The sequence below is a fragment of the Haloferax elongans ATCC BAA-1513 genome, assembly GCF_000336755.1.
Lineage (GTDB): Archaea > Halobacteriota > Halobacteria > Halobacteriales > Haloferacaceae > Haloferax > Haloferax elongans.
This window is the reverse complement of sequence record NZ_AOLK01000011.1, coordinates 279,067-387,468: the sequence shown is the minus strand read 5'-3', so window position 1 is coordinate 387,468 and position 108,402 is coordinate 279,067. Positions and strand designations below refer to the sequence as shown.

Genomic DNA, 108,402 nt, shown 5'->3' with positions numbered 1-108,402 from the left:
GAACCGAGAGTGCGTCGAGCGTCGCCTGTTCGAGCAGCACGGGTTCGTCGTGGATATAGCCGGACGCCTCGAACGGCGGGTCGCCACCTTCGAGGTCACGGTAGAGGTCGGAGCCGAGGTAGAGTGCCTGAAACGTCTCTCGGAGGGCGGTCGGGTCCCACTCGTCGAAGACGGGTTGGGGGTCGTCGAGCACGTCCTCGGCCACCGCTTCGGCGGCGTCGAGACCGCCGCCGCGTTCGGCAATCTGGGCGGTGAACTCCGAGAGGGGAAGGTCGACTTCGCGGGCGGCGAGAACGTAGAGCGCCGCAGCGTAGGTCAGTTCCCAGTCGTTGTTGAACCCGCCTGCGTCCTTGAACAACTGGACCTCTTCTCGCGAGATGGTGTCTCCGTACAATCGGTCGACCGCCTCGACGATGGCGCGTCGGTACGAATCGGCAACGTCGACGAGCACTCCGTCGATGTCGAGAACGACAGCGTCCGCGTTCATACTGGAACGGTGAGACGAGAGAGCAAGTGCCTTACCCTTGGTGACGGCGAAGACAGCAGTCACCCACGGCGAGAACCGGGTTCGTCGGTCGCGACGAAGAGCGTGTCTTCTGCGAGCGACTCCCGGCGAACCGGAATCGAAGGTTCGTCGTAGCCGAGCGTCGTAAAGAGGAAGTCGGCCCCGGCACGGCGGGCGACTCGGGCCGTCGGGCGGTGGAGTTCGACTGGAAGATTCAACGCGTAGACGGCCTCGACACCGTTGTAGGGGCCGAGGGAAGCGTCGTCGCCGCGGGCGGTAGCGTCGGCGCGGGCGACCACGTCGTCGCGAACGAACACGACACCCTCGGGAACGGGCACGTCGTAGACGTCGACAGCGACGACATCGACCCCGTTGTCGGCGAGGCCGGACGCGACGGCAGACTGTCGTCCGATGCCGACCTCGACGACGCGCTCGTACTCCGACAATCGGGTGACAATCGTGTCACGCAGTGAATCTCTCACGTCGGGATATTTATGGCGCGCCACCGCTTAATCCCTCGCATGCTTGTCGATATCGTGCCCATCGGAGACGTCTCTGCCGGGGTCAAAAGAGAGGCGTCCGCTGGGCTTCGGTCCGTCTACGACTGTGACGTGACCGTCAATTCGAATCAACCCATCCCCGAGGGCGCGTTCGATAGGAGTCGAAATCAATACCGGGCCGAGCAGTTCATCGAACTCGCGAGTCGCGTCGGGCGCGGCGAAAAGAACATCGGCATCACGGCGAAGGACCTCTACTACCGCCGCCGAAACTACGTCTTCGGCCTCGCGTATCTCAACGGCAACGGCTCTGTTATCTCGACGTACCGGCTTCAGACCTCCTCCGACGGCGGTATCACCTCCAAACCCGCCGACGAAGTGTTCTCCGACCGCGTCCGCAAGGAAGTCGTCCACGAGATTGGCCACACCCTGGGCCTCGAACACTGCGACAACAACAAGTGCGTGATGTCGTTCTCGCCGACGGTCCGCGAAGTCGACGTGAAAGAAGAGAATCTCTGCGGCTCGTGTAGCAGACTCGTTCACTAATTCCTTCGCCTCCCCTTTTTTCTCGTCTCGGCACCTGTATTCAGGTATGAACTTCATCGTCGCAGTAGATGGGTCAGAGCCTTCCGAGCGCGCGCTCGACCACGCCCTCACGATAGCCGAGCCGTTAGGCGCTCGCGTCACGGTCGTTCACTCGGTGGAACCTCACGTCCTCGTCGAAGGCGGCGAGGAACCGGTCTCGGGAGCACCCGGGGCGGGCGACCGAATCTTCGCTGAGAGCCTCGAAGACGCCGAAATCCGAGCCGAAGAAGTGCTCGAAGCGGCGGCCGAGCGCGCCAGAGACGCCGGTGTGGAAGCGACGACCGAACTCCTCTACGGCGACCCCGTCGAGTCGATTCCAGAGTACGCGAAAGACGCGACTGCGGACGGCATCTTCGTGGGCCACCGCGGTCTCGACGAGCGATACGAGGGCCTCGTCGGCAGCGTCGCCAAGGAGTTAGTCGAACGGGCGACCTGCCCGGTCACGGTCGTCCGCTGAATGTATCGACTCGATGGCGCTGCGGGCGGTGGACAGCTCCTCCGAACCGCACTCTCGCTGTCGCTCGTGACTGGCGAGGCGTTCGAGATGGAACGCATCCGGGGCAACCGCCCGAATCCGGGGCTCCGCCCGCAGCACGTCGCGTGCGTCGAAGCCGCAGGCTCAGTCGCGAACGCCGAGGTTTCGGGCCACGACGAAGGTTCGTCCACACTCCGGTTCACGCCACAGACGGTCCGCAGCGAGCCTGTCGGTGTCGCGGTCGGAACCGCCGGGAGTACCACGCTCGTCTGTGAGACTCTCCTTCCGGTCGCAGTCGCATTGGACGACCCACTTCGGCTCACCGTGACTGGCGGAACCGACGTGCGGTGGTCGCCACCGGCGGAGTACCTTCGCCACGTGAAGCGGCCGCTCTGTGCGACGTTCGGAGTCGACTTCGAGGCCGACGTGCACCGACGCGGGTTCTACCCGGCCGGTGGTGGCCGACTCTCGGTGCGAATTCGTCCCTCGAATCCAGCCCCGCTGTCGTTGGAGGCGCGACCGCCGCTGGCGGAACTCCACGTCTACTCCGTCGCCAGCGACGACCTCGCCGACGCCGCAGTGGCGGAGCGGCAGGTCGAAGGCGTCCGAACTGCGCTCGCTGATGCCGGAATCGACCTGTCACCGCAGTCGTCCGCATCGTACGTCGAAAGCGACTCACCCGGCACAGCCGTGGTTCTCGCGGCTCGGTGTGGAGATATCGTCGCTGGCTTCGACGCCTACGGCGAGCGAGGCGTCCCGGCCGAGTCGGTCGGCGCGCAGGCGACCGAGGCGTTTCTCGACTGGTACCGCGGCGACGCACCCGTGGACCGGCACATGGCCGACCAACTGCTCGTCTGGGTCGCGCTGGCGGGCGGGACAGTCCGAATCCCCGCCGTCACAGAGCACGTGCGGACGAACCTCGACGTGATTCGAGCCTTCGGCTACGACGTGGACGTCCGAGAGACGGAGACGGGCGCGGTTATCGAAGGGTAAACGGCCGCGAGCAGGAGGCTCGCGCGTCGGCATCGACGCGCCGTCGTGTCAGGGCGCGTACGTCCCGGTCAGCCGCGCCTCGTCGAGGACGTGAGCCTCGATAGCCGATTCGAGGTCGGCTTTCGTCGCCCCCGGTTCGAGGTCGAGTTCGGTGTCGAGAGCGTACAAGACGAATCGATAGGTGTGCTCTCGGTCCGGCGGATTGGGGCCGCCGTAGCCCCGCTCGCCGTAGCTGTTCTGCCCTTCGGCCGCACCGGAAATCGGGTCGCCTTCGTCGATTCGGGTGGTCGCCGGGTCGACGTTCCAGACCACCCAGTGGTCCCACACCTTCCCCGCCGGTTTCACCGCGTCGGGGTCGTCCATCACGAGCGCCAGCGACTCGGCCTCGCCGGGAACACCCGAAATCCGCAACGGCGGACTCGCGTTGTCGTTCGTATAGCCGTATCGTCTCGGAATCTCGCTTCCGTCGTCGAACGCGGGACTCGAAAGTGCGAGTCCCCCGGACGCACCGCTCTCGTCTGGTGGTGCCATACGACACACTTGGCGGGCGAGTGACAAAATGGTTCGTTCGCCGATTTCGACGTGTCTATCGACCCGTTCGCAACCGGACGCCAATACCGTCGGGGTCGGCCACCGTCAGGCCCTCCTCGGTCTCTTCGACCGAGTGCCCGCGTCGCTGAAGCGACTCGCGGACGGCGGTTAGCGTCTCTTCGTCGGGGACGACGACTTCGAACCACTCGATACCGCGAGCGTTTGCGGCGGGGGAACTCCGACCGTTCCAGCGATTCAGTCCGACGTGGTGGTGGTACTCACCAGCTGCGACGAAGGCAGCGCCGGGGTAGCCGTCGTCGCGGAGGGTCATCCCGAGCGCGTCGGTGTAGAACTCGACGGCGCGGTCCACGTCTGTCACTTCGAGATGGACGTGTCCGAGGTCGGTTCCGCCGGGGGCGGCGTCGTCGCCGCGGGCATCTGCGAGGACTGCTTCGAGGTCCAGCGGGAGCGTATCCATCGCGACGCGCCCGTCGTCTTTCAGCGGCCACTCCTCGCGGGGGCGGTCGCGGTATATCTCGACGCCGTTCCCCTCGGGGTCGCGGAGGTACAGCGCTTCGCTGACGAGGTGGTCCGACGCGCCCGTCAGCGTGGCTCCGTCGCGGATTCGGGCGAGGGCGTCGCCGAGTGCAGGGCGGTCGGGCACGCGAATCGCGAGGTGGAACAACCCCGCCTGGTCTCCAGCGCGGGGCGGTGCGTCCGGGTCTTCGTCGAGGACGACGAGAGCTGTACCTCCTGCCGAGAGGACGGCACGGGACCCATAGCGTTCGACCGAGAGGCCGACCACGTCGCGATAGAACGGGACGACTCGGTCGAGCGAGCCAACACGGAGCGCGACGCGGCCGAGGCGGGTTGCATCAGTGAGCGGTAGTGTCTCGGGAGTGGTGTCAGTCATGCCCGAAACTTGGAGCGTGCGCGTCAAAGCCATGCCAGTGACACGGGTGTAACTGACGAAGCGGCGTAGTTTGCAGAAACGGAAACGCTGGGTCGTCCGTGACGCGGACGACGACTCGGACTACTCGGCGTAGTAGTACTCGCCGGCGCGCTTCTGCTCGCGGTCGAGTTGCGAGTCGGGTTTGTTGATACGCGGCCGGGAGGTGCGCTCGTCGCGGCGGAACGTGATGTCGAGGTCCGACAGGAAGTCGTTCATGCCGTCGCGCATCTCCTGCGGCTTGGAGGCGTGCCCCTCGACAGACGGCTCGCCGTCGAAGACCATCAGGCGGTCGGCGAGCAGGTCCATCATGTAGATGTCGTGGTCGATGACCATGACCGTCGCGTCGTGGTTCTCGGCGTAGCGGCGGATGGCCGAGGTGGCCTGCACGCGCTGTTCCACGTCGAGGTGGGCAGAGGGCTCGTCCAGGAGATAGAGGTCGGCGTCCTGCGAGATACACGCCGCGATAGCGACACGCTGGCGCTCACCGCCGGAGAGGTCGGTGAGGTTTCGCTCCATGATGCGGTTGAGTTGCAGCGGGTTCGCCACCTCGGTGTTCCAGTACGACGAGCCGAACTGGTCCGTGATAGACGAGAGGAACGCGTCGACCCGCATGTGCTGGTCGATTTCGATGTACTGCGGCTTGTACGAGATGTCGAGTTCGAAGTCGAGTTCGCCCACGTCGGGCGTCAGGTCGCCCGTAAACAGCTTCGCGAGCGTGGACTTCCCGATACCGTTCGGACCGACGATGCCGAGCACTTCGCCGTTGTAGATGGTGCCGGCGTCGACGTCGAGCGAGAACTCTCCCTCGCCGTAGGACTTCCGAATCTCAGGGTACTCGATGAGGGGCGCGGCCTTCGAGGTCTCGCGCGGCGCGTGTTCCTCGAAGGTGATGGCATCCGGACGGATGCGCATGTTCTCGTTGGAGAGGTAGCCCTTGAGGTACTCGTTGATGCCGTTTCGGACCGATTTGGGGTCGGTGACGACACCGTACGCACCGGGTTCACCGTACGCGACGTGGAGCGTGTCGGCGAGCAGGTCCAAGATTGCGAGGTCGTGTTCGACCACGAGGACCGCCCGGTCTTCCTCTTCGGCGAGTTCGCGGATGAGACGCGCCGCGGTGACACGCTGGCCGATGTCGAGGTACGGCGTAATCTCGTCGAGGAAGTAGAAGTCGCGGTCACGGGCGAGCGTCGCCGCGAGGGCGACTCGCTGGAGTTCCCCGCCGGAGAGCGTGTCGATGTGGTTGTCGACGACCGGACCGATGTCGAGGCGCTCGATGTACGAGTCGAGCGCGCCGCGTTCGTCGGTCGCATCGAGGAGGTCGATTGCCTTCCCGTCGAACTGCTTGGGAATCTGGTCGACGTACTGGGGCTTCCGCGCGATGGAGACGTCACCGTCGCGGACGCTCTCGATGTAATTCTGGAGTTCGGTGCCGCGATAGCGGTCCAGAACCGACTCCCACGTGGGTTCGTCGTCGTAGTTTCCAAGGTTCGGGACCATCTCGCCCGCGAGAGCGCGAACGGCGGTGGTCTTACCGATACCGTTTGGTCCGAGAATCCCCGTCACGGCACCCGATTCGGGCACCGGGAGACCGTACAGCGAGAAGGCGTTCTCGCCGTAGCGGTGGGTCGGGTCTTCGTCGAGTTCCGACGGGAGATTGATAATCTCGATGGCGTCGAACGGACACTTCTCGACGCAGATACCACAGGTCTCACCGAGACAGATTTCCTCGGAGATGCGGACCTGGTCGGGACCGCCCTGTTCGGCGTCCTCGCCGCGAAGCGTGATACACTCCTTGCCCGTCCGGTTAGGCGGACAGAAGTTCGAACACTCGTAGCTACAGCGGTCGGGAGAACACCGGTCTAAGTCGACGACGGCGATACTATCGTCTGCCATGATTACAGCTGAACACCCGACGTCAGCAGGATGGCGAACGAGATGAACCAGAGCGCGAACGTCATGAAGACGACGTAGAGGTAGTCTTTCACGCCGAAGTCGCTCACGTCGACACCGATGACGCGGAGCACCGGGAACTGTGCGAGAACGAACGCTCCGAGGATACCCACGGCCAACTGATTGGTCGCGGCCTCGACGCTCGTCCCCACCAGAACCCCGGAGAGCACCGCAGCAGCGATGCCAGCGAGGCAGGCGAAGGTCGTGACCGTCACTCCGCGAAGATGACTCGGGAGTCCGGTCTGCGTTTCCGTGGCCATGTGTTCCCGTGCGATACCCGGCGTCAAAAGGCGTTCGTTCCTCCCCTCGGGCCAGTCGATAAAGCGTTGTCGGGTACTCTCAGCCAAGAAGATTTATGCTGGTCGCGCGTTTCGATTCGTAACGATGGATGGAACAGAAGAGGAGAGTCTCGACGACCTCCCACCGAGTGCGAAGTTGGTTTTCAAAGTGCTCGAATACAACGGTCCGCTGACGCAGAAGGGTATCGTCGAAGAGTCGATGCTCTCGGCTCGGACTGTTCGCTACGCACTCGAACGGCTGGAGGGAATCGGCATCGTCGACGAAGACGTCTACTTCGCCGATGCTCGCCAGAACCTCTACCAGTTGACCGATATCGCTCCGGAGAAAGCACAGGCCAAAGCCGACGGCGGCAAAGAGAAAGCCTGCTGCGCCGAATAGCGGCGTCTTACTCTCGCGTCACTGCGGACCGGACCGACGTGTCGCGGCGCTTCGGACGAACCACTTCGACTCGACCGACTGCAGGGTCGAAGCCGGAATCACCGGTTGCGGACGTGTTCAGGCCGGAACGACCGTAATCTGCATCTTTCTGTCGATTGCGTTCTCCAACTCCTCAGCGATAGCGCTACCGCGAGAGACCTGAATGTCGCCGCCACGACCGACTGTCGCGGTGAAGAGGTACTGGTCGTCGGCGCGGACTTCGACTGTCTCGCCGACGTGGCCGTCCATGTTGACGATGACGTGTCGCGAGGTCACTTCCGGCGTGACCACGATGCCCTCGCTGGACTGACTGCCACCGGACGAGCCAGCTGCTCCGCCGCTGTTTCCGGCACCCGCTCCGCCGCCGCGACTCGGGTTCTCGCTGTGGGTTCGGACGTCGATATCGATGCCGAGTCTGTCTTCTACGTCGGAGATGCGGCCGCCGCCCTTGCCGATGACGTACGAGATGTCGTCTTCTTCGACGTAGACGACCGCACGGTTCTGGCCCTTGAGTTCCACGTCGACGTGGCCGCGGGCGATAGACCGAATTTCGCGTTCGACCTCCTGCCGGGCGAGACGCGAGACACCGCTTTCCTTCTTCGTGCCACCTTCGCCGTCGAGCGGGACGGTGACGACCTGGCGGTTGAACGTGTAAATTTCGTACTTCGGCGTGCCGGTCTCGAAGTCGCGGACCTGAATGACCGGGCGCGCGAGGTCCTCGGCGGTGAGGCCTTCGGGGACCTTCACTTCAGTCGTCACGTCGTAGACCGTGTGGACTTCGCCGTCTTCGATGTAGACGACGGTGTCGACGACCTGCGGAATCATCCCGAGTTCGACGCGGCCGACGAGACGCTGGAGGGCGTCGATAGCGCGGGTCGCGTGGACGACGCCGACCATCCCGACACCGGCGAGGCGCATGTCGGCGAACACCGAGAAGTCCTCGGTCTTTCTGACCTCGTCGTAGATTGTGTAGTCGGGGCGCACGAGGAGCAGCGAGTCGGCCGTCTTGGCCATGTCGCCGCTGAGGGCGGTGTACTGCGTGATGTGCGGGCCGACCTGCAGGTCACGCGGTTTCTCCATCGTCTTGACCGCGTAGTCGCTGTCGTTGAGGAACTCGGCGACCGCCTGTGCGAACGTGGACTTCCCGGCACCGGGCGACCCGGCGATGAGGACGCCGCGTTGGCGCTCTGCGAGTCGGTCGCGGAGTTCGTCGGCGAACTCGTAGTCTTCGAGTTCGGTCTTGACGATTGGCCGAACGGCCGTGATTTCGATGCCGTCGGCGAAGGGCGGCCGAGCGACGGCGATACGGTAGTCGCGGAACTGGACGATGTGCATCCCCTCTTCGGAGAGTTCGATGAAGCCCTCCGGGGAGGCGCGGGCGGAGTTGACGATGTCGTCGGCCCACTCTTTCATCGTCGCCTCGTCTGTCACTTCCTCGTCGATGGTCTGGTAGTGCATGTGACCGACGTCGCCGCGTTTCGCTTTCGGCTTCGTGTCGGTCTTGAGGTGGACAGACATCGTCTGGTCGTCGAAGAATCGCTCGATGATGAGGCCGCCAGAGCCGCGAACCTCGGCTTCGACGAACTCGACGCGCAGGCCCTTCGCCTTCGCAACTTCGGCCTGTACCACGTCGCTCGTGAGGAGGGTCGCCGAGCGCTCGGCGGCGATGTCGCGGATGAGCGCGTCGATGTCGCCTTCGTGAGCGCCTTTCGTCTCACCGGCACTCGGGCGGCGACCGACGTACTTGAGTTCGATGACATCGTCGTCCGCAAACTCGGCGAGGCGCTGGAGTTCGGAGAGCCCTTCCCAACCCGTATCGCGGCCGTCGTTGGCCTGCGATTCGAGTTCGCTGACGACTGCTTCGGGGACGAGCACGTCGGCACCATCGTAGGTCCCGTCGTCGACTCGCTCGGACACGCGACCGTCGATGACCGCGCTCGTGTCCGGCACTATCTTCATGCGCGGGGATTTGAGCGGCGAACGGATAAGGTTGTAGATAAAGCGGGTGACAATCGACGGACGAAGCGTGTGCTACGGGAACGAGTGCCCTACTCAGTCGTCGGCCGGGGCACTGACAGCGCGCTGTTCGTCGAGCACCTCGAACGACCCGACGAGCCCTTCGAGATTCGCCGCTCGCGACGACAAGAGTGCAGCCTGGTCGGCGAGGTCGTCGATAGAGTCCGACTGCCGGTCGGCCGTCTCGACGACTGTCTGGGACTGCCCGGCCGTCTCCTCGGAGATGTTCGCCACGTCGTCGACGCGGATGGCGATATCCTGTGCGGACTGGGCCTGTTGGTCGGTCGCGTCGCTCACTTCGGCCACGCTGGCGTCGATGTCGGCGACCATGTCGACGATGGTCTCGAACTCCTCGATTGCCTCGCTGACCGTTTCCAGACTGTCGGACACTTGTTGGTTCATCTCCCGCACGTCCGCGAGCGTCTCCTCGGAGTGTTCGGTGATGGTCTCGATGAGTGACGAGACTTCGTCTGCGGAGTCGCGCGTCTCCTCGGCGAGCGACTTGACCTCCTGTGCGACGACGCCGAACCCGTCGCCTGCTTCCCCGGCGTGGGCCGCTTCGATGGCGGCGTTGATGGCGAGCAGGTCGGTCTGTGACCCGACGTGGTCGATGAACGCGGCGATTTCGTCGATTTTCTCGATACCGTCGGCGAGTTCGGCGACCGCTTCGGCCGTGTGGTCGATTCGTTCTTCGACCGCGTCTAACTCCTGCATCGCCTCGGTCGCAGCGTCGCGTCCGGCCGCACCGCGTTCGGACGCCGTCTCCGCCGTGTTGGCGACTTCGTCAGCTGACGCGGCAATCTCTTCGACCGTCGCCGACAGCGTGTTGAGTTCGTCGGCGACCGTCTGGAGGTGTTCGGTCTGGGTAGTCGCGCCGTCCGAAATCTCGGTGACAGAGGCGGCGACCTCCTGACTGGCCTCGTTCGCCCGCTCGACGTGTTCCTTGGCGGAAGCGCTCATCTCGGACACTTCCTCGGCGAACGACTGGACTTCGCCAATCGTCCGCGAGAGCGTGCGAACGAGTTCGTTGTACGTCTCTGCGACTTCTTCGTAGCGCTCGTCGTCGACACCCCAGTCGTTGGTGTCGATAGTCGCCGTGAGGTCGCCAGCCTGCGCCCGCGAGGTCGCTTCAGCAAAGGCCTCGACGAGATGCTGGAGGTTCCGCGTGTAGTCGGCTAAATCGCGTTGCATGCGGTCGAGTGCGTCTCCGAACTCGCCCGGCATCTCCTCGTCGAGCGAGGGGTGGTTGAAGTCCTGGTCGGCCAGCGCCGTCGCCTGCGAGGCGACCGTACAGAGGTGCTGGTGCATCGAACCGAAGTCGGATGCGAGCGTCGCAACCTCGTCGTTTCCAGCGACCTCCGGCGGCGTCGCCGACAAGTCACCGTTTGCGACGCCTTCGGCCGACTCCGAGATGGCTTCGATTGGGTTCACGATGTCTTTGCGGGCGATGAGGATGGTGTTGACGAACGCGAGAGCAGCCCCCGCGAACAAGAGCGCAGAGAGCGCGAGTCGAGTATCGCCGGTCGCAACCCACGGCAGTACTACCTGTGCAATCGACACAGCGAATTGGATGCCGACGGCCGCGACGATTTTCCGTTCGACTGAGTCAGAGACCCTGAGAGCGTCCATGGTCCCCCACAGCAGTCGTTCGTACGTCGAGAGGACACTCATATCTCGACGTGTTCTGTGATAGCTATAATCCATCCTCCCGATTCTCGATGCGTGGGAACAGCGGACCCCGTCCCCGGTGTTGTGGTTCTTCACATTGAGAATGATGGTTCTTCGAACTGAAACTTCGAGCCCCGTGACGGCAGGCACGTTTTTTCGGGCTGCTTCACGTCGTATCGATATGGACGAACTCGAAACGCTCACGGCCGACCTCGTCTCGATTCCGAGCCACGAAGACGAGACCGAGGCTGGGGACTTCATCGAGTCGTGGCTCCGCGCCGAGACGGACGCGACGGTGACCCGCGACGACGCCGGGAACGTCATCGCCCGCGTCAACCCCGGCGTCGGTGACTCGCTCGCACTCGTTGGCCATCACGACGTAGTCCCGCCAGCGGCCAGACAGATAACCGACGACGGCGAGTACGTCGTCGAGGCCGACGACGACCGACTCTACGGCAGGGGAAGCGCCGACATGAAAGGTGCCGTGGTCGCGTCGATGCTCGCCTTCCGCGACGCCGCCCAGTCGGCGACCAACGAAGTCGTCTTCGCCTCGTTCGTCGGCGAGGAACTCGGCGGTATTGGCGTTCGTGACGCCCTCGATGCCGGACTCGAACTCGACTACGCAGTCGTCGCCGAAGGCTCGACTAACTACTCGGGACCGGACCGCACCGACGTGGTCGTCGCCCATCGCGGCCGCCGGGCAAGTACGCTCCACGTCCACGGAACCGCCTGCCACGCGAGCATGCCGGAAGAAGGCGAGAACGCGGTCTACCGCGCCTGCGACGCGGTCGATATCGCCCGCGACATGCAGTTCCCCGAAACAGAGGTTCTCGGCCACACCGTCTCGGGAAGCATCGCCGTCACGGAAATCGACGGCGGGAGCGCGTGGAACGTCATCCCCGACCGCTGTGAAGTGACCATCGACGAGCGAACCGTCCCCGGCGGGTATGCCGACCTCTCGCAGACCGAATCAATCGACGGCGTCGAGTGGGTCGTCGAACAGGACCTTCCTCCGATGGCCTGCGACGACGCCGACTTCGCCGACCACGTCCTCGACGTTGCTCGCGCGGTCCACGAGTCTCGCGGCGACGCGGACCCACAGCAGGTGACGAAGCCCCACGCCACCGATGCCGGATGGTTGGTACAGGAAGGAACGACGTGTGTCGTCTACGGTCCCTCGGAACCCGGCGAGGCGCACACGAAAGCCGAGAGCGTGTCGCTCGACGTATTGGAGCGGTGTTACGAGACGTACCGGGGACTCGTTGAGGGGTGGTGAAGTCGTCTGGAACAGCCAGAACACTGTGCCCCGGTTGACAACAGGGAGTAAAGAACTTATCAGCGAGTGATCGACAACACAGACTGAGACCAGTTATAAAACACCCCATACGAAAGAAGCGCTATGCTGCTACTCTTCTCGATGGGGTGTCTTGTCCTAGGTATCGTATGCATCATTACTGGGGGCAGAGTCTGTCTATCGCCCAAAGCAAGACCTCGACAAGTCGTTCGACCACTGGTCATCGTATAAAGAACCTGGGCCCATCACGTTACGAGTAGTACAGGTTCTTGGTGTATCACTCATTCTCGGTGGTCTAATGATGTTCTTGATTGTGGTTTTTCTGTTAGCATAGCCAGTCAGAAAGCCACCCGAAATCGCCGTCACCTGCGATTTAATACACTCCCGAGACCATCGTCATCGATATGGCACAATCCTCCACCGAAGCGGAATCGGCGTACGACCAACTGCTCTCGAAGTACAAGCGAATTGCCAACGTGGAGAACGCTGGCGGCATTCTCTCGTGGGACCAGCAGGTCATGATGCCCGACGAGGGGACGCCCGCGCGCTCCCAACAGATGTCGGCGCTCTCGGCGCTCAGACACGAACTCCTGACCGACGACGAGTTCGGTGAGCTGCTGGAAGCCGCCGAGGAGGACGACCCGACAGAAGAGCAGGCCGCCGTGCTCCGTGAACTCCGCCGCGACTACGAACGCGCCGCGCGCGTGCCGAACGACCTCGTCGAGAAGATTTCGGCGGCGTCCTCCGAGGCGATTCCGGCGTGGAAGCAGGCGAAAGCCGAAGACGACTTCGAGAAGTTCGCGCCCCATCTGGAGAAGCACGTCGAACTGAAGCGGAAGTACGCCGAGCACATCGACCCCGACCGCGACGCCTACGAAGTGCTCTTCGAGGACTACGAACCGTGCCTGCCGCTCGACCAGGCTGAGGATATCCTCGCCGACGTGCGCGAGGTGTTGGTCTCGATGATAGAGGATATCCGCGAGTCCGACACGGAACTCGCCGTCGATTCCTTCGAGGGCGAATTCGACGAGAGCGAACAGGAGGAACTCGTCCGCGACGCGCTCTCGACGCTCGGGTATCCGTGGGACCGCGGCCGTCTCGACACCGCACCGCACCCGTTCTCGTCGGGCACGCAGTTCGACGCCCGCGTGACGACCCGCTACGACGAGTCGGACCCCCTCGGGTCGCTGTTTTCGACCATCCACGAGTTCGGCCACGCGCTCTACACGCTCGGCCTGCCGGACGAGCACTACGCGACCCCGCTCGGTGAGGACCGCAACCTCTCGGTCCACGAGTCGCAGTCGCGTCTCTGGGAGAACCACGTCGGTCGGTCCCGCGCCTTCTGGCAGCACTTCCTGCCGACGTTCACCGAACACTTCCCCGAAGTGGACGCGTCGGTCGAAGAAGCCTACGAGGCAGCCAATCAGGTCTACGACGACAATCTCATCCGCGTCGAGGCGGACGAGCTGACCTACCACCTCCACATCGTCATTCGGTTCGAACTCGAACGCGAACTCGTCTCGGGCGACCTCGAAGTCGAAGACGTACCGGAAGCGTGGAACGACAAGTACGAAGAGTACCTCGGCATCCGCCCGGAGACCGACTCCGAGGGCTGTCTGCAGGACATCCACTGGGCCTACGGGAACTTCGGCTACTTCCCGACGTACTCGCTCGGCTCCATCATGGCGGCCCAGTTGTTCGCCGCCGCCGAGGAAGATATCGACGGCCTCGACGAGAAAATCGCAAGCGGCGAGTTCGGTGACCTCCGCGAATGGCTCCGTGAGAACGTCCACCAGCACGGCCGTCAGTACGAGACGAACGACCTCGTAAAGCGTGCGACGGGCGAGGACTTCGCGGCCGACGACTTCCTCGACTACGTCGAATCGAAGTATAGCGAGATATACGACCTGTAGGGCCTCGAGACTGTCTGTACTCCCGATTTTCCGGGAGTTGTAACCGCCGCAGGAACTAAATAGTGCTGTGGCATACCATGCCATGTATGGCCTCAGCACCCAGTGACGATTTGTTCGACCAGTTCTTGGCCGACCGCGGTCACGAGACGGAACCGGTACGCTGGGATCGATCGTATAACAAACTGCAGTGTCCCGACTGTGGGGCACTACACGACGAAGGGGCGGCGACCTGCTCCGTCTGCGGGTGGGTGCCGGAGGCCTGACGCGTCCGGACTGACCAAGCCAGAGCACCGTTTTTTTCCGGGATAGCAGGTGACTGCTGCTGTTCCGTTGCAAGCGCCCGGCATACCGAGACTCCGGCCGCGTTTTTCCCTCGTCGGAAGCACGTTGTTTATCACCGATAAGGCCGTGAACGTGGACAATGAGCGAATCCGACGTGACGGTCACTCGCCTGTTCGGGGGACCGGGTAGCGGGAAGACCACGGCCTTGCTCGACAAGGTCGAGGCGATTCTCGAGCAAGACGACGTCACCATCCGCGACATTCTCGTCGTCTCGTACACCCGGGCTGCCGCAGCCGAGGTCCGTGAGCGTCTCGCCGAACGACTCGACATCAACCCGCGGTCGCTGAAGGGGAACGTGTCGACGATGCACGCGAAGGCGTACGAACTCCTCGGGCTCTCGCGTAACGACGTTGTTGGCGAGAAAGACAAACAGGAGTTCTGTGAGGAGTACGGCATCGAGTACGAAGACGAGTACGGCGGCGCAGGTCGCCGAACCGCCCGGTCGACGACTATCGGGAACAAGGTCATCGCGACGAGCCAGTGGCTCCAGCGGACCCGCCGCGACGTCGCCGACTGGTACGACGTCCCCTTCCAGTGGAACGTCGAAGAAGTTCGTCTCCCGCCGGAAGTCGACCCCAACGCACAGGAGGGCAACAAGTACACGCCGACGTGGCCGTCCGACGACGACCGCGTCGATATCCCCGAGGCAATCCGCGCGTGGCGCGCCTACAAGGGAGAAAACGGTCTCGTCGGCTTCGCCGACATGCTCGAACGGGTCAAGCAACGCGCGCTCGTCCCGAACGTCGACTACCTCGTCATCGACGAATTCCAGGACATCACGACGCTCCAGTACGACGCGTACCTGGAGTGGAAGCCCCACATGAAGGGCGTCCTCATCGCCGGCGACGACGACCAGGTCGTCTACGCCTGGCAGGGTGCGGACCCGAACCTGCTTCTCGACGCCGAGCGCGACAACGACGAAGTGCTGCCGAACTCCTATCGGCTTCCGTCGAACGTTCTCAACGTCGTCAACAGAGAGATTCGACACATCGACAAGCGACAGGAGAAAGACCTCAAGCCGCGCAAGGAAGGCGGTTCGGTCGAGGCAGTCCAGAACCCGTCGATGCTCGAACTCGCACGGAACATCCGATACACGGTCGAGCAACGGGATGGCACGATAATGCTGCTGTTCCGTGCTCGGTATCAGATGTTCCAGTTCATCGACGAATTCCTCCCGTCTGGAATCCCCTTCTCGACGCTCACCGACCAGCGGATGTGGACCGACCGGCTCACGCAGTACGTCCGCGCCGTCGAGGCGATGGCCGACGACGAGCCTGTCGATGGACTACAGGCTCGCCGACTCGCCGACATGCTTCAGGACTCCGCGTTCGGGACGAACGACCGCGACGACCTATTCGACCTCATCGACGAGCGCCAAGAAGAGGAAGGCGTCGAGGACATCACCGAACTCGAATTCACGCCGAAGGAAATCAAGAACTTCGCGCCGTTTGCGCCCGACACCTCTGCGGCCTCCGATATGGTCCGCAAGGTCACGAGCTTCCAGCGCAAATCCATCGACGCCTACTTCGCCGGAGAGTATCAGGGCATGGACCCCAGCCGCGTTCGCGTCGGGACCATCCACTCCGCGAAGGGTCGTGAGGCCGACCACGTGTTCATGGCGACCGACCTGACCGAAAAGGTCGTCGAGCAGATGGCCGCCTCCGTGTCCGACGAGGAACTCGAAGCCCGCGGAATCGACGAGTTTACGTCGTCGACGAGTCCCGTTCCCCTCATCACCGACAACGAGCGACGTGTCTTCTACGTCGGCATGTCGCGCGCTCGCGAGCACCTCGTCCTCCTCGAAAATCTCGTCAGCGGTGCTCCGACGCTCCCGATTAGCGTCCTGCTCCACAACGAGATTCGCGACGAAGAGGCCCAGGAACTGGTCGACGCGGCGCAGGAACCGCCTGCACCCGAACCCGAGGCGTAAGTCGCCGTGCCGTCCGGTCCCCGCGGCGGTGACGCGCTCGACGCCGCACTCGACGACCGAGACGCGCTCGGATACGTCTTCATCGGCCGCGGCCCAGACCCGACCCTTCGGTACCTCACGGGTCGCGGGTTCGACACCACCGTCGTGTACGTTCGCGTCGCTGGCGAGAGCCATCTTCGGGTTCCATCGACGATAGAGACACCCGAGGTTCCGGGTGTCGCGGTCCGAATCGACGACAAACCCGCGGGGAAGGCCGCAGCGGCAGTCCTCGGTTCGGAGGCGACCAGCGGAACGGTACTCGTGCCGCAAACGATTCCGCACGACGCCGCACTACACCTCGAATCGGCCGGGTACGACCTCGCTTCGACTCCCGTGCTCGACAATGCGTGCGCGGTCAAAGATGACGACGAGCGCGCCGCTATCGAGACGGTTCAGCGGGCCGCCCGACGCGGAATCGCTCGTGCGGCCGAGATACTTGCCGATGCGACCGTTGACAACGCTACAACCACTGACGACGACGCCGACGCGACCGACGACGACACCGCCCACACGGCCGACGACGACGGCACGCTCGTCTGGGACGGCGCACCACTCTCGACAGAACGCATCCGTCGACAGGTGAACGTCGCGCTCGCAATCGAGGGCGTCGATGCCGCCGGTGCGACGACCGTGGACGTTGGCGGACGCGAACGGAGTGGAGAGACAACACCTGAAGACGACGCCAGTGCGGTCGTCCTCCGGGCCGACGACCCGGTCGTCGTCTCGGTCGCTCCCCGCGGCCGCGACGGCTACCGCGGCGCGCTCGCTCGAACGTTCGTCGTCGATGCCGACGGCGGATGGGAGCGCCGCGCGCACGTCGCCTGCGACGCCGCCCGAGACGTTGCACTCGTCGAAGCAGGCCCGGGAGCAGACGCCGCGTTCGTCGGCAGCGAAATCCGTGCCGAGACCGCCGCGTTCGGGTTTTCACCGAGCGAAGAAGTGGCGCGAGACGTCGGCGGCGGCATCGGACTCTCGCTGTGTGAATCCCCGCCGCTCGACGGCGACACAGAGCTGTCGGCCGGGAACGTTATTCGAGTTCGGACAGCCGTCAGCGACCCAGAAAACGGGCGTATCGAACTGGTCGACGTGATGGCAATCGACGACGACGGGCCGGTGTTTCTCGGCGACCCGCCGACGAGTCTCGACCCGGCGGCGTGGTCACAGTAGCGACCGCAACTCGGGAGAAAAAGCGGTTATTCGTCTTCGTCCGGGTCTTTTGCGACCCCGCCGATGACTTTTTCTGCGGCAATCATCGGGATGTCCTGCGGCGTCGTCAAGTACTTCGGGAGAGCGACCATCAGGACCGCGAGGAGGAGCATTCCGCCGCCGAAGACGGTCTGGCCGTCGGTGAGGAGTTGCACCCCGAAGATTCCGACGGGGATGGCGAAGATGAGCGTCGCCCCCAGCCCGAGCATCTCCAAGATTCCAAGTCGCATCGAGCGCCGGTAGTCCGCGGGCAGAGAAAAGTGTCGCGACAGCCGGGTGTACCTATCAGCCGTGCGAACTCCTCACCCGAGCAACCATTAAGCCGTCTCCGAGTCCACACACGGCATGGTCGCGGTCACATCCGGAATGCTCGTCGTCTTCGCACTCGTGGTCGTCACGATGGTGCTGTTCGTGACGGAGGCGACTCCGCCAGACGTGACCGCCATCGGCGTCATCGTCGCGCTCGTCGTGCTCGAACCGTGGACACAGGTCGATTTACAGACCGGTCTCTCAGGGTTTTCGAGCACCGCGACGATTACCATTCTCGCGATGTACGCCCTCAGCAAGGGTATCCAGAACACCGGTGCGATTCGACTCCTCGGCGACGCCGTCTCGAAGTTCACCCACGGAAGCGAGCGCCGACTGCTCGGGGCCGTCGTCGGTCTGACCGGCCCTATCGCGGGTGTCATCAACAACACGCCGGTCGTCGCCGTATTCATCCCGATGGTCGCCGACCTCGCCGACGAAGCGGCCGTCTCGCCGTCGAAACTACTCATTCCGCTTTCGTACGCGTCCATGCTCGGCGGGACGCTCACACTCATCGGAACCGCGACGAACCTCGTTGCGAGCGAGGCGTACGCGACTGCGACGGGCGAGCCACCCTTCTCGATGTTCGTGTTTACCCCGCTCGGGATAATCGTCCTCCTCGTCGGCGGGGTCTACCTCATGACCGTCGCGCCGCGTCTCATCCCCGAACGAATCCCACCGGGGAACCGGACAGCGAGTTACGGCGTCGAACCGTTCCTCGCCCGGGTGTTGGTTCCATCTCGGTCGCCGCTCGTCGGGTCGCCCGCGAAGGAAGTCGCCGACGACGCCCACCGTGACCTCAACGTGGACATTCTGGACGTGTTGCGGGGGCAAACGCACTTCATCGCCACCGATTCCGACCGCGACGTAGAGGCACGGGACATCCTCACGATTCGCGGCGACCCCGCGACGATACGGGAGTTCTGCCGACTCGCAGAACTGCGGTTTCTCCCGCGGGCGAGCGTCACGGACGAAGAACTCGACCGCCCGGAACAAGTCGCGCTCGTCGAACTCGTCGTCCCTCGCGAATCGGGACTCGTCGGCGAGACAATCGGTGGGGCACGCCTCCGCGAGCGGTACGATGCCACGGTCCTCGCGGTTCGTCGACGCGGCGGCGAACTCATTCGCGAGCACTTCCGCGACGTAGAGCTGCAGGTCGGTGACTCGTTGCTCCTCCAGACGACCGACGAGACGGCCCGGTATCTGAAGGACACCGACGACTTCGTCGTCACGAGCGAAGTCGTTGAGAGCCTCATCGAGGACGGTGAACTCTCTCCATCGGCGCTTCGGGCGTTCGCCATCGTCGCGGCCGTCATCGGCTTGGCAGCCGTCGGAGCAGTGCCAATCGCCATCGCCGCACTCGGTGGGGTCGTCGCGATGGTCGTCACGGACGTCCTCTCGGCGAGCGAAGCCTACGACGCCGTGAGTTGGAACGTCATCTTCCTCCTCGCGGGCGTCATCCCACTTGGGCGGGCGCTCCAACTAACTGGTGGGGTGGCCCTCATCGGCGAACTGGTAGGGCAGACGGCGATGGTCCTCCCGATTCTCGGCGTCCTCGCGTTGTTCTACGTCCTGACTGGCCTGCTGGCGAACGTGATTACGCCTGTGGCCAGTGTCGTCCTCATCTTACCCATCGCCATCGATACGGCACTGCGACTGGGGGCGGACCCGTTCGGGTTCGCTATCGCCGTCACGTTCGCCGGAAGTACCGCGTTCATGACGCCAATCGGGTACCAGACGAATCTCATGGTGTACGGACCGGGCGGCTACCGCTTTACCGACTACCTTCGGGTCGGTGCACCACTCCAACTGCTGCTCGCGGGGGTTACGACGGTCGGTATCGCGTTCCTGTGGGGCGTGTGAGTCGAGAGGTTGGGGGTAGGAGATTGGAGGTTGGAGGTGGGAGGTTGGAGGTGGGAGGTTGGAGGTTGGAGGTGGGAGGTTGGAGGTGGGAGGTTGGAGGTTGGGGGTGGGAGGTTGGAGGTGGGAGGTTGGAGGTGGGAGGTTGGAGGTTGGGGGTGGGAGGTTGGAGGTGGGAGGTGAGAGGTAGGAGGTAGGAAGGTCGTCACTCCGTCGGGTCGGCCTGAGAGCCTTCCGACTGTCCACGTCCTGACTTCGACTGCTCTGCGTGCTCACCTTTCGAATTCTCGGGCGAATACGCCGCTGGCCCGGAGGGGAGCGTCTCGGGGTCGTCCACGCTCAGCCCGGTCGTGACGAGCAATCGGAGTCCGCGGCGGACGGGCATGTCGAGTTCCCGAACCTCGTCGGGCGAGACGACGATGAGTGCCCCTGCAGTCGGGTTCGGGCTGTGCGGCACGAACACGGTGAGGAGTTCTTCGCCCACTTCGTTCGTCATCGCAGATGGCGCGTCGTTGGTGACGAACCCGAGCGAGTAGAGTCCTTCACGCGGGTACTCGACGAGGACGACGCGGTCGTATCCGGCGGTCGGTTCGGTGAGCGACTCGGAGACCTGCCGGACCCCGAAGTAAATGGTGCGGACGAACGGAAGCAGTCGAACCCCGCGTTCGAAACTCCCGAAGAGTTGCTGGCCGAGGCTCATCGACGCGAGATAGCCGACGAACGTGATGGTGGCCGCGATGACGAGCGCCGAGAGGACCTGCGAGATGAGAACGATATCACCGGAGTACGACAGGACCTCGGCGAGAACGGGATTGACCTGTCGAACGAGCGGGCGAATCGTCGCCGCAATTCGGTTGAATGCAAATTGCAGGACGAACACCGTCACTGCCAGCGGCGTGACGAGCACGAGACCCGTGACGAAACTACTCTGAAGTCGAGACCAGACGCCCATACCGCCTGTGGGTGCGACGACGACAAAATGGTATGGGAGCACCTGACTCATCACGAAACTGTGATAGTGAACAGAAACGATGGGCATTAAATGCCACCACCCGAAGCCGAGTGTATGTTCACCGGCATCGTGGAAGGGGCGGGCGAAATCGTCGGCGTGACGGACGCCGAGGGTGGCCGACGCCTCCGCATCCGCACCGACGTCGCGTTCGACGACCTCCACCACGGCCAGTCTATCGCCGTCTCGGGCGTCTGTCTGACCGTCGAGGAGTTCGGCGACGACTGGTTCGACGTGTTCCTCGCCGCAGAGACCGTCGAGAAGACCTATCTCGGAACCGTCGAGGAAGGCGACCGCGTCAATCTCGAACGCGCGCTCGCGGCCGACGCCCGGTTCGACGGCCACCTCGTCCAAGGCCACGTCGATGGTACGACCACGGTAACGGCCATCGAGCAGGTCGGCGACGACTGGTACTTCGAATTCGACCTGCCCGAATCGCTCTCGCAGTACGTCGTGCAGAAGGGCTCTGTCTGTCTCGACGGAATCAGCCTCACCGTGGCCGACCGCCGCGAGGACTCCTTTGCGGTCGCTATCATCCCAACGACGTACGACCTGACGACGCTCTCGAACAAAGAGGTCGGCGACCCGGTCCACGTCGAGGTCGACGTCGTGGCTAAGTACGTCGAGTCGATGCTGGACGGGTACGCAGAACAGTTGCTCGCCGAATAGCGCTGCGTCCGAGTGAACTACCCCACCCTACTCGCTCACCGCTGACGCGGTTCGCTCCTTGAGGGTGGGGCTTCCTGTTTCCACGACGCGCTTTGCAGATACAGGCGTATCCACAGGGAGCGCAGTCTCCACAGGCGTTGATTCGGAGTATCCCACACCTACATCTTCGAGACCGCGAGAAAGAATGTTCCACGCCGCATTCGCGTCCCTATCCGCCTCGAACCCACACGAAGGACACGAGTGTTCACGAACCCACAGCGGTTTGTCTGTCTTGACACCGCAGGACGCACACTCTTTCGTCGTATCTTTCGGGTCAACTGCGACGAAGTGCGTTCCTTCGCGCTCGCACTTGTATTTGAGCATCCGCAGAAACGTCCCCCACGCCGCTCCTGCCCGGTTGCGCGAGTTGCCCGGCAGTTCGACCAGTCCCTTCGCGTCCAAATCCTCAACGGCCACCAAGTCGTACTCAGTGGCGTAGTAGTTCGAAAGTTTGTGCAAGAAGTCTCGCCGTTTCCGCTTCAGGTCGGCGTGGCATTCGGCAACAACCCGACGTTGTTTTTTCCAATTCGCAGAGCCGCGTTCCTTCCGCGAGAGGTCGCGTTGTACGCGTTCGAGTCGCTCACGTTCCTCGCTGAAGTCGGGACCCTCGATAGCGTACCCATCGGTGTCGTGGGCGTACTTGAGAATCCCCACGTCGATACCCACAACTTGCTCTGGTTTCTCAGGTTTCTCCGTCGTGGCTTCGTCCACGTCGATGCCGAACGTGGCGTACCACCCACCCGTTGGTTCCTGCTTGACCGTGACCTGTTTGATGGTCGCGTTCTCGGGGATGTCTCGGTGGAATTGAATCGGTATTTCTCCGATTTTGCTCAACCACAACGTAGGCCGACCACTCGTATTCTTGAGTTTGAAGCCGGTCTGGTTGTAGGTGAGCGACCGATACTCCCGAGGCGGTTTCCACTTGAGCATCCCCACGGTACGTCCGTTCTCCTTCTGCGCTTTGAGCGTGGAGAGGTTGTCATAGACGCGCTTGACGACCATCTGGAGAACTTTCGAGTGAACGCCTCCGAGATCAGTCCACCATGATTTGAGGTCGGGAAGTCGCCCCTGCACTTCGTAGCGGGCGGGGATGGTGTCTGCCTCGTTGAGTAGGTGGAGGACGTGGTTGTACAGTTGCCTACAAGTATCGACGTGGTGTAGAAGCGTCTCAGCGACGTCTTCTGTCGGATTGAGTCGATACTTGTAGTTGTACTGCATGTCTTACTCGTCTGAATCGGGTTCGGAGACGCGGACGACTTTCACGTCGGCTCCGCGCCAGCGTTTGGGAACGATGACGTGGGCGCTATTCCCCGACGGTTTTGCGGTTCCGTCGAGGACTTCTTCGCCTTCGATTTCAAATCGATCCATAAGCGATGTATAGACTTCGGATAGACATAAAGGTGGGGGTGGCCTGTGGGCCGGGCGGTGAACGTGTTTGAGAACCGTGCGGCGCTGTATCCCCTCCCTACTGCGCTACTCGGTCGCTTCGCTCCCTACGTTTCTCCTTGAGGAAGGGGACTTAGCGCCTAATTACAGTTAATCTTCGAATTCAGTCGTCTCGGAGCCGAGCGACGCGGCACTCGGGCCGGTCGCGTTGGCAGTGTGGTACGCCCGGGCGTATCGGCGAATCTTCCCGACCAAGTAGAGACCGAAGATGCCGTCGTAGATGATGACGTAGACGAGGAACGACGCGAGGACGCCGAGACCCGTAAACGACGAGATAAGGGAGGCACCGATACCGACCGTCGAGTTGTACGTCGCGTGGACGAGTGACGCGAGGATGAGTCCCTTGATGACGATTGGGCCTGCGTGCTGTTTGTTGAATTTGGCGAGTCCGAGGTAGTAGCCCGCGATAGCCGAATAGATGACGTGTCCCGGCCCGGCGAGGGCGCGGACGGCCGTGATAGTGCCGCCAGCACCGATGATTCCGACACCACCTGCTGCGCCGAGGTCGAGGCCGGATTCGGAGATGTTCCGAGTGATGTACAGGGCGTTTTCGATGGTCGCGAATCCGAGGCCCGCCATCGCGCCGTAGACTGCCCCGTCGACGACGGCCGAGAAACTGTCGTGGGTGTAAGCGTAGAGCCTGACCGCGAGCAGCTTCACCGTCTCTTCGACCGGTCCGACGACGAGATAAAAGAAGATGAGAGAGCCGAAGAAGCCGACCGAGAGCTGGAAATCGCGGGCGATAGTCTGGCCGACCTGGCTCAGCAGTGAGTTGGCGACGGCCGCGAAAGTCGCGGTGAGCACGCCGAGAAGGAACGTCACAACCAGCATCGAGATGGGTTCGCTTCTGGTGACGTCGCTGTAGTAGACGTACGCGGCCAGTCCGAGCGCGGGGAGCGCAGAGAGGAGTGTAAGCGCCCCTATCTGCGGGTCGGTGATGGCAGAGAGGCCACCGATACCGACGAGAATGAGAAAGGCGGCGAGAATGACCGTCGCGCGGGTCGAAGCGACCAAGAGGCGGTAGAGCGCGACCGCCAGCCCGTCGACCGACGTTCGCTCTTCCCACGTGGCGATGTCGTAGAGGTCAGTCGAGTCGCCCGTCGCGCGCTCGACCGGGTCTTGGCTGCGGTCCATTGTCACCCAGAACGGTCTCCCGTCGGGTAATAGCTTCGCCCTGCGGAGGCGTCACGCCAGACCGAGAGAGGTTAAAAACCCGCAGGACGAACGGCCGAACATGCACTTCGACCCCCGCGAACAGGCGGCGCTCCGCGAGGTCGGCCTCGACACTGACGACCTCCGAACGGCTTCGGACCTCGTGAGCGACGCCGTCGACTCGGACGCCGAGCAACTCGACCAGTTCTTCGGCGATGGTGGAACGTTCTACTCGAACATGGAGATGGCCCACAGCGCCAGCGACGTACAGGAACACACCGTCGACCACGTCGACCTCTACACCCACGGCGCGGAACTCCGCGGCTACCTCAGGTTCGACTCCTGGGGCGTCCCCATCGAGGGTGGACGCATCCTCTCTGAGGACGTGGTCGAACTCACCCTCGGACCGACCGTGGACGGGCGCGTGAAGTTCGCCCGCGACGCCGACGACCTATGAAGGTCCGCGTCCGCGGCATCTACACCACCGCGTTGACGCGGTTGTTCCTCGAAACCGGCCACGACGTGGTACAGGCGTCCGACCCGATTCGAGAGCGATTCGACGCCGAGTTCGACGCCGCAGACCACGACGTCGCGGTCGAGACGACCACCGACCGACAGGGCGTCGGCGTGAGCGGAACGACCGACGCTGTCGCCGAGGCGACCGACCTCCTCTCGGACCTCGGTATCGACACCTTCGCGTGGGACGACCCCGCGCCGACTGGCGCAGTGTTCGACGCTCGCGTGACCGAAACCCTCGGTGGCGGCGCTATCTGCGACCTCGGCGAGACGGAGGGATACCTCTCGTACGGTGACATCGACGGTCGCGTCGAAGTCGGCGACGAAGTCCGGGTTCAGGTCTCAGAAGCGGCCGCCCCGTGGCGCGACCGCAGACACGACCTGACGGGCGAAATCCGCGCTATCGCGGGACTCGCAACCCTCGACCCCGACTCCGAGGGCGTCCGCGTCGATACCCGCGACGAGGCGGCCGCCCGCGAACTCGCCGGAATGACCGACCTTCTCGGCGGCGACCCACCCGAAGGCTGGGGAATTCGCTGGCACCGCGACGCCGTCGACGCCGACATGGGTGCGCTGGACGACGCGCTCGACCGAGCGGCCGACATCGCTACCGAACTCGACGCCGTCCTCGACGAGCCTATCGACGCCCCTCGCGTTGTCGCCGCCCCCTCGGCGACCACGTGGGTCTGGTTCGGCCGCGAGACGCGCTTCGAACTCGACGAGCATCGCCGCGCAGTCGAGACGACGATGGCGGGCCACCACCGAACCAAGGCCGCGTCATCGTCGGCCTCGGCTGGCGTCGACCTCGCAGAAGCCCTCTGCGACGGTGTCGAGAACGGCGAGTTCCCGTTCGACGTGGTGACGGCGCAGTTCGGCCCCCTCGAAGGCGACGAGGTCGAAATCGGCCACGGAAAGCCGGACGGCCGACTCATCACGCTCGGAGCGGGCGAAGTCGTGGAACGCGACCCCGAGGGAACCATCGAGATTCGACGCCAGATGTCCGGTGTCGGGACGTACGACGCCCTCGGCATCGACCAGGAGACGGGCGACGTGGCCGTGACGAAATTCCGCGAAGGGCGTTGGTGGTATCCGACGACCTACCGCGATTCGGAAGGGAGCGTGAAGGGCACCTACGTCAACATCTGTACGCCCGTCGAGTGCTTCCCCGACCAGATTCGCTACGTCGACCTCCACGTCGACGTGGTGAAACACGCCGACGGGACGGTCGAACGCGTCGACGACGACGAACTCGACGAGGCGGTCGAAGCAGGGAACATCTCGGAAGAACTGGCCGAGAAAGCTCGGTCGGTAGCGTCGAGTCTGGAGTCCGCGCTGTCAGAGTGAATCAGGAGTCGGCGCTGTCAGAGTGAATCTGGAGTCGCCGTTGTCGGGATGAAAGGCAGACAGCACACTCACCGCGACTCGCGCACGAACTGCAGAACCTCGTCGGCGAACAGGTCCGGCGCGTCGTAGTACGCGAGATGTGTTTGCCCCTCCAAGACGGCGATTCGACTGTTTGGGAGGGTTTCGTCGAGGTGGGCGGCAGTCTCTTTGTCGGCTGTCGGACTCTCACCACCAACGAGCAGTAGGGTTGGAACGGTCACGCCGCGACGCTGTGCTGTGTCGAATTCGTAGTCGGCGAGCGTTCGATACTCCCGGAGTACCGTCTGGGCAGCTTCGACGCGCTCTGGCCAGACGTCGGACGATTGGAGCGACGTAATCCCGTCTTCCGACAGCCCGTCAACGACCTCGCGGAGGAACACCAACAGCGCCTCCTCGTTTCGGTCGTCCGCGAGGAGCGCCTCAATATCGTCGGCGACGGCCGCCGAGTACAGCCCGTCGGCCGAACGCAGAACTGTGGGTTCGTACAGTACGAGCGACTGGAGATTGTCCGTGCGGAGCGCCGCTTCGAGCGCGCAGAGTGCGCCGAACGAGTGCCCGAGGAGCGTCACCGGCTCGTCGAGCGAATCGACGACTGCGGCCACGTCCTCGGCTTCGCGTTCGAGACTGTACTCGTCCGCGTCACCGCTTTCGCCCCGGCCGCGACGGTCGAGCGTGTAGACCGTGGCGTGTGCTTCGAGCGTCGGGCGAATCGCGTCCCAACTCGTGTGGTCGCCGGCGGTTCCGTGGACGAGGACGAGCGGCGGTCCATTTCCTCCCCGCTCGTACGCGATGGCGGTCCCATCTGCTGACGTTATTGTGTGCATCGTGTCACCAATGTGAATACCACGCTGGTGAGCTACAATATCCTTCTGCAGAGTGGGTTCAGGGTTCGAACGGAGAACTCCGAGAGCTTAGAAGTGACCGGGGTCTTCGGTCCCGTACTGCACCTCGCCGCCGCGGCCGCCTTCGACGGTGCTGCTACCGTGGTCGCCCGAACTGGGGACTTTGACCTGTACGTCCTGAATCTCGTCGAACGTCATGATGAGGTCGGACTGGATGTTCTGTGCGGTGATGTTGGAGATGCCGCAGCCGGCGCAGGCCCCACCCAGTTCGACGACGACCTCGCCTGTCTCTGGGTCGGCCTTTCGCACGACGCTGTTGCCGCCGTGCATCTGGATGATGGGCATCTGACCCACCATCCACGTCTCGACGCGCTCTTTGAGAGTCTCCGACTCGTCGCTCATGTCTCGAAGCTTCGAATCCCACGGATTAGAATGGAACGGTTCTCCCACCGCGCGGCCGGGTGAGAGAAAGGCTGTCGCGGTCGTTCGTGATAGATTCGGTCTTGCGGGTCGAGTCAGTCCTCGCGGCGGGCGCGGTGTCGATACCACAGGCCTGCGGCCCCGAGTGCCGCAGCGCCGACGCCAACCCCGAATCCGGGTGCGTTCGTGGCCGATGTCGCCGTCTCGGGCGCACTCCCGTTGCTCGACTGGGACGTCTCCGTCGGCGTGTTGACGAGCGAGTCGGTCTTCGTCTCGGGGGCGAGCGCCGGTGGGTTGAGTTGTTCGCCAGCGTGGTCGGGGAAAGTATAGAGCGCGCCCGGCACGTCGTCGAAGCCCCAGCTGGATGCGACGAAGACGCCCTCGTCGGCGAAGGGATAGGCGTACTGCGCGGTCCAGAAGTTCGTCTGGTCCGGGTCGCGCCACCACGCGAGTTCGACCGGGTCGCTCGGGTCCGACACGTCGTGGCGCTTCACGCCGCCGCGATACCACGACGTATAGAGGCGGCTGTCGTGGAAATCGAAGTTGTGCGCGGTGGTCCAAACGCCACCCAGCGTCGGGTCTGGACTCGCCGGTGGGTCGATAGTCGAACGCTGTACCGGAGCTGTCGGGTCCGACACGTCCCACAGTTCGACACCACCTGGTCCACCGACGAGTTCGGTCGATGGCGTGGTCGTCTCGTCGCTCGTCTCCCCGTCGTCACGTTCGACTTCGAGTGCCCACGACTCGATGCCGATGCCGAGCAGGTCGCCCGAGTCGTCGGTGGCGACGTAGTGATGATTCCCCGGAGGAGTTCGCCCGACGCGGCGACGCTCTCGCCCCGAAAGACCGGCGAGTTCCGCGGGGTCACCGGGAGAGATGGACCCGAGCGTCGTCGGGTTCGTTGGGTCGGATACGTCGACCATCCACGTACCGGCGTCCCAGTGCGCGATGAACACCACGTCGTCGTGCACCCACACGTCGTGGATTGCCCGCACCGACGACCCAACTTCGGCCCACTGGCTGTCTTCCGAGACGAGTGACCAGCGGCCGAGTTCGGCTCCGGTTTCGACGTCGAGGACGACAAGAGGGTTCCTGTCGCCGTCGTTGGCCGTGAGGTACGCCCGCCCGTCGGCGGCGAAGCAGTTGTGAATCGGAAAGTCAGTCTCGTAGAAGGCCTGTTCGGTCGGGTCGCTCGGGTCCGACACGTCCACGACGAGGACGCCGGACACAGCGCCCGGAATCGGGTTCGCCGGGCCGACAACGAGCAACGTGTCGCCGTCGAGTTTGACGTCGAAGATACCTCGAAGCGGGCCGTCATCGTGGTCGGAAAGACGGTTTCGTCGCTCGGCGAGGACAGTCGGCCTGTCGGGTGTCGAGATATCGACCGTCACGTAGCCCGTCGTCGCGGCGACGAACGCGGTCTGGCCGTCGGCCGAGCAAACGGCTTCTTTCGCACCCTCGATATCGACGCGGCCGAGCGGTTCGAAGGGGCCGGGGTGGGCGGCAGCACGGTGGGACGCACCGACGGAGCCTGCAAAGAGGGCACCGCCGGTTACGCGGAGGAACTGGCGACGGTCCACACACGTCCTCGGTGCGGAGAGGAGAAAAGTCGGACGGACGCCACGCTCGGGAGGCGAAAGGGGTGAGAATGGTACGACACCGACCGGCGGTGGGTGGGTGGGTGGTGGGAAACCGCCGACGGTGTCGAACGGTCGGCAGTGGTGGTGGGGGGAGGTGCCGACCGAATCCCGTCCTAGCTTCCGGTGGAACGCCCGTGCACCGTCGTCGGCGATGGGAACGGGACCATCGACGACCGCACCGCGTCTCTCGGCGGCGACGGGTGCACACCTCGAGTATCCCACACGGGGATTATAAGCCTGTACCATCGAATATCAATCGAGATAATACTATTCGGGGTGCTCGGTTCGGCTCGTCGCAACACAGCGGCGGGGGAGAGGTGTCGAATTATCGTTCGACCTCAGCTCGTTCTCGAAGTTGTGTCTGCCAGACGTATCGTTTTACAGCCGCGAGCGGTCACCAGTGCCACCAGCGCTCCCACTGGTGAATATCTGCGGCCTTACAGCCGCGAGCGGTCACCAGTGCCAGCGGTCATCGCACTCGCGAGCGCCCCCTCGACCACGACTTCGTCGCCCAGCGTCGTCAGCTGAATCTCGGGAATGTTCGACATGACCATCTCGCTCATCTGCTCTCGTATCGGGTTCAACACGAGTTCCGGGTTGTTGAGTGCGACTGCGCCACCCACGTAGATGATAAGCGGCGCGTACGAGTGGACGATGTTCGCCACGCCCATCGCGTTCCAGTGAGCGACTTGCTTGACGACGTGGTCGGCGAAGTCGTCGTCACCAGCGTGTTCGAACACATCGACCGCAGAAAAGTCGGGGTCGTCTATCGGCAGCGAGGTTTCGACCGGGTCTTCTTCGTGAAGTTCGCGCGCGTATTTCGGGATGTTGTTCCCGGAACAGTATCCTTCCCAGTGGCCATCGTGACCACAGCCACACGTCATGAATCCGTGGGGGTCGAGCGTCATGTGACCGACTTCGCCAGCGTTGCCGTCCCACCCGGCGAGGACGTGGCCGTCCACACAGACACCAGCGCCGATACCCGAGGAGATGGTGAGATACACCATATCGTCGGGGTTGCGGTCGGAGTGGAAGCGCTCGCCGATGACACCGGCGTTCGTGTCGTTGTGGAGATACACCTCGTCGGTGTCGAGAAGGACCGACAGCGGGCCGGTCAACGGAATCCGGTCGATAGTGTCGGGAAGGTTCGCCGGGTTCTCCACTGCACCTTCGGCCAAGTCGAGCGGGCCAATCGCGCCGATACCGGCCGCGACCGCGTCGCTCGGGTCGATACCTGCTTCACCACACGCCTCACGGACGACGCCGAGGACTGCCTCGGTGACTGCGATACCGGTCGGCCCTCGCGGCGTCCGGTCGCGCGCCTGTCCGAGGAGTGTTCCCTCGCCGTCGGCGACGACCGCACGGACGTTCGTCGCTCCCAGGTCGACGCCCACGTAGTACGCCATTGACTGCATAGGGATTCGCGCGGCACTTAACTAAGCGGGATTTACTGCAGATTTACTCGGTGTCCGATAGCGATTCACAAAATGTGCTGCGGCGAAGTATTCGGGGTCTACCGCGCCGAGCGACGTGGTAGCCTCCTGCGAGAGGTTGTTCGTGTCTACTGCGAGGAGTTGCCCGTCGGCAGTTGCGGGATGAGCCACGAGAGGAACGCGTCCATGCTCCGCGATTGCAACCAGACCGACCCCGGGCCGGTGAACGTACAGACCAGTCCCTCACCGCTGAACAAGGTGGATTTCAGCCCCCCGACGCGCTCGACGTCAAAGTTCGTCGTGCCGTCGAAGGCGACGATGTGGCCGGTATCGACCGTGTACTTCTGCCCTTCGTCGAGTTCGACTTCGTGAATCGCGCCGTAACTCGACAGGAACGCGTCGCCGGTGCCCTCCAGTTTCAGGAGAAACAGCCCTTCACTCCCGAAGAAGGTGCGCGCACCGCCGAAAGAGGTGTCGAGGTCGAGGGCCGTATCGGAGGCAAGATACGACCCAGACTGGACATACAACACCTCGTCCGAGAGGTGGCTCTCGACGACGTCACCGGGAAGCGGCGGGGCGAACGAGACTTCTCCGGGTGTCGTCGCGGTGAACGTGTTCTGGAAGAACGATTCGCCGCCGAGGACGCTGCGCTTGAGCGACCCGAGTAGGCCGCCCTGCGCACTCGTCTCGATGTCGATTCCCTCGTCGTAACTCACCATCGCACCCGCTTCGGCGCGTATCGACTCCCCCTCACCGAGGGAGACAGTTAGGAGGGCGAACGATGGCCGGTACTCGATAGAGTAGTCCATACAGACGTGACGACGCGCCGAACCATGTGCGTATCGCAGAAATGACAGAAACGACGAATACCAGTGGAACTTACTTGGTATCTGCGCGGACGAACGTCACTGGGCACGGAGATTCGAGCATGACTTCCTGTGCGAGGCTTCCGAAGACGGCCTTTCCAGCGGGAGAGCGCTTCCGACCACCGACGAGAAGGCGGTCGGCGTCGATGTCCTTTGCGAGGGCGACGAGTTCGTCGGCGTAGTCGCCGACAGCCCCTCGGACGATATAGTCGACGTCCGCCTCTTCGAGTTTCTTAACGATGTCTCGGACGGTCGCGTGTCGGCGGGCGACGTCGTCGCCGGATACCTCTTCGGCCGTTACGTCGAAGTCGAGGTTGTCCAGTGCGTCGTTGTACTCGCTTTTCGTGAAGACGTGGCCGATGACCACGGTCGCGCCGGTCGGACCGGCGACGTCGATTGTCTCCTCTGCGAGTCGGTCGAGTCGGTCGGTGTCTCCGGCACCGACGGCGAGTAAGATAGTTTCGATAGCCATACCAGTCGGTTCGCTCTCGGCCTACTTAACCGTGGCGGAGAATTTACTCAGTTCCGAAGTAAGAATTTTGCGACTGTCGGTGTCGCAGTCGCTCGTCGCTAGTATGACGTTTGTTAGCACTATGTATCTTACTTCGGTCCAGATATTTGTCGGTTCGGTCGGTGTGTCTTTGGTTCCCGACACCGACATCGACGTATGCTCTCGGTCGACCTCTCGGACCACGTGGTGTTGGTGACAGGCAGTGCGAAGGGTGTCGGTCGCGACCTCCTCCTCGCGACCGCCGACGCGGGCGCGTCGGTGGCAGTGCATTACAACACGAGCGAGGCGGAGGCGACGGCGACGATGGAAGAGGCGCTCGAACGCGGTGCATCCGACGCGACGACCGTCTCCGGCGACGTGACCGACCCCGATGACGTGGACGCGCTCTTCGACGCGGTCGAGGCCGACCTTGGTCCGGTTACTGCGCTCGTCAACAACGTCGGCGCGTTCGCACCGCAACACTGGGAAGACATCGACTTCGAGACGTGGCAGACGGTCGTCGAGACGAACTTCTACGGGACGTATCTCTGTTCGAAGCGCGCGCTCGGCCCCATGCGCGACGCCGGGTTCGGCCGCATCGTCAACGTCGGCTACGCCGGCAGCGAGAAAGCGCTCGTCTACCCCGTCAACTTCCCGTACTTCGTCGCCAAGACGGGCGTTCTGATGTTCACGCGAATGCTCGCTGCCGACACCACGGACGACGGCATCACCGTGAACGCCGTCTCGCCGTACGTCGTCGAGAACTCGGACAAATTCCCGGACGAGGCCCCCCGCGGTCGGTGGGCGTCGACCGACGATATCGCACAGGCAATGCTGTTCTTCCTGCATCCCGCGTCGGACTACGTGAGCGGCGAGAACATCGAAGTCGACGGCGGGTGGTTACCCGAACGACTCTGACGTGGGTCGGCGCGCGCACATCGCGGGCGCTGTCGCTCTGGACGTGATTGGTGAGAGAAATCGAGTCGCAGCCGACGTATCAGTAGTCCGGCGCGTCGTCTTCGACGGCGCGCTTCATGGAGTCGCGGCGCGATTTGGCGTCGCGGCCCGTCGCTTCGAGAAGGAAGTCGTTCTTTGCGCTGACGGCCTCACCGGCGGCTTCGAGGTCGTCCGGGCCGAGTTCGGTCGGGTCGGCCTCTTCGAAGTTGACCGCGAGGCGGTCTTTCTTCCCGCTGTACTTCACCGCGCCGACGACGACGCGCTGGAAGACGGGATTCTTCGGTTCGCCGACGACGTAGAGGTCGCTTCCTTTGTACTCCTCGGTCTCGGTGATGGGGCCGAAGTAGTCCTCGACAGTCGCTTCCATGTCCGGGACCCGCTCTTCGAGCGTCTCCCCACGACGCATCTTGTATTCCTTCATGGGCGCTCTTTCGATAGCCGGTGGTTTACCTGTTTCGTGACTCTACGAAGCCTGCGACGGCGTGACGGGGGTCAGGCCTGTCGCTCGGCGATATATCCTTTTCGGCACTCGGGGCAGATGTCGCCCGCGCGCATCGACGACGCGGAGGCACCGCGGGAGTGGCCGCAGTTCGGACAGTAGTACTCGACTGCCTCGTCGGGCGTCTCGGTGCCGAGGTTCGGGTCGTCGGCGCGCACGAACTCGTCGTCCGCAGCCTCGATGTACTCGTCGTTCGAGTCGGAGTCGACAGCCCCGTTTGCCTCGGGGCGCAGGCCGCCGCCGAAGGAGACCGACATTGGCTCGCCGTCGTCGGGCTGTGCGTCCCAACCGGTGTCTTCGCCCTGCTGTTCGGGCCACGCACCGTGTTCGCGAGTCTGCGTCTGGCCGGTCGCATCGGCGTCACGTCGGCCCGTGTCGGATGCAGGGTCGGAAGATGCCTCGGCGGCCGCGTCGGCGTCGATGAACTCCGCGTCGTCGTCGTCGGGCGGCGTCTCCGGGACGGGGTCTTCGGTGTCCATCTCGTCCACCTCGTCGGGCCACTGCGTCCGGTCGCGTCCCGACTCGTCGTCATCGTCGTCGAGGATGATTGCGTCGTCAGTGACCGGCGGTTCGTCCAATTGCTCGGCGCTCTCGTCGCCCGTCTGGTCCGGGGCCTGAGTCTGCTCCGGTGCCGACGCCGCAGCCTCGTCCGGCGTCGACGCGGGCGTCTGTGCTGGCTCGGAGGGCGTTTCAGCGCTCACATCGGCCTGCGCCTCCGTCTCCGGGTCGGGCGCAGTCTCGATTGGCGACTCGTCGGGGGCAGGACTCGGTTCGGGGTCGGCCGGTTCGAACCCTGCCGCGGCCGTCTCGACCTCGGCTTCCGTCATTCCCACCTCCTCGGGCGTCCGAATCGCGGTTACTTCCTTGTTCTCACTGATGACCTGTTCGTGACCGCAGCGCGAGCACACCTGTACCTCCCGAATCGAGACGACCACCTCGTCGCCTCGTTCCTCGCGCTCCCGTTCCGTCTCGGGTTCCCCGTAGGAATGCCCGAGAAGACGGCAAGTAAGTCCCATTACGCGAGCATTCGGGGGTTCTGGAACAAAAAGGTACCTCCTGTTCGTCGGACGCCCGTCAGACGGGCGGTACAAGTAAACCTCATGCGGGCGATGTACCGACTATGAGAGCGAGGCGGGAGTTTCGGAACCGCCGCGACATCGAAGTCGCGGTGCTCGACGCGCTCGTCGACCGCCACGAAGATGGGATGACGGTGTTCGAACTCCGTGCCGCCGTCGACTCCGACATCGACACCATCGAAGACGCGCTGTCTTCGCTGAAGTCGGAGAGCCTCATCGTGGTGGAAGAAGACCACCAGGGTGTACGCATCTACCCTGACGACCGCGTTGTCCCCGACCCCGGAGAGAGCGTCGAAGCCGATGCATCGTTGTTCGACCGCGTGCGCGACCGATTGGGTCTCTGATTGTCTCGGGCGCGTCGCCTCACGCGGCCGTCTGGGTGACCACTATCCGACTGGGACTACCCTATCACCCGACCGCGACCAGCCTATCACTCGGCCGCGACTACCCTGCCGCAGAGTGGGACTGTTTTACCCGCTGACGCCAAACGGGGAGTAATGACACTCGTCGCTTCGATTCACGAGTCCCACGGTGCGACGTTCGAAACACGCGGTGGTGTCGACGTGGTCAGCCACTACGGCCGCCCCGAACGGACGCACCGCGCAGTCCGAAACGGCGTCGGCGTCATCGAACACGGCTACGGCGTCGTCGTCGTCGAAGGTGAGGACCGAATCGAGTACGTCGACAACGCCGTCACGAACGCCGTCCCGACCGAAGACGGCGAGGGTGCCTACGCGCTGCTCTTGGACCCCGACGGCCGCATCGAGACGGACATGTACATCTACAACGCCGGCGAGCGCCTGCTTCTGTTTACTCCGCCGGACCGCGCCGAACCCCTCGTCGAGGAATGGCGCTCGAAGACCTTCCTCCAGCGCGTCCGCATCCGCGACGCTTCCGACGAGTTCGGCATCTTCGGCGTCCACGGCGCGATGGCGACAGAGAAGGTCGCAAGCGTCCTCGCAAACGCGGGCGCGCCCGAACCCGAACTCACGTTCGTTCGCGGGTCTATCGGCGGTGAGTTGGGTGTGACTGTCGTCGCCGCCGACAACCCGACCGGCGAAGAGGGCTACAGCATCATCTGCCGCGCGAAGGACGCAGAAGACGTGTTCGAGGCGCTCCTGCACTACGGCAACCCGGCAGTTCCCCTCGGCTACCAGACGTGGGACACGCTCACCGCCGAGGCCGGAACGCCGCGCTTTGAGACGGAACTGCGCGGGCGCGTCCCGAACGTCGTCGGCGTCCGCAACGCCATCGACTTCGACAAGGGCTGTTTCGTCGGCCAAGAAGTCGTCTCGAAAGTCGAAAACCGCGGTCGGCCGTCGCGCCGTCTCGTCGGCTTCAGCGCCGACGACCTTCCGGAGTCCGGTGCCGAGGTGTTCGCCGGAGACGACAGCGTCGGCGAAGTGACTCGCGCCGTCGAGAGCCCGATGCGTGAGGAGCCAATCGGCTTCGCACTCGTCGAGTACGACCTCGACACCGACGAGTTGGCGGTGGAGGTCGATGGCGAGCGCGTGGCGGCGACCCGCGAGACACTCCCGTTCGTCGAAGGCGGCGCTCGGTCGCTTCGGATTCCGACGTATTCGGAGTAGTCACCAGTAGTCTCCGCCGCGGCATCCCTCAGTTACCGCACAGAGACACCGAGTTCGGATTGTAAGCGTACCACAGTCTCCTGTTTCCCTATCTGCTCGTAGACTGTGACGAGGTGTTCGAGTGGAAGAAGCGGAACCCCTGAGTTCTCGGTCTGCACAACTTCGATGCGTTCGAGGTCGATGAGGGGAGTCTGGTGGCTCTTCTCTCGGTGACAGAATATCACTTCGACCTCCTCACCGTGGACCACATACGTGTCGATTTGGGATTGGCCGACTTCACGAGTGTCGGTGAATCCGTCCGAGAACCAGTCTCGGAACTCCTTCGCTGCCGCTTCCGTGGCGAGGATATCGATATCGGATGGGTCATCGTCGAGGCCCCTCAGCACGGAGTCGGTACTTCCGATGACGCACCACGTTGCACTGTCGGACAGCGTCTCTACGAGTTCCTCAAGAACGGTCTCTTGAGACGCAGACAAGGGCATGTTCGTGTCTCGACACGCAAGAACAAGGTTCTGCTGGAGCGCAGAGCCCCGTCTCAGAACAACTTCTTCAGGTGCTCTCTGGAGAAAAAGGAACTCGGCTTGTCCATGTGGACGCCGATTTCGCCCGAGAGCGTGCGCAAGCCGACGTGCTGGAGCCACTCGGGGAACGAGTAGCACTTTCGAACGAGGTGGCCGAGGCGGATTTCGGTCGAAAGCGTCTCGCGCCACGCTTCCTCGTAGTCGGCGAGTGTAGCCGGGTCGTCAGGGTCGATGGCGTCGGCGGCGTGGTCCGCCGACGTCATCCCATAGAGGATGCCGCCGCCGGTGAAGGGCTTCGTTTGGGCGGCCGCGTCACCGATGAGGAATGCGCGGTCAGTCGTCGTCTGCTCCGGCGGCCCGATGGGAATCGCACCCGAGCAGAAGTGCTCGGTCTCCACGTCGTAGGTGTTCGTGAGCGCGTCGAACATCTCGGTGACTTCCGCGCCCGGCGGGGCCGCCAGTCCGTACTCGACGCCTGCGTCACCGCGCGGGATGCGCCACGCGAAGAATCGCGGGACAGTGAGGTGAACGTCCACGAAGTCCCCGTCGTCTGGGTCTGGGTCGAACGCGAGGACGCCGTGGAGCGTCTCGGTCGGTTCGGGCAGGTCGAGCGAGCGACGGACGCGCGAGGTCGGACCGTCGCATCCGGCGACCATCTTCGCTTCGAACTGGACGGTCCCAGCCTCGCCCGCGACGCTCGCAGTGAGTCGAACCCGGTCGTCGAGTTCCTCGATGCCGGTGACGGTGTGACCCTCGCGAACGTCCGCACCGGCCTCGCGGGCGCACTCTGCGAGCGTCCGGTCGAGTTCGACGCGGTCGATGACGTTCGAGACCTCACTCTGCTTGTAGAACGGGTAGGCCTTCGAGTTCGGGCCGCCGACGTGGAAGTCAGCGCCGTAGATACGGTTCTGGAAGAGATGGTCGCGTGCATCGTCGGGCACGTAGTCCCAGATGTCGGTGCTGACGTGGCCCGAGCACGCGAGGGGCGTCCCTACTTCGCCTTTCTCCAGCGCGAGCACGTCGTACCCCGACTCGGTGGCACGGCGGGCGAACCGCGCGCCGGCGGGACCAACGCCGACGACGGCGAAATCGTACATAGTCGGTCGTCGAACCGACGCGGCAAGAAACTTCTCGGTTCGGTCGCGGGGTTGGAGTGCGGTGTCAGACGGTGCCAGCGGCCTTCAGAACGCGCCGGGAGCTTCAGTCGGCGACTGCGAGCCCCGATGCGGTCTGTCTCGACTCGCGCCACGGAACGTCGAGCTGCGTCCACGAGTCTCCGAAATCGGTCGTTCGGAAGATGCCGTGGTCGTTTGCGGCGTAGCACTCGCCGCCCGCGGCCCCCGTCGCCAAGACTGCTCGCGTCGCCCCCTCGCCCGTCGGCAGCCCGGTGTCGTCGAGTCGGGTCCACGGCTCCGACCCACGCCGTCGGTACAGGTACGCCTCGGCCGAACTCGTCGAGTGCGCTTGCCGAGGGCCGCGGGCGGACGTGACAAGCACAGACTCGGGGGCAGACGGATCGACGGCGACATTCCAGCAGTAGTTGTGCCGAAGCCCATCTGTGGGCGTCTCCCACGTCTCGCCGCCGTCGTCGCTCTCGGCGTAGCCGTCGCCCGCAGCGGCCCAGATGCGACCCGGTCTGTCCCGGTGTGTCGCCATCGAGTGCACGTCGCGTTTGGACGACGGGACGCGGTCGACCCACGACTCACCGCCATCTGGCGAGGTGACGAGTGCGCCAGCTTCGACAGCGACGAAAAGACGCTGTGGGTCACAGGGGTCGATTTCTATCCACCGGGCGTGGTGCGTGTGCGGCCGTGGGGGAAACGCCCATGTGGAAGTCGAGGGGAGACCGGTAAGCGGCGGCAACTCGGACCACGTCTCACCGCCATCTCTCGACCGAAACACTGCCGACGGCTCGGTCCCGGCGTAGACGACGCCGGGGTCGTCAGGCGAAATGGCGAGGCTCGTCACCGACTCGGCAACGGTGTCTCTGCCGACTGGGTGCCACGTCTCACCGCCGTCGGTCGTCCGAAAGAGTCCGCGGTCGAACGTCCCGCAGAAGGCTCGGTCTGGCGCGCGGGAGTCGGCGGCGACACATTCGAGCGTGCGGTCTTCGAGTCGGCGACGCACCGTGGGCGAACCCGGTGGGCCTGAGACCGACAGGACCGAACCGTCTGCTGCCGCGTAAAGTCGCATACATGGGCTACGAGTCGAATCGGCAAAAGTCCGGGCCGAAAAGAAAGGGACGTTCGAGGGTCCCGTTCAGGAGAGGTCGCGGCGCTCGAACACCTCGGCCGCGAGGACGACAACGGCGCACGCGACAGCCACGAGGACAGCGACACCGCCCCAGTCGACGTTGCCGAGGACGAGGAGTTCGCCGGGGTCGATGTACCGAGTCAGCGAGAGATTTCCGAGAAACTCGTAGTCGGTGTCGGTTGTCAGCGAGTCGAGGAGGAAGGTCCCGAAGACGACGCCGATAGCCGCGCCCTGCGCTCGGCGGACGCGTTTGAAAACCGTCGAGGCAAGGAGACCGATGGCAACGCAGTCGATGAGGTAGAGCCCGCCGACGGCGTGGACCAAGAGGAGTCGCGAGAGGCGAAGCTCTTCGTCGATGAGTCCGGCACCGACGACGACCGCAGCGAGGACGAGAAGGTCGACGATGATGACCGCGGGGAGCATCGCGAGGAACTTTCCGAGGACGAATCGCGTCCGGGAGATGGGTCGCACGAGGACGAGTTCGGCGGAGTTGCGGTCGACCTCGCCGGCGACGAGCGAGCCCGCGGCGTAGGCGAAGTAACTCCCGACGATGAGCAGCCAGACGAGTTGGTACAGTTCGACGACGAGGTAGCCATCCAGTGACGAGAGGTCCGAGACGCTGCCGACGAACGCCGTCTGGAACTCCTCGGGGTACGACTCCAACAGTTCGGCGAAGTCGACGTCTGCCTCGCCGAAGGAAGGAAACACGGCGATGGTGAGACCTACTGTGGCGACGAGAAGGACACTGACAATGAGGATGCCGCGCCGTCGCTGATTGAACTCGAACAGCGCGATGTCGAGTTCGTCTATCATTTCCGCCCACCTGCTTTGTCGTCGGTCGGGTCCCTCACCTCACCGTTCGTTGGTCCGGCGTCGGGGCTGACTCCTGTATCGGTGGCTGGTTCCCCGTCCGTCACTGTCTCTTGTTGTGTCTCCGTCTCCCCCTCGTTGTCCTGTCGCGCCTCCCCTTCGGGACCCGCGTCGTAGAAGTGCATGAACACGTCTTCGATGGCCGTCTCGCGGACTTCGAGGTCTTCGACGCGGTAGTTTTCGAGGGCGTCCACGAGCGCGTCGTAGTTCCCCGAGATGACGAGTCGAAGCGACCCATCGGGCTCGATGCGGGCGTCGATAGTCTCGTCGAACGCGAAGTCCGCGAGCGAGATTTCGTCGGGAGAGCTGAACGTGACGACTTTCCCGCTTCGGTCCAGCAGGTCGTCGATGTCCTCGACCGCGACGAGACGACCCTCGCGGATGATGGCGACGCGGTCACAGACTTGCCGGACCTCGCTGAGGATGTGCGTCGAGAAGAAGACCGAGACCCCCCGGTCGCGCTCTTGGCTGAGGAACTCGTAGAACTCCTGTTGAACGAGCGGGTCGAGTCCCGAGGTCGGTTCGTCCATCACGACCAACTTGGGGTCGTGCATAAACGCCTGTACGATGGCGAGTTTCTGCCGGTTCCCACGCGAGTAGGCACGAACCGGCCTGTCGAGCGGCACCGAGAAGCGTTCGAGCAGTTCCTCGCGGCGTTCGTCACCCGAGAGGCTCGCGAAGTAATCGAGCGTCTTCCGCCCAGTGACCTCGTCGTAAAACTGCGGGTCGCTGGGAATGTGGCCGACGTGCTGGCGAACGTCGAGGAAGGCCGCCTTGTCGTCGATGGGAGCACCGAGTACGCGGGCCGTTCCTGCGGACGGATTGAGAAAGCCGAGAATGAGACGAATCGCCGTCGACTTGCCGGCCCCGTTGGGTCCGAGAAAACCGAACAGCTTCCCCCGCGGAACCGTCAAATCGAGGTCCTCGACGCCGCGAACGTCCCCGTAGAACTTGGTCAACCCCTCGATTTCGATTGCGGGGGACGGCATGGTACGAGGTAGGGCCTCTTCGAACCTATCTCTTGCGCGACGTTTCCGCCTCGTGAGACTTGGAGGTCGAATTAATATTATCCGGGTCGTAATTGAATCGACCGAGTGAGGATGCTGCCCCGCCGGTCGGTGCCCACAATGCTTCGACACCCTCGCCATCTGAGCGCCGCACTCTTCGCGGTGCTTCTCGTCACGTCCGTCCTCGCGGGAGCGACTGGGAGCGCCGCCGCGGCGACACGCGTCGCTGGCAGTCCCGACCTCTCTATCGTCGCCCCCGAGAACCGACTGGTCGCCGGGAGTGAGACCGTCGTCGAGGTGTTCGTCGTCAACTCGGGTACCGTCACCGACGACGGCCCGGAAGAGTACGAAGCCCTCGTCCAGACAGCACGTGCGTTGACGCTCGAAGCCGAGTCCAAGGGGCCGATAACGGTCGCCAGCGGTGAGGTTCCGGTCGGAACCGTGCCCGAAGGCGTCTCAGAACCCGTCTCGCTCCGACTCCGCGTCTCTGAGAACGCCGACCCCGGAAGATACGAGGTCCCCGTCGAGTTCAGCTACGACTACACGTCGACGGTCAGAATCGACGGCGAGTCAGTTCGCACGACTCACCGACGCCGAACGATTACGCGGACGCTCGAAGTCGTCGTGGAGCGTCGCCCCGCCTTCAACGTGGAGAACGTCACGACCGCGGTCTCCGTCGGCGACACCGGGACCGTCGCGTTCGACCTCACGAACGTCGGGCCGGTCGATGCCGACGACGCGACGGTGACTGTCACGTCGTCCGATACCGAAGTCACGTTCGGCGACGGGGCGACCAGTGCCGAGAACTTCGTCGGCGACTGGGAGTCAGGGGAGACGCGACGCGTCGAGTTCAGAACCCGCGTCAGCGACGACGCCCTCGTGCGCAACTACTCGGTCGGCTTGACGGTCTCCTATCGCGACGAAGACGGACAGGAACGAACCTCGCGCCGACTTGTCGCTGGCGTCCGACCGACACGTGGTGCCACATTCGAAGTCGTCGACGTCGATGCCGCGGTCGCTGTCGGTGACACCGGAACGGTCACGCTCGAACTCGAAAACGTGGGTGATGCGACCGCGTCCGGGACGACAGTCGGCGTCGAATCGCCCGATTCGGAGATAACGTTCGGCGCGGGCGCGCCCCGGGCAGAGGCGTACGTCGGCGGGTGGGAACCCGGCGAGACGCGCGCAGTCCAGTTCCGAACGCGAGTTGCGGACGACGCGCTCGACAGACCTTACTCACTGGACGTGGCGCTCTCGTTCCGCAACCCGACCGGTGAACGCAAGACTGAGACGCTCGTCGCCGGGTTCGACCCCGGAGAAGGGCCAGCGTTCCGGGTCACCGTGACCGACAGTACACTGCGCGCTGGCGGTGTCGGGCGCGTCACCGGAACTATCGAAAACGTCGGTGGAACCGACGCACAGGACGTGGTCCTTCGACTTGCTTCGGACGACCCGTCGATAACGCCGACAGACGTCGAAGTCGCCATCGGAACGCTCGGACCCGGCGAGTCGACTGAGTTCGAATATGCCATCGGGTTGGCGGCGGGAACTGCCCCCGGCTCTCGACGGCTTCCTCTCACCATCGGATACCGACCACCGGGTGACGAGATGCGCGCGACCGACCAGACTGACGTGCTCGCGCCTGTAACCGTACAGAACCCCGCTGTCACCGTCGAACCGCGAAACGCGACGTTCGAAGTCGATTCGACTGGGCGACTCGTTCTCGAAGTGACGAACACCGAGGACACGCCGCAGACCGACGTGACAGTCCGACTCGTCACCGAGGCTCCGCTATCGAGCGAAGACGCCGTGTCGTTCATTCCCCGACTGGACCCGGGTGAGACGACGCTCGTCGTCTTCGACCTCGAAGTTGACGGCGAGGCGGTCGCCAAGACGCAAGTCGTCGGCGTCGACGTGAGCTACGAAGACGACGCCGGTCGGCAACTCGCGACAGGGACGCAGCAAGTGCCAGTCGAGGTTGTCGAGTCCGAGACGACGTTCCCCATTCTCCCCGCCGTAGTCGTCGTGTTGGCATTGGGTGGGGCGGGCTACTGGTGGTATCGGCGGCGGTAGGTGGTAATCAGACGCAGGTCGGCGAGGGTAAAACGAAATCGGACGCAGGTCGGCAGCGGTCTCAGTCGTCGTTCGGAACTTTCGCCGGTTTGCGGCGGTCCGAACGCGGTCCCTCTTCGTCCACGTCCGGGAGGTAGTCGCGGAGGTACCGACCCGTATGAGAGTCGGCGTTCTCGGCGACTTCCTCGGGCGTCCCGCTGGTGACGATGGTGCCACCGTGTTCACCGCCCTCGGGACCGAGGTCGATGATGTGGTCGGCGTTCTTCACGAGGTCGAGTTCGTGTTCGACCACGAGGACGGTGTTGCCGTTGTCCACGAGGCGCTGGAGCACGTCGATAAGTTTGCGCTCGTCTTCCTTGTGGAGTCCCGTCGTCGGTTCGTCCAGCAGGTAGAGCGTGTCGCCGGTCTGTTTCTTGCCGAGTTCTTCGGCGAGTTTGACGCGCTGGGCCTCGCCGCCGGAGAGCGTCGTCGAGGGCTGGCCGAGTTGCATGTAGCCGAGACCGACGTCGTGGAGCAGTTGGAGTCGGCGGCGAATCTGCGAGTTCGCCTCGAAGAACTCCAGGGCTTCGTCGACTTCCATCTGGAGGACTTCGGCGATGGTCTTGTCCTTGTACGTCACGTCGAGCGTCTCGGCGTTGTAGCGCTTGCCGTGACACTCCTCGCAGGGCACGTACACGTCCGAGAGGAAGTTCATCTCGATTTTGACGTTGCCCTGTCCCTTACAGGCCTCACAGCGCCCGCCTTTGACGTTGAAGGAGAACCGACCCTTCTCGTAGCCGCGCTGTTTGGACAGTTTCGTCTCGGCGAAGAGTTCGCGCACGTAGTCGAAGACGCCGGTGTAGGTGGCGGGGTTCGACCGCGGCGTGCGACCGATGGGCGACTGGTCGATGAGACGGACCGTCTCGATTTCGTCGTAGCCCTCGATGGCGTCGTGTTCCCCGGGGTCGACAGAGGTGTTGTCGTTCATCGTCCGCGCGAGTCCCTTGTAGAGAATCTCGTGCATCACGGTGGACTTGCCGGACCCGGAGACGCCGGTGATGGCCGTAAACGTGCCGAGTGGGATGGGCACGTCGAGGTCCTTCAGGTTGTGCTGGCGCGCGCCGCGAATCACGAGTTCGCCGTCGCCCTCGCGGCGGGTGTCGGGCACGTCAATGTCCTTGCGCCCGGCGAGGTAGTCTGCGGTGATGGAGTTGTCGGCCGCGACGATATCGTCGAAGTCGCCTTGGGCGACGATTTGGCCGCCGCGCTTGCCCGGGCCGGGGCCCATGTCGATAATCTCGTCGGCCCGGCGCATCGTCTCCTCGTCGTGTTCGACGACGATGAGCGTGTTTCCGAGGTCGCGGAGGCCTTCGAGCGTGTTCAGCAGTTTGTCGTTGTCGCGCTGGTGCAGACCAATCGAGGGCTCGTCAAGGACGTAGAGGACGCCCACGAGACCGGACCCGACCTGTGTGGCGAGACGAATGCGCTGGGACTCACCACCGGAGAGGGTCGCAGCCTCGCGGTCCAGCGTGAGGTAGTCGAGTCCGACTTCCGTCATGAAGCCGAGGCGGGCGCGAATTTCCTTGAGAATCTCCTGTGCAATGGTGCGCTCGCGCTCGGAGAGGTCGGTTTCGAGGCCTTCGAAGTGCTCCAGCGCGTCGGCGATGCTCAGGCGGTTGACCTCGGGGAGCGTCGTGCCGCCGACGCGGACGTGCCGCGACTGCTCTTTGAGGCGCGACCCGTTGCAGTCGGGGCAGGTCGTGACGGCCATGTACTCCTCGATGTGGTCGCGCGTGCGGTCGGAATCGGTCTCGACGTGTCGCCGTTCGAGGTTGCCGACGACGCCCTCGAAGGGGTGTTCCTTGTGACGGGTGCCGTTTTTCGTCGTCCACTCGAACACCACGTCTTCGGTGGTTCCGAAGAGGAACGCGTCCTGAATCTCGTCGTCTAACTCTTCGAACGGCGTGTCAACGCTGACGCCGAAGTGGTCGGCGACGTTGTCGAGTTGGCGCTGGTAGTACGTCCGATTGTAGCTCCACGGCTCGAAGACGTGCTTGAGGGGCTTCGACGGGTCGGTGACGACGAGGTCTGGGTCGACCTCTTTGGCCTCGCCGAGGCCCTCACACTCGGGACACGCGCCGTGTGGACTGTTGAACGAGAACGACCGCGTCTCGATTTCCGAGAAGCGGAACGACGAGTTCGGGTTGCCGAGTTCTTCGGAGAACTCCACGACGAGTCGGTCGTCGCCGTCGCCCGCGAGCGACCCGGTCGAACGCGTGTTCGACGCGAATGGCGGGTCTTCCGGCGGGTCGGGAACGATGAGTTTCAGGACGCCGTCGGCCTCGTCGAGCGCCGTCTCGACGGAGTCGGCGATGCGCGACCGCGACTCGGGGGCGACCTTCACGCGGTCGACGATAACGTCGATGGTGTGGTCGTAGTTCTTGTCGAGTTCGGGCGTCTCGAACGAGAGGTCGAACTCCTCGCCGTCGACTTCGACGCGAGCGTAGCCCTCGCTGACGAGGTCCGAAAAGAGGTCCTTGAACTCGCCTTTCTGGTCGCGGACGACCGGCGCGGCGACCTTCGCGCGCGTCCCCTCGGGGAGTTCGAGAATCTGTTCGACCATGTCCTGTGCGGACTGTTCGCCGACTTCCTCGCCCGTGATGGGGTCGTACTGCGTGCCGACCCGGGCGTAGAGGAGACGAAGGTAGTCGTGCAGTTCGGTGACGGTCCCGACGGTCGAGCGGGGGTTGTTTGCCCCGTTCTTCTGGTCGATAGAGATAGCAGGCGACAGTCCCTCGACGGCCTCGACTTTCGGCTTGTCCATCTGGCCGAGGAAGTTGCGGGCGTACGCCGACAGCGACTCGATGTAGCGGCGTTGTCCCTCGGCGTAGACAGTGTCGAACGCGAGGGAGGATTTCCCCGACCCCGACAGGCCGGTGACGACGGTGAACGTCTCGCGGGGGATGCGGACGTCGAGGTCCTTGAGGTTGTGCTCTTCGGCACCACGAACCTCGATGTAGTCCTTGCTCATTCGAAGATTCCTACGGACGTGGGGACCGAATAGGCATCGGTTCGAGTCATCTGAGCCGCAACTTTCGGAGTCATTGCGACCCGGATTACGCGACCCTGCTGTTCGGGTCGACCCGGATTCCGGGACGCGAAAACCTGCTGTTCGGGGACAGTAACCACGGTGTCGAGGCTGACGGCTCGACGAACAGTGGACGCGAGTGGAGACGAGAGTGCGGGAGTCTCCCGCAGAAAAACCGCGTGTTACGGACTGTTGAGTTTGCTTCGCGCAATCTTCACGCCGGTCGGCGTGATGATGAGTTGGTCGTCGCCCTTCTGGACGATGTCACCGTCGACTTCGTCGGCAACCTGTCGGAGGTCGTCGATGATGTGTTCCATCGTGTTGTCCGAGGTCGTGTGCCGGGTGATGTCGGCGATGACGAGGTCACCGTCGTAGACGGCGTCTTTGATGGCGATGACGTCCTGCTGGCTACCGATTTCCGCGATGTGGACCGAAATGTCGGCCTCGCCGCGGGCGGTATCGAAATCGTCGAGGTCGAGTTCGACGTAGTCCTCGGTCGAACGGGAGTCCCCGCCACCGAGAATTTTGCTCATGATGCCCATAGGATGTACACCGGGACGACGAGGTTAGTTCTTACGTCAGACGTATGTCCATATTCCGAGAGTTCATCCCTCGAAAACTGTCCGGATAATCCCACTATCCAGTGGCGTCGGCTGGTTTTGACGACTGCTGGGAAGGGACCGAGCCGTGAGGACGGCCTCAGACGCTGAATTCGAACAGGTCGTCGCCGACGTGGTGGATGGACTCGACGACCTTCCCGGAGTCGCCGACGAGGTCGTCCCCGTCTTCGAGCGCGCGACCAATAGCGAGGACCTTCCCGTGGGTCTCTTCGGCGATGGCGACGAGGTCGCCCGCGGAGATGGATTCGTCGGCTTCAGTGATACCGGGGCGCATCACGTCTGCGCCGCTGGAGACGAACGAGACGGCACCGGCGTCGACGGTGACGACGTGCTTCGTCGGCTGGAACTCGTTTGCGCCCGTGACGGTCAAGAACGGCTCGTCGTCGATGTAGACGACCATCGGTTCGCCGTCGACGAGGACGATGTCGTACTCGGAGTCGGCCAGTTCGACACCCTCGAATGCGTCGCCGTCGACGTCGACGCCGAGGTTGGTTTCGATAGACTCCCGCAGTTCCGAGATTTCGTCGCTCCGGAGGTGGTGGCGAGACTTGACTTTCATATCCGGTGGTGGACGCTGGGTGCCGATAAATCGACCGCTCCGCGTTCAGCACAGCAGACGGTCCGAACACCGACAGCAGATGGTCCGGCCGTCGATAGCACGCGCTTCGTCACACGCTCGTCAGACGGGCGGAACAACTGATAAGTAGCGGTGTCTCCACCAAATGAGTATGTGGCGCTCCCGGAGCAGCCGGGACCGGAAGACTGTCGTATGCATTGCGTGCGGCGATTCGGTCCTTCGGTCGGCGGCGCGCGAGTACGACAAAGAGGGGAACCGTTGGGAACGACACGGAAAACGGTTCGAGCACCTCTGTAAATCCTGTTACCGGAACCTCTGTCACCAGCCACGCGCTGGTCTCGAAGCACTGCTCGTCGATATCGAAGAACACGGTGTCTCCAACGAGGAGTTCCTGTATCGGTACTACGACGCCGTCAAAGCCCAGTACGAATCCGCCGAAGAGCGCGAACGGTAGTCGGTCGCGACGCCGAACCCACCGGTGGTGTCGAGACGTTGCTGTCCCACCGCGCCCGACACGCATTTCTCCCTGCCCCGTTTAGACGGTGCCATGTCAGACGACTCGCAGGCGTACGCCGGTACCGCCGAAGGGCAAGGACCGGTCGAAATCGACGCCGAACTCGCGCGACACCTCCAGAACAAGCGCGAGGAGTTGTTCGAGGAGTTCGAGATTCGAGATGCGTTCCCCCCTGAAGTTCTCTCCGAGGCGCGCGCGCGGACTGAAGGCGTCGACGAAGAGATAGAAGAGGAACTAGAACACCGGCAGGACCTTCGGGACCTGACGACGTGGACGACAGACCCAATCGACGCCCAGGACTTCGACGACGCCCTGAGCATCCGCGAGAACGAGGAGACGTACACGCTGTGGGTCCACATCGCCGACGTGACCCACTACGTCCACCCCGAATCGGAGATGTGGGCCGAGGCCGTCAAGCGCGGCAACACCGTCTACATGCCCGCCTACACCATCCACATGCTCCCGCCGGTCCTCGCCGAGACCGTGTGTTCGCTCGTCCCCAACGAGGACCGACTGGCGCACACCGTCGAGATGGAAGTCAAGAAGGACACCCTCTCGTTCGAATCTATCGACATCTACAAGTCCGTCATTCACTCCGACGAACGACTCACTTACACGCAGTGTGAGAACCGCCTCGACGACCCAGAACTCCCGCTTCACGAGGAGAACTCGCTGGTGTTCGACCTTGCGGACCAACTCCACGAACAGCGGAAAGAAGACGGGTCGCTCGTCCTCAACCCGAGTCGCGACCGCGCGCACACCATCATCGAAGAGTGCATGCTGAAGGCCAACAAGGCCGTCACGCACGAACTGATGTGGAACCGCGGCGTCGAGGCGATGTACCGAGTCCACCCGCAGCCGACCCCCGACCAGTGGGACAAGGCGCTCCGCGAGATTACCGAACTCAACGGCGTGAGTATCCAGTCCACCTCGTGGGACGAACCCCGGAAGGCCGTCAACGACGCCCTCGAAAGCGCGAACTCCCGCACGCTCAACAAGATTCAGCGTGCCGTCCTGAAGGTCATGCCCCGCGCGAAGTACATGAACGACCCCTTCGGTGGCCACTACGCGCTCAACTTCGACATCTACGGGCACTTCACCTCGCCTATCCGCCGGCTGTCGGACCTCATCAACCACTGGATTGTCCACGAAAACGACGTTCCCGAAGACCTCGTGGAACTCTGTGACCGCGCCTCGGACCGCCAGAAGGACGCCGAGACCGCAGAGCGTCTCTACAAGCAGTTCCTCGAAGAAGTCGGTCTCGACCCCTACGCCGTCAACAACCGCGGTATCGTCACCGTCGACGACGATGGCGACGTTATCGACGAAAACGGCCTGCCGCCGAAGGAGTAAGCACCGACCGACGCACGCCGAGCGCGACACCGCGCTGGCGTACTGTTTGTGAATGGATACGTACTATTCTGCGTGAGAACTCACTGTTTGTGCGTGAAAAGCAGCACGTCGCCGTCGTGCTGGGTTACACAGAGGTCGAGCATCATACTCAGTTCGAGACTGTTGTAGTCGTCTTCACAGACGACGAGGTCGTCGAACGGTTTCTCACAGGCCGGGCACGCGATAGCGACGGTGTTCCGGTAGGTAGTGACGCCGCCGCTCGATTCGTGCGGCGTGAGTGACGACCGAAGTTCGTCGAGTTCTTCGTCGTTCATTGGTCTGGTGGTGTGTGCGGTGTGGGACCGTATAATTCTTCACGGTCGAACACCCCCGTGATACACGATAGATGCGTGATACCATTCGGCGAGTCGCACTCGGGCTCTACGTCTGCTGGCTCGTCGCCGTCGTGCTCCTCGTTGCGGGACGACACACCCCGCTGCCATCGCTTCCAGGCGTCCACGAGAGCGTAGTGCTCGGGGCAGGAGTCCTGACGCTCGTCGGCGCTGTCTCGCTTCTCCGGGACGGGTACCGCTGGCTCGCGGGGTAAGCAGTCGCTAGGCTACTCTGCTCTTTTCTTCCCTACTCTTCTCTGCGCTTCCCTACGCTACTCTGCTCTACTCTCTGCGCTCCCTATTCTCTCCCATCGAATCCACACGCCCACCGAAAGTGCGGGTGAATCCATTCGAGTCTCGCCGCGTGTGTCTCTACCCACGCGGCAGGGTCGCCCAACGAACGCGAAAGTACCTCGGCGTCGTCTTCGTGTGTTCCCTCTCGGTCGAACGGGACCGATTCGAGCGTCCGCGACGCGGGGTTGAAAAACACCGCTCGCTCAGTGTCGTCAACGAGGGCGACCAACCGGGACCCAGAGGCGTCTTTCGTGAGGAGCGCCTGTGCCATGCGGTGCTGGTGGACACCGCAGCGTGTCTCCCGGAGGGTCGAGACCACGTCTCGGAAGACCTCGGTAGGGTCCGACGATGGAGTGCCGTGACCTGTTTCCATACCACCCCGGTTGCGCGGCGGGCTAAAGAGGGTCCGCCAAGGGTGGAGTGAAAGTGAAGGATTCGGTGGAAGTAAAACAGATGACGCGCTCCTGTGAGGGTGCTCTGACAGTCGACCACGGTACCCGGACACCGCACTCACGCACGGCAGTCCGACGCCATCGCCAACTGGTCGAGTTTCACCCGCGCGTGTTCGACCAGCAGTTCGGCGAACTCCCGGTCGTATTCGTCGAACGCACCGACCTCACTGGAGGCAGCCTGAAGCGTTCCGAACCTTCCGATTGGGACGGTCAGCGCCGACCGGTAGTCGTCGTCCGCGGTCTTGGTGTCCGCCTCCCGAAGGTCGTCGACGGTAATCGTCTCCTGTCGGTTGTACGCTCGCGCGGCGAACGTGTCGTCCGAATCGAGCGACGTTTTCTCCAAGCAGCCTGCGCCCTCGGTGTTGAACCGCCAGACCTCCTGTACGAGGTAGCCGTCTCGTTCGACGTCGACCGCGACGAGGTCGAACTGTAGGACGTTCTCGGCAGTCTCGACGAGCGTCTTGTAGACGGTCTGTTCGTCTTCAGACTTCTCAATCTTCTGTGCCGCAGTGTGCAGCGCCGTCAACGTCCGTTCGCGTTCTTTTCGTTCGGTGATGTCGACCGCGGCACCGGCCGTCGCAAACACCTCCCCGTCGTCGTCGAAGAGTGGCGTGATTCTCGCGAGGTAGACGCGTGTTCCGTACGCCGTTTCGATTTCCTCTTCGACTTTGATTGGCTCACCGTGAGACAGCACACGTTGGTCAGTCTCTCTGAGTCGGTCGACAATCTCCTGGTCGAACAACTCCGCGACGTCGACGCCGGCGAGGTCGATGTCGCTGTCGATATCGAACAAGTCTCGGTAGTTCTGGTTCGCGAGGATGAATCGACTCTCGGTGTCTCGCATCCAGAGCGCCGCCTGTACACTGTCGAGAATGCCCTGTAGCTTCCTCGTTTGCGTCTGAAGTTTCCGTTCGCGCTCCTTGCGCTCGGTGATGTCCTGAAAGTAGACGTAGACACCATCTCGGTCCCCGGAGGGGAAGATGCGCTCTTCGATCCACCGTCCCTCGTTGATATCCGAGAGCGCTTCGACCGTCTGCGGTTCGCCAGACTCGATGACCTGCTCGTATCCCTCGATAGACGGGTTGTCGTCATCTGCAGCGATATCCGCTCGGTAGTTAATTCCGAGGAGTTGCTCGCGAGAGAGACCCGTCAGTTCCACCGTCTGTTCGTTGACGTCTGTCACCGTGAGGTCGGCGTCCATCTCCACGAACCCGTCTGTGATTCGAGTGAGTGTCTGGCGACGACGGCGGTTGGCGCGCTCGGAGTGGCGGCGCGCTCGATGCTGTTCGACGCTGTTCGTGATTCGGTTGGCGAGTACGGTGTACTGTCCGGTCCCGACCTCCTTTTGGATGTAGTCGGTCGCACCAGCCGAAATCGCATCGGCAGCGACTTCTTCGGACCCCTTCCCGGTGAACAGGATAAACGGCAGTTCTGTGTACTCCTCGCGAACTGAGTCAAGGAAATCGATGCCGGTCTGGCCGGGCATGTCGTAGTCACTGACGATACAGTCGACGTGATACTCGTCGAGTCGGCGCATCCCCTCGCGCGTATCGGTGGCCGATGTCACGCTCAGTCTGTCGTTCTCGCGTTCGAGAAACGTCGCAGTGAGTTCCGTGAAGTCAGGGTCGTCGTCGACGTGTAAGACCCGAATCGTGCCGGCCATACTACCTGCTGTACTGAGTTGGCCCCTATAGTGGTTCCCCTCTAACTCCGGTTCATTTAGAACAATTGTGACTATCTAGTGTCGAATATGAATCAAATGCGTAGTTTCATCGGATTTTGTGTGTCTGTTGTCTATTGGAATGATAGCCGTTCTGCACCATAGGATTCGATTTCCGAACGACTGTGCAACAAGCAACTCGTCAAGTAACTAGGATTTTTATCCGGTGGTCGGTTCTCAGAAGATATGCGCAGGGCCCTCCGTTACGCGATTGCACTCCCCGTCGCGTTCAGTATCGCGCTGGCGACGTACCACTATTTCAGCGACGCGTACTTCATGGTCTACCCGGCCATCTTCCTTGTCTACGTATTCACTATCGGTGTCGGGTTGGCCGAACCGAAATTGATGGTTTCGGGCACTGGGTCGAAGAACCGACTGTTGGGAGCAATCATCGGCGGTGTGTCGGCATTCACCTTCTCGTCGCTGATTCAGTTTTCAATTCCCATCGCCGTGTTGGCGTGGGGAATGCTGCTGTTCGGAATGGTGACCGGGATGATGAGCATCCATACGGGGTGAGACGTGGCCGGCGATTCGGCCGCGAGAGAACGATTACGCAGTGGAGAACGGACTCCGTGCGGAGTTACGACTCAACGTGTTAGGTCACAGAACCACTGCTGGACTCGCGGGGTCCCCGCGAGCAGCGCGAGCGGGGGCAAGCGAGTCCATTGACTGTAGTGAACGTAGTGAACGAAAGGAAATGGACTCGCGGGGTTCTAGCGATAGTGGTCATGATGGCAGGTGTTGCTTTCTAACTTCCATCTTTTCGCGGGCGGTGCGTGCGTCGTAGTGTTGGTACAGGATTTCCAGCGACACGTCCGAACGCTCGGAAATAATCTCCGGCTGGACATCCTGTGAGAGGTAGTGCGTGATGTGTCCGCGACGAATCGCGTGCGGCGACTTCGAGGACGGGCACTTGCTCGCGTACTGGCGTTTCTCTCGGGCTTCGCAGTCCGACGGGTCACGGTCGTGTGGGCACGGCAGTCCGTACTCGCACGGCTGCGTGGCCTCGTTGACAATCTGGTAGATGGTGTCGCCAGTGGCGCGACCCCAACTGGTCGTGATGAGGGGATGACGACCGTAATCGTCGGTGGCCGGGGTGCGGTTCTCCCGAACGTACTCCTGAAGAACACGCATCCAATCGGGGCCGATGTACACCCATCGTTCACCCTTCTCGCCGTTCTTCAACGGCGTCTCGGACTCGGGGCGGTGGACGACCTGAATCGCGTGTTCGTCTTCGTGGAGGTCGCCGACATCGAGCGCCCGAACAGTGCTGCGGCGCATCCCAGTACGCCAGATGAGCGCCATGACGGCGTGCTTCCGGCTGGCGTAGTGGTAGCGGTCCAAGTATTCCAGAATCGCCTCGGCAGCGTCCGCTTCGAGGTGAATGTCTCGCGCCTCGGACCCGTCGGGGAGTTCGGGCGCGTGAATCTTCTCACGCAGGCCGGGTTCGACGGCGTCGATATCGGCCCAGAAATCGAGGGCCATCCGAACACTGCTAATCTGTTTCTGGAGGGTGATGGGTGCGATATCGCCCTGCCGCCACCGGACGAAGTCGTTGAGCTTCCGTCCGGTGAGGTCGTTCAAGTTGTCGATGCCAGCGGTTTCGCACCAGTCGAGGAAGTGCCCGAGTCGCGTCTTCGCGTTCTGCATCGTAGACTTGCGGACGCTCGGCTCGCGGAATGCAAGGAATCGCTCGACACCCTCCTCGGGGGAGAGTGGTTCGAGGTCAGTCACTCGTACACCTCCTGAGCGGCAATTTTACGTACTTCGGAGAGGGTCCCCAGAAATGGGGAGACAGGACGTTTCCTAGGCATCCAATCCCCCCTTCTACGCGTCAACACGTGGACTCTGGTTGAGTCGCACGTCTGGGTCTTCGAACGGAGAGTCTGGAGCCTGCTGAATGAGATGCCGTACGTACTCGGCACGACTCATTCCGAGGTTCTTGCTCTGTTCGTCGATTTTCCGCACCATCTCCGGTGGCATCGAGATGGTGACGTTCACTGATAGCGCCATTCATCGATTACTACGTAAGTACTATACTTATTGCTTACTCCCTGATTCGCTTAGGTACTTAGATTATGCACCCCTAAGGTATTCACTGATTGAGTTACTAACTAAGTGTATGAGTGCGACCCCGGATGGTGGAGAATCTGGTTCCCGAAATATCTCGATAAAGATTGGAGACGACTTTGTCGAGGACTTCGACCGAGCGATGAAGCGCGGTCAATTAGACGGCAAACTTCCAATGGATATGTCCCGTAGTGAGGCGATTCGACGGCTTATGCGGAAAGCGATTGATGACCCGTCGTTGTTAGCGGAAGACGAGGAGAATAGACAATAATAAACAGGGTTCTATGGCTCATGGCGTGTTGATGTTCAAAGATTGAACCTATATGTTGTAGTAGTGAATTCTCAATTATAGATACAGATAATGTCAGATGAAGATGACCAGAAGTTTCGGGAGATAATACAATATCGCTCAGACATATATGATAGCTTGGCCACAGACTCATTATCTATTTTGAACATTCAGCTATTCACAATTCCACTCACAGTTTCGATTATTACTCTGGTATTTAAAGCCGTAGAAAACACCGAGAAAGCCAATGGACAGGAGATTAGAGTCTTTGCTGCACTTGCTGAGAAACTAAACACTGAGTTGACTCTCTATGCAGTGATTGGAATGCTGGTTGGGATTGTACTTTCGTCATTCTCATACTATACTGCCAGACGGCGAGCGAGTGCCCAGGTGAAATATGTTGATCAACGCTTCAGTGAGAAAGACGCCAAAGACTGGTTAATTAAGTCAGCACATGATTGGTACGTACAAACATTTGAGGACCACATTGTAACATCAAAGGATCACAGTGATATTATAAATAACACCGGTGAAAATAATATTCCCGGAGAGGTACTCAGAGTAGCACTCGGAACCTCGGTATTTGTCACTTTAAGCTCTCTTGCGGTCATATTCAACCAAGTATTTTCTATTGTATATGAGCAGATTACGGAGGTTCTGTTATTACTTGGTTCACTCACACTCATACTGCTCATGTACACCCAATATGCGATTGTGATCATACTGATTGTAGAAAAACTATTGGGTAAGGTATCTCGGTTTACCCAGACAATATTCTCTTTTTTTAATATTTAGTGAAAGTTCAATCTTTATGAACCATCCATTTAGGAACTTCACTACTCTGTCTATTGTTTTATTCCTTTCTCCGATATTTGTTCCAGATCTGAGAGATATTAATTATGCAATCCTCGCTACACTTGCATATGTGTCCTTTGCCTTGGGAGTTCACTATCAAGCGAAGCTAGAAGCGAACCAAGGGTTGTGAAGGTTCTCCGAAGGCATAACAATTCAGCAGTCCACTGAATCTCAAACTTCTCATGACCCGCCTTGCACCACTCTCTCGCCTCACGTGCCGACTTACTCACAGTCAAGAAAGACGCGTTTTGAGCGAGCGATGAAGCACGGTTAATTAGACGGCAAACTTCCAATGATATGTCCCGTAGTGAGCGATTCGACAACTTGTGTGGAAGTGATTGATGACCCTATTCTCCTAGCTGAGGCAGACTGAGGGAGATTTTTTGATTCCTCAACCGAATGGTTCTTTCATTGAGTTATGAGCGAAGCGATAAGTCTAGGAACTATCTCAATCGGAGCGGTGCTAGGGTCGCTTATTACGATGGTTATTGGTGGGATCCCACTGTATATGAGGTATGTTAGATGGTCAAAATCAATTATTGAACTAGACGAGATGCAGACTTTGGAGGGTTCAACCTCATGGCACATGGTTACTAACGATGGAATGGATTTCTTTTCACGAAGGATAATGATGAAAGCATCGAACAAGGGACTTAGGTCTGGTGTTGTAACCGATATTAGCCTAATAGAAATAAAAACACAAGATGAGACTATCAAGTGCAGAGAAAAGGGGCTAGTTCACGAAGTAGTCATGGAGAGGTACAACCGAGATGGAATCGAAAAACGGTTTGAGTTTGAAAACGAGAAGCGACAATTCCAGATTATTTCAGGGAAGGACGACGAAATACTGTCTGCAATCCCTTTTTTGAGAAGAAGCTACAAGAGTGAGGTTTCAAAGATTAAGGAATCAGATATTTGTGAATTTGTGTTTGAATTGCAGATAGAAGACAACAAAAGAGTATATTATTCGCCCATCTCAATAGATGTAGGTACATCAGAATTGGATAATAAATGAGGGATTGGCAAATAGTTACTAATTCTAGATATCATATATAATGAATGTCTGGAAACAAGTGATTTTTCTACCATCAAGATCATAACAAGATGCTGCCCAAAATTGGCAGCAAAGTGATCTAGATAAATGTTTACTGAAATTCCAGCACCGTCCGCCGGCGTTCTAGTTTCCGGTGCGATGGTCGTCTATGGTTATCCGAGTTGGGCATTCTTCTTCGTAATTGTCTCGCTCGGTCTATGGACGGTTGTGCAGTTGTATACTGCAGACTCTAGCAAATAGATCTGCAGCTGATCTCGCTTATTTTTTTGAAAGTGATCTAGATAGAGACCAACATCCCAGCTTGGTTGTGCAGTTGTATTGACCAACAATTAGGTCATCTTAATCATGGGATTGTTGAGGTTCGTGTCTATTCATACTCCAGCGAACCGTATGAACATTCACGCCGTAGGAACTAATATTTATCGGCTGACCGACAGCACCGATAGTTTCCGCTGCTTCTCAAACTCCTCGTGACCCGCCTCGTTCCACCCACCAGCCTCACGCACCCACTTGCTCACTGTCGAAGGCTTCGCCCGACGAATCCGTATCTCACCTTTCTCGAAATCGTACAGCACGAAGGCATACCACGCGACACCACGAGCGTCTGCCGCGAGTAACGACCGCGTTTGGTCGCGCCGCAATCGGAACCGACCGCGAGCAGGATACTTCTCACCAATCTGTGTCGCGGTAGACTTGACCTCGGTCTTCGCGCCAGTGTTCGGATGGACGCAATCGTACCAGTCGGCTTCGTCAGGCCGGTGGTCGAGACCGTACGCTTCGGCGACCAACTCCTCGGCGAGGATGTCCGTCTCACCGCGCTGTAGTCGCTCCTTTTGACCCCGCGAGAGGTCGCGCATTCGGACGACCTTCACGCGATACCTCCCGGTCGAGCGAGTAGCGACCAGCGGTGAGAAGCGTGTGCCAGCACCCGCAGTGGGTGCTGGTGTAGGTACCAGACAGGGGCAAATACCCAACTTCTAGGTAGGAATAAACTCCTTTTGGTTGTCATAGAGTTTACCCATACACCTCCTTGGTTTCACTTCGATAGACGGCGCTCGGTGGTTCGGTCGGTCGGATGACGACGTACTCCCATCGGTCAGAGGGCAATCCCTCTCCGTCGAGGTCCTTCAGGTTGTAGTAGCGGATGAATCCCCGGTGGAACGTCGAAGGCGGGCCAACCCACACGAGGTATTTGCACTGCTTGACCGGCGGGTAGTAGAAGTCCTGCGGGTCCTGTGAGGCGATGACGACTTTGACGCCCTTGTCTCGGTCCTCGTGGAGCATCGCCGCGAGTGTGTTGACCTTCGCGCTCGATTCCTTCTTGGAGTCGGGGAGGTGGCGGTGCGCTTCGTCGACGATAACCTGTACCGGGTAGCCGGTTCGGCCGTGGTAGTCGTGCGCGATAGCTCGGACGTGGTCGATTACCTCCATCGCGTCGTCGCACACCCACCGGAGACGCGAGGCAGTCGCTCGGCGAGCATCGGCAGGGGAGTAGACCGTCACCGCGTCGTTCAGGTCACGCCCGGAGATTCCCCCGGCGTCCGTGTCGTCTATCCAAATGGAGAGTCCGGGGAACGTGTCGTGCATTTCCCGGAGGAAGGTCGTCTTCCCCGAGCCGGAATCTCCAACGACGGTTACGTGATACCGGTCCATCAAACACCTCCTTCACCAACCAACGCCGCCAAGTCCGGGTCGAGCGGTTCGCGGTCGTTCTGACCCGTACTGTCGTCGCTCTGTTTCTGCTCTGCGCGCTCGCGCACGAGGACGAACGTTTCCAACGTGCCGAGGCCAACGTCCACGATAGCCGGAATGCCGTCTACGTCGGCCATTTTCTGTAATCCTCGAACGAGTCGCTTCGGGCCACCGCGCTGTGGGTCCCACGGCGATTCAATCGCGTCGAGGGGACGATGCGGTTCGGTGGCGAACAGGAGGTTCCGAACCGTAGATGCCGACCCCATCGTTTCCGCTGCGGGTGCGCCCTCCGCAGCGACGTGAGAGGCGGCTACGGTTTCGTCCTGCCCCAACGTCTCGCCCGGAGATGGCGGTGCCTCAGACATTGTACACCTCCCGGCAGTCGGCGCAGATGTAGTCGTACTCGTGCGCCCACGTGGGCAGCACGCGGCGGTGTTCGTCTACGACGCCGTAACGGTCGCTCCCACAGTCGGGACAGGCTGGTTCGTCCGACTCGGTGCCGCCGTCGTCTTTCTCGACTGGGTCAGGGGCGTCAAGTGCCGGGTTGCCACCGTCGGTCACGGCCTCGACAGTGGGCTGAGTGTCAGCCACTTCGACGCCTTCCGGGTCGTCCTGTGTCGGGGACTCAGCCTCTCGGACTGAAACCGGGTCATCGAGCGGCTGAATCATCGTGTCGTGGTCTTGGAGGTAGCACGAGGACTCATGATTGTGGATTCCCTGCGCCCGGAAGTACAGGCCACAGTGGCTACACTGCTGGTCTGTCGCCGATTGCGGTTCGTAGGTGCCGCCACTCATGCGACAGCCCCCACGACGAAATTCAGTGCTGAGGCGAGAGTAGACCCTGCTGCACCAGTGAGGTGGACGATACCGCTGAGTGCGCCACACTCGCCTGCGATGCCGAGGAGAAAGGCGTTCTTCACGAACGGACGGGTAGCCTCTGAGGCCCGAAGATGGGCGAGCAGGGCACCCAGTACGAGTGTCGGGTAGCCAAAGACGGGCATGTAGCTCTCGTCTCGTCGTCGGTATATGAACTATCTACCAGTCTCGACACTCAATTATTGAGCGTTGAGTGTTCTACACTGCATATTCGGCTTTTGAACAATCGCACATCGGGTCGGATGCAATGCCAAAAGTAGGAGTTCCGTTCCTCGATACAGAGGTAGATACGGACCAACCCGGAGAATCGGCGCAGAACCTCGGCCTCGCAACGGTCGGGGTGATGCTCTTCCTCGCGGTCATGGGCGCGGGGACGTGGCTGTACAACAAGGCGAAAGAGACCGCTGGTGTCGAACAGGGCACTGGCATCCCGGTGGCAGGTGAGTGAACATGGCGACGCCACTCGTCTACAACACGAACCTCGCCAACGTCGGCAACTCGAAGCCGGTCAAGGGGTCAATGCTCGAACAGACGACGCTCCGAGCAGGAAACGAAATCGTCGTCTACGAGCAGACCTGCCCCGCCGACAAGTACCTGTTCTGGGGCTTCGGCCACCAGAACAAGCAGGCGGGCAACGCCTCGCACATCTACGCTCAACTGAAAGCGACTGGCAACGGTGCTGGCAGCGCAGGCGACGCCATCAAGGGCGACCTCGTCGCGGTCATCACCGACTCCGAAGGGCGCGATGTCCATCACCGCTACAACGTTGGCGACCTCGAAACTCTCGCCGACGCCGCGAGCGACCCGCGAACCGAGCGACCCATCATGCCCGCCCTCGCGCCCATCGCGCGTGAGGACCAGCGGATTCAGCTTCGCGTCATCGCGGACCCCGAATCCGACGGCGTAGAGGTTGACCCGAGTGCATCCAGCGCCCGTATCTTCTACGGGAAGCTCAACTAACCCCGGAGGCTCCCTTTCATGTCTTCCAATTCAGACCGCAAGAGTAGCCTCCGCTTCGCCGGGAACGTCGGCCCCGACGACGTTGAAACCGAGACGTACACCGCACAGCAGGATGCGACGGTCGAGGAGGTTGCGGTGCGAATCTACCAAGGCCCGCGCCTTGACCTTCGTGTCGTACCGTTCCTCGAACGCGGCGAGCCGGGATACCGCGAGCGAGTTCCCTTGGTCGAGCTTCGCGGGAAAGACTACGTCGACGGCGACAACGACTACTGGATTTTCCCGACGAGCGAAGCCGTTCGAGAGGGCGAAGTCCTCGGGGTCGAGGTGCGCAACGTCGATGGGTCGAACACCTACGACTACGCGGTAGACATGGTTATCGACCGCGCGGGCGGTATGGCGCGTCCGGTCGAATCCTTTCTCAGCCGATTACGGAGGGTGTTCTGATGGGCGTTGAGCAATTCAGTCAGGAAGTCCGTGGGTCGGGCGGTATCCTCGCAACGAGTACGCAAGGGACCGTCGAGACGGACAACTACGCCCACGGGGATGGCTTCGACTTCGACGGGACCGCCTACCCCTACACGCTGAATCCGGCAGCGACGATTCAGGAACTCGTCTTGACGAAGTCCGGGAACATCGACATGGAGGTCACGACCACTGGGGGTGACACGTTCACCGTCCCACTTGCGGGCAACGTCGGTGCGTTCGACAAGTGGGAGATGGACATCGTGACGTTCCGTGACCCGAGTGGTACCGCGAGTCCAATCGCCGGGGGGTGGGCTGGCGAATGACGGTCGTGAGCCCACAGTCCTCGGGTGGTGCAATCTACACCGACGGCGAACGGCTACAGATTGACACCGCCGCAGGCGAGTCGGTCACGGTTCCGACCGGCGAGAAGTGGTACATCACCTCCTGTCTGTTCGCCCAGACGACGAACTACGAGACGAACATGACCATCAACGGGACATCAGTCTCGGCGACGTCGTCGCGTAACCTCGATTCAGTCCCCGAACTCGAAGGGTCGTGGCTGTACGAGGGCGACAAGCTCACGGAGGGGTCGAATCCGGGAATCATGCTCATCCGGGGGTGGAGGCTATGACCCTCTACGTCCGGTACGTCGAGGGCGTCGAGCTTTCGTGGCATCCGATTGCGCCGAGCGGGAGCGATGTCTCGCAGAGCCGAGCCGACGAACTCGCAAAGCAGTCGATAACTGAGGTTGTCGGCGCAACCACCTATCCCGTCGAACTCTCTGACGCGGAAGCCGAGTCCGTCCGAACGAGATACCAAGAGCTGCTAGAAGAGGAAATTGCGTCCACGAGCGGAGGTGCCTAATCATGGTCTACATCACAGCAGATGACTCGCCGAGTGCTGGCGAGACGTACGACCCACGCGAAGAACTCACTCCCGGCCAGCGACTCGCCAACCAGATTGGCGGCGGGGGTGATGACGACGATGACGACGACGATGATTCGCCGAGTACCGGCGGCTACTCCGACCTCATCCCGGAGGACGAACTGAACAACTCCGAATCAGGGATGCCGGGCGCGGGGACGCCGACCAACGACATCGTCAGTCCCGACCCAAACGAGAACACCGACGGCGACGAGGTGATAATCAATCCCGACGGGACCGCCTCGGTTGACCTTGACCGAACGGACCGAACTCTCGACGAGATTCGAGACAACGTCTCGAATTTGGTCGGTGACAGCGACCCATCGCCTTCGGTGGACGAACTCGGAACCGTCCGTGAATCCATCCGCGACATTCGAGAGGAGATAGCCGGAATGGGAGAGATACAACCCGGTTCGGAGGGCGATTTCAACGCCGGAACCCTTGGGGTTGCGGCCATCGTCATGGCCTCCGTTCTCGCCCTGCTCGGTATCCTCGGTGGTGGTGACTCGCGTTGAACGTCATCGACACCGTCACCGGCGGCCTCGACCACCTTGCCGGGTCAGTAGACGAATCCATCGCTCGCCAGTTCGATGACGAACCCGGCGGCGGCTTCGCCGATATGGGACGGACGGGCGAGACGAACGACCCCGAGACAGACACCTACCACAATCGCTACCTCCGGGGTGAGTTCGTCCGGACGGTCTACGACACGATGATGGATTACGACGGCACCCTGAACGGGCGTGAGGATTCAGTCGATGTCTTCGGCCCGAGCCTCTGGGGTTCCGAGGGGAGTGTCGTTGATGTCGTAGTCGAACGAGAGGGCGAGACGCACGGCGCTGCGGAGACGAAGACGAAACTGCTGCTCGTCGTCGTTGGGTCACTGGTCGTTCTCTATCTCGTCGCTCCGTTGGTGCAACTCGGGTTGACGGTCGTCGGTGGTGACGATGAGTGAACTAACCGACCTGCTGTTGCAGACGACCGACCCGGTCGTGGCGCTCATGCTGGTCGGGTTGGGGATGTATGTTCGAGACGTGAAGGCTACCCTCCACGACGATATCGACGCGGTTCGGTCGCGGATTGGGCGATTGGAGGATGTGTATATCCCGGATGGGGGTGAGGTCGTAGACGAGGATTGAGGCGTTGAGGCAGACATCAGATTAGTTTACATTCACAGTCTCTTCTAAGAATATTTACCAACAAACATATCGTATACTCAACCTGGAGTAACACACTTATGAAGTTAAGCCGGATATTTTCTGAAGAGACATATTTTGAGGATAAAAAATTTAGAATTGACCGGTCAACAGTGGAGATTCATACGTTGGATGATCAAGTACATCTTGAGATACATTCACTAGTTGATAAACTAACAAATCCAGACGGATGGAAGATAATATCCGACCGCAAACTCTGTCTGGCTTTCAAAGACATTAATCAGATTCAAATTCTATCTGAAACAATCAACAGATGGCTTGCTACCGACCCTGAGACAAGCATTCAAAGGGTTCTTCCAGGGGCATCAGGTATTTTCTCAAATCGAATATGCGAACCGCATAGAAAAGAACTGAATTCTAACCAGGATTCTTTGGTTGTCGAGGTTGAGTCAGATAGAATCGAACTACGACTCCAGAGTTCTAGCCACATCTCCGCCTATATACCAGTATCAACTGAAAAAAGGAACAGTAAAGAACAAAACAACCACAATATAAAAAATCTTTACAAATTACTTGAAAAATTCATCACATACTACGAGTTAGAAACTTACGCGGAAGAACTGCCGGTTTTGTTTGATGACAATCAATTAGATAAGATGTCTTCTTCAAAATACGGTAAGGAGGTAATCACTCATCTCAAAGAGGGTGACAAATGTTTTACCTTAGACATGTACATTCCCGCGTTGAGTTCATATGTTCATGCAATAGAATGGTCAATTATCTCTTACTTGGAGTCTGAGAAAAATATTGACATTATCCAAAAGGAGAAGGAAAATGGAAATCCCTACTACTTCAGCGATTTACTCGGCACTCTAACCAGTAACTCTCCAATCGATCAGAAGTCAATTTCGAGATTGGAAAAAATCAACAGTGCTGAAAGACGCTGGATGGCCCATCATAAGGAGGGACCAACTAGATTCAAAGACGTCAAAAGAGTGAGAGAAGACCTTGGTGAATTACTTCAAATGCTCTATTCATAAGTTCCCTCTCCCACGTTCAACGTGGGTCTATGAAGACGCTCACCAAGTGACTTGTTGGCGGCCTCGGAGCAACCAAGCCCCCAGAAAACCCGTCCCGACGACGCTCCGACGACGCTCCGACCGACGTACCGACAGCTAACGAATAGTTGCTTACGAGAGACTGTGCGACTGGAATCTTAGTTATTGAATCGGTGGTGGCCGGTCCGAGTCGAGATTCATCGGTTATCGACCCCCGTCAGTCTCGGCGTCGCCAACAAGTCGCTTGGCGAGGTCGGACCGGCCAACAGACCGTTCGACCGTCCGAACCAGCGACCCGTCGAGCAGTTCCGGGTTTACCGTCAGGCGCTTTTCCTCGCCCGAGTCGTCGATGTAGAAGGCGTCGAACGACGAGACGAGTTCGTTCCACGCGTCATCGACAGACTGCCAGTAGAGGTCGTGCTGCGGGCGAGCCATCGACTGCACTTCCGAGTTCGACACCGACCCGATGCGGTCGGCGCGCTTGCCTGCCGCGTTGCGTGCGCCTGCGTTCTTCCCTTCGGCAGTGCGGACGATAACCTCGTCTCGGGAGATGCGCATGGCGACTTCTTTCTTCGATGGGCCACCGTCCGGGCGGCGTCCGTCGTCGATTTGCTTGCTCATCGCCAGCGCGTCCTCGGCGAGTTCTTCGGCGCGCTTCCGCGCTTCGCGCTCGCGTTCTAACTCCTGTTCGAGGCGGTCCAGTCGGTCCACAATCCGATTCGCCGCGTCGATTGGGCCGAGGTCCGTGTTCATCCGCTCCTCGTCGTCAGGGATTGCGAGCGTGTTCAGGAGCTTTCTGAAGGCGACCACTTCGAGGTGGTCGAGAGACGGACCTGTGGGCTGACCTGCCGCGCGTTCGTCCGTACTCATGCCGAACCACCTACCTCGGTAGCTTTCGAGAACTCAAGTTCCGCATCGGAGACGATGGTCGTCTCGTGACCCGTCTCCTCGGTGTGGTCCGCGGCGACGAGGTCGGCGGCAATCCAGTCGTGCGCCCGGACGTGCCAGCCACAGCGGAGGCACGTCGCGTTCCGCTTCTCGGGGAGGCTCATTGGTCCACCTCCACCACGTAGGCGTCGTGGCCCGCGCTCTGAGCATGGAACTTGGCGAGGTTCTGTGCCGACTGCTTGGAGCCAACCGGCTCCGGCATCTCGGCGTCGCAGTCACGGCACTTCGGGAGGTACTTCATGCCGCAAATCCCTCCCCGAAATCGACAGCCGGGAGCGACCCGGACTGATTTCGTTCGGTAATTCGCGATTTCGCGGCCGTTTGTTTCGCACTCGTGAGTACGAACGTTACAGCAAGAGACCGCGAGACAGTCGTCTCTCGGTCCTTCGATTCTTCCGTAAAATTCGGATGGACTCGCGGGGATTTGAACCCCGGGCCTCTTCCTTGCGAAGGAAGCGATCTGCCACTGATCTACGAGCCCTCACTCCCACGGAGTCGTGGGATACACTTATACCCTCTGTTTCCCGGTCAGGCGTGCGATTGCATGCCGTTCCGTCGGGCGATTCAGTCGTACGGCTTCCGACGAGTACGGTCACTCACTTCGGGCGACGCGCCGACGCCACGCTCTCGTCTGTGGTGTCGGCGTGTCGAAGCGGAAGTGCGGTGACACGCGCCTTAGCGCTGTGAACCAGCTCGGAGGCAGAGTCCCCCGGACGCGCGCCTCGACAGCCGCGAATGTGACGGACGAGCCGTCACGTCACGGATGGTGTGTCCGAATGGACAGACCGTGTTCAGTCTTCGAGGACGATCTCGATGCTGACGTCATTCGGAACCTGGACGCGCATCAGTTGGCGCAGCGCACGTTCGTCAGCGTCGAGATCGATGAGACGCTTGTGAACGCGCATTTCCCAGTGTTCCCACGTCGCAGTCCCTTCGCCGTCAGGCGATTTGCGGGCGGGGACTTCGAGCGTCTTCGTCGGCAGCGGGATCGGCCCGCTGAGGTTGACGCCCGTCTTGTTCGCGATCTCGCGGACGTCGTCGCAGATGTCGTCGAGGTCTTCCGGACTCGTGCCGGCGAGCCGAACGCGTGCCTGTTGCATCGTTACCGCTCGTTGACCTCGAGCACCTTGCCGGCCGCGATGGTCTGACCCATGTCACGGACAGCGAAGCTGCCGAGTTCCGGAATCTCGGAGGACGGCTCGATGCTGAGCGGCTTCTGCGGACGGACGGTCACGATAGCAGCGTCGCCGGACTTGATGAAGTCCGGGTTCTCCTCAGCGACCTCACCCGACGCGGGGTCGAGCTTCTGGTCGATGGACTCGATGGTACACGCGACCTGCGCCGTGTGGGCGTGGAAGACCGGCGTGTAACCAGCTGTGATGACCGAGGGGTGCTGCATGACGACGACCTGAGCCTGGAAGGTCTCGGCGACCTTCGGCGGGTCGTCAGCCGGGCCACAGACGTCGCCGCGGCGGATGTCGTCCTTGCCGACGCCACGGACGTTGAATCCGACGTTGTCGCCGGGGCCCGCGCTGTCGACTTCCTCGTGGTGCATCTCGACGGTCTTGACCTCGCCGCCGACGTCAGATGGCTGGAAGCTCACGTTGTCGCCGGGGTTGAGGGTACCCGTCTCGATACGTCCGACAGGGACGGTACCGATGCCGGAGATGGTGTAGACGTCCTGGATGGGCAGGCGCAGCGGCGCGTCCGTCGGCGGCTGCGGTGCCGGCAGGGCGTTGAGTGCTTCGAGGAGGATGTCGCCGTCGTACCACGACGTGTTGTCGGAGCGCTCGGCGATGTTGTCGCCCTCGAAGGCCGAGATCGGCACGTAGGTCGCGTCGTCGGAGTTGAAGCGGACCTGCTTGAGGAGCTTGTTGACCTGCTCCTTGACCTCGTTGTAGGTGTCTTCGCTGTAGTCGACGACGTCCATCTTGTTGACCGCGATGATGAGTTCGCCGATACCGAGGGTGCGGGCGAGGAAGACGTGCTCGCGGGTCTGAGGTGCGACACCGTCGTCAGCGGCGACGACGAGGACCGCGTTGTCAGCCTGCGAGGCACCGGTGATCATGTTCTTGACGAAGTCGCGGTGGCCAGGACAGTCGACGATGGTGAAGTAGTATTCATCCGTGTCGAATTCCTGGTGGGCGATGTCGATGGTGACACCGCGCTCGCGCTCTTCTGCGAGGTTGTCCATGACGTAGGCGAATTCGAATCCGCCCTTGCCCTTCTCCTCGGCCTCTTCGCGGTGCTGCTCGATGACGTGTTCCGGAACGGAACCGGTCTCGAACAGGAGTCGGCCGACGAGCGTACTCTTACCGTGGTCGACGTGGCCAATGATGGCCAGGTTCTGGTGGGGTTTGTCGCTCATTGATATATTCACGCGCTAAGGCGCTCTGTGGGGAGTGTTTTCGCTGAAACCCCTAAAACGATTTCGATACGCTCTACGGGCCGTCTAACCGGCGTACTGCGATTTGCGGAACCATACCATGGAGGGAGACAGCCGAACCGCTCACCGGTCGAACGGCAATAAGATGGCCCGTACAGGCCAGAAACGCGGTTACTCCAGACGCGAAACGTCCGACAAAACGGCGGTTGCCGTCTCTGGACCGCCCGCGCCACGGCCGCTGATGTTCAACTGGCCGGCGTGGGTCGTCTCCAACTGAACGATGTTCTGCGTGCCAGTGACCGAAAGCGCGGAGCCTTGCGGCACCAAGCGCGGTGCCACGCGCACGCCAGACGAGGTTGCCTCGCCGATGAGTCGGACCGTCCGACCGTCTTCGGCGGCGAGGTCGAGCGCCGACCCCGGAACGTTTCGGATACCCTCGACGTCGGCATCGTCGAGTCGGTACTCAGCGTCACCGTCACTCAGGACGTTGGCGAGGATGACGAACTTCAGTGCGGCGTCGATACCGTCGACGTCGAACGAGGGGTCGGTCTCGGCGACACCGAGGTCCTGTGCTTCCGCGAGGACGTGCTCGTAGTCGAGTCCCTCGGCGGCCATCCGCGAGAGGATGAAGTTGGCCGTCCCGTTGAGGACGCCGCGCGCGGCAGTGACGTGGCTCGGGCCGAGGTCGGAGATGGTCGAGAGGACCGGAATCGCCCCGCCGACGGCGGCTTCGAACTGGACGGTTCCCGCACTCTCTGCTTCGAGCGCGCGAAGGTCGCCGTAGCGTTCTGCGACCGGCCCTTTGTTCGCCAAGACGACGTGTCGGTCGTCCGCGAGCGCGCGCTTGACGTGCGAGAAGCCCGGCTCCGCGTCGCCGAGCGTCGTCGGCGTAGCCTCGATTAGCACTTCGTAGTCGGTGTCGAACACGGCGTGAGGGTCGTCGTCGCCGACGACGCCATCGCGTTCTTTCCGTGCGTGTACGGATCCGGGGTCGAGACCCGCCGGGTCGGAGACAGACGACGACGAGTCCGCGAAGGCGACGACGTCGTGACCGTAATCGTCCGCGAGGTCGAGAACGGACCCGCCGACTGCGCCCGCACCGAGGATAGCGAGTTTGAGGCTCATGCTGACCCCTCCGTGAGCGGCTCGACGACATGTAAGTCCTTCTCGGCCGCGATGTCGCGAACGACCGCAAGCGCCTCGTCGGTCTTCCCGGATCGCGTCGCGAGTCGGAGGCGAGCACTGGACGGCTCCTGCGTCCCGGAGGGCGCAGACAGCGACACGTCCGTCACAGTCGCTTCCGCGCCGTCTTCGATGCTGTGGAGCGTATGAGAGAGGTCCGTGTCCACGAGGTCGCCGACGAGGATGAGCGACACCGTCTCACCGAAGTGCTCCGCACCGGCGCGGATGACGTTGATGCCGGCGTCACGGAGCGCATCGACGATGATATCGAACCGGTCCGGCGGACATTCGAGGTCGACTTCGACTGGGATGTGCCCTCGCGGCGTCAGATTGCCGCGTTCGTGGAAGATGGACAACAAGTTGCCGCCGTTTTCGGCGATGGGCTGGAGTGCCGAAAGGAGTTGCCCGGGCTCGTCGACGAGTTCGAGCCGAATCGTGTGCGGCTGTGGGAGTTCGCCGCTCCCGTCGGTTTCGGTGTCGCTCTCGGATTCGATGTCCTGTGTACTCATCGTCCCACCTCCATGGGCCGCCCCGACAGTGTTGTCGGCGACGCGAGGCTCAGCCGTGGTTTCGCGTCAACGCGCCAGGAGTCGGGGTACGTGCCCGTACGCATATGTGTTCGTGATTCGGCCACGAGGTATAAGCCTTCGTAGCCGTCACGGTTTGCCGATGTTACTACCGTGGTGGCATTTCACACGATTCTACACCGGTGAGACACGACTGTACTGGAACCACGTCGAACAGCGCTGGCGAGCGTGCCCGAAGGGGGCCGACGAGTGCAGCGCCGTCGCTGCTGGGTCAGTACGCAAAAAGAAAGCGCAGTCGTGCGCTTTTAGATGTAGTCGATAGCCTGCGAGAGCTCGAGCTTCATGCCCTTACGCTCGCGAATCTCCATAATCTTCTCGCGCTGGAGGTTGTCCGAGAGCACGCGGAAGCCAGCGTTCTCCGTGTTCCAGGAGGCGCGGCCTTCCGTCGCGGAGCGGACGTCAGACGAGAAGCCAATCATCTCTTCGACGGGTGCGATACCCTCGATGACCATGAGGTCACCTTCCTGGTACATGTCGTCGACGCGGCCACGGCGACCCTGAATCTCGCCGGAGGCCGAGCCCATGTAGTCCGAGGGAACGTCGATGCGGACGTTCTGGATGGGTTCGAGGAGCTTCACCTGACCCGCGATGAGCGAGCGGTGAACCGCGTCACGCGTCGCAGGGATGACCTGTGCGGGACCGCGGTGGATGGTGTCCTCGTGGAGCTTCGCGTCGTGGAGACGGAGGAGCGTACCCTGAACGGGTTCCGCGGCGAGCGGACCGTCGTCGAGCGCCTCTTCGAGACCCTCGATGACGAGTTCCATCGTCTCGTTGAGGTGCTGGATACCCTTCGTGTCGTCGATGAGGATGTTCGTCCCGTGGATGTGTTCGACGTTCTGGGACGTGTCCTTGTCCATGCCGGCTTCCTGCAGTGCCTCACGGCGCTCCAGTTCGGGCATGTCCATCGAGATTTCGCCGAGCTTGATGGAGTCGACGATGTCCTGCGAGAGGGGTTCCGCCGTGATGTAGAACTTGTTGTGGCGGTTCGGGGAGACACCCTCGACCTCGTGAGAGGAGCCCTGGACCTGCTCGCGGTAGACGACAATCGGCTCACCGGTGCGGACCGGGATGCCCTGGTTGTCGCGGATACGCTGCGTGATGACTTCGAGGTGGAGTTCACCCTGACCGGAGATCAGGTGCTCGCCAGTGTCCTCGTTAATCTCGATGCGGATGGTCGGGTCTTCCTTTGCGACCTGCTGGAGCGTCTCGATGAGCTTCGGCAGGTCGTCCATGCGCTCTGCCTCCACGGACTTCGTGATGACAGGCTCGGAGATGTGTTCGATGGACTCGAACGGCGTCATCTCGACCGAGGAGACGGTGGAACCAGCGATTGCGTCACGGAGACCCGTGACGGCCGCGATGTTCCCTGCAGGGACGCCGCGGTCGAGTTCCTCGCGCTCGCCACCCATGAAGACACCGACGGACTGGACGCGGTTCTTGCCCGCGGTACCGGAGACGTAGAGCTCCTGACCCTTGCGGATGGTACCGGAGAAGAGGCGGCCCGTCGCGATTTCGCCCGCGTGGGGGTCCATCGAGATGTCCGTCGCCATGAAGACGACTTCGCCTTCGTCGTCGACTTCGCGCATCTGGCGCGCGAGCTCGGATTCGGAGTCACCACGCCAGACCGTCGGGATACGACGGGGCTGGGCGTCGAGCGGGTTGGGGAAGTGCTCCGCAACCATGTCGAGCACGACGTCCGAAAGCGGCGTACGCTCGTGGAGTTCCTGACGGTCGCCACCACGTTCGAGGTCGATGATGTCGCCGAAGGAGATGCCCGTCTCTTCCATCGACGGCATCGAGACACCCCACTTGTAGAGGGCGGACCCGAAGGCGACGGTACCGTCTTCGACGGAGACCGTCCAATCGTAGTCCTTCTCTTTGGTCATGCCCCGGATGAGTTCGTTGACGTCGGAGATGACGTCGACGAGACGCTGCTGCATCTCCTCGGGACCTTCCTGCAGCTCGTTGATGAGGCGGTCGACCTTGTTGATGAACAGGGCCGGCTTGACACCCTCGCGGAGTGCCTGGCGCAGCACCGTCTCGGTCTGCGGCATGGCACCCTCGACGGCGTCGACAACGACAAGCGCACCGTCGACGGCGCGCATCGCACGCGTCACGTCGCCACCGAAGTCGACGTGGCCCGGCGTGTCGATGAGGTTGATAAGGTGGTTCTCACCCTCCCATTCGTGCGTCATCGAGACGTTTGCGGCGTCAATCGTGATACCGCGTTCCTGTTCGTCCTCTTTCGTGTCCATCGCGAGCTGCTGGCCGGCAGTCTCGTCAGAGATCATGCCTGCGCCCGCGAGGAGGTTGTCCGAAAGGGTCGTCTTCCCGTGGTCGACGTGAGCTGCGATGGCAATGTTCCGGATCTGCTCCGGCTTGTCCATCAGTTTCTCACATTCTTGGACGATTTTCTTTCGTCGGCCCATTATACAGAGGTCTACCGGAAGGAGGGTCAAAAGAGTAGTGTTTTGTCCGAGCGGATTCGGCGTTGTCAGGTATCCTACTGCCGGGGTATGAGCATTTTTGTCACGATAGTCACGCGGTCCGACGGATTGGTGGGTCAGCGCAAGAGTCTTGTCCAGTGGTACCATTACACACAGTACGAATGGACCTCCGTGTACTCGGAGGCGCACCGGCAGACCCGTTCTTGAGCGCCGCCGACCTGTTCGAAACCGAATTCCACCTCGACTACCCAGTCTTCGTGCGCGTGCACGACGACCCAGATTCCCGGACGTGGGCCGCCCACTATACAGACCGACACGACCTCAACATCTCGCGGAAAGCTGCGACGAGTGCAATGGCCCGAGAGTTCGCCCTCCACGAACTCTCCCACATGGCCCTCAACGAGGCGGGCCACGCCTCGCACTACCAATCGACTCGGGAAGCGGTGTTTCTCGCGCTCGCAGGGCGCGCAGTCGAACGTCGAAAGCTCGCCCACTGCTACCAGATTGCGAACCACTGCAAGGACATCTACGCGGACGACTTGACGCTCAGCGTCGCGCCCGCCGAAAAGCTCGTGCAGTTCCTCGAATCGCAGTTAGCAACTGCGGTCGCCGACCGCCCGAGGGCCACAGAGCGCCCCGGCACACAACTCGTCAGCGGCGGGTCGGACCCGGATATTACTGCGGTGAACGCCGCGTTCGCGCTCGCACTCGTCGAACGCCACGACCTCATCTCGTCTGACCATCGGCTGTACGACCTCGCGCACGCGGCAGCAGACGACGCACCGGACATCTCGCTTCCGACGTTCAAAGAGCACTTCCGAACGCTCGCAACCGACCCCTCGGAAAGTGAGTACCGCCGGACGCTCGTCGACGTTGTGAAAAACTACGTCGTCGGGTCGAACATGGCGGCCGACTGAGACGCCGCCGCTTCAGACCCTGTCACTCAGACGCCGGAACGACCCGCAGGATTCGGTCGTCGTTCGGGCGCGGATAGTCTACCTCGTCGCTCCGTGTGCGACCGTCGCGGTTCGACGTCGAAATTAAGAGCGACCCGTCAGGAGCCTGCGTGACGTCGCGGATGCGCCCGACTTCGTTTTCGAGTCGCGCGTGCGCAACGGCGTCGTACTCGGCGTCCATCCACGGCGCGTCGAACACCGTGCCCGAATCCGCACCGGGAAGGTCGTCGCCCGACGGAACGAGCGTAACGACGTTGAGGCGTTGTGACCGCAATCCGCCGACGACGAGACGATTCTGAAAGCCATCGAACGACCCGGTGTAGAACGCACATCCCGGCGGTGCCCACGTCTTCGAACCGGTGTTGACGACCGGGCGCGCGAACGACGAGTCGGTGTACCCCTTTGCGTTGCGGTTCGTCGGCTCCATCGTTCCCCACCCGTAGTTGCCACCGGCGATGAGGCGGTTTATCTCGTCTTTTCCGCCGGGGCCGTGTTCGGTAACGAGCGGCGTTCCGTCGGGGAGCCACGTGAGCCCCTGTGGGTTGCGGTGGCCGATAGTGTAGAGCCGAGGGTCAGAGTCTGAACCGAAGTCAGAGTTCCCGGACGGTGCGGTTCCGTCCGGTTCGAGGCGAAGGACCGCCCCCGCGAGGTTCGTGGGGTCCGCGGCGTTCGCGACCTCGGCGGCATCGCCAGTCGTCATCCAGAGGTAGTTCGCTGGGCCGAACGCGATGCGACTTCCGTTGTGGACGTTCGCACCAGGAATACCGTCGATGAGCACTGTTTCCGTCTTCGCGGGGTCGTCTGCAGTGACGTCGAAACACACCAGCCGGTTTCGGGGACCACCCTCAGCATCGTAGGTGTAGACAGCGTAGACGACAGGTACTGTGGGATACCGTGGGTGGACTGCCAGCCCCATCAACCCACCCTCACCGCCCGCAGCCCACCAGCCACCTTCTTCTCCGTGGGCGACTGCGCTGGCGTCGACCACGTCTTTAGCTTCGAACGACGCCTCCAGCGCACCAGCGTTGTACCGGAGAATGCGACCCGGACGCTCGGAGACGAATAGGTCGCCGTTGGGCGCGAAGGTGACTTCCCACGGAATCGCGATATTTTCGACGACTGGCTCGACGTTGAGTTTCGTCGGCGGAGGTGAGGATGGCGGTTCCCATGCGGTCTCGCTCGCCGCCGATTCGTGGTCGACAGACAGGTCGTACCGTTCTGTGACTGGCGGCACGGGAGTCGCAGTTGCGGTCGTCGTCGCTGTCGTCTGCTCGGTCGTCGGTGTTGGTGTGTCGGTAGTCGACCCGGTGGAAGAATCACCACGAAGACAGCCGGCGAGAGACCCGATACCGAGAGTGGCGAGCAACGAGCGACGTGAGAACAGTCGAGACATACAGATAGATATTACGTAGAAATCATAAGTTTCGTGGCGGTGCCAAGGTGGGGACAGTCACTGGAGTGAGAGTGAAGTGAGAGCGAGAGTGGGTACGAGCGTTCGATAGCACAGCCGCTCGCCGAGAAGAAAACGAAGAGAGAACTGAGAGATTACCGGGCCGCTTCTGCGACGCGCTCTTTCTCTTCTTTCTGCGAGATGGCGTACGCCTGCACGTCGTAGTCGGCGGCACCGATGAGCTGCTGTGCGAGCGCTTCGGCGGCGCTGGTCTTAGACTTGTACGAGCCGCTGAGGGTACCCTGTGCGATGAACTTCAGGGCCTGGTCGACACGGCGCTGGGGTGCGACGTCGACGGCCTGCGGGACCGAGATGCCACCGTACTTGAGGCGGACGGTCTCCTCGCGGGGACCGGCGTTCTCGACGGCGGTGACGAGAATCTGAACCGGGTTCTCGTCGGTCTCCTCGGCGACGATGTCGAACGCATCGCGGACGATTTTCATCGTCTTCTGCTTGTGACCCGTGTTGTCTTCCGTCTGCATCAGACGGTTGACGAGGCGCTCGACGATGCTGATTTCGGACTTCTTGAACTGCTTCGAGGCGTGACGGCCCATCGTGTGGGCAATCGGCGTCGCCTTGATGTAGCGGCTCATGCCCGGGGCGCTGTACTCGATCTCGGAGACATCCCACTCGCCGAACAGAAGCGCGTTCTGCTTTGCTTCGTCGCTGCTGGCGGGGGACTCGGGTTCGGGGGCGTCGCTTTCAGACATATTATCGCACCGGCTTTTCTGCGTTTCCGCGGACGAGTTCGATCATCGAGACACCGTTGACCTTCTCGACCTTGTAGTTGACACCGGAAAGGTCACCCATCGCACGACCCTTCGCACCACCGATACCGGCGATGGTAACTTCGTCGTGCTCGTCGATGAACGAGATTGCGCCGTCACCAGGACAGAAGGCAGTGACCTGCTTTCCGTTCTTGATGAGCTGCACACGGACACACTTTCGGATTGCCGAGTTCGGCTGCTTTGCTTCGATGCCGACCTTCTCGAGGACGATACCGCGGCCCTGCGGGGCACCTTCGAGGGGGTCAGACTTCTTGCCGAGTCCACGCTCGCGTCGTGCGTAGCCCGAGTCGGACCAGCGGCGTTTCTGCCGGTCCTTCTTGAGCTTCCGCGCGGCGTATTTGCCGTTTGCCATAGTGGACGTGATTTCCAGATGGAGCTACTTAAGCCTCCCTTTTCGAATCCGGCGAGACGGATTCAGCTCCGGTTAGCGACCCCTAAGGACGAATCTGAGGGCGTTTCACGGAATCAAAAGACGGGCGCACGCTGGCGAAGAGGGACTGAAGTGACCGGAGAAGTTGTCGTTGGGGCTGTCGTGTCACCCCTCGACGAGGTCGACGTCGAGGTGACCGCTCACCTCACGGCCGGACGCCGGGCCGAGCGTCAGCCCCTCCGAATCGAATCGAAGTTTGACTCGTCGTCGGAACTTCGAGCGCACGTCCACGAGGTCGACGTCCATCGGCGATTCCACCCAGAACTCTGCACGGAGGCCGACGCTGCTCCCCGCGAACTCGATGATTCGAGAGTTGGGCGCGGGCGTCTCGACGATTCGGTCGTCTTCGCGGGCGATTTCGACGAGTTCGCGCAGTGCCAGTTCCGCGTCGTCGCTGTAGGCGATATCGACGCGTTCCGTAATCCGGTACCGTTCTCGCCCGTACGGCCTGAGAAGCGAGTTCGTCGTGAGTTCGGTGTTGGGAACGGTGACCGTCTCGTTATTGATGGTTCGTACGCGCGTGACCCGGAAATCCACGGCCTCGATGACACCCTCACCGCCAGGCCACGAAATCCAATCACCGACGTTGAAGTCGGGGTCGGCGACGAGAAAGAGGCCACTGATGAGCGCCCCGATGACCTCCTGACCGGCGACACCGACAACCAGAGTCAACGCGGCGATGATGAGCGCGCCATCGGTCAGTGTTTCGCCGTATCCGGCACCGACGACTCCCGCCAACGCTGCGAGGAGTACGACGAAGACGTGCGCGTACGTCTGTGTCGCCGTCTCCAGCGTCGGGTTGTTCTGATTCCGCGAACTGACGACGCTCGCGACTGCCGGGACGAAAAGGAGACGTCCGACGGCGTAGACGACGACCGTTCCGACGACGAACCCGAGGGCTGCGCCCGCAACGCCCTCGTACCCGCGGAAAAGGCCGAAGTCAATCTGTGCCGGAACAGAGCCAACGCTCGGTACAGAGAAAGAACCAGTGCTCGTGGCGCTCGTTGCACTCGCAGCCATGCCTACTCAGGCGAGCGCGGACAGCAAAAACGTGTGGCCGCAGCGAGAACAATCCGGGTGCGGCGGCCGACGCGACGGCCTACGTCAACTGGATGTCGTCGATGTCGTAGTGTCGTCGCGCCAGTGTCCGGGCGGTATCGATGGTCTTCCCGCCGGAGCCGATGGCGACACCGCGGTCGTCTTCTTCGACTTCGACGTACGCCACAGTGTCGTTCTGCCGCGAAATCGTCACGTGTCTGACTGCGGCCGGCGCGAGGGCGCTCGCGACGAACGCCTCAGGCGTGTCGGCGTCTTCGACCAGTTCGACCGTGCGTCCGATTTGGCGCTCGACCGCCTGCACCGTTCGACCACCGGGGCCGATTGCCGTCGCCATGTCGCCCGCGGCGACGAGGAAGACGACCCGGTCGTCGAAGACGAGACAGTCGTGCGCCGTCGCTCCGGTCTCGTCCTCGAAGAGGACGACGAACCGGCGTGCCGCATCCGACAGCGTGACTTTCATCGTCAGTCGTCAGACGGTTCGGGTGCTGCGCCCGCGTCGGCGTCGTCGACGTCGAGCGACCCCATGCGGAGGTCCACGTCGCCAGTCCCGATGGCGATTGGCTTGCCGACGATGACGTTCTCGATGACACCGTCGAGGTCGTCTTCTTCGCCGTGGATGGCGGCGTCGAGCAGGTGGTTGACCGTAACCTCGAACGCTGCACGCGCGAGAACGGACTCCTTCGACCCGGAGATGCCGTGGCGGCCGATGGACTCGATTTCGCCGTTGTTGGTCATGATGTCCGCGACCAACATCAGGTGACGGATGTTCACGTCGTCGAGACCCTGCTCTTTGAGCGTGTTCATCGTCTCGTCGATGATAGCCTCGCGAGCCGCCTCGATACCGAGTTGCTTGTGCACCTCGTGGATGTTGTTCGACGTGGTGCGAGAGGCGTCGACGCCCTCGATAGAGAGCACGTCGCCGAAGGCCGACCCTTCGGTGTAGAGGACGAACTCTTCCTCGTCGGTGTCGTCGTTCTGTTCCTTGCGGATGACGACGCGCGAGACCTCTTCGATACCCTTGAAGACGATGTCGCGGAGTTCCTCGACGAGTTGTAGGAGCCGACGGTAGCTCGGGCTCTCGGGACCGAACTCGATGATGGTCCCCTGCCGACGCGTCTTGACGCCGAGGGCATCTTCGATGGTGTCGGCGATTTCGCTGGCGATGACGCCCACGTCGTCGTAGGTCGGCCAGCGCTCTTGGAGCGTGTCGTCGTTCAGGTTGATTTGAACGACCATGTCGGCGACGTTCGTCGAGATGTCACCGAGGGCAAGAATCTTCGTCGATTCGATGTCCCAGACGACCTGATGAGCGAGGTCGCGGTCCTTCGCGTACTCGTCTTCGAGGTGGACCGTCATCATCGGCGTGTCCGGAGTCTTCCGGGCGTCCACCAGTTCGATGAGGCGGGGAAGCCCCTGTGTCACGTCAATCTCCGCGACGCCCGCGAAGTGGAACGTGTTCATCGTCATCTGCGTCCCCGGCTCACCGATAGACTGTGCAGACACCGTGCCGACGGGGTCGAGCGCGTCAACGCGAGTGTCGCGGTAGCGCGTCTCGACGGCCTTCGCGATTTCAGCCGCCTGCTGGCTCGTGACGCCCTCGCGGTCGTCGATAGTCTGGTAAATCTCCTCTTTCAGGCGTCGAGGGACGTCGGCCGCCTCGACGACGTCGACGGCGTCGGCGTCGACGTGTTCGTAGTCGGATTCGGGTTCGTGTTCAGTCATCGGATTCCACCTCTGCACGGGCCGAGACGCCGTGCTCGGAGAGGTTCGTCTTCGGCGCGCGCTCGCCGAGGAACCGTTCTTTCTCTTCGTCGGAGCTGAACTCCGCATCGACGACACGGTCCGCGATGGCGTCGACGTCGATTGGCTTGTCGTCGCCCGACGAGACCTTCACCGGGCTCGTGCCGTCTTCGCCGAATTCGAACTGGACGATGGTGCCCGAGGTGTCTCGGACGGAGCCGTCGTACTGCGCTTCGAGTTCGGACAGGGCGTTGATGAGACGACGCTGCAGGTACCCGGACTTCGAGGTACGGACTGCAGTGTCGACGAGCCCCTCACGGCCACCCATCGCGTGGAAGAAGAACTCACGCGGGGTGAGACCGGCACAGTAGGAGTTCTCGACGAAGCCGTGGGCCTCTGCCGAGAGGTCGCCTTTCTGGTAGTGGCTCAGGGTACGCTCTTCGTACCCGCGGTTGATACGCTCGCCACGAACTGCCTGCTGGCCGACACAGCCAGCCATCTGCGTCAGGTTGAGCATGGATGCACGCGCACCGGACTTGGACATCACCACTGCCGGGTTGTCCTCGTCGAAGTGGTCCTCTGCGATTTCACCAGCAGAGTCACGCGCCTTGCCGAGACGCTGCATAATCTTCATTTCGAGCGTCTCGTCGACCGAGCGACCCGGCAGCGATTCGAGTTCGCCCGCCTCGTAAATCTCGATGAGTTCCTGAATCTTGTCGTAGGCGGCGTCGATGGCCTCGTCGACCTGTGCGGTCGCTTCGTCCGGAATCGACTCGTCGTCGATACCGATAGACAGCCCGAAGTGCATGATTGCGCGCATCGCCAACGAGGCAATCTCGTTGATGAAGATGCGCGAGCGCGTCTTCGAGTAGTCCTTCGCGAGCACGTCGACAATCTCGCCACCGAAGGCACCGACTGCGTCCTCGTCGATGGTTCCCTCGAGGAGTTGGCCGTCTTCGATGACGACGGTGTCGCCGACCTTCGACGTGAACTCCATGTTCAGGTCGTCGGGCAGGAGTTCGGAGAAAATCTGCTGGCCCGTCCAGTACGGGGTACCATCGTCGTCTTCGCCAGCGGGTTCGGGAAGCGTGTCCACGCGCGTCGCGCGGAGCAGGTCGAGCGCCTGCGTCTCGACGAAGTGCGGGTTGTCGTGGGTGAGCAGGTACGTTCCCGAAATGTGGTCCTGAATGGCCCCGATGATGTTCTCACCGAAGCGCGGCGAGAGAATCTGCTCTTGGACACGCATGAGGACGCGCGCCTCGGCACGGGCCTCCTCGTTCTGGAGGGCGTGCATGTTCATCTCGTCGCCGTCGAAGTCTGCGTTGTACGGCGGACAGACGACAGTGTTCAGGCGGAACGTCTTGTACGGCATCACGACGACTTCGTGCGCCATGATGGACATCCGGTGCAGCGATGGCTGTCGGTTGAAGATGACGATGTCACCGTCGACGAGGTGGCGGTTGACCTCCCAGCTGACTTCGACCTTCTCTGCGAGTTCCTCGCAGTTCTTCTCTGTCACCTTCAGGCGACGGCCGTCGGGACGACGGACGTAGTTCGCACCGGGGTGGCTCTCAGGTCCGTTACGGACGTACTGTCGAGCCTCGCCGATGTTGCGGTCGGTGACGTTCATCGTCTGGGTCATCTCGGTGGCGACACGGTCCGGGACACCGACCTCGTTGAGCGAGAGCGTCGGGTCCGGCGAGATGACGGTACGCGCGGAGAAGTTGACACGCTTACCGGACAGCGAGCCACGGAAGCGACCTTCCTTGCCCTTCAGACGCTGGCTGAGCGTCTTGAGCGGGCGGCCGGAGCGGTGGCGTGCCGGCGGCGTGCCCGAAATCTCGTTGTCGATGAACGTGGTGACGTGGTACTGGAGCAGTTCCCACAGGTCCTCGATAATCAGTTGCGGCGCACCGGCCTCGCGGTTCTCCATGAACCGCTGGTTGATGCGGATGATGTCGACGAGCTTGTGGGTCAGGTCGTCCTCGGAGCGCTGACCGTTGTCCAGCGTGATTGACGGTCGAGCGGTGACCGGCGGGACGGGGAGGACGGTCAGAATCATCCACTCGGGGCGCGACCGTTCGGGGTCGATACCGAGCGTGATGAGGTCCTCGTCCGGGATGTCCTCGAACCAGTCGCGGATGTCCGAGGGCATCAGCTTGTTCATGTCCTCTTCGGTCAGGTCGATACCGAGTGCCTTCTCCAGCGCCTTCCGGTCGTCGCCGACGGGGCGGAACTCACCGGCGAGCACTTGGTTGACGCGCTCTGCGGGGAGGTCAGCCTTCTCGGCGAGGTCGACCGGCGAGATGCCTTCGTCGTCCTCGTCGTCGGGGTCCGGCTGCATCGCTTCGGCGATGCGCTCGGAGAAGTCCCCGGCGAGCACGTTCTGGACCTCGTAGTAGGTCGTCGGCTTCTCGTGTTTGATGTCGTGCTGGGGGGAGCTACAGTGCGGACAGCGGTGGGCCTTGCGGGCCTGCCGGACTGCCGACTTCATCACGTCGCTCCAGTCGTCGCCGAGTTCCTTCGTGCGACCGAGTTTGTCGCGGTAGTCGTCTGCTTCTTCCTGCGTGAGCGCGAGGCGACCGCACTCGCGGCAGGTCGAACGGAGCAGGCGACGGATGAGCTTCGTGAAACCGACGTGGATGACGGGCGCGGCCAGTTCGATGTGGCCGAAGTGCCCGTTACACGACCCCGAGTGCTGGCCGCAGGTGCGGCACTGCAGACCGGGGTCGATGACGCCCAGACGCGGGTCCATGAGACCCATGTCGATGGGGTAACCGTCGTCGTCGTAGGTGTCCGCGGTGATGACCTTCGTCGCGGACATGTCTCGGTACGTCTCCGGGTCCATCAACCCGAACTGGATACTTCCGATTTCTTTGGGTGTCTGTATTGACATGTGTAGTTAGACCGCGTCCTTCAGTTCGATTCGCGGGCGCACGCCGAGTGCGACCATCTCGTCGAGCAGCAGCTTGAACGCGTAGCTGATGTCGATTTCGTGGATGTTGTCCTCGTCACCCGTGACCGGGTCGTAGATGCGGCGCTGGTCGCGGTCCTCGACGGCGACCATGCCGGTGTCCGCGGAGATGTAGACGCTCTCCTTGTCGGAGGAGTCGAGCAGGCGCTCCTGCAGCACCATCGCCGCGCCGTGCCCGATGACGGTGTCACGCTCCATCTCACCGAGACGAAGCCCACCTTCGCGGGCGCGACCCTCGGTGGGCTGGCGGGTGAGAACCTGCACGGGACCGCGCGAGCGGGCGTGCAGCTTGTTGCTCACCATGTGGTACAGCTTGTGGTAGAAGATGATGCCGACGAAAATCTCGGCTTCGACCTTCTCGCCGGTGACGCCGGAGTACATGACCTCCTTCCCGGAGGACATGTAGCCGCGTTCTTCCAGCGCAGACCGAAGTTCGTCCTCGGACTCGCCCTGGAAGGCAGTCCCGTCGACGCGCCGACCTTCGAGCGCACCGACCTTGCCACCGAGCATCTCCAGCACGTGACCGACCGTCATCCGCGACGGCAGCGCGTGCGGGTTGATGATGAGGTCCGGCACGACGCCGTCGGCGGTGAAGGGCATGTCTTCCTGCGGAGCCAAGTGGCCCACGACACCCTTCTGACCGTGACGGGATGCGAACTTGTCGCCGAGTTCCGGGACGCGCTGGTCGCGAACGGAGACCTTGGCGAGTTTCGAGCCGTCTTCACCCTCCATCAGGGTGACGGTGTCGACGACACCGGATTCGCCCGAGCGCATCGTGACGGAGGTCTCGCGGCGCTTCTGCGGCGAGAGCCCGGCCATGTCGTCGGGTTCTTCGAGGAACCGCGGCGGCGACGTCTTGCCGAGGAGGACGGAGTTCTCGTCGACAACCGTCTCGGGGTTGACGAGGCCGTCTTCGTCGAGGTGCGAGTAGGCGTCTTCACCGCGCGCACCGCGCACGTCCTGCGACGGAATCTCGAAGCGGTCTTCCTGTCCGCCGGGGTACCGGCGCTCTTCGCCTTCGTAGGTACGGAAGAAGTGCGAACGCGAAAGGGCACGTTCGACAGAGCCCTTGTTCATGACGAGCGCGTCCTCGATGTTGAAGCCCTCGTAGGACATCACGGCGACGACGAAGTTCTGTGCCGCCGGTCGCTCGTCGAACCCAATCTGCTCTGTGGTCTGGGTCTTGACCATCGAGAGCTGCGGGTAGTGAAGGAGGTGTTGTCGGGTGTCGGGACGGATTCGGTAGTTTGCCGCCGGAAGCCCCAGCGACTGCTTCATCATCCCTGCACCCATCGTAATACGCGGCGAGGCGTTGTGTTCCGGGTACGGAATCATCCCGGCACCGATACCGAAGATGAGCTGTGGGTCGATTTCGAGGTGCGTGTGGTCCTCGGTCAGTTCGTCTTCGTCGACGCCAACGTAGATGTCTTCTTCCTCTTCGGCGTCGATGAACTCGACGAGACCGCGTTCGACCATGTCGTCGAAGTCGAGTTCGTTGTTTTCGAGCGCCTCGACGTGTTCGTCGCCGAGGAGCGGCTCACCGTCTTCGACGACGATGAGCGGGCGGCGGGCGCGGCCGGCGTCGGCGTTGATGATGACTTCGCGGGTGCGCTCCTTGACGGAGACGTTCACCATCTGGCTGACGTCGCCGCGGCGACGTGCCTCGCGAATCTGCGCCGCGAGCTGTTCGGGGTCGGGGTGCGTCCCGACGAGACTACCGTTGACGTATACTTTCGCTTCTCGCTGTGCCTGAGCCATGTTAGTCGTCTGCGGGTGTGGCGTCGACGCTATCGATGCCGGGGATACCCTCGACACCCATCGACGCAAGTTCTCGCTTCAGTGCCTGTTCGTCTTCGACGTTCTGGGAGAGTTCCATCGCCTGCGCGAAGTTCTTCACCAGCCCACAGTTCGGTCCCTCGGGGGTCTCGGAGGGACAGATGCGACCCCACTGGGTCGCGTGCAGGTCGCGTGCCTCGAAGTGGGGCTGTGACCGCGACAGCGGACTGCGGAGGCGACGCAGGTGAGACAGCACACCCATGTAGTCGGTCCGGTCGACGAGCTGGGAGACGCCAGAGCGTCCGCCCACCCAGTTCCCGGTCGCAATCGGGTGTTCGAGACGCTCGGTGAGCACGTCGGAACGGACGACGGTGTTCACCGTGAGGTTGCGGTTACGCATGTTAGCGCGCTCGAGCTGGTACTTCACGTCGCGTGCCAGCTTGTTGAGCGCCGTGCGGAAGAGGTCCTTCATCAGGTCGCCGGAGACCTTGAGGCGCTTGTTGGCGTAGTGGTCCTTGTCGTCGGAGTCGCGACGACCGAGTGCGAGTTCGAAACACGCCTCGGCCATCCGGCAGAGGTAGTACGCCTTGTTCATGCGCACTTCCTCTTCTTCTGCGCCCTCCTCGTGGAGGTGCGGCAGGAGGTAGCGGTCGATGACGTAGTTGGCGCGCTTGAGCTGGTAGTTCTTCCCCTGCCCACCAGCGACGCGCTTGCCGAGTGCCTCGATGGCCTGCTCTTGGGTCTGGACGTCGGCCTCTTCGAGGTTCTCGAGCATGAACTTCACAATCTCCGGGTCCTCGGAGACGCGATGGACGATTTCCTCGTCGGATTCGAGACCGAGCGCACGGACGAGCGTGACGAAGTTGACGCTCCCGGAGACAGACGGGAACGACACTTCGAGCAGGCCCTCACGGTTGCGCTCACAGAGAACGAGCGCGCGGTAACCGCGGCGCTGACTGAACGTCTTTGCGACCTGAATCTCGTCGCCGTACTTCGTGTCGTACTCGGCGAGAATCTTGTTCGGAGCCAGGTCCTCGGAGGTCATGAGGACGCGCTCGGAACCGTTGACGATGAAGTAGCCGCCGGGGTCGACGGGGTCTTCGCCGATTTCGACGAGGTCCGCGTCGGAGAGTTCGGCGATGTTACACTTCGAGGAGCCGACCATGATGGGCATCCGGCCCACCTTCGTCTCGGCGGTGTCGACGACGACTTCCTCTTCTTCTTCGCCGCCGCGGACGATGGACATCTCCATGAATACGGGGGCGGAGTAGGTGATGTTACGCAGGCGCGCTTCCTGCGGGAAGAGAAGTTCTTCAGAGCCGTCGGCCTCGCGGACTCGTGGGGTCTCGACGCGGACGCCACCGAGTTCGACGTAGACCGGCTCTTCGCCCTCCTTGTCACCGATGTCCGTCTCGATGGTCGCCTTCTCCTCGACGACATCCGACATGCCGCGTTCGAGGAACGCGTTAAACGAGCGGAAGTGATGTTCAGCGAGCCGTTCTTCAGAGAAGTACTTGCGAGAAACCTCGCGTCGCGCTTGTCGGTTCATTCGATCACCAATCGATATACGACCGCCTTGTCGGTCGTTCGCGAATTCCGAACGATCTTGATGACATCGCCGGGCTCCGCGTCGTCAGGGAGCGCCGGGTCCTTGCGCTTGATCTTCGGCAGGTTCGTCTTCTCGACGTTGTACTCCTGCAACACGCTCTCGACTTCCTCGTCGTCGAGAACCGTGTGCTCCGGAACCAGTTTGTGTTGGCTTACGTCTACCATGTATGGTGCTGCTGGGTGCTGGAAGAAGCTGTCACGGGATACTACGGCAGATTTTGGGAGCCACCCATTTAACACTTCCCAACTTTGTCGAAGAAAGGCTGAGCTACCGGAGGTCACGCACCGGAGATGCGCGAATCGTCACGTATTGGCATGGGAAATCCCAATATAAAGGTTTTCGGGGCAGGAATCGCGGTACCGCAGGCCAAGGCCGTTTCAGATGGTAAGTCTTATCTATAAACCTCGGTTACGAATGATTGCAGACGGAGGGCCCGGGTGGTGTAGTGGCCCATCATACGACCCTGTCACGGTCGTGACGCGGGTTCAAATCCCGCCTCGGGCGCTCTCCGTACCGCAAACTCACTTCAGTAAGCCCGGGTGGTGTAGTGGCCCATCATACGACCCTGTCACGGTCGTGACGCGGGTTCAAATCCCGCCTCGGGCGCTTCTCTAATTTCAACTCGTCCAGCGAGGCGTCTCGTCGCCGTGCGTCAACGATACTCCGCTTCTAAATCATAACGACGCCCTACCCAACAATCCCACCAACTGCCGCCCCAATCGCAACCCCGACCAACGCCGCCAGCAACGTCCCGAAGGCGTACCGGGCGGCCGTCTGGTAGTCGCCTCCGTCTACGAGTTCGGCGACACCGACCGCGAAGGACGAAAAGGTCGTGAACGCACCGCAGAACCCTGTTCCGGCGAGCGTCGCGGCTGCGTCGCCCACGGGCGCAGTGACGATGAATCCCAGTGCGATGCTCCCGAGGACGTTGACGGTGAAGGTACTCCACTTGCCGACGAGTTGCTGGTCTACGACGTGCCGTGAGGTCGCCCCAGCCATTCCGCCGAGGCCGACGAGCAACGCCGAAGTGAGCGAGAGGCTCATCGTCGCCTCCCGAGGGCGATACCAGCCCCGGCAGCGACGAAGCCGAGGACGTAGTTCGCGCCGATGTTGAGCGCGCCAGCGGTCATCGAAAGCCCGGCCGTTTGGACGGCGAACGTGCTGTAGGTCGTAAACGAGGAGAGGACTCCCGACCCGAAGAGCCACTGGGCTCGCCGCGACGAGACGGTGGTGATGAACGCCCCGAGGACGAAGCTCCCGAGGACGTTCACCGCGAGCGTCCCGCCGGTTCCGGGGATGGCGACGCCGACAAGATAGCGGAGCGTCGCACCGAGAAAGCCACCGACGGCGACCAATGCGAGTTCCGAGCGGTCCATACCAACCCTGACCCGGAGAGACTACTCCATGGTTTCGGAAGCGTCGTGGGTCGGGGCGGACGCAGGTGGCGCGCCGTGCTCCGGGACCGCGACGGGTGTCGCTCCGCCGTCTGGTGTGTCGCGCTCGCGGACGCGTACGTCGTGAACTGATTCGGTCGTGTCGTCGATGACGAGCGCACAGCCCAGTTTTCGAGGAAGCCGGGAGGCGAGATTCGAATCGAGATACGTCGGGTCGGCGGCGGCCATCGCTGACACGTCCGGTCCGGCGGTGAGTCGGTGGACGATTCGGAGGTCTGCCTGCGAGACGGCGACATCGGGGAGAGCCGAAGGGCGTTGCGTTGCGAGAACGAGTCCAACACCGGGTGCGCGCCCACGCGTGAGAATCGTTCGAAGCGCCGGTTCGGCGACACCCCCGACGAACGCGTGCGCCTCGTCGACGAGGAGCCACGGGAGGTGGTCCACCGTGCTTTCGATGCGTGCCTCGTACACCCCCCGGGCGACGACGCGAACGACGGCGCTCGCAGGACGCTCGTCCATCCCGGAGAGGCCGAGTATGTCTGGTGTCGGCCCGCAGAGGTCGGAGACAGCTATCCCATCCTGGCCGAACACGTCCCACGAGTCGGCGAGTGCGAGGTGATTCGTGGCAGCCCGTCGTGTGGCGGCCGTCGAGTCTGCATCGGCGACTTCCGACTGCATCTCGGCGAGTGAGTCAGCCTCGGCAGCGACTCGCCAGATGAGCGACCCAACCGGGCCAGTCGGGTCGAGTCCAAGGAGGTCGGGCCACGCACTGGGTGGGAGAGAGCTTGCGCGGACTGTCGGGTCGTGATGGACCGTTCCGTCGATTGGGGCAGCTTCGAGTCCCGAAAACACACCCATCGGGTCCACGACGATTGGTGCAACACCCTCGGCGCGGGCCAATCCTTCGGCGACGACGCCGAGCGTGTGCGACTTCCCGCTCCCGCGTTTGCCGACGACGACCGCCGCGTGAGGGTGGTTTACGTCGAGGCCGACAGGTGCGCCAGTGCTCCCGTCGCGGGCGCGGTACGTTCCGAGGTTGCAGACTGGCCCGCCTGTGTCTGCGTCGCGGCCGATAACGTGCATGGGGTGTCGTGGTCCCGGCTTCCGACTTGAACCCCCGGACGAGGATTTATATACGAAATCGCGGCCAGACAGCCCATGCTCGAAGCATTCCGGTCAGACACGCGCGCTATCGAAGGACTCCCAGTTCGTCTCGTCGTCGCACTCGTCGTCGGCGTCGCCAGCATGAGCGTCATGCTCAATATGCTCTCGGGAGTGCAGGGACTCGCCACGTCGGAACTCAACGTCAAGCCGAGTCCCGATGTCGTCGAACCGGGCACTCACGACATCACGTTCACCGTCGTCGACCACGAGGGAGACCCAGTCGAAGGAGCGACGGTTGTCGTGAAATCCGGAACTGCCGAACTCGACGACGTCGTGGCTGAGAAGACGGGCGGTGACGGAACGGCGACAGCGACAGTCAAAGCCGAACTCAGCGCAAACAGAGAGGACGGCACGCTCGTCGTCGACGTGAAACCACCTGCCGGGAGTTCGTTCGTGGACCGTCGCGAGAACACGGCGATTCTCGTCGTCAGGAAGTGACACGGGAAGCTACGAGAACACGCCACCGAGTGGGCGTTACCAGAAGAGTGCCGTCGATGGCTTCGCTGCCGCTTCGACACTGGTCTCAGGGTCGATAGACGGGACGAGAATCGTCGCACGCGTCCCCCGGTTGTCCTCGTCGGCCGGACCGATTTGGAACGACCCGCCGTATCGAGTGACAATCCAGTTGACCAGCCACAGACCCATACTGCTCCCGTGCTCTAAATCTGTCTCGCGCCCCATCTGAACGAACGAGGTCTCACTTGGTGAGACTCCCTCACCGTCGTCGACGACTTCGATTCGTATCTGGTCTCCAGCGTCGGCGACCGATATCGACACGTGGGCCGACTCGGTTGGGTGGTGCGAAATCGCGTTCGCCACGAGTTCCGAAAGCGCGCGACTGAGTTCGCTCCCGGCGCAGATACCGCGGTCGGACTGCACGTCGACGGTGATTGTGGCTTGTGGGTTCGACTCCTCGTGTTGCTCGACGATACGAGCGACGAGTTCTTTCGGGTCGAGACGTTGGGGGTCGCGTTCCCGATGTGCGTACCGCTTCAGTTCCTGAGCGCGTTCACTCAATCGAACCAAGTCCTGTCCGCGTTCACGGATACGGCCGACAGCTATGGACGACATCTCCGGGTCGTTCAACAACTCGATGTTCCCGAGGATGACGTTCATACTGTTTCGCAAGTTGTGTCTGAGAACTCTGTTGAGAAGTTCCACCAAGCGGACAGTTCGCTTTTCCTCGGTGACGTTTTCGTGGAATCCGACGTAGTGTGTCACTTCGTCGAAATCGCCGGTGACCGGGCTGATAGACGTCCGACACCAGAGAGGTGTGTCGTCCTGCCGAGTGACGAGTAGGTCGAACACACTGGAGTCACCCGACACCAGCGCCTCCCGGATATCGGCCGCCTCCTCGGGACCGGCATCCTCGACGAAGAAGTCTCGATACGGACGGCCCATAATTTCGTCGCGAGAATAGCCGCTCAGTGCTTCGAACGCCTCGTTGGCGTAGGTGATGACGAACTCCGGTTCGGCGGCTTCGGCGATGGTGATGCCGACGTTCGTATCCTCGAGGGCACGATGTTGGAGTCGGAGTTCGCGCTCCCGTTCGACGCGATTGGTGATGTCACGGGCGACGCCCTGAATCAGTTCGACGTCACCGCCGTTGTAGATGGGTCGAGCGTTGACTTCGAGGATGACCGTCTCTCCGCCCTTTCGCTCAAACTCGATTTCGAGATGTTCGACCGACTCGCCATCGAGCAGCTGGTCGAATGCATCGACAGTTCTCGGAAGCGACGACTCACAGATATGCTCAGCAAACGGCGTTCCGACCAGTTCCTCGGGTGAGTAACCGATGATGCGTTCGACCGAAGAAGAGGCGTAGGTGAACACGCCGCCGCGGTCGATTCGGTAAATCACGTCGAACGTCGTCTCGGCGATTTCCTCGAACGTCTGTCGTTCGGTTTCGAGCTGTCGGTTCTGGTCTGCGAGCGTCTGCTGATAGGCTCGCCGTTCGAGTACCTGAGAGACCAGTTGCCCGACGAGTTCGACCAGCATGCCCTCGGATTCGGAAAACGACTCGCCACGTGAGTTCGAGTCGCCGAAGCAGACAGTGCCGTACACCTCGCCGTCGACGACCACTTTCGTGCCGATGTAACACCCGAGCTCGAACGTTTCGAAGGCTGTCGTGGAGACCTCCGGCGACACCGCGGCGTCCTGGACGCTTAGCGTCCCCGAGATTTGTATCGTGCGCCGACAGTAGGCCTGCTCCAGTGGACACGACTCACCGGGTTGGAGGAGTTCGTGGGAGCCGACCGCCTGCAGTATTCGCTGTTGTCCGTCTTCGATTCGGGTCAGAAAGCCGTACTCGACACCGAGATAGTCGGCAGTGAACTCGAGTGCCGTCTGTACGGACGCTTCGAAGTCGAGCGACTCGTCTGCGAACGTTGCGTAGATACGTTCGCGAATGGATGAACTATCTCGCGACATAGGAGTTGGGGTGTCTCGTGGGACCGTTCGTTCGAATCACGCCTCGGTAAAACGGTAGGCGTGTCACGGGATAACGTTGTCTCCCGTTAGAACGGGTTGGGACAGTGTTACCGCTCGGGGTGTGTCGGTGCGTCGAATCCACCTCGGACGAGCGGTTTCGCAATGTGGCGGCGGGCACACGGCGGCACCTCGTACCACCCCGCTTCGAGTGCTCTGTCGAGTGGCGTCTCGACTTTTCCAGGTGCATCGGTCCCGCAGTCGCGGCAGCGATAGCCCTGATTGCGCCCGGCGCTTTTCATCGTCCGTCCACAGCCTTGACATGTCGGCGTCGCAAGGTCCATGCGAACGAGGTCGCGCACGGCGAACTTTTCGAGTTTGAGCGTCCCGTCTGTCACCTCTCCGCAGACGGTGAGGCGGTCGCCAACGCGGAGCGAGCGAACGTGGTCACGGAAACGCTTCGTCGGTTCGAACGCGGCCACGGTAATCGTCGCATCGTCCTCGGAGAGGTCGAAAAAGACGTGACCGCCGGTTCGCGTCTCCGGTTCAGAAGCGACGGTGCCCGTGACGCGATACGCCCGCCCGTCTTGGAGGTCCGACAGCGCCCCATCTCGGAGGTGGGAATCAGTCCCCTGATTGGTGAGGAACGTCGCCGAGCGGTCCACGGGTTCCGAGGCGATGTCGGCGGCGACCGACCGAACTGTCTCGGAGTCGTCGCCGCGGATACCGTGGAGAATCGGTCCCGGTGCGTTCGGGACGCAGACGGCCTCGCCTTCGACACGGTCGACCGTATCCCACGCGTTCGGATAGCCGGCTTCTGCGGCCTCGAACACCGAATCGAAGTCGACCTCGCGAGGCGTCCCGCAACGGTGGAATTCGCGGTAGGAGATGTGTTCGTACGTCCACTCGTCGAACGCGGCCCACGCGCCGACGGCGGCGAGAGCACCGATTCGTCCGCGACCACCGTGCCACCCTTGGCTCAGGAAGCCGGATTCGGTCGCGAGTTCGACGGCGCGGTCGGTGTCGTGGAAGTCGCGGACGGCGTCGCGGGCGAACTTCTCGACGGCAGTCGAGACAGTATCGGGCGACCCCGGTGCAACGACGAGGCCCGGACTCGTTCGGTCGTCGTCAACGACCGCCCAGCGTTCGAGTTCGGCCCGCGCAACGTCGAAGGCGGTCCCGGCGGGCACGTCGGTATGGATGGCTAACGCGGCGTTTCCGCGCGTCTTGTGTTCGACCGCGGGGTTGAGCCGGACGAGAAGCAGGCGCTCGACCGAGCCGCCTTCCTGTTCGATGGCCTCGGCGACGAGCGTCGCGAGGTACGTCGTACACATCCCGAGCGTCCGGGAGTCGGTGTCGTCGAGGCCGATGACGGTCATTGTCGAAGCTAGCCGAAGAACGCAGTAACGCCTTTCGGGTCCGACTCGACTATATAAATGTCGTCGCAGAACAGGAGAATCGGGGACATCGGGGCCACGCACGGGGAAAACGCTTTATGGGCCGAATCGCTTATTGCCCCCTATGTCCCGGTCAGCGCTGGTTGGCAACATCGCCGCGATGCTCCAAGATGCGGGGTTCGTCGTGAGCGACCGGATTGCCATCCGGCCCAAGAGCTTCGACCTCGCCGCACGCAGAGGTGAGGACCTGTTGCTCCTCAAAATACTCGGGAACATCGACGCCTTCGACGGCGTCACCGGTTCCGAGATGCGACGCCTGGGGTCGTACCTTGATGCGACACCCGTGGTCGTCGGGCTACGCACCCGCGACGAAGACCTGAAACCAGGCGTCGTCTACTTCCGCCACGGCGTCCCGGTGTTGAACCCCGACACCGCGATGGACCTGTTCGTCGAGGGAGTCCCGCCACTCATCTACGCCGCACCCGGCGGCCTCTATGTGAGCATCGACGGCGACATCCTCTCCGAAGAACGACAGGAACGCGGCTGGAGTCTCGGCCGTCTCGCGAAGGAACTCGGCGTCTCGCGCCGCACCGTCTCGAAGTACGAAGACGGGATGAACGCGAGCATCGAAGTGGCCATTCAACTCGAAGAGCTGTTCGACCGGCCGTTTTCGAACCCGGTCGACGTGCTCACGGGCGCAGAGGAAGTTCGCGACGCAGAGCCCACGCCGGACGACCCGGCAGCAGACCCCGACGACGAACACGTCGTCTCCATCCTCACGCAGGCGGGCTTTACCGTCCACCCAACCTCGCGCGCACCGTTCAAGGCAGTGAGCGAGGACTCCGGCCGGCGCAAGCACACGAACGTCCTCACCGGCCACTCGTCGTTCACGCGGAGCGCCGAGAAACGCGCACAAATCATGTCCTCTCTCGGCGAGGTGACGCGCACGCGCTCTGTGTACTTCGTCAAGGAGAAACAGAAGCGCGAATCGGTCGATGGAACCGGCATCGTCAGTTGCGACGAACTGGCCGCCATCGACGACCCCGACAAGATTCGCGACCTGATTCGCGAGCGCGCCCGCGACCCCGCCGAAATCTGACGGCGGGACATCTCGTCGCTGGGGTGCTACCTCCGGTATTATCGTAACTGCCAGCGTACCCGCGGGTATGTCGAAGTCGGACGAGACAGCGGCGCGCGAGCGGGTCGCGTCGCTTACGGCGGCGGTGGGGGTGGTGGTGAGTTCGTGGCCCGACGTCGAGCAGACGACGATGTTCGGGTGTCCGTCGTTCCGAGCCAACGAGACGCTCTTCGCCGTCGTGTCGGAGCAAGGGGTGTCGCTCACGTCGTTGCCACAAGACGAGCGGTCAAAACTGGCGTCGCACCATCAGGTCGTGCCCTTCGAGGCGAACGGCCGTCTCGTCGGGTCGTGGGCAACTGTCCACGTCGAATCGAGTCACGTCCGCGACCTCGAAGATGCGCTTCGGGCGAGCTACGAGGCTGCGCGGGACCGAAAATCGAAGTGAGAACGAAGGCGGGTCGAGAGCGACGATTCGACCTGAATCGTCTGCTTACGACGCCGAGCCGTAGGTCTCGTCGAGGTATTCGACGATATCGCTCGACTCCGGCATCCCCTCGATGTCGTGTTTCTCGTCGACGAGCACGGGGACACCAGTCTGGCCGCTAATCTCTTTCACTTCGGTTCGTTCTGGGTGTGCGCGGGGAACTTCTACCGAATCGTACTCCAGGTCGAGGTCGGAGAGTTTGTTCTTGACCTTGTCACAGTACGGACAGCCAGGGAGTTCGTAGAGCGTGAGGTTTGACATCATCGCCTGCTATGGAGTCCGATATAAAAAGCGCGGCGGAGCTGTGTGTCGCCGATGCAACCAGCACAAAAAAGACAGAACGTAGGATGGGAAGCGAGAGCGAGACGAGACGAACGTCCGAGAAGCGGCCTCAGACCTGCGCCTGAAGCATCCCGGACGTTCGGACGACGAAGTAGACGACGAACAGGAAGGCGAGGACCCACTGGCCCGCGCTGATGTCGTCGTAGTCACCGGCGGCGACCTTCACGAGCGGGTACGAGATGATGCCCGCGGCGATGCCGTAGGCGATAGAGTACGTGAAGGGCATGACGAGGATGGTCATCCCGGCCGGAATCGTGTTGGTGATGTCGTCCCAGTCGATGTCGACGACGTTCTGGAGCATCACGACGCCGATGACGACGAGCGCGATGTGTGAGGCGTAGAGGGGAACAGCCGTCGCGAGGGGGACGAGCGCGAGCGAGGCGAGGAAGAGAAGTGCGACGACGAGCGCGGTGAGACCCGTGCGGCCACCCTCTTCGACGCCAGTTGCGGATTCGATGTACGTCGTGACGGTCGAGGTTCCAATCATCGCGCCAGCAGTGGTACCGACTGCGTCAGCCATGAGCGGCTTGTCGATGTCCGGGAGGTCACCGTTCTCGTCGAGGAAGCCTGCGACCTGTCCGACGCCGACGAGCGTCCCGGCAGTGTCGAAGAAGTCCACGAAGAAGAACGTGAAGACGATGAGGGCGAAGCTGAATGCTTCGACGTTTCCGAACCCGGAGACGAACGCGCCGACGAGCGGAGTCACGTCGTAGGTCGCGGGCGACGAACCGGCGACGAGTTCAGCCTCGGGGGAAACGAAGCCAAAGGTAGTGAGTCCCCACCCAAGAGCGGTGGTGAAGACGATACCGAGGATAATCGACCCGGGGATGTCCGCCGCGTAGAGAGCGAACGTGACGAACAGACCGACGATAGAGACGACGGCGACCGGATTCGAGGCGAGGTTGCCGAGCGTGATGAGCGTCGCAGTGTCGTCGACGACGATACCCATCGCTTGCAGTCCGATAATAGTCAAGAACAGACCGATACCGGTTCCGACGGCCATCTTGACCGGTTGGGGGAATATCTTGATGATGGCTTCACGCGCGCCCACAGCGGTGAGCGCGATGAAGAGCAGTCCCTCGACGAAGACGGCGGCGAGTGCCGTCTGCCACGGGATACCCAGCGCGCCGACGACGGTGAACGCGAAGAACGCGTTCAACCCGAGTCCGGGCGCTTGCGCGAAAGGCCGGTTGGCGTAGAACGCCATGACGAGCGTCGCGATAGCCGCCGCAACGATAGTCACCACGGCGAGCATCGACTGTACCTCACCGAAGGTGTAGCCCGTGATGGCGATGCCATCGAGGCCAGGGATATCCGGGTTTTCTGCGAGAATCGACGGGTTGACGACGACGATGTACGACATCGTCAGGAACGTCGTTATCCCCGCGATAATCTCGGTCCCGACTGAGGACCCGTGTTTATGCACGTCGAAGTAATCTGCGAGGGATTCAGTGAGCCCCATAATGCACGAGTAAGCATACCCGCGATTCCACACATAAGCATTACCATCGATAGCGCCGAGTGTGTGCACACACGTGCATCAAATGGTGTGTTTGGTGAAACACACCAGCACGAGTATGACTATTTTCGAGTTGAGACTATGAGAATTTAATCCAGTGGTGTTATTCAGTTGTCAAACTGAGGGTGAGATAAGAACCGTTTGTCGCGTCAGCACGGCGCCCCGCGCCTCAGGACGTGTTCCCAACGAAGCAGCGCCGGAAGTTCACTCGAAGACGCTGAGTGCGCCGATTGGTGCGTCAGTGAGTTCGGCCGCACGGGAGGTGCCCTCGTCGCCGACGGCGATGAGAGCGAAGACACCTGCGATGTCAGCGTCAGCTTGCAGGGCGATATCCAAGAGGAGTTCCTGCGTCTCGCCGGAGCGGATGAGGTCGTCCACGACGAGGACACGTTCGCCCGCGTCGATGGCGCTCGCGGGGAGATAATAGGTCAGTTCGATACCGGAGGCGAGGCGCTGTCGGGACTCGATGAAGTCCTCGACAGCGGTCTCTTTTGATTTCTTCGCGTACGCGAGGCGCGCGCCGAAGTAACTCGCCATGGCGGCACCGAGGGTGATGCCGTCGGTCGCGGCCGTCAAGACCACGTCCGGGCGCTCGAATCCGAGTGTGTTCGCTGCAACTGGCGCGACGAGGTCGAGGAACGACTGGTCGAAGACAACGTCGGAGTTGTCGACGTAGCCCTCGTCGTCGAAGCGGACGCGTGCTTCGAGTTCGTCGGCGAGCGCGTCGCGTCCGACACCTTCGACGACCTCACGGGCGCGCTCGACACCGGGCAAGACGTGCCCGTTGACGTAGCGGTTAAGGTCGCCGGCCGGCAGTCCAGTCAACTCGGCGAGTTCGTCGTAGGTCCGGGTCTCTTTGAGCATCCGGAGCACCGACACCGCCTGTAACTGGAGTGCGGCCTTCTCTGCTCTGTTCATGCCTTCGCCCTCGTATTTGCACAAAAATGAATATTTCGATTGCTATTCGCACGCGAATTACTCACATGCGTGTATCGTGTCTCAGCGGTCGGCGTCGGCGAGCAGGTCCTCGGCGGTGAGAAGCGACTGGAGTTCGATGTCGTGTTCGGCGAGCAGTTCGTCCGCACCCTCCTGGCGGTCGACGACGACGATGACGCGGTCGACGACTGCGCCAGCGTCGCGGAGTGCTTCGACGGCATCGACGGCACTCTGGCCGGTCGTCGCGATGTCTTCGAGGACGACGACTTCTTCGCCTTCCTCCAGCGCGCCTTCGATTCGCTTGGCCGTACCGTACTCCTTGGCCTTCTTTCGGGCGATGACGTAGGGTTTCTCCGTCTCGACAGCCGTCGCGGCGACGAGCGGGACGGCACCAAGTGCGACGCCCGCGAGCTTTTCGTCGTCCGCGACGAGGTCCGCGAATGCCTCGGCGATGAGCTTCAGACACCGGGGGTCGGTCTCGAAGAGGTACTTGTCGACGTAGTAGTCGGACGTGCCGCCGTGGGAGAGTTCGAACTCGCCGAACTGGACCGCGTCGGCGTCACGAAGCGCCGCGATGAGTTCTGTGTTCGCCATCTTGTTTCGAGAGGGTTCACAGAGGCGCTTAAGCGGGTTGGTTCGGAGCGGCAGCGTCAACGAGCGGGTTGCCGGAAGCGGCCCCGACGCAGCAAAAGTGGGTTACCAGGGTTCGTTCTTCAGGCCCAGCAGGTACGCGCCGACGTTGGTGACGACGTGGAGAATCGGCGTCATCACGAGGACAACGGCGAGCACGGGAAGCGTGAACGTCACCGAGAACCATCCGGGAGCGGCGACGAAGGCCAAGACGAGCGCGCCGACGACGAAGTCGAGTTGGTCGAGGCCGGGGAACGCGGCACCGCGCTCGCGACCCGAGCGTCGCTTGAGGAAGGAGGCACCGATATCACCGAGCATCGCACCGAGCGCGAGACCGAATGCGGCGGTAAGTGGGAACGTTGGGAGGTCGAATCCGGTTACAGCCGAGGCCGACGGGACAAGTGCGTTGAGGGCGACAGCGAGCAGCGTTCCCGCGAGTGTTCCCGCGGCCGTTCCGCGCCACGTCTTGCCATCACCGAGGAGGCGTCGGTCACCCAGCATGCGGCCGCCGTCTATCGGCCTTCCGCCCCCAGCGAGGACTGCGGCGTTGTTCGGGACGTACGCGGGCAACATCGCCCAGAACGCAGTGACGACGAGAGAGACGACCATACGAGTGCCTGCGCAGGGAGGGGTGTAAGTTCCGACGGTTTCGCTCGGAACCGTGTCGGCGGCGTCCCCCGATTACACAGCCGACGGATGATAACTCTGAATACCAAACGCTGGTAATCTTTCAGTATGATTCCTCCCATCGCGAGCAAGTTCGTCGCCGGTGAATCGCCGGCAGAAGCACTCGACCACGCGCGACAGATGAACGACGAAGGCGTCGCTGTCATCCTCAACCTACTCGGCGAGCACTATCACGAACGCGGACCAGCCGACGAGGACGCCGACGCCTACGTGCAACTCGTGGAGGACATCGCTGAGACCGACCTCGACGCCTGCGTGTCGGTCAAGCCGTCACAAATCGGCCTCGACATGGGCGACGACGTGTTCGCCGAGAACTACCGCCGAATCGCCGAGGCGGCGGACGAACACGACGTATTCCTGTGGTGTGACATGGAGGACCACGAGACCACGGACGCGACGTTGGATTCCTTCGAGGAACTCGCTCGCGAGTTCGAAGGTGGGATGGGGCTGTGCGTGCAGGCGAACCTGAAGCGCACGCCCGACGACCTCGAACGCCTCTCGGACGTGCCGGGAAAGATTCGACTGGTGAAAGGAGCGTACGACGAGCCCGCGAGCATCGCCCACAAGAAGAAATCGAAAGTCGACGACGTGTACAAAGAACTGCTCGCGTATCTCTTCCGGGAGTACACCGGAAGTGTCGCGGTCGGGAGCCACGACCCCGAGATGATTTCGTACGCTCGCGAACTCGGCCAGGAGTACGACACCGACTACGAGATACAGATGCTCATGGGCGTGCGCGAAGACGCCCAGCGCGAACTCGCCTCCGAGGGCGTCGAAGTCTGGCAGTACGCCCCCTACGGCGGCAAGTGGTTCCAGTACTTCTACCGTCGCGTCCGAGAGCGCAAAGAAAACGTGCTGTTCGCGGTTCGGGCCGTCCTCGGCATCTGAGTAGGAGGGCCACCACTGCGGCGGGCGACGCGTCTGGCCTGACACCTGCGTCACCATTCGCACTAGAAATCCCCTTAAGCCCGCAGGTTCACGTACCGCGTATCAATGTCCTCGTGGAGACGCGACTTCGCCAGCGGTCTCGTCGTTCTCGTTCCGCTGATTGTCATTCTGTACGTGCTGTCTATCCTCTACAGCAGTATCGTCAGGATACCGGGTGTTGCGACGATACTGCAGTTCGAAGGCAGTTTCAGCTTTCTCTCCGAGGTGTTCGGCTTCTTCATCGCCATCATCATCTTCCTCCTGTTGGTCCTCTCGGTCGGCTACCTCATGCGGACCACCGCCGGTCGGCTCATCGAAGCGGGCCTCGACGCCTCGATGAACAAGGTCCCGCTCGTTCGTATCGTCTACAACGCCTCGAAGCTCGCCGTCGAAACTGCCCTCACCGGAACCGAAGACCTCCAGAAGCCAGTCCGTCTCGAAACGTGGCCGGGTATCCGGATGACCGCGTTCAAGACGGGGAAGACGACGTCTGACGGCAAGGAAATTATCTTCATGCCGACCGCACCGAACATCACCACCGGCTTCGTGATGGAAGTCGACCCTGAAGACATCGAGGAGACCGGTGAGAAGGTCGAAGAAGCCCTCACGCGCGTCCTATCGGCCGGGTTCGCAGAGCAGGAACACATCGACGAGTACACTATCGAAGTGACCGAAGAAGACGAGTAGCCGCCGACTGGACCCACCGGGCGCGACACCTCTGGCAGGGTGTTGCGACTGGCGGCACAGGCTCTAAAAAATGGATTTTCGAAGATTTACTGCTCTTCGACGTAGGTGAACCACTCTTCGTGGTCGTCGGTGCGACGCTCCACGAGGTCGAAGAAGGCCGTCTGGAGTTCTTCCGTGACGGGGCCGCGGCTGCCCTCGCCGATGACGACGTTGTCGACCTTACGGATGGGCGTGACTTCGGCGGCGCTGCCGGTGAAGAACAGTTCGTCGGCGGTGTGGAGTTCACCGCGGCTGATGACGGCGTTGTCGTCGACTTCGTAGCCACGCTCGCGGGCGAGCGTGATGACGGTGTCGCGGGTGATACCGTCGAGGATGCTCTGGGAGAGGCCGGGGGTGTAAATCTTCCCGTCGCGGACCATGAAGATGTTCTCGCCGGGGCCTTCGGCGACGTTGCCTTCCTTGTTCAGGACGATGGCTTCGACGTAGCCGTTGCGGCGCGCTTCCTCACCGGCGAGGAGGGAGTTCACGTAGAGGCCAGTCGTCTTCGCGTTCGTCGGAATCTGGCTAGAGGCGTGCTTGCGCCACGACGAGACCATCACGTCGACGCCGTTTTCGAGCGCGTCCTCGCCGAGGTAGGTGCCCCACGGCCACGCCGCAATCGCGACGTCCGTCGGGTTGTCCTTGGGGCTGACGCCGAGCGAGTCGTAGCCGTAGTAGGCAATCGGGCGGATGTAACAGCCGTCGAGGTCGTTGCGCCGAACGACTTCCAGCGTCGCCTCGGTGAGTTCCTCTGGCGAGTACTCGATGTCCATGTCATACGGCTTCGCGGAGTTGTAGAGGCGTTCGAGGTGTTCTTCCCAGCGGAAGATAGCCGGACCGCGGTCGGTGTCGTAGGCGCGAACGCCCTCGAAGATACCCGTGCCGTAGTGAAGTCCGTGCGTGAGGACGTGAATCTGTGCGTCCTCCCAGTCCACGTATTCGCCGTTCATCCAAATCGTGGACACGTCCATGTCGTCGAATCCCATGTACAGGCCTTCGGTGGCCCCCCTCTAAAATCATGACGAACCGGCCACAGCGTCCCAGACTGTTTTTGGCTGTGTGCTGCCATATCGCAGTATGACTCTGGAATCCGTCGTCGTCACCGGCGGAACGGGCAATATCGGCCCGACAGTCATCGACCACCTCCGTGACCACGGCTACACCGTCACCAACGTGAGTCGCAGCGGCGGGTCCGACCACGCCGACCACGACTACCGCGTGAGCGCGTTGGACCCCGGCGACCTCACGGCGACGCTCGCCGCCGTCGATGCCGACGCCATCGTCCACCTCGGAACCATCTCGACGCCGAGCCACGACCCCGGCCACCGCGTCTTCGAGAGCAACGTCCAATCGACCTACGTCGTTCTCGAAGCGGCGGCCGCCCTCGACATCGACACCGTCGCCCTCGCGTCGAGTATGAGCGCCATCGGCGGGAGCTTCGAGCCCGACCCGGCACGAATCGACTTCCTGCCCGTCGACGAGACACACCGGGCGACGCCCTCGAACCCGTACGGACTCGGCAAGTACGTCGCCGAAGAGACAGCCGCGGGATTCGCCCGCAGGGCCGACGCACCATCCACGATTGCCAGCCTCCGCTTCCCGTGGATGCCGAGCAGGAACGAAGCCGAAGAGACGTTCGTCGAACAGGACCGAACACTCGACGGACTCCGCGACTCCGGGGCCTTCCACACGGCGCGAAACACACTCTTTGCGTACCTCGGCCGCGACGACGCCGCGAGGCTCGTCCGCCGGGCCATCGAAGCCGACTTCGAGGGCCACGAAGTCTTCTGGGCGGCCGCTGAGGATACCTCGATGACCGTCGAATCTGCCGAGATTGCGCGCGACGTGTACCCGGACGCCGACGTTCGGAGCGACCTCTCGGGACACGAATCACTCGTCTCGACCGAGAAGGCGGCGCGGCTCCTCGGGTGGAAGCCAGAGTGGTCGTGGCGAGACGAATGAGAACAGCGAGGAGCTAGGAGAGGTCCGAAAGCAGGCGGTCGCCGTCGACGAACGCGAGGTCGTGTCGCGCCGCGTATTCGCGGGCGTCGGCTTTCGAGAGGGCCGCACCCGTCTCGTCGTCAAGCATCTCGCAGACGACCACGGCGGGCGGCAGCGTGGCATGGTCGGCGAGTGCGAGACCGAGTTCGGTGTGACCCTGTCGGTCGTCGAGGAGGTTAGGCGCGCCGCGAAGCAGGTGGACGTGGCCGGGCGCACGGAACTCGCCGCCGAAGTCGTCGGCGTCGTAGTCGCCCGCGCGGGCTAGTTCGGCCACAGGAGCGAGTCGAGAGATGGTCATCGCCCGGTCGCGGTCAGTGATTCCGGTAAAGGAATCTCGGTGGTTCACCGTGAAGGAAAACGACGAGCGCGAGTCGTACGCGAGGTCGTGGGCGGCCGCAGCCGGGTGGTCGAGAACGTCGTCCATGAACGGCAGCCCAAGCGTTTCGGCCACGTCGTCCGGCAGCGCGACGCAGACGAGACCACCGGCGTCGTTGCGCATGCGGGCGACTTCGGCCGGCGTGACTGCACCTGCGGGGTAGACGAGGTCCGTCTCGCCCTCGCGGTCGTCGAAGTCGTGGACGAGGACCGGCTCACCCGCACGGAACGCCTCCACGACACGCTCTGTGGGGTCGAGGTCCGTCTCCGCGGAACGGCTCATTCCGTCTCGACCTCCTCGACGCGGACCGTGACGGTGTCGCCGTCTTCTAAGCCGAGTTCGTCACGGAGTTTGTCGGGCGCGATAATCTCCAGTTGCGACTCGTCGTGGTGGGTTCGCTCGGGGACGATGATGTGGACCGGGTCGTACGTCTCGTCGTCCGCTTCGACGACCGCGGCGTAGCAAGTCGCCGGACCAAAGGTCCGCTCGTCGTCTTCCCAGCCGTCGATTGGGACGGCGTCGAGTGCGGACATCCCGGCGCGGGCACGAATTGCATCGTCGCTGAGTCGAACGTTCAGCGTTCCCGGGAAGGGTTCGTAACCCAGTCGCTCGGTGAACTGCTCCATGTATCCCGGAAGCGAGATGTAGTGGCGACCTTCGCCCATGCCGCCGGTCACCTCGCCTTCGAGGACGACCATCGACGGCGTCTCGAAGATACGTCGATAGTCGGCGTACTCTCGGCGGAGTGCGGATTCGCCGGCCTCGGTTATCGTAATCCACTGGCCGTCCGAGACGACCTCTCGGTCGATGTAGTCACCTTCTTCGAGGCGTTGCAAGCGACGCGACGCCGTCTGGTTAGAGACGTCTAACCTGTCTGCAAGTCCAGAACAAGAGACCTTGACAGGTTCAGCGCGCCCGCCGTCGAGGGCAACGAGTTTCAGCGTTGCCAACTCGTCGTACCCGACCTCGCTGGCGACTGCCGATTCTGACATACTCGTGGCTTCGAACGCTCGACCCATAAGCGTATCGTATATGAGATGCGTTCCAGAAATGGGATAGAAGAATTCCGAACCGCTCGTAACCTGACTTTCGGATGCCGAGTGGTAAGTCCGTCGGTCGGTCCAGCAACGCGAGAAGTGAACGTGGTCGCGTCGCTGGAAGGGAGTGATAAACGAGAGGAGTGGGGTGGGTGGGGGTTGGGAATCGGGGGAGGTTGGTCAGCGCATGTACGGTGTGTGGGACGTGTGGAGACACACGTAGGGCCGGGGTCGGCAGGACCAAGCGAGGCTTAGAGACCCGCCGCCTTTCGCTCGGCGCTCACTTGGGAGACGCCGGCGTTCGCCGAACAGTTCGGACAGGCGAAGACGCGCCCTTTGTCGTCACCGAACACACGTATGAAGTTGCTCGATACGAACGCGTCGCAGTAGTTGCATCGGCTCATTGTTGGGGTGGCAGGTTTCTCCTGCCTCATTCATTCCTTCGTCCGGTGTCAGCATACCAGTTCTACCTAACTAGTAAGGTAGTTCAGACGGTGTCCCGATGGTGCGACAGTCAGTCGCCAGCGAGGGTCGCAGTTGGCCCGCCCCGAACCGGTTCGGAAAGGCCTTTAGCCATCTGCCGAGAACCCGTGAGCATGTTCAGACAGTTCCGTGAGGAGGTCGAAGCGGCGCTCTCTGCGGCGCTTTCGTCGCTCGACCTGCCGGACGACGACCTCGGGGTCGAGGAGCCACCGGAAGACGTACCCGCGACACTCGCTTCCAGCGTGGCGTTCCGACTGGCCGGGGTCGTCGGCGCTGCGCCACCGTCGGTCGCCGCCGACATCGCCGAGGAAATCTCTGTCGACGGCTACGACTACCTCGCCGCGGTCGACACGCAGGGACCGTACGTCAACTTCCACGTAACCGACGCCTATTACGACGACACGCTCACCGCTGCGGCCGAAGACGGTGAATACGGCCGTCTCCCCTCGACCGGCGACAGCGTCGTCGTCGAGCACACGAGTGCGAACCCGACCGGCCCGGTCCACGTCGGCCGCGCCCGCAACCCCATCGTCGGCGACGCCGTCGCCAATCTGCTGGATTTCGCTGGCAACGACGTCGAACGACACTACTACGTGAACGACGCCGGTCGCCAGATGGCCGTCTTCACGTGGGCTTACGAGACGTTCGACGAGGACGACCTCGACAGCGAACCCGACCGCGACCGCATCGAATACGACCTCGTGCGGTACTACCAGAAGGGCAACGCCTACCTCGAAGAAGCCGACCCCAACGAGGTCGAGGCCGCGGAAGCCGAGATTACGGAGATTCTGCAGGGTATCGAAGAAGGCGACGAAGAGACCTACGCCCGCGTCGAGACCGTCGTCGACCAAGTGCTCGGCGGTATGCGCGAGTGTCTCGCCCGCCTCCCCGCGGAGTTCGACGAGTTCGTCAAAGAGACGCGCTTCATGTTCGACGGGCGTACCCGCGACCTCGCAGAGCGCCTCAAAGAGACCGATAACGCCGTCTACGAGGAAGACGCGTGGCAACTCGAACTCGGCGAGTACGATATCGAAAAGAACCTCGTGTTCCTCCGCTCGGACGGCACCTCTCTCTACACGACCCGTGACCTCGCCCACCACGAGTGGAAGTTCGATAACTACGACCGCGCCGTGACCGTCCTCGGCGAGGACCACAAACTGCAGGCTGGCCAACTTCGTGCCGCCCTCGACCTCCTCGGCAACGACGTAGACAAACTGGAGAACGTCATCTTCTCGTGGGTCAACCTCCCCGGCGGTCTCGGAATGTCCACCCGTGAAGGGACCGGCGTCATGCTCGACGACCTGCTCGACGAGGCAATCGACCGCGCCCGCGAGGAAGTCGAAACGCGCATGGAAGACCGCATCCGCAACGACGACCTCGACGAAGACGACATCGAGCGCATCGCTCGCCAGGTCGGTATCGGCGCGGTTCGCTACGACATCGTCTCCAAACAGCCCACCAAGTCCATCACCTTCGAGTGGGACCAGGCGCTCAACTTCGAGGCGCAGTCCGCGCCGTACATCCAGTACGTCCACGCGCGCTGTTGCGGCATCACCGACGAGGCGGCCGCCGCCGGTCTCGATGCGAGCGACGTCGACCCGTCGGTCCTCGACACAGACGCAGAGCGCGAACTGCTGCGCGTCATCGCGCGTTTCCCCGCCGTCGTCGAGGAGGCGGCCGACGACCTCGAACCCCACACCATTGCGACGTTCGCCCGCCAGTTCGCCGAAGTGTTCAACCGGTTCTACCGCGAGTGTCCGGTCCTCTCGGCCGACGACGAGGAAGTCGCCGCGGCCCGCCTCGCACTCGTCGAATCCTCGAAGCACACGGTAGCCAACGCGCTCGATATCATCGGCGTCGAGGCTCCCGAGTCGATGTAACGTCGGTCGAAACGACCGCGTTCTGATTTTTTAGAAGAGAAGTGGGAGTGCGACCGTCCCCGAGACGAGCGACCCGCCGACCGAGAAGACGGCTGCAGCGCCGCTACCGAGCGCGAGAAGCAGGAACAACACGACCCACCAGAACGGAATGGACTCTGATTCTGTCATACCGGGTCATCGGCAGACGCGATTAATAGGCCTTCTCGTTTAGCCGAGGAAGCGGCTAAAGAAGCCCTTCTTCTTCTTGTCGTCGCCCTCTTCGTCCAGCGAGTCGATTTCTTCGACGAGCGTCGTCGTGTAGACGCCCTCTTCTTCGTCCTCGCCGGTCGCGTCCGCGTCGTCGGTGTCCGGTTCCGATTCCGCCTCTGCGACGAGGGGTTCGTCCTCACCCGCACTCGACGGGTCCTGGACGAGCGGTTCACCCGACTGTTCGGTGGGTTCAGAGGGTGCAGTCTGCTCGGGTGATGCTGTCGGGTCAGTAGATGCACGGGAGTCGGCGGGGTCGGACTGCCGTGGCTGGTCCCGGGTCGGTACCGTCTGGTCCTGCGTCTCCGTCGGCGGGTTCTGTGGCTCCGCCGTCGGCTCGTCACGTACCGCGGGCTTGCCGTCACTTCCGGCAGCGAACGGCACCTGCGAGCCAGTGTCTGTCGGGTCTTCGGGCTCGTCTTCGACGTGTTCCTCTTCGACCGGTGCGACGATGATGTCGTCTTCGACGATTGGCTCGGGCGTGTCCGACGAGTCAGTCGCCGAGGCCGAATCGTCAGTCGGCTGCCGTTCCGGGGAGGACTCAGTCGTCGACTCCGGTTCCATCGTCGGTTCTGGTTCTGCAGTCGGTTCTGGTTCTGCAGTCGGCTCCGGCTCAGCAGTCGGCTCCGGTTCTGGCTCCGCTCCCAATTCCGTCTCCGCAGTCGGCTCCGATTCAACGTCTCGCTTGTTCTTGTTCAGCACCTCGTCGGCCGCCGCCTTCGACGCCTCGACCAGTGATTCCGAGTCCGTCGCGTCGGCAGCGAGTGGGTCTTCATCGACTGCATCGACTGCTAACGGGTCTTCGTGTGCATCGCCCGCCAGCGGGTCCTCGGTCGACTCGGCTGCCAACGGGTCCTCGGACACATCAGCTGCAAGCGGGTCATCCGGTGCATCCGTCGAGTCTGGTTCGGGAGTCGGGTCGCCAGCCGCCTCAGGAGTCGGCGTCGACGACTCGCCCGTTTCTGCCGGGGAGTCCTCGACAGTATGGTCCTCAGTAGAGTCGTCGATGTCCGCATCCGACGTTTCCTGCGCGTGCGAGTCCGTCGCGTCGGTGGTATCTGCGGCTTCGAATTCGTCAGTGGTGTCTGCAGCCTCGAACTCGTCAGTGGTATCTTCGGCTTCGAACTCGGCCGCGTCTGCGTCTGGCGCAAGCGGGTCCTCGGTCGACTCGGCCGTGTCGACGGTGTCCTCTGAGGCGACCGGCGTCGGTTCGGCTTCCGACGGACTGTCGGACGACGTCGCTGGCTCCGATTCCGAGACATCCATCGACTCCGGTTCAGAAGTGGTCCGACCGGCGTCCGACGACGGCGCGGGTTCCGCTTCGGAGTCAGTTTCAGGTTCGGTGTCGGGAGCGGAAGAGGAGTCAGTCGCGACGACCTGCGTCGACCCTGACTCCTTGACGTCCTGTTCTGTCGTTTCAGTCGCGTGGTCGTCGTCGGTGGCTGCTCCAGTCTCGTCGGGAACAGGAACCGGCTCCCCGGTGAGCGCCTCCGCGAGCGCGCGGTAGCCTGCCGCCGAGATACTGTCAGGCGTGCGGAGGACGACCGGAACCTGACTGTCGAGGGCGTCACGAATAGCCGGGTCTTCGGGGACGACGGCGACAACGCCGGCGTCGAGAATCGACGCGACCACCTCGGCGTTCGGGTTCGACTCGTCGACACGGGTGAGGACGGCACCGACGATTGACGCGCCGATGCGCTCGGCGAGTTGTCGCGTCTTTTCGGTGTCGCCGAGTGCTTCTCGTTCGGTCGTCGTGACGAGCACCACGTCGTCGGCGAACTTCAGAGGGACGAACGTGTCGTTGCTCAGACCCGCACCGGTGTCGACGATGACGATGTCGTAGTCGTCGAGTTGGTCGACAGCCGCTTCGAGTCCTTTGGCGTCAGTTCGGGCGAACGCTTCCAGCGCGTTCGACCCGGGGACGACGTCGAGACCCGCCGGCCCCTCGTAAATAGCCGACTTGATGTCTACGTCGTCGTTGAGGACGTCGTGAAGTGTCGCCCCGTCTGGGTCGACACCGAGGGCACCAGCGAGATTCGGCATCCCGAGGTCACCGTCGATGACGACAACCTCGTGACCGGCCATCGCGAGGACGGTTCCAAGGTTGGCTGTCGTCGTCGTTTTTCCAACCCCGCCTTTCGCGCTGGCAATTGCGTACACCCGTGCCATGATTCCAACGTCGAAACCCTACCGTGACAGCACCATAAATGTTCTCCGAGCGCCGTCAGGGGTGTGACACGATAGCTCGCCGCGTGGACAGTCAAAGGTTACTTAGCCGCTGGCGGGACTATGTGGAGTGATGAGTAGCGACGCCGAGGAGGCGAGCGAAGACCGGCGAAAGTATGAATTCAAGAAGGTCATCGAGGACCTCAGAGAATTCGAAGGCTCCGGGACCCAGCTCGTCACCATCTACATCCCAGAAGACAAGCAGATTTCCGACGTGGTCGAACACGTCATCACAGAACACAGCGAAGCGTCCAACATCAAGTCCAAGCAGACGCGGACGAACGTGCAGGACGCCCTGACGAGCATCAAAGACCGGCTCCGATACTACGGTAACTTCCCGCCAGACAACGGCATCGTCATGTTCTCTGGTGCGGTCGACTCCGGCGGTGGCCAGACGAACATGGTCACGAAGGTGCTCGAAAGCCCACCGGAACCCATCCAGTCGTTCCGGTACCACTGTGACTCGAACTTCCTCACCGGTCCCCTCGAGGACATGCTCATGGACAAGGGTCTGTTCGGGCTCGTCGTCCTCGACCGCCGCGAGGCCAACGTCGGGTGGCTGAAAGGCAAGCGCGTCGAACCGGTCAAGAGCGCCTCGTCGCTCGTCCCGGGCAAGCAGCGCAAAGGTGGTCAGTCCGCCCAGCGTTTCGCCCGCCTGCGCCTCGAAGCTATCGACAACTTCTATCAGGAAGTCGCCGGGATGGCGAACGACCTGTTCGTCCCCCAACGCCACGATATGGACGGCATCCTCGTGGGTGGCCCCTCGCCGACGAAAGACGAGTTCCTCGACGGAGACTACCTCCACCACGAACTACAGGACCTCGTTGTCGGCAAGTTCGACGTCGCCTACACCGACGAGTCCGGACTCTACGACATCGTCGACGCCGGACAGGACGTGCTGGCCGACCAAGAGGTCATCAAGGACAAAAAGCAGATGGAGGAGTTCTTCGAGAAGCTCCACCGCGGCAACGAGTCCACCTACGGGTTCGAGCCGACGCGGAAGAACCTCGTCATGGGGTCTGTCGACCGACTCCTCATCTCCGAGGACCTCCGCCAAGACGTTGTCATCTACGACTGCAATGGGAACGAAGAGTACGAACTCGTCGACCACCGGCACAACACGCCCACTCACGAGTGTGAAGACGGCACCGAAATCGAAGCTGAGTCCCGCGAGGACGTCATCGAGTTCCTGATGGACATCGCCGACCAGCGCGGCACCGAGACGAAGTTCATCAGCACCGACTTCGAAAAAGGCGAACAGCTCTACGACGCGTTCGGTGGTATCGCCGGAATTCTTCGGTACTCCACGGGCGTCTAAGCACTTTCTCCTCGGCGTCTTCGCGCGCGAGCGCGAGAGACAAATCGATAGGCAACGCGAGCGCCACCCCTATCCGCAGGTAGCCTCAGCACCCCACCAGTCAGTAGCCTCAGCACTCCCCTGCAAAGGGTGGACTGCCCAGCTCCGTCAGAAAAACGCCGTGAGCTGACTGCGGCGTCGTTCGAGGTCGACGTGGGCCTCGGGGAATCCGTGAGCGAGTCTGTCGAGCGCCAGATGCACGTCGACGCCCGACTCCTCCGCGTATTCGAGACACTCGACGATACCGGAGCGATTGAGCGCAAGCGAGTCGAGCAACCCAAGCGCGACAGCGAGCGCCGCACCGCCGTCGCCGTCCGGGATGACGTCGACGAGTTGCTTCGCCTCGTCGGCTTGTGCCCCCGCAACGGTCGCCGGGGAGACGTGCAGGCAATCGCCGCACAGCGCGATGATATCGGTCGATTCGGGAGCGTAGGTTCGCAGGTCTTCGGGAACGACGTACCGGACTGTCGCACCACCACACTCGGGACAGGCCATACCACTATCTACGCGGTTGCGTGACGAAAAGTGGTCGGTGGGGCGACCGAGAAGAGATCCCAGAGAAGTGACGAGATTAGTCCGCAGTAGCAGCTTCGGCGGCCTGTTCGGCCTCTCGCGCTTCCTTCTCTTCTTCTTCCTTCTTGGCTTTGATCTTCTTGAGGCGGAAGATTTCCTCGCGTTCCTGCTCTTCGAGCTTCTGCTCGATGTACTCTTGGTTCTCGTAGAGTTCGGGAAGCAGCTTGAATTCGAGCGCGTTGACACGGCGCTTCGTCGTCTCGATCTCCTCGAGCATCTTCTTCATCGCCGTCTCGACTTCCGCGGCGAGGATGATGGATTCGAGCAGTTCCTCGTAGGCGTCGGCAGCCTCGTCGATGCGGGCCGAAGAACCGAGCAGACCGTAGCCGCGCTGGTCGAGGCTCTTCTTGACGCGCGAGGATTCGATTTGCGGGACGACGACGCCCATGATATTCTTCGACTGCGTCGTAATCTCGGGGTACTCTTTCAGCGCTGCGGCGGCACCGCGAACCGTGACGTCACCCTCCATGGCGCGAGCCATGTTGATCTTGTTCTGGGCGCGCTCGTAGTCCGCGTTCAGGTTCGCCCGCACGTCCTGTGCCTGGTCGAGGATGTCCATGAACTCCATGATGAGGCCGTCCCGCTTCTGTTCGAGCGTGTCGTGACCCCGCTCAGAGAGTTCGATGCGATCTTCGATCGCCATCAGGTTCTTGCGGGTCGGCTTGACGTCTTCGGCCATCTTTGGCGAGGGTTGTTCGCCTGGGGTGTTAATCTTTTACTGTCTGGCCCGCTGTCCGGGGCGATAACAGGGCAGACGGCGGGTGGGACCGCGACGACGTGGTTGCAGTCCAACACGTTCGCCCGGAGTCGGATCGGATTGGATCGAATCGAGCGGGGTCGACTACGGAACCTCGCTCTCGAAAAATCGAGTGACCAGCTTTCGCTCTGCTGCGCGAAGGTGCTGGTGGTACGTCGGTCGAGAGACGCCCATCGCCTCGGCGAGTTCGTCGCCTTTCACGCCATGAGGCCACTCGAAGAAGCCGCCGAGATACGCCAGTTGGAGCGCGGTTCGCTGTCTGTCGGTGAGTTCTGCCCCGACGCTCGCGGCAAACTCTCGCTGGGTCTGCGGCGGGACCGCACGGTCCCTGACTGCTCGGAGTTCGACTCCCTGTGCGACCGCTTTCAGGTCGTCGAGAAGCGACCGACCGAGTGCACGGTCCGGGACAACGACCGTCAGATGGGTCCCGTCGGAATCGACTTCGAGGTCCGAGATCCGACCGCTCGCGTCGGCGACGAGGTGCAAAAGTGAATTGAACGCGAGAACGATTTCGAACAGTCCG

119 protein-coding genes and 3 tRNA genes (2 of these 122 cut by a window edge) are annotated in these 108,402 nt (G+C 62.2%); 45 read left to right on the top strand and 77 right to left on the bottom strand.

Features of this window, described 5'->3' with window-relative positions; genetic code table 11:
- Both C453_RS04300 and C453_RS04295 read right to left on the bottom strand, forming a co-directional pair.
- Positions 1–487, bottom strand: partial view of a TIGR01548 family HAD-type hydrolase gene (locus C453_RS04300; RefSeq protein WP_008322950.1) — the 5' portion only. Its footprint begins 368 nt before the window's first position; only the first 487 of its 855 coding nucleotides appear in the window; it begins with the start codon at positions 485–487; its stop codon lies off the left edge, out of view.
- Positions 488–546: 59 nt separating this feature from the next.
- Positions 547–987 (bottom strand): UPF0146 family protein, encoded by a 441-nt coding sequence (locus C453_RS04295; RefSeq protein ID WP_049907528.1) that lies wholly within the window; start codon positions 985–987, stop codon positions 547–549.
- A 39-nt stretch (positions 988–1,026) separates the two neighbouring features.
- Here C453_RS04295 and C453_RS04290 point away from each other — a divergent pair, with 39 nt between their 5' ends.
- From C453_RS04290 to rtcA, 3 genes are read left to right on the top strand one after another with little or no spacing between them, the layout of a single operon-like run.
- Entirely contained in the window at positions 1,027–1,548 is a 522-nt protein-coding gene (locus C453_RS04290; RefSeq protein WP_007544628.1) for an archaemetzincin family Zn-dependent metalloprotease, read from the top strand.
- A 46-nt stretch (positions 1,549–1,594) separates the two neighbouring features.
- Positions 1,595–2,044, top strand: a complete 450-nt coding sequence (locus C453_RS04285) for a universal stress protein (protein ID WP_008322948.1) — start codon at positions 1,595–1,597, stop codon at positions 2,042–2,044.
- Positions 2,045–3,055 (top strand): RNA 3'-terminal phosphate cyclase, encoded by a 1,011-nt coding sequence (gene rtcA, locus C453_RS04280; RefSeq protein WP_008322947.1) that lies wholly within the window; start codon positions 2,045–2,047, stop codon positions 3,053–3,055.
- 48 nt (positions 3,056–3,103) lie between these two features.
- On the opposite strand, the gene C453_RS04275 is transcribed toward rtcA, so the two are convergent.
- From C453_RS04275 to C453_RS04260, 4 genes are all read right to left on the bottom strand, one after another.
- Complete coding sequence (locus C453_RS04275; RefSeq protein WP_008322946.1) at positions 3,104–3,586, bottom strand: YbhB/YbcL family Raf kinase inhibitor-like protein; 483 nt, start codon at positions 3,584–3,586, stop codon at positions 3,104–3,106.
- A 55-nt stretch (positions 3,587–3,641) separates the two neighbouring features.
- A complete protein-coding gene (locus C453_RS04270; protein ID WP_049907497.1) occupies positions 3,642–4,499 on the bottom strand; it encodes a VOC family protein in 858 nt (285 codons plus the stop codon).
- A gap of 120 nt (positions 4,500–4,619) precedes the next feature.
- On the bottom strand, positions 4,620–6,434 hold the full coding sequence (locus C453_RS04265) for a ribosome biogenesis/translation initiation ATPase RLI (protein WP_008322944.1): 1,815 nt from the start codon (positions 6,432–6,434) through the stop codon (positions 4,620–4,622).
- Positions 6,435–6,436: 2 nt separating this feature from the next.
- Entirely contained in the window at positions 6,437–6,751 is a 315-nt protein-coding gene (locus C453_RS04260) for an EMC6-like membrane protein (RefSeq protein ID WP_008322943.1), read from the bottom strand.
- A gap of 124 nt (positions 6,752–6,875) precedes the next feature.
- Here C453_RS04260 and C453_RS04255 point away from each other — a divergent pair, with 124 nt between their 5' ends.
- Positions 6,876–7,169 carry a MarR family transcriptional regulator gene (locus C453_RS04255; RefSeq protein WP_008322942.1) on the top strand — a complete coding sequence of 98 codons (294 nt, stop codon included), beginning with the start codon at positions 6,876–6,878 and terminating at the stop codon, positions 7,167–7,169.
- A gap of 117 nt (positions 7,170–7,286) precedes the next feature.
- On the opposite strand, the gene C453_RS04250 is transcribed toward C453_RS04255, so the two are convergent.
- Entirely contained in the window at positions 7,287–9,167 is a 1,881-nt protein-coding gene (locus C453_RS04250) for a PINc/VapC family ATPase (protein ID WP_008322941.1), read from the bottom strand.
- Positions 9,168–9,260: 93 nt separating this feature from the next.
- Positions 9,261–10,895 (bottom strand): methyl-accepting chemotaxis protein, encoded by a 1,635-nt coding sequence (locus C453_RS04245; protein ID WP_008322940.1) that lies wholly within the window; start codon positions 10,893–10,895, stop codon positions 9,261–9,263.
- Positions 10,896–11,073: 178 nt separating this feature from the next.
- Between C453_RS04245 and C453_RS04240 the strand changes: the two genes are divergently transcribed.
- The 5 genes from C453_RS04240 to C453_RS04225 all read left to right on the top strand — a co-directional run bounded on the left by C453_RS04240 (position 11,074) and on the right by C453_RS04225 (position 17,577).
- On the top strand, positions 11,074–12,168 hold the full coding sequence (locus tag C453_RS04240) for a M20 family metallopeptidase (RefSeq protein ID WP_008322939.1): 1,095 nt from the start codon (positions 11,074–11,076) through the stop codon (positions 12,166–12,168).
- A 422-nt stretch (positions 12,169–12,590) separates the two neighbouring features.
- Positions 12,591–14,099: a carboxypeptidase M32 gene (locus C453_RS04235; protein ID WP_008322938.1), complete on the top strand. Its 1,509-nt coding sequence runs from the start codon at positions 12,591–12,593 to the stop codon at positions 14,097–14,099.
- An 86-nt stretch (positions 14,100–14,185) separates the two neighbouring features.
- Entirely contained in the window at positions 14,186–14,362 is a 177-nt protein-coding gene (locus C453_RS20900) for an HVO_0416 family zinc finger protein (RefSeq protein ID WP_309138744.1), read from the top strand.
- A gap of 158 nt (positions 14,363–14,520) precedes the next feature.
- Complete coding sequence (locus C453_RS04230; RefSeq protein WP_008322937.1) at positions 14,521–16,371, top strand: UvrD-helicase domain-containing protein; 1,851 nt, start codon at positions 14,521–14,523, stop codon at positions 16,369–16,371.
- Between the two features lie 6 nt (positions 16,372–16,377).
- Positions 16,378–17,577: a M24 family metallopeptidase gene (locus C453_RS04225; protein ID WP_008322936.1), complete on the top strand. Its 1,200-nt coding sequence runs from the start codon at positions 16,378–16,380 to the stop codon at positions 17,575–17,577.
- Between the two features lie 26 nt (positions 17,578–17,603).
- Here the strand turns inward: C453_RS04225 and C453_RS04220 are convergent, their stop codons facing one another.
- Positions 17,604–17,846, bottom strand: coding sequence for a DUF7533 family protein (locus tag C453_RS04220; protein WP_049907496.1), 243 nt, complete (start codon positions 17,844–17,846; stop codon positions 17,604–17,606).
- Positions 17,847–17,961: 115 nt separating this feature from the next.
- Between C453_RS04220 and C453_RS04215 the strand changes: the two genes are divergently transcribed.
- Positions 17,962–19,785, top strand: coding sequence for an SLC13 family permease (locus C453_RS04215; protein ID WP_008322934.1), 1,824 nt, complete (start codon positions 17,962–17,964; stop codon positions 19,783–19,785).
- A gap of 202 nt (positions 19,786–19,987) precedes the next feature.
- Here the strand turns inward: C453_RS04215 and C453_RS04210 are convergent, their stop codons facing one another.
- Positions 19,988–20,734, bottom strand: a complete 747-nt coding sequence (locus tag C453_RS04210; RefSeq protein ID WP_008322933.1) for a DUF502 domain-containing protein — start codon at positions 20,732–20,734, stop codon at positions 19,988–19,990.
- Between the two features lie 114 nt (positions 20,735–20,848).
- Between C453_RS04210 and C453_RS04205 the strand changes: the two genes are divergently transcribed.
- Positions 20,849–21,460 carry a riboflavin synthase gene (locus C453_RS04205; RefSeq protein ID WP_049907527.1) on the top strand — a complete coding sequence of 204 codons (612 nt, stop codon included), beginning with the start codon at positions 20,849–20,851 and terminating at the stop codon, positions 21,458–21,460.
- A gap of 27 nt (positions 21,461–21,487) precedes the next feature.
- Here C453_RS04205 and C453_RS04200 read toward each other — a convergent pair whose 3' ends face one another.
- The 3 genes from C453_RS04200 to C453_RS04195 form a co-directional block, all read right to left on the bottom strand.
- Positions 21,488–22,717 (bottom strand): RNA-guided endonuclease InsQ/TnpB family protein, encoded by a 1,230-nt coding sequence (locus tag C453_RS04200; RefSeq protein ID WP_008322931.1) that lies wholly within the window; start codon positions 22,715–22,717, stop codon positions 21,488–21,490.
- 3 nt (positions 22,718–22,720) lie between these two features.
- Complete coding sequence (locus tag C453_RS19880; protein ID WP_007543159.1) at positions 22,721–22,867, bottom strand: DUF2080 family transposase-associated protein; 147 nt, start codon at positions 22,865–22,867, stop codon at positions 22,721–22,723.
- A gap of 168 nt (positions 22,868–23,035) precedes the next feature.
- Positions 23,036–24,079: a PrsW family intramembrane metalloprotease gene (locus tag C453_RS04195; protein WP_008322930.1), complete on the bottom strand. Its 1,044-nt coding sequence runs from the start codon at positions 24,077–24,079 to the stop codon at positions 23,036–23,038.
- A gap of 100 nt (positions 24,080–24,179) precedes the next feature.
- Here C453_RS04195 and C453_RS04190 point away from each other — a divergent pair, with 100 nt between their 5' ends.
- Positions 24,180–24,554: a DUF7532 family protein gene (locus C453_RS04190; RefSeq protein WP_008322929.1), complete on the top strand. Its 375-nt coding sequence runs from the start codon at positions 24,180–24,182 to the stop codon at positions 24,552–24,554.
- Positions 24,551–25,957 carry a DUF402 domain-containing protein gene (locus tag C453_RS04185; protein WP_008322928.1) on the top strand — a complete coding sequence of 469 codons (1,407 nt, stop codon included), beginning with the start codon at positions 24,551–24,553 and terminating at the stop codon, positions 25,955–25,957. Before C453_RS04190 ends, C453_RS04185 begins: the two co-directional genes overlap by 4 nt.
- Positions 25,958–26,025: 68 nt before the next feature.
- Here the strand turns inward: C453_RS04185 and C453_RS04180 are convergent, their stop codons facing one another.
- The 6 genes from C453_RS04180 to C453_RS04155 all read right to left on the bottom strand — a co-directional run bounded on the left by C453_RS04180 (position 26,026) and on the right by C453_RS04155 (position 31,669).
- Complete coding sequence (locus C453_RS04180; RefSeq protein WP_008322927.1) at positions 26,026–26,820, bottom strand: alpha/beta fold hydrolase; 795 nt, start codon at positions 26,818–26,820, stop codon at positions 26,026–26,028.
- Between the two features lie 87 nt (positions 26,821–26,907).
- Complete coding sequence (locus C453_RS04175) at positions 26,908–27,240, bottom strand: NifU family protein (RefSeq protein WP_007544577.1); 333 nt, start codon at positions 27,238–27,240, stop codon at positions 26,908–26,910.
- Between the two features lie 113 nt (positions 27,241–27,353).
- Positions 27,354–28,838 carry an LVIVD repeat-containing protein gene (locus C453_RS04170; protein ID WP_008322926.1) on the bottom strand — a complete coding sequence of 495 codons (1,485 nt, stop codon included), beginning with the start codon at positions 28,836–28,838 and terminating at the stop codon, positions 27,354–27,356.
- Positions 28,839–29,335: 497 nt separating this feature from the next.
- Positions 29,336–30,304, bottom strand: coding sequence for an ROK family protein (locus C453_RS04165; protein WP_008322925.1), 969 nt, complete (start codon positions 30,302–30,304; stop codon positions 29,336–29,338).
- A gap of 155 nt (positions 30,305–30,459) precedes the next feature.
- A complete protein-coding gene (locus tag C453_RS04160; RefSeq protein WP_008322924.1) occupies positions 30,460–31,140 on the bottom strand; it encodes a TIGR00266 family protein in 681 nt (226 codons plus the stop codon).
- 70 nt (positions 31,141–31,210) lie between these two features.
- Complete coding sequence (locus tag C453_RS04155; protein WP_008322923.1) at positions 31,211–31,669, bottom strand: universal stress protein; 459 nt, start codon at positions 31,667–31,669, stop codon at positions 31,211–31,213.
- Positions 31,670–31,864: 195 nt separating this feature from the next.
- Between C453_RS04155 and C453_RS04150 the strand changes: the two genes are divergently transcribed.
- Positions 31,865–32,605: an SDR family NAD(P)-dependent oxidoreductase gene (locus C453_RS04150; protein WP_008322922.1), complete on the top strand. Its 741-nt coding sequence runs from the start codon at positions 31,865–31,867 to the stop codon at positions 32,603–32,605.
- A 79-nt stretch (positions 32,606–32,684) separates the two neighbouring features.
- On the opposite strand, the gene C453_RS04145 is transcribed toward C453_RS04150, so the two are convergent.
- Together C453_RS04145 and C453_RS04140 are read right to left on the bottom strand one after the other, a co-directional pair.
- Positions 32,685–33,065 (bottom strand): DUF5611 family protein, encoded by a 381-nt coding sequence (locus tag C453_RS04145; protein ID WP_007544566.1) that lies wholly within the window; start codon positions 33,063–33,065, stop codon positions 32,685–32,687.
- Positions 33,066–33,136: 71 nt separating this feature from the next.
- Positions 33,137–34,159 (bottom strand): DUF7093 family protein, encoded by a 1,023-nt coding sequence (locus C453_RS04140; protein ID WP_008322921.1) that lies wholly within the window; start codon positions 34,157–34,159, stop codon positions 33,137–33,139.
- Positions 34,160–34,263: 104 nt separating this feature from the next.
- Here C453_RS04140 and C453_RS04135 point away from each other — a divergent pair, with 104 nt between their 5' ends.
- Both C453_RS04135 and ygfZ read left to right on the top strand, forming a co-directional pair.
- Complete coding sequence (locus C453_RS04135; protein WP_007544562.1) at positions 34,264–34,563, top strand: DUF6432 family protein; 300 nt, start codon at positions 34,264–34,266, stop codon at positions 34,561–34,563.
- Positions 34,564–34,716: 153 nt separating this feature from the next.
- Positions 34,717–35,808: a CAF17-like 4Fe-4S cluster assembly/insertion protein YgfZ gene (ygfZ, locus tag C453_RS04130; protein WP_008322920.1), complete on the top strand. Its 1,092-nt coding sequence runs from the start codon at positions 34,717–34,719 to the stop codon at positions 35,806–35,808.
- 32 nt (positions 35,809–35,840) lie between these two features.
- On the opposite strand, the gene C453_RS04125 is transcribed toward ygfZ, so the two are convergent.
- From C453_RS04125 to C453_RS04105, 5 genes are all read right to left on the bottom strand, one after another.
- Positions 35,841–36,290 carry a nucleotidyltransferase family protein gene (locus C453_RS04125; protein WP_008322919.1) on the bottom strand — a complete coding sequence of 150 codons (450 nt, stop codon included), beginning with the start codon at positions 36,288–36,290 and terminating at the stop codon, positions 35,841–35,843.
- 53 nt (positions 36,291–36,343) lie between these two features.
- Positions 36,344–37,426 carry a geranylgeranyl reductase family protein gene (locus C453_RS04120; protein WP_008322918.1) on the bottom strand — a complete coding sequence of 361 codons (1,083 nt, stop codon included), beginning with the start codon at positions 37,424–37,426 and terminating at the stop codon, positions 36,344–36,346.
- Between the two features lie 103 nt (positions 37,427–37,529).
- Entirely contained in the window at positions 37,530–38,522 is a 993-nt protein-coding gene (locus C453_RS04115; RefSeq protein WP_008322917.1) for a WD40/YVTN/BNR-like repeat-containing protein, read from the bottom strand.
- A gap of 66 nt (positions 38,523–38,588) precedes the next feature.
- Positions 38,589–39,392, bottom strand: a complete 804-nt coding sequence (locus C453_RS04110) for an ABC transporter permease (protein ID WP_049907526.1) — start codon at positions 39,390–39,392, stop codon at positions 38,589–38,591.
- The gene (locus C453_RS04105) at positions 39,392–40,441 is read right to left on the bottom strand and encodes an ABC transporter ATP-binding protein (protein ID WP_008322915.1); all 1,050 of its coding nucleotides are present in this window, start codon (positions 40,439–40,441) and stop codon (positions 39,392–39,394) included. The genes C453_RS04110 and C453_RS04105 overlap by 1 nt, the downstream gene beginning before the upstream one ends.
- A gap of 138 nt (positions 40,442–40,579) precedes the next feature.
- On the opposite strand from C453_RS04105, the gene C453_RS04100 reads away from it, so the two are divergent.
- Positions 40,580–42,532: a COG1361 S-layer family protein gene (locus C453_RS04100; protein WP_008322914.1), complete on the top strand. Its 1,953-nt coding sequence runs from the start codon at positions 40,580–40,582 to the stop codon at positions 42,530–42,532.
- A gap of 61 nt (positions 42,533–42,593) precedes the next feature.
- Here the strand turns inward: C453_RS04100 and uvrA are convergent, their stop codons facing one another.
- From uvrA to C453_RS04085, 3 genes are all read right to left on the bottom strand, one after another.
- Positions 42,594–45,542, bottom strand: coding sequence for an excinuclease ABC subunit UvrA (uvrA, locus tag C453_RS04095; RefSeq protein ID WP_008322913.1), 2,949 nt, complete (start codon positions 45,540–45,542; stop codon positions 42,594–42,596).
- 239 nt (positions 45,543–45,781) lie between these two features.
- Positions 45,782–46,141: a cell division protein SepF gene (locus C453_RS04090; protein WP_007544553.1), complete on the bottom strand. Its 360-nt coding sequence runs from the start codon at positions 46,139–46,141 to the stop codon at positions 45,782–45,784.
- 157 nt (positions 46,142–46,298) lie between these two features.
- Entirely contained in the window at positions 46,299–46,778 is a 480-nt protein-coding gene (locus C453_RS04085) for an RNA-binding protein (protein ID WP_008322912.1), read from the bottom strand.
- Between the two features lie 169 nt (positions 46,779–46,947).
- Here C453_RS04085 and C453_RS04080 point away from each other — a divergent pair, with 169 nt between their 5' ends.
- Together C453_RS04080 and C453_RS04075 are read left to right on the top strand one after the other, a co-directional pair.
- Positions 46,948–47,250, top strand: a complete 303-nt coding sequence (locus C453_RS04080; RefSeq protein WP_007544549.1) for a DUF7562 family protein — start codon at positions 46,948–46,950, stop codon at positions 47,248–47,250.
- Between the two features lie 93 nt (positions 47,251–47,343).
- Positions 47,344–48,663: a ribonuclease catalytic domain-containing protein gene (locus tag C453_RS04075; RefSeq protein ID WP_008322907.1), complete on the top strand. Its 1,320-nt coding sequence runs from the start codon at positions 47,344–47,346 to the stop codon at positions 48,661–48,663.
- An 80-nt stretch (positions 48,664–48,743) separates the two neighbouring features.
- On the opposite strand, the gene C453_RS04070 is transcribed toward C453_RS04075, so the two are convergent.
- Positions 48,744–48,977 carry a DUF7385 family protein gene (locus C453_RS04070; protein ID WP_007544545.1) on the bottom strand — a complete coding sequence of 78 codons (234 nt, stop codon included), beginning with the start codon at positions 48,975–48,977 and terminating at the stop codon, positions 48,744–48,746.
- A gap of 71 nt (positions 48,978–49,048) precedes the next feature.
- Between C453_RS04070 and C453_RS04065 the strand changes: the two genes are divergently transcribed.
- Positions 49,049–49,249, top strand: coding sequence for a hypothetical protein (locus C453_RS04065; RefSeq protein WP_008322906.1), 201 nt, complete (start codon positions 49,049–49,051; stop codon positions 49,247–49,249).
- 83 nt (positions 49,250–49,332) lie between these two features.
- Here the strand turns inward: C453_RS04065 and C453_RS04060 are convergent, their stop codons facing one another.
- Together C453_RS04060 and C453_RS04055 are read right to left on the bottom strand one after the other, a co-directional pair.
- Entirely contained in the window at positions 49,333–49,701 is a 369-nt protein-coding gene (locus C453_RS04060; protein WP_008322905.1) for a hypothetical protein, read from the bottom strand.
- A gap of 137 nt (positions 49,702–49,838) precedes the next feature.
- The gene (locus C453_RS04055) at positions 49,839–51,443 is read right to left on the bottom strand and encodes a PAS domain-containing protein (RefSeq protein WP_008322904.1); all 1,605 of its coding nucleotides are present in this window, start codon (positions 51,441–51,443) and stop codon (positions 49,839–49,841) included.
- Positions 51,444–51,686: 243 nt separating this feature from the next.
- Here C453_RS04055 and C453_RS04050 point away from each other — a divergent pair, with 243 nt between their 5' ends.
- Positions 51,687–52,016 carry a hypothetical protein gene (locus tag C453_RS04050; RefSeq protein WP_008322903.1) on the top strand — a complete coding sequence of 110 codons (330 nt, stop codon included), beginning with the start codon at positions 51,687–51,689 and terminating at the stop codon, positions 52,014–52,016.
- Positions 52,017–52,226: 210 nt separating this feature from the next.
- Here C453_RS04050 and C453_RS04045 read toward each other — a convergent pair whose 3' ends face one another.
- Entirely contained in the window at positions 52,227–53,234 is a 1,008-nt protein-coding gene (locus tag C453_RS04045; protein ID WP_008322902.1) for a tyrosine-type recombinase/integrase, read from the bottom strand.
- A gap of 93 nt (positions 53,235–53,327) precedes the next feature.
- Positions 53,328–53,513, bottom strand: coding sequence for a ribbon-helix-helix domain-containing protein (locus C453_RS04040; RefSeq protein WP_049907494.1), 186 nt, complete (start codon positions 53,511–53,513; stop codon positions 53,328–53,330).
- 109 nt (positions 53,514–53,622) lie between these two features.
- Here C453_RS04040 and C453_RS04035 point away from each other — a divergent pair, with 109 nt between their 5' ends.
- From C453_RS04035 to C453_RS04025, 3 genes are all read left to right on the top strand, one after another.
- Positions 53,623–53,841 (top strand): ribbon-helix-helix domain-containing protein, encoded by a 219-nt coding sequence (locus tag C453_RS04035; protein ID WP_008322899.1) that lies wholly within the window; start codon positions 53,623–53,625, stop codon positions 53,839–53,841.
- A 90-nt stretch (positions 53,842–53,931) separates the two neighbouring features.
- Positions 53,932–54,654 carry a hypothetical protein gene (locus C453_RS04030; RefSeq protein WP_008322897.1) on the top strand — a complete coding sequence of 241 codons (723 nt, stop codon included), beginning with the start codon at positions 53,932–53,934 and terminating at the stop codon, positions 54,652–54,654.
- 541 nt (positions 54,655–55,195) lie between these two features.
- Positions 55,196–55,729, top strand: a complete 534-nt coding sequence (locus C453_RS04025; protein WP_152418007.1) for a hypothetical protein — start codon at positions 55,196–55,198, stop codon at positions 55,727–55,729.
- A 458-nt stretch (positions 55,730–56,187) separates the two neighbouring features.
- Here C453_RS04025 and C453_RS04020 read toward each other — a convergent pair whose 3' ends face one another.
- From C453_RS04020 to C453_RS04000, 5 genes are all read right to left on the bottom strand, one after another.
- The gene (locus tag C453_RS04020) at positions 56,188–56,640 is read right to left on the bottom strand and encodes a hypothetical protein (RefSeq protein WP_008322893.1); all 453 of its coding nucleotides are present in this window, start codon (positions 56,638–56,640) and stop codon (positions 56,188–56,190) included.
- 142 nt (positions 56,641–56,782) lie between these two features.
- A complete protein-coding gene (locus C453_RS04015) occupies positions 56,783–57,421 on the bottom strand; it encodes an ATP-binding protein (protein ID WP_008322892.1) in 639 nt (212 codons plus the stop codon).
- On the bottom strand, positions 57,421–57,825 hold the full coding sequence (locus C453_RS04010; protein ID WP_008322890.1) for a hypothetical protein: 405 nt from the start codon (positions 57,823–57,825) through the stop codon (positions 57,421–57,423). Before C453_RS04010 ends, C453_RS04015 begins: the two co-directional genes overlap by 1 nt.
- Positions 57,818–58,255, bottom strand: coding sequence for a hypothetical protein (locus tag C453_RS04005; protein WP_008322887.1), 438 nt, complete (start codon positions 58,253–58,255; stop codon positions 57,818–57,820). Before C453_RS04005 ends, C453_RS04010 begins: the two co-directional genes overlap by 8 nt.
- Positions 58,252–58,461, bottom strand: a complete 210-nt coding sequence (locus C453_RS04000; protein ID WP_008322885.1) for a hypothetical protein — start codon at positions 58,459–58,461, stop codon at positions 58,252–58,254. The genes C453_RS04005 and C453_RS04000 overlap by 4 nt, the downstream gene beginning before the upstream one ends.
- Positions 58,462–58,583: 122 nt before the next feature.
- Between C453_RS04000 and C453_RS03995 the strand changes: the two genes are divergently transcribed.
- The 10 genes from C453_RS03995 (at position 58,584) to C453_RS03950 (ending at position 62,882) form a co-directional block, all read left to right on the top strand.
- A complete protein-coding gene (locus C453_RS03995) occupies positions 58,584–58,784 on the top strand; it encodes a hypothetical protein (protein WP_008322883.1) in 201 nt (66 codons plus the stop codon).
- Positions 58,785–58,786: 2 nt separating this feature from the next.
- Positions 58,787–59,296 (top strand): hypothetical protein, encoded by a 510-nt coding sequence (locus C453_RS03990; protein WP_008322881.1) that lies wholly within the window; start codon positions 58,787–58,789, stop codon positions 59,294–59,296.
- Between the two features lie 18 nt (positions 59,297–59,314).
- Positions 59,315–59,740: a hypothetical protein gene (locus C453_RS03985; protein WP_008322879.1), complete on the top strand. Its 426-nt coding sequence runs from the start codon at positions 59,315–59,317 to the stop codon at positions 59,738–59,740.
- Entirely contained in the window at positions 59,740–60,084 is a 345-nt protein-coding gene (locus tag C453_RS03980; protein ID WP_008322872.1) for a hypothetical protein, read from the top strand. The genes C453_RS03985 and C453_RS03980 overlap by 1 nt, the downstream gene beginning before the upstream one ends.
- Entirely contained in the window at positions 60,081–60,392 is a 312-nt protein-coding gene (locus C453_RS03975; RefSeq protein WP_008322870.1) for a hypothetical protein, read from the top strand. The genes C453_RS03980 and C453_RS03975 overlap by 4 nt, the downstream gene beginning before the upstream one ends.
- Positions 60,389–60,625, top strand: a complete 237-nt coding sequence (locus C453_RS03970; RefSeq protein ID WP_008322869.1) for a hypothetical protein — start codon at positions 60,389–60,391, stop codon at positions 60,623–60,625. Before C453_RS03975 ends, C453_RS03970 begins: the two co-directional genes overlap by 4 nt.
- A 2-nt stretch (positions 60,626–60,627) precedes the next feature.
- On the top strand, positions 60,628–61,200 hold the full coding sequence (locus tag C453_RS03965; protein WP_008322867.1) for a hypothetical protein: 573 nt from the start codon (positions 60,628–60,630) through the stop codon (positions 61,198–61,200).
- Positions 61,197–61,640 carry a hypothetical protein gene (locus C453_RS03960; RefSeq protein ID WP_049907493.1) on the top strand — a complete coding sequence of 148 codons (444 nt, stop codon included), beginning with the start codon at positions 61,197–61,199 and terminating at the stop codon, positions 61,638–61,640. The genes C453_RS03965 and C453_RS03960 overlap by 4 nt, the downstream gene beginning before the upstream one ends.
- Positions 61,633–61,824, top strand: coding sequence for a hypothetical protein (locus C453_RS03955; RefSeq protein WP_008322866.1), 192 nt, complete (start codon positions 61,633–61,635; stop codon positions 61,822–61,824). Before C453_RS03960 ends, C453_RS03955 begins: the two co-directional genes overlap by 8 nt.
- Positions 61,825–61,922: 98 nt before the next feature.
- Positions 61,923–62,882 (top strand): hypothetical protein, encoded by a 960-nt coding sequence (locus C453_RS03950; RefSeq protein ID WP_008322864.1) that lies wholly within the window; start codon positions 61,923–61,925, stop codon positions 62,880–62,882.
- A gap of 222 nt (positions 62,883–63,104) precedes the next feature.
- On the opposite strand, the gene C453_RS03945 is transcribed toward C453_RS03950, so the two are convergent.
- From C453_RS03945 to C453_RS03910, 9 genes are all read right to left on the bottom strand, one after another.
- Positions 63,105–63,770: a hypothetical protein gene (locus C453_RS03945; protein ID WP_008322863.1), complete on the bottom strand. Its 666-nt coding sequence runs from the start codon at positions 63,768–63,770 to the stop codon at positions 63,105–63,107.
- A complete protein-coding gene (locus C453_RS03940; RefSeq protein ID WP_008322862.1) occupies positions 63,767–63,952 on the bottom strand; it encodes a hypothetical protein in 186 nt (61 codons plus the stop codon). Before C453_RS03940 ends, C453_RS03945 begins: the two co-directional genes overlap by 4 nt.
- Positions 63,949–64,089, bottom strand: coding sequence for a hypothetical protein (locus C453_RS20145; protein WP_160163386.1), 141 nt, complete (start codon positions 64,087–64,089; stop codon positions 63,949–63,951). The genes C453_RS03940 and C453_RS20145 overlap by 4 nt, the downstream gene beginning before the upstream one ends.
- Positions 64,090–64,257: 168 nt before the next feature.
- A tRNA-Ala gene (locus tag C453_RS03935) sits at positions 64,258–64,329 on the bottom strand.
- 310 nt (positions 64,330–64,639) lie between these two features.
- Positions 64,640–64,948: a 30S ribosomal protein S10 gene (rpsJ, locus tag C453_RS03930; RefSeq protein ID WP_004044563.1), complete on the bottom strand. Its 309-nt coding sequence runs from the start codon at positions 64,946–64,948 to the stop codon at positions 64,640–64,642.
- A gap of 2 nt (positions 64,949–64,950) precedes the next feature.
- Positions 64,951–66,216, bottom strand: a complete 1,266-nt coding sequence (tuf, locus tag C453_RS03925) for a translation elongation factor EF-1 subunit alpha (RefSeq protein WP_008322861.1) — start codon at positions 66,214–66,216, stop codon at positions 64,951–64,953.
- Positions 66,217–66,405: 189 nt separating this feature from the next.
- A complete protein-coding gene (locus tag C453_RS03920; protein ID WP_008322860.1) occupies positions 66,406–67,359 on the bottom strand; it encodes a homoserine dehydrogenase in 954 nt (317 codons plus the stop codon).
- Positions 67,356–67,925, bottom strand: coding sequence for an allosteric regulator of homoserine dehydrogenase (locus tag C453_RS03915; RefSeq protein WP_008322858.1), 570 nt, complete (start codon positions 67,923–67,925; stop codon positions 67,356–67,358). The genes C453_RS03920 and C453_RS03915 overlap by 4 nt, the downstream gene beginning before the upstream one ends.
- A gap of 323 nt (positions 67,926–68,248) precedes the next feature.
- Positions 68,249–70,432: an elongation factor EF-2 gene (locus tag C453_RS03910; RefSeq protein WP_008322855.1), complete on the bottom strand. Its 2,184-nt coding sequence runs from the start codon at positions 70,430–70,432 to the stop codon at positions 68,249–68,251.
- Positions 70,433–70,611: 179 nt separating this feature from the next.
- On the opposite strand from C453_RS03910, the gene C453_RS03905 reads away from it, so the two are divergent.
- The gene (locus C453_RS03905) at positions 70,612–71,367 is read left to right on the top strand and encodes a DUF5781 family protein (RefSeq protein ID WP_008322851.1); all 756 of its coding nucleotides are present in this window, start codon (positions 70,612–70,614) and stop codon (positions 71,365–71,367) included.
- Positions 71,368–71,389: 22 nt separating this feature from the next.
- Here the strand turns inward: C453_RS03905 and C453_RS03900 are convergent, their stop codons facing one another.
- From C453_RS03900 to C453_RS03855, 10 genes are all read right to left on the bottom strand, one after another.
- Positions 71,390–72,799 carry a PQQ-dependent sugar dehydrogenase gene (locus C453_RS03900; protein ID WP_008322844.1) on the bottom strand — a complete coding sequence of 470 codons (1,410 nt, stop codon included), beginning with the start codon at positions 72,797–72,799 and terminating at the stop codon, positions 71,390–71,392.
- 152 nt (positions 72,800–72,951) lie between these two features.
- Positions 72,952–73,566 carry a 30S ribosomal protein S7 gene (locus C453_RS03895; protein ID WP_008322840.1) on the bottom strand — a complete coding sequence of 205 codons (615 nt, stop codon included), beginning with the start codon at positions 73,564–73,566 and terminating at the stop codon, positions 72,952–72,954.
- 1 nt (position 73,567) lies between these two features.
- Complete coding sequence (locus C453_RS03890) at positions 73,568–73,996, bottom strand: 30S ribosomal protein S12 (protein WP_007544522.1); 429 nt, start codon at positions 73,994–73,996, stop codon at positions 73,568–73,570.
- A gap of 183 nt (positions 73,997–74,179) precedes the next feature.
- Complete coding sequence (locus tag C453_RS03885; protein WP_008322838.1) at positions 74,180–75,094, bottom strand: mechanosensitive ion channel family protein; 915 nt, start codon at positions 75,092–75,094, stop codon at positions 74,180–74,182.
- Between the two features lie 79 nt (positions 75,095–75,173).
- Positions 75,174–75,593 (bottom strand): NusA-like transcription termination signal-binding factor, encoded by a 420-nt coding sequence (locus C453_RS03880; RefSeq protein ID WP_008322832.1) that lies wholly within the window; start codon positions 75,591–75,593, stop codon positions 75,174–75,176.
- 2 nt (positions 75,594–75,595) lie between these two features.
- Positions 75,596–76,855 (bottom strand): DNA-directed RNA polymerase subunit A'', encoded by a 1,260-nt coding sequence (gene rpoA2, locus C453_RS03875; protein ID WP_008322823.1) that lies wholly within the window; start codon positions 76,853–76,855, stop codon positions 75,596–75,598.
- Positions 76,848–79,769, bottom strand: a complete 2,922-nt coding sequence (locus C453_RS03870) for a DNA-directed RNA polymerase subunit A' (RefSeq protein ID WP_008322820.1) — start codon at positions 79,767–79,769, stop codon at positions 76,848–76,850. Before C453_RS03870 ends, rpoA2 begins: the two co-directional genes overlap by 8 nt.
- Positions 79,770–79,775: 6 nt before the next feature.
- Positions 79,776–81,605, bottom strand: coding sequence for a DNA-directed RNA polymerase subunit B (gene rpoB / locus C453_RS03865; RefSeq protein ID WP_008322818.1), 1,830 nt, complete (start codon positions 81,603–81,605; stop codon positions 79,776–79,778).
- A 1-nt stretch (position 81,606) separates the two neighbouring features.
- Positions 81,607–83,172, bottom strand: a complete 1,566-nt coding sequence (locus C453_RS03860; RefSeq protein WP_007544516.1) for a DNA-directed RNA polymerase subunit B'' — start codon at positions 83,170–83,172, stop codon at positions 81,607–81,609.
- A complete protein-coding gene (locus C453_RS03855) occupies positions 83,169–83,396 on the bottom strand; it encodes a DNA-directed RNA polymerase subunit H (protein ID WP_007544515.1) in 228 nt (75 codons plus the stop codon). Before C453_RS03855 ends, C453_RS03860 begins: the two co-directional genes overlap by 4 nt.
- A gap of 267 nt (positions 83,397–83,663) precedes the next feature.
- On the opposite strand from C453_RS03855, the gene C453_RS03850 reads away from it, so the two are divergent.
- A tRNA-Asp gene (locus tag C453_RS03850) sits at positions 83,664–83,736 on the top strand.
- A gap of 29 nt (positions 83,737–83,765) precedes the next feature.
- Positions 83,766–83,838, top strand: a tRNA-Asp gene (locus tag C453_RS03845).
- A gap of 81 nt (positions 83,839–83,919) precedes the next feature.
- Here the strand turns inward: C453_RS03845 and C453_RS03840 are convergent.
- The 3 genes from C453_RS03840 to C453_RS03830 are packed head-to-tail and all read right to left on the bottom strand — an operon-like array spanning position 83,920 to position 85,709.
- On the bottom strand, positions 83,920–84,276 hold the full coding sequence (locus tag C453_RS03840; protein WP_008322816.1) for a fluoride efflux transporter FluC: 357 nt from the start codon (positions 84,274–84,276) through the stop codon (positions 83,920–83,922).
- Positions 84,273–84,608: a fluoride efflux transporter FluC gene (locus tag C453_RS03835; RefSeq protein ID WP_008322813.1), complete on the bottom strand. Its 336-nt coding sequence runs from the start codon at positions 84,606–84,608 to the stop codon at positions 84,273–84,275. The genes C453_RS03840 and C453_RS03835 overlap by 4 nt, the downstream gene beginning before the upstream one ends.
- 21 nt (positions 84,609–84,629) lie before the next feature.
- Positions 84,630–85,709, bottom strand: coding sequence for an ATP-binding protein (locus C453_RS03830; protein WP_008322811.1), 1,080 nt, complete (start codon positions 85,707–85,709; stop codon positions 84,630–84,632).
- Between the two features lie 75 nt (positions 85,710–85,784).
- Between C453_RS03830 and C453_RS03825 the strand changes: the two genes are divergently transcribed.
- Positions 85,785–86,228, top strand: a complete 444-nt coding sequence (locus C453_RS03825) for a DUF7382 domain-containing protein (protein ID WP_008322810.1) — start codon at positions 85,785–85,787, stop codon at positions 86,226–86,228.
- Positions 86,229–86,264: 36 nt separating this feature from the next.
- On the opposite strand, the gene C453_RS03820 is transcribed toward C453_RS03825, so the two are convergent.
- Positions 86,265–88,220, bottom strand: coding sequence for a PAS domain S-box protein (locus tag C453_RS03820; protein ID WP_008322808.1), 1,956 nt, complete (start codon positions 88,218–88,220; stop codon positions 86,265–86,267).
- Positions 88,221–88,327: 107 nt separating this feature from the next.
- Positions 88,328–89,596, bottom strand: coding sequence for a tRNA(Ile)(2)-agmatinylcytidine synthase (locus tag C453_RS03815; protein ID WP_008322806.1), 1,269 nt, complete (start codon positions 89,594–89,596; stop codon positions 88,328–88,330).
- Between the two features lie 142 nt (positions 89,597–89,738).
- Here C453_RS03815 and C453_RS03810 point away from each other — a divergent pair, with 142 nt between their 5' ends.
- Positions 89,739–90,713: a transcriptional regulator gene (locus C453_RS03810; protein WP_008322803.1), complete on the top strand. Its 975-nt coding sequence runs from the start codon at positions 89,739–89,741 to the stop codon at positions 90,711–90,713.
- A gap of 67 nt (positions 90,714–90,780) precedes the next feature.
- Positions 90,781–91,137, top strand: a complete 357-nt coding sequence (locus tag C453_RS03805; protein ID WP_008322802.1) for a hypothetical protein — start codon at positions 90,781–90,783, stop codon at positions 91,135–91,137.
- 45 nt (positions 91,138–91,182) lie between these two features.
- On the opposite strand, the gene C453_RS03800 is transcribed toward C453_RS03805, so the two are convergent.
- The 5 genes from C453_RS03800 to C453_RS03780 all read right to left on the bottom strand — a co-directional run bounded on the left by C453_RS03800 (position 91,183) and on the right by C453_RS03780 (position 95,212).
- Complete coding sequence (locus tag C453_RS03800) at positions 91,183–91,437, bottom strand: glutaredoxin family protein (RefSeq protein WP_008322800.1); 255 nt, start codon at positions 91,435–91,437, stop codon at positions 91,183–91,185.
- Positions 91,438–91,567: 130 nt separating this feature from the next.
- Positions 91,568–92,980, bottom strand: a complete 1,413-nt coding sequence (locus tag C453_RS03795; protein WP_008322798.1) for an NCS2 family permease — start codon at positions 92,978–92,980, stop codon at positions 91,568–91,570.
- A gap of 261 nt (positions 92,981–93,241) precedes the next feature.
- On the bottom strand, positions 93,242–93,955 hold the full coding sequence (locus C453_RS03790; RefSeq protein WP_007544496.1) for a phosphoribosyltransferase family protein: 714 nt from the start codon (positions 93,953–93,955) through the stop codon (positions 93,242–93,244).
- Positions 93,956–94,036: 81 nt separating this feature from the next.
- The gene (gene pyrE, locus C453_RS03785) at positions 94,037–94,567 is read right to left on the bottom strand and encodes an orotate phosphoribosyltransferase (protein ID WP_008322795.1); all 531 of its coding nucleotides are present in this window, start codon (positions 94,565–94,567) and stop codon (positions 94,037–94,039) included.
- A gap of 102 nt (positions 94,568–94,669) precedes the next feature.
- Positions 94,670–95,212 carry a CDP-2,3-bis-(O-geranylgeranyl)-sn-glycerol synthase gene (locus C453_RS03780; protein ID WP_008322791.1) on the bottom strand — a complete coding sequence of 181 codons (543 nt, stop codon included), beginning with the start codon at positions 95,210–95,212 and terminating at the stop codon, positions 94,670–94,672.
- Between the two features lie 126 nt (positions 95,213–95,338).
- Between C453_RS03780 and C453_RS03775 the strand changes: the two genes are divergently transcribed.
- Positions 95,339–96,178 carry a proline dehydrogenase family protein gene (locus C453_RS03775; protein WP_008322790.1) on the top strand — a complete coding sequence of 280 codons (840 nt, stop codon included), beginning with the start codon at positions 95,339–95,341 and terminating at the stop codon, positions 96,176–96,178.
- 105 nt (positions 96,179–96,283) lie between these two features.
- Entirely contained in the window at positions 96,284–96,904 is a 621-nt protein-coding gene (locus C453_RS03770) for a DUF502 domain-containing protein (RefSeq protein ID WP_008322789.1), read from the top strand.
- Positions 96,905–96,990: 86 nt separating this feature from the next.
- On the opposite strand, the gene C453_RS03765 is transcribed toward C453_RS03770, so the two are convergent.
- On the bottom strand, positions 96,991–97,929 hold the full coding sequence (locus C453_RS03765) for a branched-chain amino acid transaminase (protein ID WP_008322788.1): 939 nt from the start codon (positions 97,927–97,929) through the stop codon (positions 96,991–96,993).
- Between the two features lie 91 nt (positions 97,930–98,020).
- Between C453_RS03765 and C453_RS03760 the strand changes: the two genes are divergently transcribed.
- Positions 98,021–98,905: an NAD-dependent epimerase/dehydratase family protein gene (locus tag C453_RS03760; protein WP_008322787.1), complete on the top strand. Its 885-nt coding sequence runs from the start codon at positions 98,021–98,023 to the stop codon at positions 98,903–98,905.
- A gap of 13 nt (positions 98,906–98,918) precedes the next feature.
- Here the strand turns inward: C453_RS03760 and ribB are convergent, their stop codons facing one another.
- The 3 genes from ribB to C453_RS20140 all read right to left on the bottom strand — a co-directional run bounded on the left by ribB (position 98,919) and on the right by C453_RS20140 (position 100,761).
- Positions 98,919–99,602 carry a 3,4-dihydroxy-2-butanone-4-phosphate synthase gene (gene ribB, locus C453_RS03755; RefSeq protein ID WP_008322786.1) on the bottom strand — a complete coding sequence of 228 codons (684 nt, stop codon included), beginning with the start codon at positions 99,600–99,602 and terminating at the stop codon, positions 98,919–98,921.
- Positions 99,599–100,339, bottom strand: coding sequence for a DUF120 domain-containing protein (locus C453_RS03750; RefSeq protein ID WP_193788050.1), 741 nt, complete (start codon positions 100,337–100,339; stop codon positions 99,599–99,601). Before C453_RS03750 ends, ribB begins: the two co-directional genes overlap by 4 nt.
- A gap of 269 nt (positions 100,340–100,608) precedes the next feature.
- Positions 100,609–100,761, bottom strand: coding sequence for a DUF7563 family protein (locus C453_RS20140; protein WP_160163385.1), 153 nt, complete (start codon positions 100,759–100,761; stop codon positions 100,609–100,611).
- A gap of 192 nt (positions 100,762–100,953) precedes the next feature.
- Between C453_RS20140 and argS the strand changes: the two genes are divergently transcribed.
- On the top strand, positions 100,954–102,720 hold the full coding sequence (argS, locus tag C453_RS03745; RefSeq protein WP_008322784.1) for an arginine--tRNA ligase: 1,767 nt from the start codon (positions 100,954–100,956) through the stop codon (positions 102,718–102,720).
- A 30-nt stretch (positions 102,721–102,750) separates the two neighbouring features.
- Here the strand turns inward: argS and C453_RS20340 are convergent, their stop codons facing one another.
- Both C453_RS20340 and minD read right to left on the bottom strand, forming a co-directional pair.
- Positions 102,751–102,888, bottom strand: a complete 138-nt coding sequence (locus C453_RS20340; protein ID WP_007544478.1) for a hypothetical protein — start codon at positions 102,886–102,888, stop codon at positions 102,751–102,753.
- Positions 102,889–102,927: 39 nt separating this feature from the next.
- A complete protein-coding gene (gene minD / locus C453_RS03740; protein WP_008322783.1) occupies positions 102,928–105,135 on the bottom strand; it encodes a cell division ATPase MinD in 2,208 nt (735 codons plus the stop codon).
- 130 nt (positions 105,136–105,265) lie between these two features.
- Between minD and prf1 the strand changes: the two genes are divergently transcribed.
- Entirely contained in the window at positions 105,266–106,510 is a 1,245-nt protein-coding gene (prf1, locus tag C453_RS03735) for a peptide chain release factor aRF-1 (RefSeq protein ID WP_008322782.1), read from the top strand.
- A 147-nt stretch (positions 106,511–106,657) separates the two neighbouring features.
- Here the strand turns inward: prf1 and C453_RS03730 are convergent, their stop codons facing one another.
- The 3 genes from C453_RS03730 to C453_RS03720 all read right to left on the bottom strand — a co-directional run.
- Entirely contained in the window at positions 106,658–107,044 is a 387-nt protein-coding gene (locus tag C453_RS03730; RefSeq protein ID WP_008322781.1) for a DUF6276 family protein, read from the bottom strand.
- Between the two features lie 76 nt (positions 107,045–107,120).
- Positions 107,121–107,801: a V-type ATP synthase subunit D gene (locus tag C453_RS03725; RefSeq protein ID WP_007544474.1), complete on the bottom strand. Its 681-nt coding sequence runs from the start codon at positions 107,799–107,801 to the stop codon at positions 107,121–107,123.
- A gap of 162 nt (positions 107,802–107,963) precedes the next feature.
- Positions 107,964–108,402: the 3' end of a bacterio-opsin activator domain-containing protein gene (locus tag C453_RS03720; RefSeq protein ID WP_008322780.1), read on the bottom strand. 1,547 nt of this gene lie beyond the right edge of the window; 439 of the gene's 1,986 nt are visible here — the last part of the coding sequence; its start codon lies off the right edge, out of view — the gene reads right to left on this strand; it ends in the stop codon at positions 107,964–107,966.

Excerpts from the sequence above, each read along its gene's own strand:
- C453_RS04290 (WP_007544628.1), top strand. The coding sequence starts at position 1,027 with ATGCTTGTCGATATCGTGCCCATCGGAGACGTCTCTGCCGGGGTCAAA.
- C453_RS04285 (WP_008322948.1), top strand. The coding sequence starts at position 1,595 with ATGAACTTCATCGTCGCAGTAGATGGGTCAGAGCCTTCCGAGCGCGCG.
- rtcA (WP_008322947.1), top strand. The coding sequence starts at position 2,045 with ATGTATCGACTCGATGGCGCTGCGGGCGGTGGACAGCTCCTCCGAACC.
- C453_RS04275 (WP_008322946.1), bottom strand. The coding sequence starts at position 3,586 with ATGGCACCACCAGACGAGAGCGGTGCGTCCGGGGGACTCGCACTTTCG.
- C453_RS04270 (WP_049907497.1), bottom strand. The coding sequence starts at position 4,499 with ATGACTGACACCACTCCCGAGACACTACCGCTCACTGATGCAACCCGC.
- C453_RS04265 (WP_008322944.1), bottom strand. The coding sequence starts at position 6,434 with ATGGCAGACGATAGTATCGCCGTCGTCGACTTAGACCGGTGTTCTCCC.
- C453_RS04260 (WP_008322943.1), bottom strand. The coding sequence starts at position 6,751 with ATGGCCACGGAAACGCAGACCGGACTCCCGAGTCATCTTCGCGGAGTG.
- C453_RS04255 (WP_008322942.1), top strand. The coding sequence starts at position 6,876 with ATGGATGGAACAGAAGAGGAGAGTCTCGACGACCTCCCACCGAGTGCG.
- C453_RS04250 (WP_008322941.1), bottom strand. The coding sequence starts at position 9,167 with ATGAAGATAGTGCCGGACACGAGCGCGGTCATCGACGGTCGCGTGTCC.
- C453_RS04245 (WP_008322940.1), bottom strand. The coding sequence starts at position 10,895 with ATGAGTGTCCTCTCGACGTACGAACGACTGCTGTGGGGGACCATGGAC.
- C453_RS04240 (WP_008322939.1), top strand. The coding sequence starts at position 11,074 with ATGGACGAACTCGAAACGCTCACGGCCGACCTCGTCTCGATTCCGAGC.
- C453_RS04235 (WP_008322938.1), top strand. The coding sequence starts at position 12,591 with ATGGCACAATCCTCCACCGAAGCGGAATCGGCGTACGACCAACTGCTC.
- C453_RS20900 (WP_309138744.1), top strand. The coding sequence starts at position 14,186 with ATGGCCTCAGCACCCAGTGACGATTTGTTCGACCAGTTCTTGGCCGAC.
- C453_RS04230 (WP_008322937.1), top strand. The coding sequence starts at position 14,521 with ATGAGCGAATCCGACGTGACGGTCACTCGCCTGTTCGGGGGACCGGGT.
- C453_RS04220 (WP_049907496.1), bottom strand. The coding sequence starts at position 17,846 with ATGCGACTTGGAATCTTGGAGATGCTCGGGCTGGGGGCGACGCTCATC.
- C453_RS04215 (WP_008322934.1), top strand. The coding sequence starts at position 17,962 with ATGGTCGCGGTCACATCCGGAATGCTCGTCGTCTTCGCACTCGTGGTC.
- C453_RS04210 (WP_008322933.1), bottom strand. The coding sequence starts at position 20,734 with ATGGGCGTCTGGTCTCGACTTCAGAGTAGTTTCGTCACGGGTCTCGTG.
- C453_RS04205 (WP_049907527.1), top strand. The coding sequence starts at position 20,849 with ATGTTCACCGGCATCGTGGAAGGGGCGGGCGAAATCGTCGGCGTGACG.
- C453_RS04200 (WP_008322931.1), bottom strand. The coding sequence starts at position 22,717 with ATGCAGTACAACTACAAGTATCGACTCAATCCGACAGAAGACGTCGCT.
- C453_RS19880 (WP_007543159.1), bottom strand. The coding sequence starts at position 22,867 with ATGGATCGATTTGAAATCGAAGGCGAAGAAGTCCTCGACGGAACCGCA.
- C453_RS04195 (WP_008322930.1), bottom strand. The coding sequence starts at position 24,079 with ATGGACCGCAGCCAAGACCCGGTCGAGCGCGCGACGGGCGACTCGACT.
- C453_RS04190 (WP_008322929.1), top strand. The coding sequence starts at position 24,180 with ATGCACTTCGACCCCCGCGAACAGGCGGCGCTCCGCGAGGTCGGCCTC.
- C453_RS04185 (WP_008322928.1), top strand. The coding sequence starts at position 24,551 with ATGAAGGTCCGCGTCCGCGGCATCTACACCACCGCGTTGACGCGGTTG.
- C453_RS04180 (WP_008322927.1), bottom strand. The coding sequence starts at position 26,820 with ATGCACACAATAACGTCAGCAGATGGGACCGCCATCGCGTACGAGCGG.
- C453_RS04175 (WP_007544577.1), bottom strand. The coding sequence starts at position 27,240 with ATGAGCGACGAGTCGGAGACTCTCAAAGAGCGCGTCGAGACGTGGATG.
- C453_RS04165 (WP_008322925.1), bottom strand. The coding sequence starts at position 30,304 with ATGGCGTACTACGTGGGCGTCGACCTGGGAGCGACGAACGTCCGTGCG.
- C453_RS04160 (WP_008322924.1), bottom strand. The coding sequence starts at position 31,140 with ATGGACTACTCTATCGAGTACCGGCCATCGTTCGCCCTCCTAACTGTC.
- C453_RS04155 (WP_008322923.1), bottom strand. The coding sequence starts at position 31,669 with ATGGCTATCGAAACTATCTTACTCGCCGTCGGTGCCGGAGACACCGAC.
- C453_RS04150 (WP_008322922.1), top strand. The coding sequence starts at position 31,865 with ATGCTCTCGGTCGACCTCTCGGACCACGTGGTGTTGGTGACAGGCAGT.
- C453_RS04145 (WP_007544566.1), bottom strand. The coding sequence starts at position 33,065 with ATGAAGGAATACAAGATGCGTCGTGGGGAGACGCTCGAAGAGCGGGTC.
- C453_RS04140 (WP_008322921.1), bottom strand. The coding sequence starts at position 34,159 with ATGGGACTTACTTGCCGTCTTCTCGGGCATTCCTACGGGGAACCCGAG.
- C453_RS04135 (WP_007544562.1), top strand. The coding sequence starts at position 34,264 with ATGAGAGCGAGGCGGGAGTTTCGGAACCGCCGCGACATCGAAGTCGCG.
- ygfZ (WP_008322920.1), top strand. The coding sequence starts at position 34,717 with ATGACACTCGTCGCTTCGATTCACGAGTCCCACGGTGCGACGTTCGAA.
- C453_RS04125 (WP_008322919.1), bottom strand. The coding sequence starts at position 36,290 with ATGCCCTTGTCTGCGTCTCAAGAGACCGTTCTTGAGGAACTCGTAGAG.
- C453_RS04120 (WP_008322918.1), bottom strand. The coding sequence starts at position 37,426 with ATGTACGATTTCGCCGTCGTCGGCGTTGGTCCCGCCGGCGCGCGGTTC.
- C453_RS04115 (WP_008322917.1), bottom strand. The coding sequence starts at position 38,522 with ATGCGACTTTACGCGGCAGCAGACGGTTCGGTCCTGTCGGTCTCAGGC.
- C453_RS04105 (WP_008322915.1), bottom strand. The coding sequence starts at position 40,441 with ATGCCGTCCCCCGCAATCGAAATCGAGGGGTTGACCAAGTTCTACGGG.
- C453_RS04100 (WP_008322914.1), top strand. The coding sequence starts at position 40,580 with ATGCTTCGACACCCTCGCCATCTGAGCGCCGCACTCTTCGCGGTGCTT.
- uvrA (WP_008322913.1), bottom strand. The coding sequence starts at position 45,542 with ATGAGCAAGGACTACATCGAGGTTCGTGGTGCCGAAGAGCACAACCTC.
- C453_RS04090 (WP_007544553.1), bottom strand. The coding sequence starts at position 46,141 with ATGGGCATCATGAGCAAAATTCTCGGTGGCGGGGACTCCCGTTCGACC.
- C453_RS04085 (WP_008322912.1), bottom strand. The coding sequence starts at position 46,778 with ATGAAAGTCAAGTCTCGCCACCACCTCCGGAGCGACGAAATCTCGGAA.
- C453_RS04080 (WP_007544549.1), top strand. The coding sequence starts at position 46,948 with ATGTGGCGCTCCCGGAGCAGCCGGGACCGGAAGACTGTCGTATGCATT.
- C453_RS04075 (WP_008322907.1), top strand. The coding sequence starts at position 47,344 with ATGTCAGACGACTCGCAGGCGTACGCCGGTACCGCCGAAGGGCAAGGA.
- C453_RS04070 (WP_007544545.1), bottom strand. The coding sequence starts at position 48,977 with ATGAACGACGAAGAACTCGACGAACTTCGGTCGTCACTCACGCCGCAC.
- C453_RS04065 (WP_008322906.1), top strand. The coding sequence starts at position 49,049 with ATGCGTGATACCATTCGGCGAGTCGCACTCGGGCTCTACGTCTGCTGG.
- C453_RS04060 (WP_008322905.1), bottom strand. The coding sequence starts at position 49,701 with ATGGAAACAGGTCACGGCACTCCATCGTCGGACCCTACCGAGGTCTTC.
- C453_RS04055 (WP_008322904.1), bottom strand. The coding sequence starts at position 51,443 with ATGGCCGGCACGATTCGGGTCTTACACGTCGACGACGACCCTGACTTC.
- C453_RS04050 (WP_008322903.1), top strand. The coding sequence starts at position 51,687 with ATGCGCAGGGCCCTCCGTTACGCGATTGCACTCCCCGTCGCGTTCAGT.
- C453_RS04040 (WP_049907494.1), bottom strand. The coding sequence starts at position 53,513 with ATGGCGCTATCAGTGAACGTCACCATCTCGATGCCACCGGAGATGGTG.
- C453_RS04035 (WP_008322899.1), top strand. The coding sequence starts at position 53,623 with ATGAGTGCGACCCCGGATGGTGGAGAATCTGGTTCCCGAAATATCTCG.
- C453_RS04030 (WP_008322897.1), top strand. The coding sequence starts at position 53,932 with ATGTCAGATGAAGATGACCAGAAGTTTCGGGAGATAATACAATATCGC.
- C453_RS04025 (WP_152418007.1), top strand. The coding sequence starts at position 55,196 with ATGGTTATTGGTGGGATCCCACTGTATATGAGGTATGTTAGATGGTCA.
- C453_RS04015 (WP_008322892.1), bottom strand. The coding sequence starts at position 57,421 with ATGGACCGGTATCACGTAACCGTCGTTGGAGATTCCGGCTCGGGGAAG.
- C453_RS04010 (WP_008322890.1), bottom strand. The coding sequence starts at position 57,825 with ATGTCTGAGGCACCGCCATCTCCGGGCGAGACGTTGGGGCAGGACGAA.
- C453_RS04005 (WP_008322887.1), bottom strand. The coding sequence starts at position 58,255 with ATGAGTGGCGGCACCTACGAACCGCAATCGGCGACAGACCAGCAGTGT.
- C453_RS04000 (WP_008322885.1), bottom strand. The coding sequence starts at position 58,461 with ATGCCCGTCTTTGGCTACCCGACACTCGTACTGGGTGCCCTGCTCGCC.
- C453_RS03995 (WP_008322883.1), top strand. The coding sequence starts at position 58,584 with ATGCCAAAAGTAGGAGTTCCGTTCCTCGATACAGAGGTAGATACGGAC.
- C453_RS03990 (WP_008322881.1), top strand. The coding sequence starts at position 58,787 with ATGGCGACGCCACTCGTCTACAACACGAACCTCGCCAACGTCGGCAAC.
- C453_RS03985 (WP_008322879.1), top strand. The coding sequence starts at position 59,315 with ATGTCTTCCAATTCAGACCGCAAGAGTAGCCTCCGCTTCGCCGGGAAC.
- C453_RS03980 (WP_008322872.1), top strand. The coding sequence starts at position 59,740 with ATGGGCGTTGAGCAATTCAGTCAGGAAGTCCGTGGGTCGGGCGGTATC.
- C453_RS03975 (WP_008322870.1), top strand. The coding sequence starts at position 60,081 with ATGACGGTCGTGAGCCCACAGTCCTCGGGTGGTGCAATCTACACCGAC.
- C453_RS03970 (WP_008322869.1), top strand. The coding sequence starts at position 60,389 with ATGACCCTCTACGTCCGGTACGTCGAGGGCGTCGAGCTTTCGTGGCAT.
- C453_RS03965 (WP_008322867.1), top strand. The coding sequence starts at position 60,628 with ATGGTCTACATCACAGCAGATGACTCGCCGAGTGCTGGCGAGACGTAC.
- C453_RS03955 (WP_008322866.1), top strand. The coding sequence starts at position 61,633 with ATGAGTGAACTAACCGACCTGCTGTTGCAGACGACCGACCCGGTCGTG.
- C453_RS03950 (WP_008322864.1), top strand. The coding sequence starts at position 61,923 with ATGAAGTTAAGCCGGATATTTTCTGAAGAGACATATTTTGAGGATAAA.
- C453_RS03945 (WP_008322863.1), bottom strand. The coding sequence starts at position 63,770 with ATGAGTACGGACGAACGCGCGGCAGGTCAGCCCACAGGTCCGTCTCTC.
- C453_RS03940 (WP_008322862.1), bottom strand. The coding sequence starts at position 63,952 with ATGAGCCTCCCCGAGAAGCGGAACGCGACGTGCCTCCGCTGTGGCTGG.
- C453_RS20145 (WP_160163386.1), bottom strand. The coding sequence starts at position 64,089 with ATGAAGTACCTCCCGAAGTGCCGTGACTGCGACGCCGAGATGCCGGAG.
- rpsJ (WP_004044563.1), bottom strand. The coding sequence starts at position 64,948 with ATGCAACAGGCACGCGTTCGGCTCGCCGGCACGAGTCCGGAAGACCTC.
- tuf (WP_008322861.1), bottom strand. The coding sequence starts at position 66,216 with ATGAGCGACAAACCCCACCAGAACCTGGCCATCATTGGCCACGTCGAC.
- C453_RS03920 (WP_008322860.1), bottom strand. The coding sequence starts at position 67,359 with ATGAGCCTCAAACTCGCTATCCTCGGTGCGGGCGCAGTCGGCGGGTCC.
- C453_RS03915 (WP_008322858.1), bottom strand. The coding sequence starts at position 67,925 with ATGAGTACACAGGACATCGAATCCGAGAGCGACACCGAAACCGACGGG.
- C453_RS03910 (WP_008322855.1), bottom strand. The coding sequence starts at position 70,432 with ATGGGCCGACGAAAGAAAATCGTCCAAGAATGTGAGAAACTGATGGAC.
- C453_RS03905 (WP_008322851.1), top strand. The coding sequence starts at position 70,612 with ATGGACCTCCGTGTACTCGGAGGCGCACCGGCAGACCCGTTCTTGAGC.
- C453_RS03900 (WP_008322844.1), bottom strand. The coding sequence starts at position 72,799 with ATGTCTCGACTGTTCTCACGTCGCTCGTTGCTCGCCACTCTCGGTATC.
- C453_RS03895 (WP_008322840.1), bottom strand. The coding sequence starts at position 73,566 with ATGTCTGAAAGCGACGCCCCCGAACCCGAGTCCCCCGCCAGCAGCGAC.
- C453_RS03890 (WP_007544522.1), bottom strand. The coding sequence starts at position 73,996 with ATGGCAAACGGCAAATACGCCGCGCGGAAGCTCAAGAAGGACCGGCAG.
- C453_RS03885 (WP_008322838.1), bottom strand. The coding sequence starts at position 75,094 with ATGGCTGCGAGTGCAACGAGCGCCACGAGCACTGGTTCTTTCTCTGTA.
- C453_RS03880 (WP_008322832.1), bottom strand. The coding sequence starts at position 75,593 with ATGAAAGTCACGCTGTCGGATGCGGCACGCCGGTTCGTCGTCCTCTTC.
- rpoA2 (WP_008322823.1), bottom strand. The coding sequence starts at position 76,855 with ATGACTGAACACGAACCCGAATCCGACTACGAACACGTCGACGCCGAC.
- C453_RS03870 (WP_008322820.1), bottom strand. The coding sequence starts at position 79,769 with ATGTCAATACAGACACCCAAAGAAATCGGAAGTATCCAGTTCGGGTTG.
- rpoB (WP_008322818.1), bottom strand. The coding sequence starts at position 81,605 with ATGGCTCAGGCACAGCGAGAAGCGAAAGTATACGTCAACGGTAGTCTC.
- C453_RS03860 (WP_007544516.1), bottom strand. The coding sequence starts at position 83,172 with ATGAACCGACAAGCGCGACGCGAGGTTTCTCGCAAGTACTTCTCTGAA.
- C453_RS03855 (WP_007544515.1), bottom strand. The coding sequence starts at position 83,396 with ATGGTAGACGTAAGCCAACACAAACTGGTTCCGGAGCACACGGTTCTC.
- C453_RS03840 (WP_008322816.1), bottom strand. The coding sequence starts at position 84,276 with ATGAGCCTCTCGCTCACTTCGGCGTTGCTCGTCGGCCTCGGCGGAATG.
- C453_RS03835 (WP_008322813.1), bottom strand. The coding sequence starts at position 84,608 with ATGGACCGCTCGGAACTCGCATTGGTCGCCGTCGGTGGCTTTCTCGGT.
- C453_RS03830 (WP_008322811.1), bottom strand. The coding sequence starts at position 85,709 with ATGCACGTTATCGGCCGCGACGCAGACACAGGCGGGCCAGTCTGCAAC.
- C453_RS03825 (WP_008322810.1), top strand. The coding sequence starts at position 85,785 with ATGCTCGAAGCATTCCGGTCAGACACGCGCGCTATCGAAGGACTCCCA.
- C453_RS03820 (WP_008322808.1), bottom strand. The coding sequence starts at position 88,220 with ATGTCGCGAGATAGTTCATCCATTCGCGAACGTATCTACGCAACGTTC.
- C453_RS03815 (WP_008322806.1), bottom strand. The coding sequence starts at position 89,596 with ATGACCGTCATCGGCCTCGACGACACCGACTCCCGGACGCTCGGGATG.
- C453_RS03810 (WP_008322803.1), top strand. The coding sequence starts at position 89,739 with ATGTCCCGGTCAGCGCTGGTTGGCAACATCGCCGCGATGCTCCAAGAT.
- C453_RS03805 (WP_008322802.1), top strand. The coding sequence starts at position 90,781 with ATGTCGAAGTCGGACGAGACAGCGGCGCGCGAGCGGGTCGCGTCGCTT.
- C453_RS03800 (WP_008322800.1), bottom strand. The coding sequence starts at position 91,437 with ATGTCAAACCTCACGCTCTACGAACTCCCTGGCTGTCCGTACTGTGAC.
- C453_RS03795 (WP_008322798.1), bottom strand. The coding sequence starts at position 92,980 with ATGGGGCTCACTGAATCCCTCGCAGATTACTTCGACGTGCATAAACAC.
- C453_RS03790 (WP_007544496.1), bottom strand. The coding sequence starts at position 93,955 with ATGAACAGAGCAGAGAAGGCCGCACTCCAGTTACAGGCGGTGTCGGTG.
- pyrE (WP_008322795.1), bottom strand. The coding sequence starts at position 94,567 with ATGGCGAACACAGAACTCATCGCGGCGCTTCGTGACGCCGACGCGGTC.
- C453_RS03780 (WP_008322791.1), bottom strand. The coding sequence starts at position 95,212 with ATGGTCGTCTCTCTCGTCGTCACTGCGTTCTGGGCGATGTTGCCCGCG.
- C453_RS03775 (WP_008322790.1), top strand. The coding sequence starts at position 95,339 with ATGATTCCTCCCATCGCGAGCAAGTTCGTCGCCGGTGAATCGCCGGCA.
- C453_RS03770 (WP_008322789.1), top strand. The coding sequence starts at position 96,284 with ATGTCCTCGTGGAGACGCGACTTCGCCAGCGGTCTCGTCGTTCTCGTT.
- C453_RS03765 (WP_008322788.1), bottom strand. The coding sequence starts at position 97,929 with ATGGGATTCGACGACATGGACGTGTCCACGATTTGGATGAACGGCGAA.
- C453_RS03760 (WP_008322787.1), top strand. The coding sequence starts at position 98,021 with ATGACTCTGGAATCCGTCGTCGTCACCGGCGGAACGGGCAATATCGGC.
- ribB (WP_008322786.1), bottom strand. The coding sequence starts at position 99,602 with ATGAGCCGTTCCGCGGAGACGGACCTCGACCCCACAGAGCGTGTCGTG.
- C453_RS03750 (WP_193788050.1), bottom strand. The coding sequence starts at position 100,339 with ATGGGTCGAGCGTTCGAAGCCACGAGTATGTCAGAATCGGCAGTCGCC.
- C453_RS20140 (WP_160163385.1), bottom strand. The coding sequence starts at position 100,761 with ATGAGCCGATGCAACTACTGCGACGCGTTCGTATCGAGCAACTTCATA.
- argS (WP_008322784.1), top strand. The coding sequence starts at position 100,954 with ATGTTCAGACAGTTCCGTGAGGAGGTCGAAGCGGCGCTCTCTGCGGCG.
- C453_RS20340 (WP_007544478.1), bottom strand. The coding sequence starts at position 102,888 with ATGACAGAATCAGAGTCCATTCCGTTCTGGTGGGTCGTGTTGTTCCTG.
- minD (WP_008322783.1), bottom strand. The coding sequence starts at position 105,135 with ATGGCACGGGTGTACGCAATTGCCAGCGCGAAAGGCGGGGTTGGAAAA.
- prf1 (WP_008322782.1), top strand. The coding sequence starts at position 105,266 with ATGAGTAGCGACGCCGAGGAGGCGAGCGAAGACCGGCGAAAGTATGAA.
- C453_RS03730 (WP_008322781.1), bottom strand. The coding sequence starts at position 107,044 with ATGGCCTGTCCCGAGTGTGGTGGTGCGACAGTCCGGTACGTCGTTCCC.
- C453_RS03725 (WP_007544474.1), bottom strand. The coding sequence starts at position 107,801 with ATGGCCGAAGACGTCAAGCCGACCCGCAAGAACCTGATGGCGATCGAA.